85 protein-coding genes and 1 pseudogene (2 of these 86 only partly in view) are annotated in these 115343 nt (G+C 73.2%); 56 read left to right on the top strand and 30 right to left on the bottom strand.

The window, feature by feature from the left end; all coding sequences use genetic code 11:
- Positions 1–441, bottom strand: partial view of a crotonase/enoyl-CoA hydratase family protein gene (locus BLV24_RS15380; protein ID WP_092683346.1) — the 5' portion only. 360 nt of this gene lie to the left of the window's left edge; the window shows 441 of its 801 coding nt (coding positions 1–441); the start codon lies at positions 439–441; the stop codon falls past the left edge of the window.
- Between the two features lie 11 nt (positions 442–452).
- Positions 453–2885, bottom strand: coding sequence for a CaiB/BaiF CoA-transferase family protein (locus BLV24_RS15375; protein ID WP_092683344.1), 2433 nt, complete (start codon positions 2883–2885; stop codon positions 453–455).
- Positions 2886–2974: 89 nt separating this feature from the next.
- Between BLV24_RS15375 and BLV24_RS15370 the strand changes: the two genes are divergently transcribed.
- The 5 genes from BLV24_RS15370 (at position 2975) to BLV24_RS15350 (ending at position 7714) form a co-directional block, all read left to right on the top strand.
- Positions 2975–3646 carry a TetR/AcrR family transcriptional regulator gene (locus BLV24_RS15370; protein ID WP_092683342.1) on the top strand — a complete coding sequence of 224 codons (672 nt, stop codon included), beginning with the start codon at positions 2975–2977 and terminating at the stop codon, positions 3644–3646.
- Between the two features lie 193 nt (positions 3647–3839).
- Entirely contained in the window at positions 3840–4577 is a 738-nt protein-coding gene (locus BLV24_RS15365) for an enoyl-CoA hydratase/isomerase family protein (RefSeq protein WP_092683340.1), read from the top strand.
- A gap of 13 nt (positions 4578–4590) precedes the next feature.
- The gene (locus tag BLV24_RS15360; RefSeq protein ID WP_092683338.1) at positions 4591–5796 is read left to right on the top strand and encodes an acyl-CoA dehydrogenase family protein; all 1206 of its coding nucleotides are present in this window, start codon (positions 4591–4593) and stop codon (positions 5794–5796) included.
- A gap of 21 nt (positions 5797–5817) precedes the next feature.
- Positions 5818–6942 carry an acyl-CoA dehydrogenase family protein gene (locus BLV24_RS15355; RefSeq protein WP_092683336.1) on the top strand — a complete coding sequence of 375 codons (1125 nt, stop codon included), beginning with the start codon at positions 5818–5820 and terminating at the stop codon, positions 6940–6942.
- Positions 6943–7057: 115 nt separating this feature from the next.
- Positions 7058–7714, top strand: a complete 657-nt coding sequence (locus BLV24_RS15350; RefSeq protein ID WP_092683334.1) for a glutathione S-transferase family protein — start codon at positions 7058–7060, stop codon at positions 7712–7714.
- Positions 7715–7793: 79 nt separating this feature from the next.
- Here BLV24_RS15350 and BLV24_RS15345 read toward each other — a convergent pair whose 3' ends face one another.
- Both BLV24_RS15345 and BLV24_RS15340 read right to left on the bottom strand, forming a co-directional pair.
- Positions 7794–8990 carry an amidohydrolase gene (locus BLV24_RS15345; protein ID WP_245710588.1) on the bottom strand — a complete coding sequence of 399 codons (1197 nt, stop codon included), beginning with the start codon at positions 8988–8990 and terminating at the stop codon, positions 7794–7796.
- Positions 8991–9133: 143 nt separating this feature from the next.
- Positions 9134–10084: a 2-hydroxyacid dehydrogenase gene (locus tag BLV24_RS15340; RefSeq protein WP_092683332.1), complete on the bottom strand. Its 951-nt coding sequence runs from the start codon at positions 10082–10084 to the stop codon at positions 9134–9136.
- Positions 10085–10523: 439 nt separating this feature from the next.
- On the opposite strand from BLV24_RS15340, the gene BLV24_RS15335 reads away from it, so the two are divergent.
- Together BLV24_RS15335 and BLV24_RS15330 are read left to right on the top strand one after the other, a co-directional pair.
- On the top strand, positions 10524–11606 hold the full coding sequence (locus BLV24_RS15335; protein WP_092683330.1) for an extracellular solute-binding protein: 1083 nt from the start codon (positions 10524–10526) through the stop codon (positions 11604–11606).
- Positions 11607–11802: 196 nt separating this feature from the next.
- On the top strand, positions 11803–12645 hold the full coding sequence (locus BLV24_RS15330; protein ID WP_092683328.1) for a VPLPA-CTERM sorting domain-containing protein: 843 nt from the start codon (positions 11803–11805) through the stop codon (positions 12643–12645).
- A gap of 154 nt (positions 12646–12799) precedes the next feature.
- Here BLV24_RS15330 and BLV24_RS15325 read toward each other — a convergent pair whose 3' ends face one another.
- Positions 12800–14563, bottom strand: a complete 1764-nt coding sequence (locus tag BLV24_RS15325) for an ABC transporter permease (protein WP_092683326.1) — start codon at positions 14561–14563, stop codon at positions 12800–12802.
- 1103 nt (positions 14564–15666) lie between these two features.
- Here BLV24_RS15325 and BLV24_RS15320 point away from each other — a divergent pair.
- On the top strand, positions 15667–16443 hold the full coding sequence (locus tag BLV24_RS15320) for a cyclase family protein (RefSeq protein WP_092683324.1): 777 nt from the start codon (positions 15667–15669) through the stop codon (positions 16441–16443).
- Positions 16444–16522: 79 nt separating this feature from the next.
- Here BLV24_RS15320 and BLV24_RS15315 read toward each other — a convergent pair whose 3' ends face one another.
- Both BLV24_RS15315 and BLV24_RS15310 read right to left on the bottom strand, forming a co-directional pair.
- On the bottom strand, positions 16523–17164 hold the full coding sequence (locus tag BLV24_RS15315) for a VPLPA-CTERM sorting domain-containing protein (RefSeq protein ID WP_092683321.1): 642 nt from the start codon (positions 17162–17164) through the stop codon (positions 16523–16525).
- Positions 17165–17866: 702 nt separating this feature from the next.
- On the bottom strand, positions 17867–18568 hold the full coding sequence (locus BLV24_RS15310) for a TetR/AcrR family transcriptional regulator (RefSeq protein WP_092683319.1): 702 nt from the start codon (positions 18566–18568) through the stop codon (positions 17867–17869).
- A 172-nt stretch (positions 18569–18740) separates the two neighbouring features.
- Here BLV24_RS15310 and BLV24_RS15305 point away from each other — a divergent pair, with 172 nt between their 5' ends.
- From BLV24_RS15305 to BLV24_RS15280, 6 genes are all read left to right on the top strand, one after another.
- Positions 18741–20033, top strand: coding sequence for an efflux RND transporter periplasmic adaptor subunit (locus BLV24_RS15305; protein WP_092683316.1), 1293 nt, complete (start codon positions 18741–18743; stop codon positions 20031–20033).
- 89 nt (positions 20034–20122) lie between these two features.
- Positions 20123–23281, top strand: a complete 3159-nt coding sequence (locus BLV24_RS15300) for an efflux RND transporter permease subunit (RefSeq protein WP_092683314.1) — start codon at positions 20123–20125, stop codon at positions 23279–23281.
- Positions 23282–23490: 209 nt separating this feature from the next.
- Entirely contained in the window at positions 23491–23919 is a 429-nt protein-coding gene (locus tag BLV24_RS15295; protein ID WP_092683312.1) for a DUF2177 family protein, read from the top strand.
- A gap of 121 nt (positions 23920–24040) precedes the next feature.
- A complete protein-coding gene (locus BLV24_RS15290; RefSeq protein WP_092683310.1) occupies positions 24041–24721 on the top strand; it encodes an ABC transporter ATP-binding protein in 681 nt (226 codons plus the stop codon).
- A gap of 38 nt (positions 24722–24759) precedes the next feature.
- Positions 24760–27279 (top strand): ABC transporter permease, encoded by a 2520-nt coding sequence (locus BLV24_RS15285; RefSeq protein WP_092683308.1) that lies wholly within the window; start codon positions 24760–24762, stop codon positions 27277–27279.
- Positions 27269–28363 carry a lipocalin-like domain-containing protein gene (locus tag BLV24_RS15280; RefSeq protein WP_092683306.1) on the top strand — a complete coding sequence of 365 codons (1095 nt, stop codon included), beginning with the start codon at positions 27269–27271 and terminating at the stop codon, positions 28361–28363. The genes BLV24_RS15285 and BLV24_RS15280 overlap by 11 nt, the downstream gene beginning before the upstream one ends.
- A gap of 394 nt (positions 28364–28757) precedes the next feature.
- On the opposite strand, the gene BLV24_RS15275 is transcribed toward BLV24_RS15280, so the two are convergent.
- Positions 28758–29420 (bottom strand): histidine phosphatase family protein, encoded by a 663-nt coding sequence (locus BLV24_RS15275; RefSeq protein ID WP_092683304.1) that lies wholly within the window; start codon positions 29418–29420, stop codon positions 28758–28760.
- 14 nt (positions 29421–29434) lie between these two features.
- Complete coding sequence (locus BLV24_RS15270) at positions 29435–30472, bottom strand: NADP-dependent oxidoreductase (RefSeq protein ID WP_092683302.1); 1038 nt, start codon at positions 30470–30472, stop codon at positions 29435–29437.
- Positions 30473–31045: 573 nt separating this feature from the next.
- Here BLV24_RS15270 and BLV24_RS15265 point away from each other — a divergent pair.
- The gene (locus tag BLV24_RS15265; protein WP_092683300.1) at positions 31046–31732 is read left to right on the top strand and encodes an RluA family pseudouridine synthase; all 687 of its coding nucleotides are present in this window, start codon (positions 31046–31048) and stop codon (positions 31730–31732) included.
- Positions 31733–32034: 302 nt separating this feature from the next.
- Here the strand turns inward: BLV24_RS15265 and BLV24_RS15260 are convergent, their stop codons facing one another.
- The 4 genes from BLV24_RS15260 to fabI all read right to left on the bottom strand — a co-directional run bounded on the left by BLV24_RS15260 (position 32035) and on the right by fabI (position 37428).
- Positions 32035–33531: an amidase gene (locus BLV24_RS15260; RefSeq protein WP_092683298.1), complete on the bottom strand. Its 1497-nt coding sequence runs from the start codon at positions 33529–33531 to the stop codon at positions 32035–32037.
- 121 nt (positions 33532–33652) lie between these two features.
- Complete coding sequence (locus BLV24_RS15255; protein ID WP_092683296.1) at positions 33653–34678, bottom strand: DMT family transporter; 1026 nt, start codon at positions 34676–34678, stop codon at positions 33653–33655.
- Between the two features lie 1112 nt (positions 34679–35790).
- Positions 35791–36303 (bottom strand): xanthine phosphoribosyltransferase, encoded by a 513-nt coding sequence (gene gpt, locus BLV24_RS15250; protein ID WP_092683294.1) that lies wholly within the window; start codon positions 36301–36303, stop codon positions 35791–35793.
- 297 nt (positions 36304–36600) lie between these two features.
- The gene (gene fabI / locus BLV24_RS15245; protein WP_092683292.1) at positions 36601–37428 is read right to left on the bottom strand and encodes an enoyl-ACP reductase FabI; all 828 of its coding nucleotides are present in this window, start codon (positions 37426–37428) and stop codon (positions 36601–36603) included.
- A gap of 503 nt (positions 37429–37931) precedes the next feature.
- Between fabI and BLV24_RS15240 the strand changes: the two genes are divergently transcribed.
- The 4 genes from BLV24_RS15240 to BLV24_RS15220 all read left to right on the top strand — a co-directional run bounded on the left by BLV24_RS15240 (position 37932) and on the right by BLV24_RS15220 (position 42387).
- Positions 37932–38903: a threonine dehydratase gene (locus BLV24_RS15240; protein ID WP_218133439.1), complete on the top strand. Its 972-nt coding sequence runs from the start codon at positions 37932–37934 to the stop codon at positions 38901–38903.
- Positions 38904–39491: 588 nt separating this feature from the next.
- Entirely contained in the window at positions 39492–40154 is a 663-nt protein-coding gene (gene pdxH / locus BLV24_RS15235) for a pyridoxamine 5'-phosphate oxidase (RefSeq protein ID WP_092683290.1), read from the top strand.
- A gap of 479 nt (positions 40155–40633) precedes the next feature.
- Complete coding sequence (locus BLV24_RS15230) at positions 40634–41290, top strand: hypothetical protein (RefSeq protein ID WP_092683288.1); 657 nt, start codon at positions 40634–40636, stop codon at positions 41288–41290.
- Positions 41291–41652: 362 nt separating this feature from the next.
- On the top strand, positions 41653–42387 hold the full coding sequence (locus BLV24_RS15220; RefSeq protein WP_092683286.1) for an SDR family NAD(P)-dependent oxidoreductase: 735 nt from the start codon (positions 41653–41655) through the stop codon (positions 42385–42387).
- A 251-nt stretch (positions 42388–42638) separates the two neighbouring features.
- On the opposite strand, the gene BLV24_RS15215 is transcribed toward BLV24_RS15220, so the two are convergent.
- On the bottom strand, positions 42639–43532 hold the full coding sequence (locus tag BLV24_RS15215) for a LysR family transcriptional regulator (protein WP_092683284.1): 894 nt from the start codon (positions 43530–43532) through the stop codon (positions 42639–42641).
- Between the two features lie 261 nt (positions 43533–43793).
- Here BLV24_RS15215 and BLV24_RS15210 point away from each other — a divergent pair, with 261 nt between their 5' ends.
- The 6 genes and pseudogenes from BLV24_RS15210 to ilvD all read left to right on the top strand — a co-directional run bounded on the left by BLV24_RS15210 (position 43794) and on the right by ilvD (position 51276).
- Complete coding sequence (locus tag BLV24_RS15210) at positions 43794–44888, top strand: ABC transporter ATP-binding protein (protein WP_092683282.1); 1095 nt, start codon at positions 43794–43796, stop codon at positions 44886–44888.
- 86 nt (positions 44889–44974) lie between these two features.
- Complete coding sequence (locus BLV24_RS15205) at positions 44975–46111, top strand: extracellular solute-binding protein (protein WP_092683280.1); 1137 nt, start codon at positions 44975–44977, stop codon at positions 46109–46111.
- 118 nt (positions 46112–46229) lie between these two features.
- Positions 46230–47531 (top strand): ABC transporter permease, encoded by a 1302-nt coding sequence (locus tag BLV24_RS15200; RefSeq protein ID WP_092683278.1) that lies wholly within the window; start codon positions 46230–46232, stop codon positions 47529–47531.
- Positions 47532–47544: 13 nt separating this feature from the next.
- A pseudogene (locus BLV24_RS15195) lies at positions 47545–48396 on the top strand (ABC transporter permease); the annotation flags it as partial.
- A 3-nt stretch (positions 48397–48399) separates the two neighbouring features.
- A complete protein-coding gene (locus BLV24_RS15190) occupies positions 48400–49224 on the top strand; it encodes a hypothetical protein (protein ID WP_092683274.1) in 825 nt (274 codons plus the stop codon).
- 201 nt (positions 49225–49425) lie between these two features.
- The gene (gene ilvD / locus BLV24_RS15185; protein ID WP_092683272.1) at positions 49426–51276 is read left to right on the top strand and encodes a dihydroxy-acid dehydratase; all 1851 of its coding nucleotides are present in this window, start codon (positions 49426–49428) and stop codon (positions 51274–51276) included.
- A gap of 79 nt (positions 51277–51355) precedes the next feature.
- Here the strand turns inward: ilvD and BLV24_RS15180 are convergent, their stop codons facing one another.
- Positions 51356–51964 carry a TetR/AcrR family transcriptional regulator gene (locus tag BLV24_RS15180; protein WP_092683270.1) on the bottom strand — a complete coding sequence of 203 codons (609 nt, stop codon included), beginning with the start codon at positions 51962–51964 and terminating at the stop codon, positions 51356–51358.
- 156 nt (positions 51965–52120) lie between these two features.
- Between BLV24_RS15180 and BLV24_RS15175 the strand changes: the two genes are divergently transcribed.
- The 7 genes from BLV24_RS15175 to BLV24_RS15145 all read left to right on the top strand — a co-directional run bounded on the left by BLV24_RS15175 (position 52121) and on the right by BLV24_RS15145 (position 61294).
- Positions 52121–53419: an efflux RND transporter periplasmic adaptor subunit gene (locus BLV24_RS15175; protein WP_092683268.1), complete on the top strand. Its 1299-nt coding sequence runs from the start codon at positions 52121–52123 to the stop codon at positions 53417–53419.
- A gap of 2 nt (positions 53420–53421) precedes the next feature.
- On the top strand, positions 53422–56526 hold the full coding sequence (locus BLV24_RS15170) for an efflux RND transporter permease subunit (protein WP_092683405.1): 3105 nt from the start codon (positions 53422–53424) through the stop codon (positions 56524–56526).
- Complete coding sequence (locus BLV24_RS15165) at positions 56523–57986, top strand: efflux transporter outer membrane subunit (protein WP_092683266.1); 1464 nt, start codon at positions 56523–56525, stop codon at positions 57984–57986. Before BLV24_RS15170 ends, BLV24_RS15165 begins: the two co-directional genes overlap by 4 nt.
- Before the next feature lie 311 nt (positions 57987–58297).
- A complete protein-coding gene (locus BLV24_RS22045) occupies positions 58298–59356 on the top strand; it encodes a MotA/TolQ/ExbB proton channel family protein (protein WP_092683264.1) in 1059 nt (352 codons plus the stop codon).
- 3 nt (positions 59357–59359) lie between these two features.
- Positions 59360–59746: an ExbD/TolR family protein gene (locus BLV24_RS15155; protein ID WP_092683262.1), complete on the top strand. Its 387-nt coding sequence runs from the start codon at positions 59360–59362 to the stop codon at positions 59744–59746.
- A gap of 10 nt (positions 59747–59756) precedes the next feature.
- Entirely contained in the window at positions 59757–60164 is a 408-nt protein-coding gene (locus BLV24_RS15150; protein WP_092683260.1) for an ExbD/TolR family protein, read from the top strand.
- Positions 60161–61294, top strand: coding sequence for a TonB family protein (locus BLV24_RS15145; RefSeq protein WP_092683258.1), 1134 nt, complete (start codon positions 60161–60163; stop codon positions 61292–61294). The genes BLV24_RS15150 and BLV24_RS15145 overlap by 4 nt, the downstream gene beginning before the upstream one ends.
- A gap of 87 nt (positions 61295–61381) precedes the next feature.
- Here BLV24_RS15145 and BLV24_RS15140 read toward each other — a convergent pair whose 3' ends face one another.
- Complete coding sequence (locus tag BLV24_RS15140; protein ID WP_092683256.1) at positions 61382–62299, bottom strand: calcium-binding protein; 918 nt, start codon at positions 62297–62299, stop codon at positions 61382–61384.
- 433 nt (positions 62300–62732) lie between these two features.
- On the opposite strand from BLV24_RS15140, the gene BLV24_RS15135 reads away from it, so the two are divergent.
- On the top strand, positions 62733–64967 hold the full coding sequence (locus BLV24_RS15135; protein WP_176954774.1) for a TonB-dependent receptor, heme/hemoglobin family: 2235 nt from the start codon (positions 62733–62735) through the stop codon (positions 64965–64967).
- Between the two features lie 38 nt (positions 64968–65005).
- Here BLV24_RS15135 and BLV24_RS15130 read toward each other — a convergent pair whose 3' ends face one another.
- From BLV24_RS15130 to BLV24_RS22890, 4 genes are read right to left on the bottom strand one after another with little or no spacing between them, the layout of a single operon-like run.
- A complete protein-coding gene (locus tag BLV24_RS15130; protein WP_092683252.1) occupies positions 65006–65803 on the bottom strand; it encodes an ATP-binding cassette domain-containing protein in 798 nt (265 codons plus the stop codon).
- Between the two features lie 8 nt (positions 65804–65811).
- Positions 65812–66924: a FecCD family ABC transporter permease gene (locus BLV24_RS15125; RefSeq protein WP_092683250.1), complete on the bottom strand. Its 1113-nt coding sequence runs from the start codon at positions 66922–66924 to the stop codon at positions 65812–65814.
- The gene (locus tag BLV24_RS15120; protein WP_092683248.1) at positions 66921–67820 is read right to left on the bottom strand and encodes a heme/hemin ABC transporter substrate-binding protein; all 900 of its coding nucleotides are present in this window, start codon (positions 67818–67820) and stop codon (positions 66921–66923) included. Before BLV24_RS15120 ends, BLV24_RS15125 begins: the two co-directional genes overlap by 4 nt.
- Entirely contained in the window at positions 67817–68962 is a 1146-nt protein-coding gene (locus BLV24_RS22890) for a hemin-degrading factor (protein ID WP_176954773.1), read from the bottom strand. The genes BLV24_RS15120 and BLV24_RS22890 overlap by 4 nt, the downstream gene beginning before the upstream one ends.
- Before the next feature lie 445 nt (positions 68963–69407).
- On the opposite strand from BLV24_RS22890, the gene BLV24_RS15105 reads away from it, so the two are divergent.
- The 8 genes from BLV24_RS15105 to arsB all read left to right on the top strand — a co-directional run bounded on the left by BLV24_RS15105 (position 69408) and on the right by arsB (position 80949).
- Positions 69408–70934, top strand: coding sequence for a class I adenylate-forming enzyme family protein (locus tag BLV24_RS15105; RefSeq protein ID WP_176954772.1), 1527 nt, complete (start codon positions 69408–69410; stop codon positions 70932–70934).
- 141 nt (positions 70935–71075) lie between these two features.
- On the top strand, positions 71076–73370 hold the full coding sequence (locus tag BLV24_RS15100) for a galactosyltransferase-related protein (RefSeq protein ID WP_176954771.1): 2295 nt from the start codon (positions 71076–71078) through the stop codon (positions 73368–73370).
- Positions 73360–76263, top strand: coding sequence for a glycosyltransferase (locus tag BLV24_RS15095; RefSeq protein ID WP_092683242.1), 2904 nt, complete (start codon positions 73360–73362; stop codon positions 76261–76263). The genes BLV24_RS15100 and BLV24_RS15095 overlap by 11 nt, the downstream gene beginning before the upstream one ends.
- Positions 76260–76424, top strand: a complete 165-nt coding sequence (locus BLV24_RS22040) for a hypothetical protein (protein ID WP_176954770.1) — start codon at positions 76260–76262, stop codon at positions 76422–76424. The genes BLV24_RS15095 and BLV24_RS22040 overlap by 4 nt, the downstream gene beginning before the upstream one ends.
- On the top strand, positions 76421–77848 hold the full coding sequence (locus BLV24_RS15090; protein WP_092683240.1) for a DUF6212 domain-containing protein: 1428 nt from the start codon (positions 76421–76423) through the stop codon (positions 77846–77848). Before BLV24_RS22040 ends, BLV24_RS15090 begins: the two co-directional genes overlap by 4 nt.
- 295 nt (positions 77849–78143) lie before the next feature.
- Entirely contained in the window at positions 78144–79259 is a 1116-nt protein-coding gene (locus tag BLV24_RS15085; protein ID WP_092683238.1) for a polysaccharide pyruvyl transferase family protein, read from the top strand.
- A gap of 147 nt (positions 79260–79406) precedes the next feature.
- Positions 79407–79802, top strand: coding sequence for an ArsR/SmtB family transcription factor (locus BLV24_RS15080; RefSeq protein WP_092683236.1), 396 nt, complete (start codon positions 79407–79409; stop codon positions 79800–79802).
- Between the two features lie 67 nt (positions 79803–79869).
- On the top strand, positions 79870–80949 hold the full coding sequence (arsB, locus tag BLV24_RS15075; RefSeq protein ID WP_092683234.1) for an ACR3 family arsenite efflux transporter: 1080 nt from the start codon (positions 79870–79872) through the stop codon (positions 80947–80949).
- 46 nt (positions 80950–80995) lie between these two features.
- Here the strand turns inward: arsB and BLV24_RS15070 are convergent, their stop codons facing one another.
- The 3 genes from BLV24_RS15070 to hisD all read right to left on the bottom strand — a co-directional run bounded on the left by BLV24_RS15070 (position 80996) and on the right by hisD (position 84899).
- Positions 80996–81760 (bottom strand): SDR family NAD(P)-dependent oxidoreductase, encoded by a 765-nt coding sequence (locus BLV24_RS15070; protein ID WP_092683232.1) that lies wholly within the window; start codon positions 81758–81760, stop codon positions 80996–80998.
- A 529-nt stretch (positions 81761–82289) separates the two neighbouring features.
- The gene (gene purU, locus BLV24_RS15065; protein ID WP_092683230.1) at positions 82290–83207 is read right to left on the bottom strand and encodes a formyltetrahydrofolate deformylase; all 918 of its coding nucleotides are present in this window, start codon (positions 83205–83207) and stop codon (positions 82290–82292) included.
- 405 nt (positions 83208–83612) lie between these two features.
- Positions 83613–84899 carry a histidinol dehydrogenase gene (gene hisD / locus BLV24_RS15060; protein ID WP_092683228.1) on the bottom strand — a complete coding sequence of 429 codons (1287 nt, stop codon included), beginning with the start codon at positions 84897–84899 and terminating at the stop codon, positions 83613–83615.
- 648 nt (positions 84900–85547) lie between these two features.
- Here hisD and BLV24_RS15055 point away from each other — a divergent pair.
- The gene (locus BLV24_RS15055; protein ID WP_092683226.1) at positions 85548–86810 is read left to right on the top strand and encodes an acetyl-CoA hydrolase/transferase family protein; all 1263 of its coding nucleotides are present in this window, start codon (positions 85548–85550) and stop codon (positions 86808–86810) included.
- Positions 86811–86941: 131 nt separating this feature from the next.
- Complete coding sequence (locus tag BLV24_RS15050) at positions 86942–87403, top strand: hypothetical protein (RefSeq protein ID WP_143040326.1); 462 nt, start codon at positions 86942–86944, stop codon at positions 87401–87403.
- Positions 87404–87656: 253 nt separating this feature from the next.
- Here BLV24_RS15050 and BLV24_RS15045 read toward each other — a convergent pair whose 3' ends face one another.
- Entirely contained in the window at positions 87657–89225 is a 1569-nt protein-coding gene (locus BLV24_RS15045; protein ID WP_092683222.1) for a protein adenylyltransferase SelO, read from the bottom strand.
- 778 nt (positions 89226–90003) lie between these two features.
- Here BLV24_RS15045 and BLV24_RS15035 point away from each other — a divergent pair.
- The 6 genes from BLV24_RS15035 (at position 90004) to cobM (ending at position 97807) form a co-directional block, all read left to right on the top strand.
- Positions 90004–91170: a sirohydrochlorin chelatase gene (locus tag BLV24_RS15035; RefSeq protein WP_245710592.1), complete on the top strand. Its 1167-nt coding sequence runs from the start codon at positions 90004–90006 to the stop codon at positions 91168–91170.
- A complete protein-coding gene (locus tag BLV24_RS23000) occupies positions 91167–92843 on the top strand; it encodes a precorrin-8X methylmutase (protein ID WP_342707998.1) in 1677 nt (558 codons plus the stop codon). The genes BLV24_RS15035 and BLV24_RS23000 overlap by 4 nt, the downstream gene beginning before the upstream one ends.
- Positions 92840–94123 (top strand): precorrin-6Y C5,15-methyltransferase (decarboxylating) subunit CbiT, encoded by a 1284-nt coding sequence (gene cbiT / locus BLV24_RS15025; RefSeq protein WP_092683218.1) that lies wholly within the window; start codon positions 92840–92842, stop codon positions 94121–94123. Before BLV24_RS23000 ends, cbiT begins: the two co-directional genes overlap by 4 nt.
- Positions 94120–94878, top strand: a complete 759-nt coding sequence (gene cobI, locus BLV24_RS15020) for a precorrin-2 C(20)-methyltransferase (RefSeq protein ID WP_092683216.1) — start codon at positions 94120–94122, stop codon at positions 94876–94878. The genes cbiT and cobI overlap by 4 nt, the downstream gene beginning before the upstream one ends.
- A 135-nt stretch (positions 94879–95013) precedes the next feature.
- Entirely contained in the window at positions 95014–96849 is a 1836-nt protein-coding gene (gene cobJ / locus BLV24_RS15015) for a precorrin-3B C(17)-methyltransferase (RefSeq protein ID WP_092683214.1), read from the top strand.
- Positions 96850–97039: 190 nt separating this feature from the next.
- Positions 97040–97807, top strand: a complete 768-nt coding sequence (cobM, locus tag BLV24_RS15010; RefSeq protein ID WP_092683212.1) for a precorrin-4 C(11)-methyltransferase — start codon at positions 97040–97042, stop codon at positions 97805–97807.
- 249 nt (positions 97808–98056) lie between these two features.
- Here cobM and BLV24_RS15005 read toward each other — a convergent pair whose 3' ends face one another.
- The 6 genes from BLV24_RS15005 to urtA all read right to left on the bottom strand — a co-directional run bounded on the left by BLV24_RS15005 (position 98057) and on the right by urtA (position 105789).
- Entirely contained in the window at positions 98057–99412 is a 1356-nt protein-coding gene (locus tag BLV24_RS15005) for a cobyrinic acid a,c-diamide synthase CobB (protein WP_092683210.1), read from the bottom strand.
- A 648-nt stretch (positions 99413–100060) separates the two neighbouring features.
- Complete coding sequence (gene urtE, locus BLV24_RS15000; RefSeq protein ID WP_092683208.1) at positions 100061–100756, bottom strand: urea ABC transporter ATP-binding subunit UrtE; 696 nt, start codon at positions 100754–100756, stop codon at positions 100061–100063.
- A 1-nt stretch (position 100757) separates the two neighbouring features.
- Complete coding sequence (urtD, locus tag BLV24_RS14995) at positions 100758–101597, bottom strand: urea ABC transporter ATP-binding protein UrtD (RefSeq protein WP_092683206.1); 840 nt, start codon at positions 101595–101597, stop codon at positions 100758–100760.
- A 5-nt stretch (positions 101598–101602) separates the two neighbouring features.
- Entirely contained in the window at positions 101603–102772 is a 1170-nt protein-coding gene (gene urtC, locus BLV24_RS14990; protein WP_092683204.1) for an urea ABC transporter permease subunit UrtC, read from the bottom strand.
- Positions 102772–104379 carry an urea ABC transporter permease subunit UrtB gene (gene urtB / locus BLV24_RS14985; RefSeq protein ID WP_092683202.1) on the bottom strand — a complete coding sequence of 536 codons (1608 nt, stop codon included), beginning with the start codon at positions 104377–104379 and terminating at the stop codon, positions 102772–102774. The genes urtC and urtB overlap by 1 nt, the downstream gene beginning before the upstream one ends.
- A 123-nt stretch (positions 104380–104502) precedes the next feature.
- Positions 104503–105789 (bottom strand): urea ABC transporter substrate-binding protein, encoded by a 1287-nt coding sequence (gene urtA / locus BLV24_RS14980; RefSeq protein WP_092683199.1) that lies wholly within the window; start codon positions 105787–105789, stop codon positions 104503–104505.
- Between the two features lie 432 nt (positions 105790–106221).
- On the opposite strand from urtA, the gene BLV24_RS14975 reads away from it, so the two are divergent.
- The 7 genes from BLV24_RS14975 to nirD all read left to right on the top strand — a co-directional run.
- Entirely contained in the window at positions 106222–106755 is a 534-nt protein-coding gene (locus BLV24_RS14975; protein ID WP_425426101.1) for an ANTAR domain-containing response regulator, read from the top strand.
- Entirely contained in the window at positions 106752–107933 is a 1182-nt protein-coding gene (locus BLV24_RS14970; RefSeq protein WP_092683194.1) for a CmpA/NrtA family ABC transporter substrate-binding protein, read from the top strand. The genes BLV24_RS14975 and BLV24_RS14970 overlap by 4 nt, the downstream gene beginning before the upstream one ends.
- A gap of 354 nt (positions 107934–108287) precedes the next feature.
- Positions 108288–109664: a CmpA/NrtA family ABC transporter substrate-binding protein gene (locus BLV24_RS14965; protein WP_245710587.1), complete on the top strand. Its 1377-nt coding sequence runs from the start codon at positions 108288–108290 to the stop codon at positions 109662–109664.
- A 128-nt stretch (positions 109665–109792) separates the two neighbouring features.
- Entirely contained in the window at positions 109793–110878 is a 1086-nt protein-coding gene (locus BLV24_RS14960) for an ABC transporter permease (RefSeq protein WP_092683192.1), read from the top strand.
- The gene (locus BLV24_RS14955; protein WP_425426100.1) at positions 110878–112548 is read left to right on the top strand and encodes an ABC transporter ATP-binding protein; all 1671 of its coding nucleotides are present in this window, start codon (positions 110878–110880) and stop codon (positions 112546–112548) included. Before BLV24_RS14960 ends, BLV24_RS14955 begins: the two co-directional genes overlap by 1 nt.
- Positions 112549–112834: 286 nt before the next feature.
- Complete coding sequence (gene nirB / locus BLV24_RS14950) at positions 112835–115267, top strand: nitrite reductase large subunit NirB (RefSeq protein ID WP_092683191.1); 2433 nt, start codon at positions 112835–112837, stop codon at positions 115265–115267.
- Positions 115268–115278: 11 nt separating this feature from the next.
- On the top strand, positions 115279–115343 hold the 5' portion of the coding sequence (gene nirD, locus BLV24_RS14945; RefSeq protein WP_092683395.1) for a nitrite reductase small subunit NirD. The gene runs 274 nt beyond the window's last position; only the first 65 of its 339 coding nucleotides appear in the window; it begins with the start codon at positions 115279–115281; its stop codon lies off the right edge, out of view.

Raw genomic sequence — 115343 nt, 5'->3', positions numbered from 1 at the left:
GCCGGCGGCCGCGAAGATCCCGCGCTTCACTTCCGGCAGGCCGAAGGCGGCGGTGTCGGCGGCGATCACGATGTCGGAGGCCAGCGCCAGTTCCGAACCGCCGCCCAGCGCGAAGCCGTTGACCGCGGCGATGATGGGCTTGCCGATGGGGTGCGAGACGAAGCCGGCGAAGCCCCAGGCGGCGTGGGCGGGATCCTCGGGGCGCAGGCTCTCGCCCCGCGACAGAGCCACGAGATCGGCGCCGGCGCAGAACGCCTTGTCGCCGGCGCCGGTGAGGATCACGCAGCGGATCTCGGGATCGGCCTCCGCGTCCTCCAGCGCCAGGCCGAGGCCCATGTGAACCTTCACGTTCACCGCGTTGCGCGCCTTGGGGCGGTTGAGGGTGATCAGCATGACATGGCCGCGGCGTTCGACCAGGACCTCTTCGTTGGCGTGCTCCATTTCGGGGCTCCTCATGTGGGGTCGGGCGCGGCGGCGGGCGTTGCGTCCGCCGGCGGCTCGAGGATGTCGGCGGCGACCAGCCGCGCGATGTCTTCGGAGGTCAGGCCGAGCCAGTCGGCGATGACCTCGCGGGTCTGCTCGCCGGCCTCGGGGGCCGGGCGGTCGGGCGGGTCGGGCCAGCGGTCCGAAAGGACCGGGGCGTTCTCGACCGGGAAGGGGGCGGGCAGCAGGCGATGGGCGCCGGTGCGGAAATGACCGCGGGCGACGAGATGCGGGTCCGTGGGCAGGTCTCCCACCCGGGCCATGGCGCCGGCGGGGACGCCGGCGGCCTGCAACGCCTCCATCGCCTCCGCCGCGGGACGCCCGGCCAGCCAGGCGCGCAGCGGCGCCTCGGCGTCGCGCCGGTCGGCGCGGCGGGCGGCGGCGGTTCCCAGCCCGTTCGCCTCCGGGTCCCGGCCCAGCACGGCGCAGAGCCCCGCCCAGTCGGCGTCGTCGCGCACGGTGACGGCGCACCAGTCGTCGTCGCCCGCGGTGGGGAATACGCCCCAGGGGGCGTCGGGGGCGGCGTCCGGCCCCTCGAAGGGCAGGCCGGCGCGCAGGCGGGCGATCTCGGCGGCCAGATGCGCGTGCATCACCTCCGTCTGACTGACCGAGGCGCTCCCTCCCCGCCCGGTCCGCAACCGCCGGATCAGCAGGGCCAGCGCGCCGGCGGCGCCGACCCGCGCGCCCACATGGTCGGGATAGATGGTCAGCGCGTCCGAGAAGCTGTCGGGATCGTCCGGATAGCGCCACATGCCCGACAGCCCGGCATTGGCGCGCACCAGCGGGCCGTAGCCCATGCGGTCCGACCACGGACCGGTCGCCCCGAAGGCCGAGCTGTCGACCTGCACGATCCCCGGATTGGCGGCCGCCAGCGCCGCGCGTCCGAGGCCCAGCTTCTCCATCACTCCGGGCTTGAAGTTGGACAGCACCAGGTCGGCCCGGGCGGCGAGGCGCAGGAACAGGTCCCGCCCCTCCGGCGCCCGCAGGTTCAGGCCCAGGCTGCGCTTGTTGCGATGGGCGCAGGCGAAGCTGGGGCTCATGCGGTCGAGCGCGATGGCGGCGCGGGAGCCGTCGGGAAAGGCCTTGGCCTCGACCTTGATCACGTCCGCGCCGGCATCGGCGAGCAGGCGGCTCTGATCCCCGCCGACCACGATGACGCCGAGATCCAGGACCTTGAGGCCCTCCAGCGGTCGCGCGGCGGGGGTTGCGGCGGGCGCTGCGGGAGGGGCTGCGGGAGGGGCGGGGAAGGTCGCCGCCGGGGCGGGCGCCGGGACGTCACCGACCGCCGGCGGGCCGCCGCGCGGGCCGGCGCGGGCGCCGTCGATCTCCATCACCCCGTTGGGCAGCGTCGCGGTCCCGCCCTCGGGCAGGGGGACCGAGGTCTCCGCCCCGCGGGCCTGCGCGTGGGGGCCGTCGAGCATCTCCTCCAGGCTCAGCAGCGCGCCCACGGCGACGCCATGCGCGGCGCCCTCCTCCTCCAGCGCGGCGCGGGTCTTCGGGGCCATGAAGGCGCGGATCGCCTCGACCAGCCGCGGCGAGGCGTAGCGTTCGCGCATCTGGTTGAACCTGGGGTCGGCGAACTCCGCGGGCTCCCCCATCCAGCGGAACAGCCCCTGCCATTGCCGGGGCGACAGCACGCAGACCCGCACCCGCCCGTCGGCGCAGCGCACGATGGGGTAGTAGACGCCGGGGGCGGGCCGCGCGCGGGGCGCGTCCTCCGGCGGCCCGCCCGAGGACGCGGCGCCGGCGGTGGCGTAGGGCGGGTCCAGCGCGTGGATGGCCGCATCCCGCGCCGAGAAATCCAGCAGCGCCCCCGCCCCGGTCCGCATCCGGTCATAGAGCGCCAGCGTGGCGAGATAGGCCCCGTGCGAGGCCGCCGTCCCCGCCGCGATCCGTCCGGGCGGGATCAGCGGCGCCCGGCCTTCGAGGCCGGAGCGGGACAGTTCGCTCGACAGCGCGTGCAGCACCGGGTCGGTGGCCTGCCAGGTCTCGCGCCCGCCGGCCCGGCCGAAATCGCCGACCGCCATGACCACGAGCCCGGGGAAACGGGCGCGCAGGGCGTCCGGATCCAGCGGGAAGGCGGCGCGGGGGCCGATGTCGAGCAGGACCAGATGCGCCCGCTCCAGCATCGCGTCCAGCCGGGCGGCGTGGTCGCGCGCGGTTCCGGGCGTGGCGAGGTCCAGCACCGCGCAGCCCTTGCCGGCGTTGAGCGCGGCGAAGTCCAGCCCGGCGGCCGGGTCGCCATGGTCCGGCCGGGGCCGGTCCCAGGCCCCGCCCGGCGGCTCCGCCCGGGTCACGGCGGCCCCGAGTTCGGCCAGCGTTCGGCCGATCGCGGCCATCGGGCCGGCCACGAGGTCGATGACCTCGATCCCGGCCAGCGGCGCATCCGCGCGGCTTGGCATTGCGGCATCTCCCTCCCTGCCGTTATCTGGCGCCTGTCAGGCGTCCGGTAACGGACGTGTTTCGTCCAAAATACCCGCGCGGGGACCCCATGCAAGAGCCCGACCCCGACTCGCCCCGTTCCGCGACGCCGCAGGAGGCCGCGGCCGGGTCCGCCCCTGCGGAACCCGACCGCAAACCGCCTGGCCGCCCCCGCGATCCGACGCTGGAGGGGCGGGTGCATGACGCGGCCATGCGGCTCTATGCCGAACATGGCTGGTCCGGATTCTCGATCGAGCGCATCGCGCGCGAGGCCGGGGTGGGCAAGGCCGCGATCTATGCGCGCTGGCCCAACCGGCAGGCGCTGCTGGCCGCCGCCTTCGACCTGCGCTGGGAGCCGATGAAGGATCTCGACACCGGCTCCCTGCGCGGAGACCTCGCGGAATGGGTGGCGCTGTCGATGGCGCGCTTCGCCGACAACCGTTCGGGCATGGTGATGAACGCCCAGGTCGACGCCCTGCGCCACCCGGATTTCCGGGAGATCATCGCGCCCTTCCAGGCCACCGCCGCCCGCCGGATGCGCAAGATCTTCCATCGCGCCCGCGATCGCGGCGAACTGGCGGCGGATATCGACCTCGATCTCGCCGTGCTGATGGTCGTCGGCCCCACCACCCAGCGCCACGCCCGCATCGAGGCGACCCCGCACGAGATGACCGGCGACGAGACCGCGCGCTTTTGCGATGCGCTCGTGGACCTGCTGATGCGAGCCTTCGCGCCGCGCTGAAGGCCCCTTCCCGCGACCGTCCCCGCGACCCTCTCCCCGCTTGCGCCGGGGGCGCGCCCGCCTATTGTGGACGGATAGCGTCCGTAAAGCGGCGCAGCCGGTCCGCCGGCCCCCGAACAACGAGCAACGAACCACGAGCCGTCTGGGAGGACGCCATGGCCCCGATCTTCACCCGCATCCGGAACCCCCAGCGATGACCGCGCTGGTCCTGCGCGAAGACCGCGACGGTCTCGCCATCCTGACCCTGAACCGGCCTGACAAGCTCAACGCTCTCAACCTGGCGATGTTCCGCGAACTGCGCGCCCATATCGAGGCGCTGGCGACGGACGACGCCATCGGCTGCGTGGTGCTGCGCGGCGCCGGGCGCTGTTTCTGCGCGGGCAACGACCTTGGCGGCATCGCCGCGGGGGGCGACGCGCCGCCGCCGGGCTGGCAGTCCGAGACGCTGCGGATGCTGGAGACCCTGCCCAGGCCGGTGGTCGCCGCCGTCCATGGCCATTGCTACACCGGCGCGCTGGAAGTGGCGCTGGCGGCGGATTTCATCCTCGCCGCCGATGACGCGAAATTCGGCGACACCCACGCCAAATGGTCCCTCACCCCGGTCTGGGGCATGAGCCAGCGGCTCCCCCGCCGGGTCGGCGTCGCCACCGCCAAGCGCATGATGTTCACCGCCGACACCATCCTCGCCGACGAAGCCCTGCGCATCGGGCTGGCCGAGTTCGTGGTCCCCGCGGCCGATTTCGACGCCGAGATCGAGGCGCTGGCCCGCCGCCTGCTGGCCGGCTCCACCTTCACCCAGGCCGCCGCCAAGCGGCTGCTGGACGCCACCGACGGCATGGGCCTCGACGAGGGCCTGCGCCACGAATGGTCGAAATCCGAAGGCCGCGGCCCCGACAGCGCCGAGCGCATCGCCGCCTTCGCCAGACGCTGAGACAGGAGACCCCATGAACCTGGAGATGGGCGAAGCCCTCGAGGCGTTCCGCGCGGAGGTGATCGCCTTCCTCGACGCCAACGTCACCCCCGATCTGGTCGAGGCGGGCGCCAAGACCACCAGCGTCTTCGCGCCCTTCGAACAGGCGATGCGCTGGCAGGGCATTCTCGCCGCCAGGGGCTGGGCCGCGCCGAACTGGCCGGTGGAGCATGGCGGCGCCGGCTGGTCCGCCGAACAGGCCGACGTCTTCGCCCAGGAATGCGAGCGCCGCGGGCTGCCGCCGCTGCTGCCGCATAACCTGAAGATGATCGGCCCGCTGCTGATCGACCTCGGCACGCCGGAGCAGAAGGCGAAATACCTGCCCGGCATCCTCTCGGGCGAGGATTTCTGGTGCCAGGGCTATTCGGAGCCGAACTCGGGCTCGGACCTCGCCTCCCTGCGCTGCATGGCGGTGTCGGATGGGGACGATTACCTCATCACCGGCCAGAAGATCTGGACCACCTACGCCCATCACGCCAACCGCATGTTCCTGCTGGTGCGCACCTCGACCGAGGGCAAGAAGCAGCAGGGGATCACCTTCCTGCTGCTCGATTCCATGGACCTGCCCGGTCTGACGGTGAAGAAGACCATCGGGCTCGATGGCTTCCCCGAGCAGTGCGAGGTGTTCTTCGACGCCGTGCGCGTGCCCAAGGCCAACCGGGTGGGCGCGGAGAACGACGGCTGGTCGGTCGCCAAGCACCTGCTGAAATACGAGCGCGGCGGCGGCTCTCCCGGTCCCGCCCTGCGCCGGCGGCTGGCGGCCCTGCGGGAGGCCGCGGCGCGGGCCGATGACGGCATGGGCGGCGTGATCGCCGACGATCCCGCCTTTCAGGAGCGGCTGGGGATGCTGGAGGCCGACGTGATCTCGGTCGACTATCATTTCCGCCACGCCCGCGGCGGCGGCGAGCCGGCGCATGACCCGGCCTATCCCTCGATGATGAAGACCCTGTCCTCGGAAACCTCGCAGGCGCTGTCGGCGATGATGATCGAGGTGGCGGGACTGGAGGGCCTGCCCCGGCAGCTCGACGCGCTGGCGGTGGGGGCCAATTCCGGCCCGCTGAGCGACGGTTTCGACATGGTGGCCATGCCCTATTACCTGAACACCCGCGCCGCCTCGATCTATGCCGGCTCGAACGAGATCCAGCGCGATCTCATCGCCCGCATCGTGATTCCGGCCTGAGCGCAGAGGGAGCGACGACGAATGGACCTGACCTTCACCGACGAACAGGTGATGCTGCGCGACAGCCTCGGGAAATACCTGGAGCGCAACTACGATTTCGAGACGCGGCGGGCGGTCGTGGCGGCCTCCGGCGGGCATGATCCGAAGATCTGGGCGGATCTGGCCGAGATGGGCCTGATGGCGCTGACCCTGCCGGAGGATCGCGGCGGGCTCGGCGGCTCGGTCGTCGACCTGGTGGCGGTGGCCGAGGTGATGGGGGCGAAGCTGCTGGCCGAGCCGTGGCTGCCCGCGCTTCCCGGCGCGCTGGCGCTCGCCCATGGCGGGGCGGGGGAGGGCGGCGCGGCCGCGCTCGCCGCCTTCGCCGAGGGCGGCGCCCCCATCGCCTTCGCCCATGAGGAGGGCCGGGCCCTGGCCGAGCCCGCGCGGGTCGCCATGACCGCGACGCGCAAGGGCGGGGAGCTGATCCTGTCCGGCGCCAAACGCTATGTCGTGGCGGCGGAGATCGCGACGCATCTGGTGGTCTCGGCCCGGGTCTCCGGCGCGCCGGGGGCGCGTGCGGGGATCGTCGTGGCGCTGGTCGCGCGGGATGCGCCCGGCGTGACGCTGGACGCCTATGACACCGTGGACGGGCGGCGCGGCGCCAATATCCGCTTCGAGGCCGTCCGGGTTCCGGCCGCGGATGTGCTGGCGGACGAGGACGCGGGCTGCGATCTGCTCAACGCGGCGCTGGCGCCGACCGTGCTGGCGCTTTGCGCCGATGCGGTGGGGGCGATGGGGGCGCTGGTGAAGATCACCGCGCGATACGCCGCCGACCGCAAGCAGTTCGGCGTGCCCATCGGCAGTTTCCAGGCCCTGCGCCACCGCATCGCCGACATGGCGATGGCCCATCAGAAGGCGCGCTCGACCCTGATCGTGACCACCGCCATGGCCGAGGCCGGCGCCTGCGCCCCCCGCGATCTGCGTCTGCTCAAGGCGCAGGTCGGGCGCATGGGGCGCGAAGTGGGCGAAAGCGCCGTGCAGGTGCATGGCGGGGTCGGCATGACCGACGAACTCAGCGTCGGTCACTACTTCAAGCGCCTGCTGGCGATGGACGCGATCTACGGCGCCGGCCGCCTGCATTTCCGCGCCATCGGCGCCGCCGCCTGATCCGCCGGACCTGAGCGGGAGGGGGGCGGGGTCGCGCCTGCCGCCCCCTTTGCCCGCCCCGTCGCGGTCATGTTACGCTGGGCCCTTACCCCTGCGGCATGACGCGAGGCGCGCGATGATCACGCTCCACGGCTTCGGAAAGCTGTTCCCCGCGGTGATCGGGGAGACCCGCGACCTGCGGGCGCAATGGGCGTTGGAGGAGACCGGGCTGCCCTACAGGGTCCGGGGCCTCGACCATGCCGCGGGCGAGCATCTGGGCGAGGATTTCGGCCGGATCAGCCCCTTCCGCCTGCTGCCGGTGATCGAGGACAACGGCTTCGTGGTGGCCGAGTCCGGGGCCATCCTGCTTTATCTCGCGGAGACGTCCGGACGGCTGATCCCCGCCGACCTGCAAGGGCGGACCCGGGTCGCGCAATGGTGCTTCGCGGCGCTCGCCACGGTGGAGCGGCCGATGATGGAGCTGCAGCTGATCGACAAGTTCGGCGAGGGCGAGGCCGATCCCCGCCGCGCCGGCATGGTCGAGGCCGCGCGGCGCTGGCTGGACGGGCTGGAGCGGCGGCTGGCCGACCGCCCCTGGATCGCCGGCGAGGCGTTCACGGTCGCCGACATCCTGCTGGTCTCGGTCCTGCGGGAAATCCGCAGGACCGATCTGCTTGGCGATTATCCCCGCGTCGCGGACCTTTACGCCCGCGCCTCGGCCCGGCCGGCCTGGCGGCGGACGCTCGACCTCTACGCCGCGCGCCTGGGCGTCGCGGTCGAGGACATCGCCTGACCGCGCGCCCGACCGCGCGCCCGACCGCGCGCCTTTCCGGCAGGGGCGCCGCCGGGGACCGTCCGCGCCGGGGCTGGCCTCAGGACGCGGGCAGCAGCCGGTCGACCAGCGCCAGCCAGTAGGCGACGCCCTGCGGAATGGCGGCGTCGTTGAAGTTGTAATCCGGGTAATGCAGCTTGCCCGAGACATGGTCCGGCGACCCGGTCCCCATCCAGATGTAATTCCCCGGCCGTTCGTTGAGCATGAAGGCGAAGTCCTCGCCGGCCATGCAGGGCTCGGCCTCGCGCTCGACATTCTCGGGGCCCACGACGCTGGCGGCGACCTCGGCGGCGATGTCGGCCTCGGCCGCGGGGTTGATGCAGGGCGGGTAGTTCTTGCGGTAGTCGATCACGGCCCGAGCGCCGAAACCCTCGGCGATGGAGGTGGCCAGCGCCCGCAGCCGCGCTTCGGCCTTGTCGCGCGCCGCCATGTCGAAATAGCGGACCGAGCCGCCCATCACCGCCCGGTCCCCCATCACCACATAGGCGTCCGAGCCCTTGAACATGGAGATCCCGATGGTCGCCGCCTGGAAGGGCGACAGGTTGCGTCCGACGATGGACTGGGCCGCGACCACGAGATGGGAGGCCGCAAGCACCGTGTCCACGCCCGCATGGGGGACGCCGGCATGGGTGCCCTGGCCCTCGATGGCGATGTCGAAATAGTCGATCCCCGCCATGGCCCCGCCGGTCAGCGAGGTGAAGGTCCCCAGCGGCTGATCGGGCATGTTGTGCAGGCCCCAGACCGTCTCGCACGGGGCCTTGTCGAACAGGCCCCCGACCACCATTTCGCGCCCGCCGCCGCCGCCTTCCTCCGCCGGCTGGAAGATCAGCGCGACGGAGCCCGCGAAATCCCGCGTCTCGGCCAGGATCCGGGCGGTCGCGAGCAGCATGGCGGTGTGCCCGTCATGGCCGCAGGCGTGCATCTTGCCGTCATGGACCGAGGCGTAGGGCAGGCCCGTGCGCTCCTGCATCGGCAGCGCGTCGATATCGCAGCGCAGGCCGATCATCGGGCCGGGGGCGCGGCCCTTGATGATGCCGACCACGCCGGTTTCGCCCAGGCCCTCGATGATCTCGTCCACGCCGAAGGCGCGCAGGCGCTCGGTGATCAGGGCGGCGGTGCGGCGCTCCTCGAAGCCGACCTCGGGATGGGCGTGAATGTCCCGGCGCCATTCGGTGGCGGGGGCGTGCACGTCCATGATCAGGTTGTGGTGGCGGCTGTGGACGAGAGGGGCGTTCATGGCGGCGGTCCCGGTTCTGTTGCGGCGGTCTGTTGCGCTGCGGCGCCCGACCTTGGGCCGCGGCCGGGGACGGGGTCAATGCGCGACGGGGCGTTTCCACGGGCGGGGCGGGCGCGGCCCCCCCCGAGGCGGGGTCCGGCGGCTCAGTAGCCGCGGGTCCGGTCGACCTCGTCCAGCAGGGGCAGGCCCTCGGCCAGCCGGCGGAAATTCTCGGCGGTGGCGGCCATCGCGTCGCCGGTGTTCCGCCCGCTCACATGCGGGGTGAGGGTCACCGCGGGGTGGGCCCAGAGCGGGCTTTCCGGCGGCAGCGGCTCGATGCGCGTCACGTCCAGCACGGCGCGGGCGGGGCGGCCGGCGTCCAGCGCCTCGGGCAGGGCGGCCTCGTCCACCAGGTCGCCGCGGCCCATGTTCAGCAGCGTCGCGCCGTCCTTCATCCCGGCCAGCCGGGCGGCGCCGAAAAGGCCCGAGGTCTCGGCGGTCGAGGGCAGGACGGCGATCACGTAATCCGCCTCCCCCAGCAGCGGGTCGAGCGCGGCGGGGCCGGAGCGGGTCTCCACCCCCTCCACCGCGCGGGAGGAGCGGCTCCACCCGATCACGCGGAAGCCGACGGCGGCGAAGGCGCGGGCGACGCGGCCGCCGATCTCGCCCAGGCCCAGCACGGCGACGGTGGTCAGGGGGGCGGGCCGGGCGGTGCGCCCGGACCATTCGCGGGCGGCCTGGAGAGAGGCGTACCAGGCGTGGTCGCGATGAAGCGCCAGCACATGCGACAGCGCCCATTCCGCCATGTCCTGCGCCTGCCCGTCATGGCGCAGGCGGGTGATGCGCACGCCCGGGGCGAGGTCGGGGTCGCGGACCATGGTGTCGACGCCGGCGCCCAGCTTCTGCACCAGCCGCAGGGCGGGCAGGCGGCGGGCGAGGCCGGGGCGCAGATGGGCGGTGGCCAGCGCCTCGATCGCGTGCTCGGGGAAGTCGTCCTGCAGGGCGAAGACCTCGTGCCCGGGCAGCAATGAGGCGAGCTGGTCGCGGAACGGCCGGCTGTCGGGCGCGCGCTGGATGTTCATGTCCACGAGCACGCGGAGGGGGCGGGTCGGCATGGGCGTCTCCGGGGGGAGGGAGCGGGCGGCGCGCGGGAGGCGGGCGCCGGGTAGGGGGGAAGGCTATCGCCGCAGCGCAGCATGGGCCAGAGCCCGGGGTTGCGGCGCAGCGTCATGGGGCGCGCCGGCCCGCGGGGTCGGCGTCCGGCGCTCGCGCCCGGCTGCGCCGGCCGCATCGCCCGCCCGCCGACCCCGCGGGAAAGGGCGGGCGGCGTCCCCTGCGCCGGCTGCGCGATCCGCGCCGCCCGACCGCCGGAAGACGGTCGAAAACCGCCCGCGGAAATATTGACCGAGAACAATGGTCGGAATTGACATGCGCGCCCCGCGAGGCCAACAAGACCGCGACCGACGTCGCGGCGCGCACGCCTCGACGCGGCCCGCCAGCGCCCCGGCCCGCCGATGCGGGAACCGGGCGCGACTACACCAACGGGAGACCCAGATGGCCGACCTCGCCGCCCCCGAGCGCAACGCCGACCACACCGCCCCCCGCGCATCCCGCGCCCGCCGCGCCGCCTCCGCCGCGCTGGCCGGGTTCGCCGCCCTGGTCATCGCGGCCCCGGCCGCCGTCGCCGAAGGCTCGGTGAACCTCTATTCCTCGCGCCACTACGACACCGACGAACGGCTCTATTCCGATTTCGAGGAACAGACCGGCATCGCCATCAACCGCATCGAGGCCGGCGCCGACGAGCTGATCGAGCGGATGAAGGCCGAGGGCGCGAATTCCCCCGCCGACGTGTTCCTGACCACCGACGCCGGCCGCATGTGGCGGGCCGAGGAAGCCGGGCTGCTGGCCCCCGTGGACTCGGCCGCGCTGAAGGCGCGCATCCCCGCCTATCTGCGCCATCCCGACGACCTGTGGTTCAGCTTCTCCCAGCGCGCCCGCATCATCTTCTACAACAAGGAGACGGTGACCGAGCCGCCGCGGACCTATGCCGAGCTGGCGGACCCGAAATACAAGGGCATGATCTGCACCCGTTCGTCGTCCAACATCTACATGCTGTCGCTGATGGCCTCGCGCATCGCGCATGAGGGCGAGACGGCGGCGCAGGACTGGGCGCAGGGCCTGTGGGACAACCGCGCCCGCGATCCGCAGGGCGGCGACACCGACCAGCTGCGCGGCATCGTGTCGGGCGAATGCGCCATCGCGGTGGCCAACACCTACTATTTCGCCCGCGGCATCCGCACCGATGTGGACGGGCTGAGCGCCAGCATCGACGGCATCGGCTGGGTGTTCCCCGACCAGTCGGGCGCCGGGGCGCATATGAACGTGTCGGCGGGCGCGCTGCTGGCCTCCGCGCCGAACCCGGAGAACGCGGTCAAGTTCCTGGAATATCTCGCCTCCGATAGCGCGCAGAAGTATTTCTCGGCCGGCAACGACGAATATCCGGCGGCGCCCGGCGTGGGGCTGGCGGACTCGGTGGCGCAGCTCGGCCTGTTCCGCCAGGACGACCTGAACCTGGCCGAGCTCGGCCGCAACCAGGCCAAGGCCCAGCTGATCTACGACATGATCGGCTACGAGTAAGACGCCGCGCGCTCCTGCGCGGAGCGGGCCGGACGAAGGCGAGGGGCGCGGCGCAGGCCGCGCCCCTTTCGCGTTCTCCCGCCGGGTGCGGACGCGCCGACCGGCCCGGATGTTGGAGGTTGCCGTAGCGTCGAGAAGCGTGCAGGATGCCCGGGACCGGCGCGCCTGGGGGCGGGTCGCCGCTATGGGGGGAAGCATGATCCGATACGAGGCCGCGCGGGCCGACCAGGCCATGTCGCCGAAACGCAATCCGAATTTCATCCATCCCGCCGCGGCCGGCGCCGTCCCGCGCTTCGCGGCGGCGACGTCGGCGGGGGCGGCGCGCGCGCTGCTGGCGGCGGGGCTCGGCCTCGCGATCGGGGCCGGCGCGGCCCAGGCGCTGCCGGTCCATACGCGCGAAATGGCGGTGCAGCTGGTCTCGGTCTGCACCGATTCCGGCGCGACCTGCCTGACGCCCGAGATCGACGAGACCCTGCTGCAGACCATGTTCGACCCGGCCGGGATCGCGCTTCTGTTCCCGACTCCGACCCGGGTGCTGAACTTTTCCTATGTCGAGGCCGGCGGCGGCGAGATCGACGTGAACGCGGCGCTGGTGGACTTCCGCGACGCGCTGGCGCCTCCGGCCTCGGCCCATACCGCCTATATCGGCGGGGTGCGCGACGTTCAGGGCGGGGCCATGACGCTGTCCTATGTCGGCGGCGATCCCTACGGCGTCGTGCAGGCGGAGGGCGGGCTGAGCCTGGGCCTCTCCACCATGCTCGTGGCTCATTCGCTGGGGCATATCCTGGGCGCCCCACATGACGGGGACGGCAACGCGGCGCCGAGCTCGGGGTTCATCATGGCCTCCGCTTTCTCCGTCAGCGAGCCGCCGACCACGTTCTCCGAGGTCAGCCTCGCGGCGTTCGGAAGCTCGGCCCTGCCGGGCGCGCCAGGCAGCGTCGTGCTGCCGGAGGCCGAGGCGCCGTTGCCGGCGGCGGGCGGGCTGATGGCGGCCGGGCTGGGCGCGCTGGCGCTTTTCCGCCGTCGGCGCCGGGCCTGATTATCGGGGCTTGCGGGGACGGACCGGGGGGGCGAGGGCGGTTCCGCCCGCCCCCGTCCCGGCCCTTTCTCAGCGGGCCATCGCCATAAGCTGCGCCCCGAGAGCCAGGGCCGCCCTGAGAGCGAGACCGGCGACAGGGCGCGCGCAGCGCATCCTACGACGCGCCGGGCCGGCTCTTGCGGATGGCGCGGGCCAGCAGCAGCACCGGCGCCATGCCCACCGCCGCGATGGCCAGCGAGGGCAGCGCCGCCTCGGTCAGCCGCTCGTCCGAGGCCAGCCGATGCGCCTGCACCGCCAGCGTGTCGAAGTCGAAGGGGCGCAGGATCAGCGTGGCCGGCAGCTCCTTGGTCACGTCGACGAAGACGATCAGCGCGCCGGTCAGGATCGAGCCGCGCAGCATCGGCGCATGCACCCGGCGCGCCACCCCCCAGACCGAGCAGCCCAGCACCCGGGCCGAGGCGTCGATATTCGGCCCCGCCGTCTCGAACCCCGCCGACACGGCGTTCAGCCCGGCGGCCATGAAGCGGGTCATGTAGGCCAGCAGGATGGCGGCGATGGAGCCGGTGAAGAGCAGCCCCAGCGGCAGGTCGAAGGCCGCGCGGGACCAGGCGTCGAGCTGGTTGTCGAGCATCGCCAGCGGCGCCAGCAGCCCCACCGCGATGACCGAGCCGGGCGCGGCGTAACCCAGCGAGGCCCCCAGCTGCGCCGCCCGCGCCCCCGGCCCGGGCGCCAGCCGGCCCGCATAGCCGATCATCAGCGCCGCCCCCATGGTCAGCGCCGCCCCGCAGGAGGCGAGGATCACGGTATTGGCGAAAAAGCCCCAGTAGCGCTCGATCATCATGTCGGGCCCCCAGGCGCGCAGGGCCATGGAGCCGAGCATGGCCAGCGGCGCGAGAAAGCCGAGCAGCACCGGCAGGAAGCAGAACAGCGCGGCGGTCCAGCCGGCGGCCCCGGTCAGGGGGACGTCCTGCAGCGCCTCGTAGCGGCGGCCGGCCTGGTGGCGGCGCGCGGCGCCGCGCTGGGCGCGCTCGATGGCGGCGAGCGCCAGCGCGATGGTCAGCAGGCAGACCGAAAGCTGCGCCGCCGCCGCCCGGTCGCCCATCGAGAACCAGGCCCGGTAGATGCCGGTGGCGAAGGTCTGCACGCCGAAATGGGCGACGGTGCCGAAATCGGCCACCGTCTCCATCAGGGCGAGCGCGAGGCCGCCGACGATGGCCGGGCGGGCCATGGGAAGGGTGACGCGCAGCAGCACCTTGCGCGGCGGCAGGCCCAGGGTGCGGGCGACATGCTGGGCGGTGACCGACTGGTGCAGCAGGGCGGCGCGGGTCATGAGGTAGACATAGGGATAGAGCACCAGCGTCAGCATCAGGGCCGCGCCGCCGAGGCTCCGGATCTCGGGGAACCAGTAGTCGCGGGGACCGTAGCCCATGACCTCGCGCAGCAGGGTCTGCACCGGGCCGGGATGGTCGAGCAGGTAGGTGTAGGCGTAGGCGAGCACATAGGCCGGGAAGGCCAGCGGCGCGACCAGGGCCACCTCGAACAATCGGCGCCCGGGGAAGGCGTAGCCGGTGACCAGCACCGCCGCGCCCACGCCGATCAGCCCGGCGCCGAGCCCGACCAGCGCCGCGAGCTGCAGGGTCGCCAGCGCGTAGCGGGGCAGCATGGCCTGGATCATCAGGCCCAGCAGCTCCCAGCTTCCGAAAAGGGCGGTGACCAGCACCGAGATCGCGGGCGCGGCGCAGAGCAGGGCCAGCGCCCAGGCCGGCCGGGTCAGCGCGGCGGAGGCGGCGAAGCGCCCGCCGGCCCGCGCGCGGCGCCGGCCGAGCAGCCCCGCGAGGCCGGCCGCGGGGCCGGGCAGGGCGGCGGCGAGGGCCGGCGCCTCGGGGTCCGGGGCGGCTTCGGGTCGGGGATCCTGCATGCGGTCTCCGTCGGGGAGCGTGCGAGGCGCCAGCCATAGCGCGCCGCGGCGGCGGGCTCAATGCGGCGACGTCCGGAGGGCGGAGAGGGGTGCCGCGCGTCGACCGTTCCGCCGGTTGCGCCGGGGCGCCCGCGCGGCGTTGCGGGCTGCGGCGCCGGTGGCGGCGGGGGCCGGGCGGGGACCGGCGCGGCCTGGGCGGGGGGCGAGGCGCGGTCCGCGGGGCGGAATGGGCGCCGCGGCCGGATCGGGGCTCGACAGGCGCGGGCGCGCGAGCACAGCGTCAATCGTCGCGGCGGCGCGGTGGAGGAGGGGGAGGAAAGGGGGAGAGAGGCCGGAGCGGGAGAGCCATGGGCGGGGGCGATCAGCCTCGTGGCGCGCGCGTCGCGGGCCTGAGGCCCCGCCATGGGCGGAGCCTGGTGCGGCGCGCCAGCGGCTTTCTATGGCGCATGGCGGGTGGTGGATGGCCGTGCGGGTTGCGGGCGCCGAGGCGCTCGGCGCGACCACGTTTCGGAGCAGGAGCAGGAGCAGGAGCAGGAGCAAGAGCAGGAGCAGGCGGCGGGGCCTGCGCCGCAAGCGTATGCGCCGTGTCGCCTTCCGCTGGCCGCGCGACGCTCGCGCGCCCCCCCGACCCCGTGCCGGGAAGAGGCATCCAGCGCAGTCCCGAAAAAAGGAGGCGGAGGGACTGGCGCACCGGATACGGGCGAGATCTTTCTGGTCTCTGGTCTCTGGTCTCTGGTCTCTGGTCTCTGGTCTCTGGTCTCTGGTCTCTGGTCTCTGGTCTCTGGTCTCTGGTCTCTGGTCTCTGGTCTCCGCTCTCCGCTCTCCGCTCTCCGCTCTCCGCTCGCCCCCTCCCCGCTCTCGCCCCGGTTCCGAGCCGCGCGGGCGCCCCGGCGCGGCCGGGCGGGCGGGGCGTCGCGCGGCTTCCTCCGCCGAAAGCCCGCGCCGGCCGCCGCCCGGGGCGAGCGGCTTCGGCAAGTCCCGCGCCCCGGCTCGCCCCCCCCGCTCCCCGGCTTGCCCCAACGTCCGCCCTGCGTCAGGCTCGCCTCTGAACCGGCTGCGCCAGACGGCCGACGCGCAACGACAATCCCCGGGAGGGACCCCGCATGGCCCGCCGCTTCGTAGACCTCTCCGTGGCGCTGGAGGCGGGCATCGCCTCCGACCCGCCGCAGATGCTGCCGAAAATCGACTACCACACCCACAAGGACACCGCCCCGCAGATCGCCGCCTACTTCCCCGGCCTCACCTCGGCCGACCTGCCCGGCGGCGACGGCTGGGCGGTCGAGCGGCTGGAGATCTCCACCCATAACGGCGCCCATCTCGACGCGCCGTGGCGCCACCACTCCACCATGAATGGCGGCGAGAAGGCCTGGACCATCGACGAAGTGCCCCTGGAATGGTGCTGCCAGCCCGGCGTGAAACTCGACTTCCGGCACATGGAGGACGGCTATCTGGTCACCGCCGCCGACGTGGAGGCGGAGCTGAAGCGCATCGGCCACGACCTGCGCCCGCTCGATATCGTGGTGGTCAACACCTCCGCCGGCGAGGCCTATGGGCGCGACGACTACCTGCTCAAGGGCTGCGGGATGGGACGGGAGGCGACGCTTCACCTGTTGGAGCGCGGGGTGCGCGTCACCGGCGCCGACGCCTGGTCCTGGGACGCCCCCTTCGCGCTGACCGCCAGGAAATGGGCCGAGACCCGCGATCCCTCGATCATCTGGGAGGGGCGCCGCGCCTCCATCGACATCGGCTATTGTCACATGGAGAAGCTGGCCGGTCTCGACCAGCTGCCGGGGAGCGGGTTCCAGATCTCCTGCTTCCCGTGGAAGATCAAGGGCGCTTCGGCGGGCTTCGTTCGCGCGGTGGCGATGTTCGAGGACTGACCCGACGGGCGCGCCCGGGTCCGGGGTCGGGGCCCGGCGCCGCTCCCGGTCGGGGCGGGCGCCGGGGTTCGCCGCGCGGTCAGCCCGCCCGGCGTCGCCGGCGGACCGCGGCCAGTCCGACGAGACCCGCGGCCAGCAGTCCGCCCGCGGCGGGAACCGGAACCGGGGCCGACACCGAGGCGGTGAAGCCGATATTGTTGAAATCCACCTCGCCGTTGGTTCCGGTGAAGATGGCGGTCACCGAGCGCACGCGCTCGGGGAAGGACAGCCCGTAGTCCTGCGCCGTCTCTGGCGCGGAGGTGCCGGTGTCGGGCGCGAAATCGAACGCGCCGACCACCGAACTCGCGGCGTTGCGGAACTCGAAATTGATGTTGTCGACGTCGTATTGCTCGGTGAAGTAGTTCCAGAAGTGCAGGGTTTCCAGGTCGTAGTCGTCGTTGAACGTGAACACCAGCTCCAGCGGCGCCGAGTTGATCCAGACATGCGTGGTCGGCGACACGTGGATTTCGCCCGCATCGGCGCTGGGCGCGTCGATGGCGTTGGCCAGCGCCACGGCGGTGGTGGTGTTGGCGAAGGGCTCGGGCGCCATGCTCGGCCCCAGCGCCACGGTCATGTTGAGATAGTTCAGATAGAGCGCCTGGGCCGGGCTCGCCGCCATGGCGAGGCCGAGGCCCAGTCCCGCGGCGAGCGTCGCCGAGGCGGCGGACGAATGTCGGATCATGTCTGTCTCCCTCCGGATGCTCGCGCGACAGGCCGCGAGTCGTTTCCCTTTGGGTAGGCTGAACATGAACGAATGGCGCGTCCAGTGAAACAATACACGTTCGGAGAGGTGGTGCGGCGCAATTCCGGCAGGAGAAACGCGGTTCCATGCGGCTCGCGGGAGGCCCGAAGGCGGGGGCTTCCGGGCGCCGGGCCGCCGCCGCGCGCTCCGCCCTTCCCGGCGACGGGCCGAGGGCGGAACCGGCGGCGCCCTCGCGGGCATTCCGTCCTCTCCGGCCGCAGGCGGCCTTCGGGCGCCCCCTCGCCCTGTCCCTCTCCCCGCGGGGAGAGGGGAGCGGGAGGGAGGCCGACCCAGTGACTTGCCGGCCGGTCGAGGGTGGGGCAGGCGCGCCGATCCGCGGATACGGCCCGGCGGGGGGGCTTCGCCAGGCGTTCAGGGGGCTTCGGCCGTGCGCCGTCTCGCGGCGGTTCCGAGGTTCCGAGGTTCGGTGGTTCGGTGGTTCGGCGGTTCGGTGGGGTGGGGGCGCAACGCGCGGGTTCGCAGGCGGGGCCGCCCGCGCATCCGGCGCAACGCCGCGCGGGCGCCGCGGCCGCGGCCCTCGGAAGGGTCGTCGCGCGGCCCGGCGCAGCCGGATCAGCCTGTGGGGCGCAGCCGGATCAGCCTGTGGGGCGCAGCCGGATCAGCCTGCGGGGCGCGGCCGGATCAGCGTGCGGGAACCAGGCGGTGCGCGGCGAGGTCGATCATCGCGTGGGTGTCCACCTCGACCCCCGCCGCCTCGTAATCCCCGTCCAGCGTCAGCGTCGCGGCCCCGTGCACGAAGGTCCACAACACGCAGGCCAGGCGGTGGGCCTCCTCGCCCGGCGGGTCCTCGCCCAGCGCCGCGCCGACCTCGGCGATCACGATCAGCATGTTGGCATGGGCGATCTCGTGGGTGCGCGTGTCCTCGGGGTCGTGAAGCTCGCGTTTCATGCCGAACATCACCCCGAACAGGCCCGGATTGGCCTCGGCATAGGCGAGATAGGCCTTGCCCAGCGCCGCCAGCCGGTCCGGCCCCGGCGCGGGGATCGCGGCCGCCGCCGTCGCCATCGCCTCGCGCAGTTCTCCGAACCCCTCCCGGCACAGCGCGCGCAGGATGTCGGCGCGGTCCCTGAAGTGCTTGTAGGGCGCGGCGGAGGAGACGCCGGCCATCCGGCAGGCGCCCGAGATCGACAGTTTCTCCACCCCGTCCCGCTCCACCAGCGTGCGCACCGCCGTGACCAGCGCCTGCGCGAGATCGCCATGGTGATAGCGGTTGCGCCGGCGAGAGAACGCGCAGCCGAAACGCCCTTCGCCGCCGGCCCCGGGGGCGGGGTCGGACGGGTCGGCGGCGGCGCCCGACGGCGGAGGGGGAATCTTTTTCGCCATGATCTCGTCGATTTTCCGCCGGATTGGGGTTGCGATGCAAGTTAGAGGCTCTAACTTATGTGAGCAACGCTAACTTCGCCACCCCCGCCGCCACCCCCTGCGCCAGCGCCGGCCCCCAGAACCGGCCCCCGCATCCCAGAACCGGCCCGCCCCCAGCACTGGACCCCACGTCATGACGCTTTCGAGCCATCGCCCCGAGCCTGGGTCCCCTTCCCGCCGCCTCTCCCGCATGGCCCGGGGCGCGGGGCGGCTGGCGCTGGGCGCTGCCCTGATCGTCGCCGCCGGCGCCGCCGCCAATTTCGGCGCCGCCGCCCTGCGCGAGCGCGCCGACGCCCCGCTGGAAACCGCCGGCGCCCCCGCGGCCCGGGTCGAGGCGCTGCGCGTCGTCCGGGTCCGCGGCCTGAGCGTCGAGACCCGGCGTCTCGGCGTGGTGGAGCCGGCGCGCGAGGTCTCCGCCGCCTTCGACATCGCCGGGACCGTGGTCGAGGTCGCGGCGCGGGAGGGCCTGCGGCTGGAGAAGGGCGCCCTGATCGCCCGGCTCGACACCTCGCGCATCGAGGCGCGCATCGACGAACTCACCGCCCAGCGCGCCGTGCTGGAGGCGCAGGCCGATCTCGCCCGCCGCACCGCCGACCGGCAGGAGGCGCTGCGCGAACGCGGCTTCGCCTCGGACCAGCGCTGGGACGAGGCGCGCTCGGAAACCGACCGCATCGCGGCCTCGATCCGGCAGGCGGAGGCGGGGCTGGCCGCGGCGCGCATCGACCTCGCCCATGCCGAACTGCGCGCGCCCTTCGCCGGCGAGGTCGCGGCGCGGCGCGTGGACGAAGGCGCGGTGATCTCCGCCGGCGCCCCGGTGGTGGAGCTGATCGAGACCGGCCGCCCCCGCATCCGCGTCGGCCTGCCCGAGCGGGCCGCGGCCCGTCTCGCCCCCGGCGCGCTGGTGGAGGTGGAGCTGACCGCCGGCGCCGGCGGCCTGTCGGCCGCGTCGTCCGATCCCGAGGCCCGCCGCCTGGTCGCCGCCGTCGCCGCCCTGCGCCCGGACATCGACCCCGCCACCCGCACCCGCGCCGCGCTTCTGGACCTGCTCCTGCCCGAGGGCCGCAGCGTCGCCTTCGGCAGCACGGTCGAGGTGATCGCCGAGGAATGGCGCGAGGCGAACGGCTTCTGGCTGCCCCTGACCGCATTGCGCGAGGGCGAGAAGGGCCTGTGGACCGCCCTGATCGCCGTCCCCGATCCTGACCGCGAGGGCGCTTATGTCGCCCGCGCCGCGGCGCTGGAAGTGCTGCACGTGGCGCAGGGCGAGGCCTTCGTCCGCGGCGCCCTGCGGGACGGGGAGCTGGTCGTGGCCGCCGGCGCCCACAAGGTCGCGCCGGGGATGCCGGTCGATCCCATGATCCTGCCCGCGGTGCTGGACGACGCCCCCGGCCGCGGCGCGCTCGCCCCGGACCTGATCGCCGGGCGCTGAGCCCGGCGGTCGTCCCCCCACCCGTTTCCCCGACCCGCTTCCCCCCTCCCCCCCTCCCCCCTCCCATGGCCCGAGCCGGAGACCCCCGGATGCGCACGCTGTTCTTCCGCGAAGCCCGCCTGACGGCGCTCGCCATCCTGGTGGTCATCGCCGCCGGCGCCTCCGCCTATCTGTCCATCGGCCGGCAGGAGGACCCGACCTTCACCAACCTCTTCGCCACCGTGGTCACGCCCTATCCCGGCGCCGACCCGGCCCGCGTCGAGGCCCTGGTGACTGAGAAGGTCGAGGCCGAACTGCGAGAGATCGCGGCGATCAAGACCATCTCCTCGACCTCCTCCTCCGGGGTCAGCGCGGTGCGGGTGGAGCTGTCGGAATTCCTCGACCTCGCCGAGGTCTCCGAGGCCTGGGCCGATATCCGCGACGCCCTGTCGGACGTGGCGAGGGACCTGCCCCCCGGCGTGCCCGAGCCCGATTTCGACGACGACCGCACCGGCGCCTTCTCCGCCATCTCCGCCGTGTTCCCGACCCGCGAGGGGGTCACCGACGCGGTGCTCGGCCGCTATGGCGAGGCGCTGGAGGATCGGCTGCGCGCCGTGTCCGGCGTGTCGCTGGTGCGCGCCTTCGGGGCGCCGGAGGAGGAGGTGCTGGTCACCATCGACCCCACCGCCCTGTCCGCCCTGGGCCTGAGCGCCGCGCAGGTCGCCGCGGCGATCGAGGCGGCGGACCCCAAGGTCTCGGCCGGGCGGCTGCGGGGCGAGGGCTCGGACATGCTGATCGAGGTGGGCGGGGAGATCCGCAGCCTCGACCGGGTGCGCGAGATCCCCATCGCCACCGACGCCGCCGGCCATTCGGCGCGGGTGGGCGACGTGGCCGAGGTGACCAAGACCGCCCGCGTCCCGACCCCCAGCCTGGCGCGGCTGGACGGCCGCCGCGCCGTGCTGGTCGCCGCCAAGATGGAGGAAGGCCGCCAGGTCGACGCCTGGATCACCGACGTCCGCCGCGCGCTGGACGCCTATGAGGCGACCCTGCCCGAGGGCCTGGGCCATGAGCTGATCTTCGACCAGTCCGGCTACACCGCCGACCGCCTGGCCGAGGTCGGCCTGAACATGGCGGTCGGCGTCGGGCTGGTGGTGGCGGTGCTGCTGCTGACGCTGGGCCTGCGGGCGGCGCTGGTGGTGGCGGCGGTGCTGCCGCTGGTGGGGCTCGCCTCGCTGGCGACGCTGAATTTCATCGGCATTCCCATCCACCAGATGTCGGTCACCGGCATGATCGTGGCGCTGGGCCTGCTGGTCGACGCGGCCATCGTGATGACCGACGAGATCCGCCGGAGGCTGGCCGCGGGGATGGCGCGGCTCGACGCGGTGGGGGACGCGGTGGGGCGGCTGGGGGCGCCGCTGCTGGCCTCCACCGTCACCACGGCGCTGGCCTTCATGCCGATGGTGCTGCTGCCCGGCCCGGCGGGGGATTTCGTCGGGGCCATCGCGATCTCGGTCATCGCCATGCTGGTCTGGTCGCTGATCATCGCCATGACGGTGACCCCCGCGCTCGCCGGCTGGATCCTGCCAGACCCGCATGACGCTTCGGGCGCCCGGCGCGGCTGGATCACCAACGGCATCTCCGGCGGGGCGGCGGGGCGGCTTTTCGCGGGCTCCCTGCGGCTCGCCATCCGCCATCCCGGACCCGCCGCCGCCTGGGCGCTGGCGCTGCCGGTGATGGGGTTCCTCGCCTTCCCCTCGCTGACCCCGCAATTCTTCCCCGGCGTGGACCGCGACCAGTTCTATATCGACGTGGAGATGCCCGCCGGCGCCTCCCTGGCCGCGACCGAGCGGGTGACGGAACGGCTGTCGACGGCGCTGGAGGCCGAGAACGGCATCCGCCGCATCGTCTGGGTGGCCGGGTCCTCGGCACCGTCCTTCTACTACAACATGCTGATGAACCGGGATAACGCCCCCGGCTTCGCCCGCGCGCTGATCACCACCGAGTCGAACGCCGCCACCGCGCGGCTCGTCCCTCATCTGCAATCCGATCTCGGGGCCGCGGCCCCCGGCGCGCGGATCATCGTGCGCGACCTGGTGCAGGGCCCGCCCGTGGACGCGCCGGTGGAGCTGCGATTCGTCGGCCCCGACCTGGCCGAGCTGCGGCGCCTGGGCGACGAGGCCCGCCGCATCGTCGCCCGCGTGCCGGACGTGATCATGGCCCGCACCAGCATGGAGGGCGGCGCCCCCAAGCTCGCCTTCGCGCTGGACGAGGAGCGCGCCCGGCTCGCGGGGCTCGACCTGGTGTCGGTCGCCCGCCAGCTCGACGCCGCGCTGGAGGGCGTCACCGGCGGCTCGCTGGTCGAGGGGTCGGAGGAGCTGCCGGTCCGCGTGCGCGTCGGCGCCGCCGACCGGGCCGATGCGGGCTTCGTCGAGACCTTCGACGTGGTCGCGCCGGGCGGCGCGCTGATCCCGCTGTCGACGCTGGGAGAGATGCGGGTGATCCCGTCGGAAAGCGCCATCTCGCGCCGCGGGGGCGAGCGGACCAACACCGTGCAGGCTTATGTCCGCTGGGGCGTGCTGCCCGAGGCGGCGCTGGCCCGCGCCCGCGCCGCGCTGGACGAGGCGGGGTTCGAGGTCCCCCCGGGCTACCGGCTGGAGGTCGGCGGCGACTCGGACGCGCGCAACGAGGTCATCACCAACCTCATGGCGCCGCTGGGGCTGATCCTGACCCTGTCCTTCGCCACCGTGGTGCTGACCTTCAACAGCTTCCGGCTGGCCGGCGTGGCGGTGGTGGTCATGGGGCTGTCGGCCGGGCTGTCGATCCTGGCGCTGGCGATCTTCCAGTATCCGTTCGGGATCACCGCGGTGATCGGGGTCATCGGCTCCATCGGGGTGTCGATCAACGCGGCCATCATCATCATGACCGCCTTGCAGGAGGATCCGTTGGCGGCGGCCGGCGACCGGGACCGGATGGCCGAGATCGTTCTCGGCGCCTCGCGCCATATCGTGTCCACGACCGTCACCACCTTCGGCGGATTCCTGCCCCTGATCGTCGGGGGCGGCGGTTTCTGGCCGCCCTTCGCCATGGCGGTGGCCGGCGGCGTGCTGCTGTCGACCGTGGTCAGCTTCTACTTCACGCCCCCGATGTTCGCGCTGGTGATGCGGGGGAAGACGAAGCGGAACGCGGAGGCCGCCGCCGCGGCGTCCGCCGCCGCTCCCGCCGCGCCGGGAGAGCCGCCGCGCAACCTCTTCGCCCCCTCCGCCGGCTGAGGCGGGGGCGGGCAGGGCCGGGGCGGGGCTGGTGCGACGCGCCTCTCAGGCCCGTGATCGCTCCCGCCCCCGCCCGCCCTTGACCGGGGCCGGAATCGGGCCAGTTCGCGGCGAAACCACGGCGGCGCGGCCGGGGGCTCCGGATGGGGCCCCGGACGAGAACCCGAACGGGGCCATGGCCGCCGATGCAAGGGAAAGGGAAACCCCAGATGACGCTCGTCGCGCTCTACCTCGCGACCATGGCGGCGTTCCTCGTGCTGGACGTGGCGATGCTCACCCTGTTCATGAAGGCGCTGTTCGAGCGCAATATCGGCCCGATGATGCTGGAGGACCCCAAGCTCGGCGTCGCCGGCATCTTCTACCTGTTCTATGTGGGCGGGATCCTGTGGTTCTGCTCCTGGCCCGCGCTGGCGCAGGGCGAGGGCGGAGGCGTCATGCCGCCCTGGGCCCGCGCGGCGCTGAACGGCGCCATCCTGGGGATGCTCGCCTACGGCACCTATGAATGGGTGAACATGGCGACGCTGAAGGGCTGGAGCTGGCGCATGGTGATCATCGACACGCTCTGGGGCGGGGTCATCACCGGAAGCTCCGCCGCCGCCGGCGTGCTGGCCGTGCGGGCGCTGGGAATGGCCCGCTGAGCGGCGCCCCGGCTCCCGCGCGCCCCGGCGCCCACGCGCGCGCCTGCGTCCGCGCCCGCCGCCCCGCCTGCGTCCGCGCCGACGGTTGCGCGCGGGTCGACGGGGCGCGAGGCTCGTATCCATGAAAGACGCCGCCGCCCCCACGCCCCCGCTCGCCCTCGAGGGCCTCCGAAAGACCTATCCCTCCCCCGAGGGGCCGGTGGAGGTGCTGCGCGGCGTCTCGCTGGCGCTGGCCCCGGGCGAGAGCCTGGCCCTGACCGGGGAGAGCGGCTCGGGCAAGTCCACGCTGCTGCATCTCGCGGCCGGGCTGGACGCGGCGGATGCGGGCGAGGTTCGGATCGCCGGCCGGTCCCTGACGGGCCTTCGCGACGCCGGGCGGGCCCGGCTGCGGCGCGACCATGTCGGGCTGGTGTTCCAGCAGTTCAACCTGGCGCCGAGCCTCACCGTCGCCTCCAACATCGCCTTTCAGGCGCGGCTGGCGGGGCGCGCGGACAGGGCCTGGACCGCGGCCCTGGTCGCGCGGCTGGGGCTGGCGGGGCTGGAGCGGCGCTATCCCGAGCAGCTTTCGGGCGGCCAGCAGCAGCGCGTCGCCATCGGGCGGGCGCTGGCGGCGCGGCCGGGACTGGTGCTGGCCGACGAGCCGACCGGCGCCCTGGACGAGGCGGCCTCGGACGCCGTGCTCGACCTGCTGCTGGAACTGGCGGCGGAGACGGGGGCGGCGCTGCTGATGGTCACGCATTCGCCCCGGCTGGCCGGGCGGCTCGGGGGGCGGGCGCATCTGCGCGCCGGCCGGCTGGAATGAGCGGGCTGGAATGAGCTTATGGGCATGAGCGTGCGGGGATGAACTGGCGCGGGTTCCTCTGGGCGCTGACCGCGCTCGCCAGCCACTGGCGCCGCCGGCCGCTGCTGCTGGCCGCCGCGCTGGTCGGACTGGCGGCCGCGACCGGGCTGTGGATCGGGGTGCAGGCGTTGAACGCCGAGGCGCGGCGGGCCTATGACGACGCCGCCCGCGCCATGTCCGCCGCCGCCCTCCCCGCCCTGGTCGCCGAGGGCGGAGGCCCCGCCGACATCGCCCGGTTCGGCCCGCTGCGCCGGGCCGGATGGCCCGCCAGCCCCCTGATCGACGTGGACCTCGCGGTGGAGGGCGCCCCCGCCTCCCTGCGCCTGATGGGCGTCGAGCCGGTGAGCCTGCCCGAAGCCGCCGGCCTGGCCCTGTTCGGCGCCGGCGAGGACGAGGCCGGGAACGACGCCGACGCCGACGCTCCTCCCGCGCCCGATTACGCCGCCTTCACCCGTCCGCCGGGCCGCGCGCTGATCGCGCCCGCCACGCTGGCCGAACTGGGCGACGCGCTGGGGGTCGGGGCGGGCGACCGGCTCGCCACCCCGCGGGGCGAGACGCCGCCGCTGGTCGCCTCCGCCGCCGCGGCGCCGGGGGTGCTGATCATGGATTTCGGCTTCGCCCAGCGGCTCGCGGGGATGGAGGGGCGGACCACCCGCTTCCTGCTCGACCCTGACGCGGAGCTTCCCGCCGCCCCGCTCTCCGACATCGCCCCCGACCTGCGCCGCGCCGCCCCGCGCGCCGCCGCCGACCCGGCGCAGCTGACCGAGAGCTTTCACCTCAACCTCACCGCTTTCGGCTTTCTCGCCTTCGCGGTCGGGCTGTTCATCGCCCATGGCGCGGTGGGGCTGGCCTTCGAGCAGCGGCGCGGGCTGATGCGCTCGCTCCGCGCCTGCGGGCTGCCGGCCTGGACGCTCTGCGCGGCGCTGGGGGCGGAGCTGCTGGTGCTCGCGCTTCTGGCCGGGGTCGCGGGGATCGCCGGGGGGGCGACGGTGGCCGCCGCCCTGCTGCCCGACGTGGCGGCGAGCCTGCGGGGGCTCTACGACGCGCCCGCCCCCGACGCGTTGTCGCTGCCCCTGTCCTGGTGGCTCTGGGGCCTGGGGATGAGCGTGGCGGGGGCGGCGGTCGCCTCCGGCGGGGCGCTGTGGAAAGCGGCGCGGATGCCGGTGCTCGACAGCGCGAGGCCCGAGGCCTGGTTCGCCGCCGCCCGCCGCGCCCGCGCCCGGCAGGGCGCGCTGGCGGGGGCGCTGGCGGTGGTCGCCGCGGGGCTGGCGGTCTGGGGCGAAGGGCTGGTCGCCGGGTTCGCCATGATCGGCGCCATGCTGGGCGCCGCCGCGCTGGCGCTGCCGCTGGCGCTGGGCGCGGCGCTGGCCGGGTTGCAGGGGCTGGCCGACCGCCGCTGGGGCCCGCTCGCCGCCTGGATGGCCGCGGATGCGCGCCAGCAGCTTCCCGGCCTGTCGCTGGCCCTGATGGCGCTGATGATCGCGCTGGCGGCCAATGTCGGCGTCGGCTCCATGGTCGACGGCTTCCGCCTGACCTTCGAGAGCTGGCTGGAGGACCGCCTCGCCGCCGAGGTCTACGCCGAGGCCGAGCCCGGCGCCGCCCCCCGCCTCGCCGCCCTGATCGCCGCCGATCCGCGGATCTCCGCCGACCTGCCCGAATGGCGGGCCGAAACCGTGCTGGACGGCGCGCCGGTGGAACTGCGCGGCTTCGCGGACCACGCCACCTGGCGGCGCCGCTGGCCGCTGCTGGAAGCCGCGCCGGGGGCCTGGGACCGGGTGGCGGCGGGGCAGGGGGCGATGATCTCCGAGCAGCTCGCCCGCCGGCTGGACCTCGGGCTGGGCGATCCGCTGGCGCTGGCGGGGGGCGCGGCCCTGCCGGTCGCCGCGATCTTCGCCGATTACGGCAACCCGAGGGGGCAGGTCCGCCTGTCCAACGCGGCCCTCGCCGCCCGCGCGCCGGAGGCCGAGCGCGGCCGCCACGCCCTGCGCGTGACCCCGCCCGAGGCGGCGGAGGCGGTGGCGGCCGAACTGGACGCGGCGGAAGGGGTCTCGGCGATGGAACAGGGGTCGATCCGCGCCCTGTCCTCGCGCATATTCGAGCGGACCTTCGCGGTGACCGGCGCGCTCAACACGCTGACCTTCGGGGTGGCGGGGATCGCGCTGGCCACCGCGTTGCTGAGCCTGTCGGCGGCGCGCCTGCCGCAGACCGCGCCGGTCTGGGCGATGGGAACGAGCCGCCGCAGGCTCGCGGCGATGGAGCTGGGACGGATCATGGGGCTGGCGCTGCTGACCGCGATGCTCGCGACGCCGCTGGGCGTGGCGCTGGCCTGGGCGCTGGTGGCGGTGGTCAATGTCGCCGCCTTCGGCTGGCGGCTGCCGCTGCATGTCTTCCCCGCCGACTGGCTGCGGCTGGCGGCGCTGGCGGTCGCGGCGGCCGGGCTCGCCGCGGCGATCCCGCTGGCGGGGTTCCTGCGCACCTCTCCCGCCGCGCTCGCCAAGGTCTTCGCCGATGAGCGCTGAGGGACGCCGCCGCGCGCTGCGCCTGCTGGGGGCGCTGGCGGTCACCGGCGCGGCCGCGCCCGCCACATGGCTGGGCGGGCGCGCCGCGGCCCAGGGCTATGCGGGCCTCGGCGCCGACGCGGAGGGCTATTCGCAGGTCGTCGAGGGCCGCCGCTTCGCCTTCCCGCGCGACCGCGGCCCGCATCCCGATTTCCGCATCGAGTGGTGGTATCTGACCGCCAACCTCTCCGACGCCGCCGGCCGCGCCTTCGGCGTGCAGTGGACCCTGTTCCGCCAGGCCGTGTCGCCGGATCCGGGGCTGGACGGCTGGGCCTCGCCGCAGATCTGGATGGGGCACGCGGCCCTCACCTCCGCCGACCGCCACCTGACGGCCGAGAAATTCGGGCGCGGCGGGGTCGGGCAGGCGGGGGCGGTGGCGCAGCCCTACCGCGCCTGGATCGACGACTGGCGGATGGAGAGCCTCGGCGAGGGCTTCTCCCCCCTGCGGCTGCGGGCCGGGGGGCGCGGGTTCTCCTACGATCTCGGGCTGCGGGCCGAGGGGCCGGAGGTGCTGCAGGGCCGCGCCGGCTATTCGGTCAAGTCCGAGCGCGGGCAGGCCAGCTACTACTACTCCGCCCCCTTCCTGCGCGCCTCGGGCGAGCTTCGGCTGGGGGGCGAGCGGGTCGAGGTCTCCGGCCCCGCCTGGCTCGACCGGGAATGGAGCTCGCAGCCGCTGGAGGCCGACCAGCCGGGATGGGACTGGTTCTCGGTCCACCTGGAGGGGGGCGACAAGCTGATGCTCTACCGGATGCGGCGGGTGGGGGCGCGGCCCTACCTGTCGGCGGCCTGGATCCGGCCCGACGGCGCCATCGAGCGGCTGGACCCGGCCGAAGTCGCCCTGGCGCCGGCGGCCGAGGCCGAGGTGGCGGGCCGCATGATCCCCCTGGAATGGACGGTGGAGATCCCGTCCCGCGGCCTGGCGCTGATCGTGGAGCCGCTGAACAGGGCGGCCTGGATGGACATGTCCTTCCCCTATTGGGAGGGTCCGATCCGGGTCGAGGGCAGCCGCGCCGGCGTCGGATACATGGAGCTGACCGGCTACTGAGGCCGGCGCGCCGAGGGTCGCCGGGGGCGCCGCGACAACCGTGCCGAGGATTTCAGCCGCCCGCCCGCGGCGCAGGAGGCGGGGCGCCTGGCGCGGACGTTTCCCACCCCGCACCGCCCGCCGCACGCGGGCCGGTCAAGCGCGCCGCGGGCAAGACGGTCCCGCCAGCGGGCCGGCCGACGCGGCGCCCGGCGCAGCCGGAGGGGGCGAGCGGGAGGGCGAACCCGGAAGACCGGGAGGGCGAACCCGGAAGACCGGGAGGGCGAACCCGGAAGACCGGGAGGGCGAACCCGGAAGACGAGGGCGATGAAGGGGGGGCGAGGCGAGGAGGGGGGCGGGGAGGGGGCGGGGGCGGATGTCTCGCCCCCGCCGATCGCAACACAGAGGCGCGCCTTCAGCTCCAGGTGATCAGGTCGTCCTGGCCGTCCAGATGCGGGGTCTCGTTGAAGCTCAGCAGGTTGAGCCGTTCGGCCCGCCCGGCCAGCCGCGAGAACGACGCGTTCTTCACCTGCATCTGCAGCCGGATCTGGGTCGAGGCCGGGGCCCCCGTCGCCACCCGCACCGCCTGCCCGATGACCCCGCCCGAGGACACGCACCAGCAGGGCCGGTCCCCCTCCGCCGCCTGGGCGACGGCGGAGGCGATGCGGGTCTCCCACTCGTCGAAGGTCTCCTCGTCCGAGACCAGCTCGCCGGCCTGCCAGCCCAGCACCGCCGCGGTCAGCGCCCGGAAATGCGCCTTGCGGTCGCCATGGCCCGGATGGACGTTCCCCGCCTTCACCCAGCCCCGCATGATCGAGTCCGCATTGTGCTCGTTCAGGCCGGGATGCACCTCGAAGGCGGGGGTCTTCGCGCCCATGCCGAGGCCTTCGGCCAGCCCCTCCGCGGTCTCGCGCTGGCGGACCAGGGTGCCGACCATGATGCGGGCGGGGAACTGGCCATGGGCGGCCAGCCATTCCCCCAGCATCCGGGCCTGACGGTGGCCCAGCGGCGACAGCCGGTCGTAGTTGTCGGTCCCGAAGGAGGCCTGCCCGTGGCGGATCATCCAGACATGCGGCATCGCGCGCTCCCCCCTCAGGCCGGATCGGCGCCGACGCGCACCAGCTGTTTGCCGAAATTGTCGCCGCGCAGCAGCGCGATGAAGGCTTCCGGCGCGGCCTCCAGCCCCTCGGCCACGGTCTCGCGGAACTTGACCTTGCCGGCCTTCACCAGCGGCCCGACCTCTTCGAGGAACCGCGCCTGGATATCCATGTGGTCGCCCACCAGGAACCCCTGCACCCGCAGGCGCTTCACCAGGATCGAGCGCCAGATCCACGGCAGCTGGTTGCGGTCGCCCATGGTGTTGCCGGAATAGAGCGAGATCATCCCGCAGATCGCGATGCGCCCGTGCTGGGCCATGTTGGGGATCACCGCCTCCAGCGTCTTGCCGGCGACGTTCTCGAAATAGACGTCGACGCCGTTGGGGGCGGCCTTGGCGATGCGGGCGGCGAGGTCCTTGGCGGTCTCGTCGGCGCGGTGGTCGAAGCAGGCGTCGGCGCCGAGCTCATCGGTGACGAAGGCGCATTTGGCGGCGCCGCCGGCGACCCCGATCACCGTCATGCCCATGGCCTTGCCGAGCTGGACGGCGAGCGAGCCCACCGCGCCCGAGGCGGCGGAGACCACCAGCGTCTCCCCCGCCCTGGCCTGCGCCACGGCGTTCAGCCCCGCATAGGCGGTGTGGCCCGGCATCCCCAGCACGCCCAGCGCGGTGGAGAGCGGCGCGAGGTTCGGGTCCACCTTGCGCACCCCGGTCCCGTCCGAGACCCCGTGCGAGGCCCAGCCCAGCCGGCCCACCACGATGTCGCCGGGCGCGTAATCGGGGTGGTTGGAGGCGATGACCTCGGAGACGGTGCCGCCCTCCATGGTGCCGCCGAGGGGCACGGGGGCGGCGTAGGACGGCCCGTCATCCATGCGCCCGCGCATATAGGGGTCGAGCGACAGCCAGATGGTGCGGGCGAGGAACTGGCCGGGGCCGGGTTCGGGGACGGGGCCGGTCTCGACCGAGAAGTTCTCTTGCGTCGGCCAGCCGACCGGGCGCGAGGCGAGGGCGATGCGGGTCAGGGTCTGGGTCATGGTTCGGGTCCTCCCATGGGACGAGCGGCGGGCGATCGAGGGCATACCCGCGCGAATGTTCGGGCGGAGCATGGCCGGGACGCGGCGCCGGGGCAAGGGGGCGAGGCTGACGAAGGTCAGGATGGGGGCGGCGGGCCGTGCCCGGGGGTTTTGCGCGGGGCGTTGTCCGGTGCGGCGCGCGGGGCGCAGCGGCGGCCTTTGGGGGGCGGGAGGCGCGCGCGGGCGGCGGTGCGTCCGACACGCGACAACCACGGACGCGCGTCGCCCGATCGGTTGCGCCGGTGGGGCCGGGCGAAGGCGCCGCGCATCGGTCTCGCCGGTGGAGGCCGGTCGCCCGCGGCGCGCTGGGAGCGGGGCGCGTCTGGCGAGGGGGAAAGCGGCGGCGGTCAGGCCCGAAGCGGCGCGGGGGGGGCAGCGCGGGCCGGGGCAGCGCGGGCGGGGCGCCCGCGCGCCATCCTCGGGCCGCGGGGCGCGCCGCTCCCCCCCTTGCCGACAGGGCGGGCCGGCTGCCGCCTCGCGGGGCTCGCCTCGGCGAGGCTTGCATTCGCGGGGCGGCTCGGGGATGCGGAGGGCATGGACCTCTTCGCCCCTCTCTCGTTGCCGCCGCTGCGCGACCGGCCCTACGCGCCTCCGCCGGGACCGCTTGCGGTGATCCATGCCGACGCGGCGCTGCTGGTTGTGGAAAAGCCCTCGGGGCTGCTGACGGTGCCGGGCAAGGCGCCGGGGCTGGCCGACTGCCTCGCCGCGCGGGCCGAAGCGGCCTTTCCCGGCGCCCGCATCGTCCACCGCATCGACATGGACACGTCCGGGCTGGTGGTCCTCGCCCGGAGCCCGGAAGCGCAGCGCCATCTCGGCCTGCAGTTCGAACGGCGGATCGTGGAGAAGGCTTACGTCGCCCGCGTCCGCGGCGCCCCGGCGGCGGAGGCCGGGCGGATCGAGGCGCCGCTCATGACCGACTGGCCCGCCCGCCCGCGCCAGAAGGTCGACCCGCAAGGCCGCTTCGCGGTCACCGACTGGACGCGGGAGTCGGTGGAGCCCTGCGGCGACGCCCGCCTGTCGCTGCGCCCCCTGACCGGGCGCAGTCACCAGCTTCGGGTGCATCTCGCGGCGCTGGGGCACCCGATCCTGGGCGATGCGCTCTATGGCGACGACGCGGTCTACGGGGCGGCGCCTCGCCTGCAGCTCCATGCCGAACGCCTGCGGCTGCGCCACCCGCAAGGCGGCGCATGGATGGCGTTTCACGCGCCCGCTCCCTTCTGAGGATTGTCGGTCCCTGCGGCGAGGGCGCCGCGAGGTTTCGGCCCGAACCGCTCTCGCGCGAGCCCTTCCCCCCAAGCCGCCCTCGCCCGAGCCGAAACGCGCGCCCCGCGCCCACGGCGCGCTGAGCGGGGAAGGGCCGCGCGGCCCGGCCTGGCCCGGCCGGTCGAGACTGGCGACGAGCGCCGGGCGGAGACCTCTCCACCCCGCGCCCCCGGTTCAGCGCGCCGCGGGCGCCCCGGTTCCGCCGCCGCGCGGGTCGACGCGGCGCCCCCGCGCGTCGCGACAAGCGCCGCCCGACGGGATCAAACGGGGTCCGCGGGCCGGGCGGTCATGTGCGGGCAGGCGGTCTCGTAGGCGGCGGCGGCGCGCAGCACCTCCATGTCGCCGCGGGTCCGGCCCATCAGCTGCAGCCCCATCGGCAGCCCCGCGCCCGGGCCGCCCGCCTTGCCGAACCCCGCCGGCATGCACACCGTCGGGCGCCCCGACAGGCTCGCCGGCAGCACGCATTCCATCCAGCGGTGATAGGTGTCCATCTTCCGCCCCGCGATCTCCGCCGGCCAGCGGTCCATCACCGGGAACGGCCAGAGCTGCGCCGAGGGCGCCGCCACCAGGTCGAAGCGGTCGAACACCCCCTCCAGGCAGCGATGCCAGTCCGAGCGCGCCACCGAGGCCCGGTGCACGTCCAGCCCCGACATGGCCAGGCCGCGCTCGATCTCCCACACCGCCTCGGGCTTGAGATGCGCGCGCCGGGCCTCGTCGGCGTAGTCGGGCAGGTTGGCCGCGGCCACGGACCAGGACCGCAGCTCGGTCCAGCTGTCCCAGATCTTCTCCCAGGGGAAATCCGGCACGAAGGGCGTCACCTCGGCGCCCAGCGATTCAAAGACCTTCAGCGCGTCCTCGCAGGTCTCCAGCACGCCGTCTTCCATCGGCCAGGTCCCGATCCAGTCGCCCAGCCAGGCGATGCGCAGACCCTTCGCCCAGGCCTCCGGCGCCTCCGAGGCGAGCCCGGGCGCGAACACGTCGCGCTTGCCGAAGCTCAGCGGCGCCGCCGGGTCATAGCCCGCCATCGCGTCCAGCAGCAGGGCGAGATCCGCGATCGACCGCGCCATCGGCCCGTTGGTCGACAGCTGGTGAAGGTAGAGATCCCCCTCCGACGCGCCATTGGCCACCCGCCCGACCGAGGGCCGGAACCCGATCACGTTGTTCCAGCCCGCCGGGTTGCGCAGGCTGCCCATCATGTCCGAGCCGTCGGCCATCGGCAGCATCCGCATCGCCAGCGCCGCCGCGGCCCCGCCCGAGGAGCCGCCCGCCGACCGACCCCGGTTCCAGGGGTTGCGGGTCGGTCCGAACACCGGGTTGAGCGTGTGCGAGCCCAGCCCGAATTCCGGCGTGTTGGTCTTGCCGATCACCAGCGCCCCCGCCCCGCGCAGCGCGGCGGCGAGCGGCGCGTCCGCCTCCGGCACGAAATCGGCGTAAAGCGGCGACCCGCGCGAGGTGCGCAGCCCCTTGGTCGCGGTCAGGTCCTTGATGGCGATGGGCAGCCCGTGCAGGCCGGGCAGGGGGGCGCCGGAGGCCCGGGCCTCGGTCAGCGCCGCGTCGGCCTGCTTCGCGTCGGCGATGCAGTCGTCGGGATCGCGTTGCGAGACGATGGCGGTGATCGGCGCGTCGGTCACGTCGTTGACCGCCTCGATTCGCGCGAGATGGGCCTGCATGATCTCGACCGCCGAGACGTCGCCCGCGCGGAGCATGGCGGCGAGCCGGGCGGCGCCGGCCTCCAGGATCGGGGGGAGGTCGGTCATGTGGGGGCTCCGGGTCAGGGTCGGTTGAAGGGGTCGCTCCGGACCTTCCGGCGGCGCCGGGGCGGGGTCAAGGGGGCCTGGCGCGCGCGGCGGAGGCGTGCGGAAAACCGCCGGGGCCCCGTCAGGCCGGCTTCGGCCTCCGCCGCCGCTCCCGCCAGGCGATGGTCAGGCCGGCGGCGACGATCAGCGGCGCGCCGGGAAACAGCTTGTCCAGCGGGCTCTCGCCGAAGATCAGCCAGCCCAGGATCAGGGCGTAGATCATCCCGAAATATTCGAACGGCGCCAGCGCGGGCGGCGAGGCCAGGCGGTAGGCGCTGATCAGGCAGAACACTCCAAGCCCGCCGCACAGGCCGACGCTCAGGATCAGGCCGACCTCCTCCCAGGTCTCGAACGCGGTGAAGCCGCCGTCCGCCATGGCCAGGCAGAACGCCCCGACCAGGGCGGCGGAGGAGGCGTAGAGGCTGACCAGCGGCGTCGGCGCGTCCTGGTCGATCAGCGGCGCGCAGACCGAGGACGACGCGTAGCCCAGCGCCGCCCCCAGCGGCAGCAGCGACCAGACCGTAAACGCGTCGGCGCCCGGCTGCAGGATCAGCGTCACCCCCGCGAAGCCGGCCAGCACCGCGCCCCAGCGCCAGGGCCCGATCGGCGCCTTCAGCACCAGTCCCGACAGGGCGGTGACGAACAACGGGCCGGCGAAGACCAGGGTGGAGGCGGTGGCGAACTCCATCCGCGCGAGCGAGAGGTAGAAGCACAGCTGCGCCACCGCCACGAAGCCGCCGCGCAGCAGCGCCAGCTTCCACCGCCGCAGCCGCATCGGGCGGCCGCGGGCCCGCCAGTCGGAGGAGCTCCACAGGATCAGGAAGGTCGGGATCAGCCCCAGAAGGTTGCGCCAGGCCGAAAGCTCGGAGGCCCCGAAGCGGGTCAGCAGCATCTTGACCAGCGCCCCCATCAGGCTGAGCAGCAGCACGCCCAGCAGCAGCGTCGCCGCCGCGCGCAGCACCGGGCCGGAAGCGGGGATGAGCGCGCCCGGCACGCGGGCGCCGGCGACGGCTGTCGCGGCGAGGGCCGCGCCGGAGCGCGATTCGCCGCCGGATTCGCGCCTGTCCGCGGCGGGGGAGGCGGGGCGGCGAGGGGCCGGATCTGTCATGTCTGCGCCGCCTTCGGGATGGGAGGAGCCTGGAATCGCCTCAGCCCTGCGCCCCGGCGCGGGCGGGGTCAAGTCGCCCGGCCGCCGGGCCGCCGCCGCCGCGGGCCCCGCCGAGGGCCGGTCGGGCGCAGGGCGAGGCCATGACGTTTCCCGGGGGCCTGGTGAGGATTTCCTCTTGCCCTCGCCCGGCGCGGACGTGGGAGGTCGAAGAAATCGTTTCAGGCTCACACACTATTAACCTTTGGAGGGCAAGTTGACGTTGTGGGCGCCACGATGGGCGGCGGCCACACTCCTCCCTGTCGAACTGGCCGCGCCTTCGGGCGCGGCTTCTTTCTTTCAAGGGGCTGTGAAAAAGGGAAAAATAAGAAGGGCGAACCATCGGGTCGCCGGGCGCGGAGCCGGTGGGCAGTGGTTGGGGTGCGCAACCAGGGCGTGCAGGATTTGGGTATGAAACACCCTGTGATACGCGTCGTTGAAAATCTGGAAAAAGGCACTGGCGCATTTTCAAAGAATCAGTATAGATACTCATGAACCGAAGCTGAACCGCCCGGAGACATTCCTCGGGGTCAGGCTTCAGGTGCGGAAGAAGGTCACGACGATCAGGTTAGAGAGCGCAGGCTTTCCGACCCTTTCGTCATCACCGGACGCCATGAGGACCTTACTCCACCGCGGCGGCAAGGCGGTGCAGCTGGTTTCATGGCTTAGGTCCCGCGGGCGATGGGGAAGCTCGCGGGGCCGCCGTTTCCCCCGTTCGGACCGGGGTGCGGACGCCAGCGAGTACAGGGCGCCCCTCGGTCGATGAAGGGAATACGGGCGGGATGCGGCGTCGCTGCTGGGGCATCGGCGTCGCATCCCGGCACGGGCTCCGAGCCCGCACCCCGCCCTCGCGCACCCATTTCGACCCTGAGACGCGCGCCTGTCACCCACCATTCAATACCGCAGCCCGTTGGGATCGCTGTCCCGACCCGGGCCGCGCGCGGACTCGCCTCGCGGTCCTGTCGGCCCCCGCGGAATGGGCCGGGACGGGGGCGGGGCGAAGCGCGTCGCGCGCCCCGCCGCCATGGTCGCCTCCATGCCCGGCCCCCATGCCCTGACCCTGAGGGCTGGCGGAATCAGACCCCGCGATAGGGCGCCACATATTGCAGCGCCATGTCCCAGGGGAAGAAGATCCAGGTGTCCTGGCTGACCTCGGTGATGAAGGTGTCCACCATCGGCCGACCCTTGGGCTTGGCGTAGACGGTGGCGAAATGCGCCTTGGGGTAGAGGTTGCGCACCAGCTCCAGCGTCTTGCCGGAATCCACCAGGTCATCGACCACGAGAATGCCCGAACCGTCGCCCATAAGCTCGGCGTCCGGCGACTTGATCACCTGGGCCGAGGTCTGGGATTGGTTATCGTAGGACTTGACCGAGATCGTGTCGACGACCCGCAGGTCCAGCTCGCGCGCCACGATGCAGGCCGGCACCATGCCGCCGCGGGTGATGGCGACGACGGCGCGCCAGGCCCCGCCCTCGCCGGGGCCCTGGTGATCCAGCCGCCAGGCCAGCGCCCGGCTGTCGCGGTGGATCTGGTCCCAGCTCACATGGAACCCCTTTTCGTGGGGAAGACGGCTGTCGGTGGGGCTCATGCTGCGGATCTCCTGCGCCGGGGAATGCGCGTTCCTAGCGAAGCCGGGGGCGGCGCTCAAGCGCGCAGAGCGGTTCCGGCTGCGGTTGGGGGAGGCCTCGCGGGGGGGCGAGCCGTCCGAGCCGTCGCTCGCGGCCCGCTGATGCGCCCGCCGCGCCGTCTCCGCCCCGCCGCGCTGGCGCCCGGCGCGCGGGCCCCACGGAAAACGCCGCCCGAAGGCGGCGCTGACGGCTGCGGCCGGAAACCTGGGGTCCTGGCGAAGCGCCCTCGTGACCGCGGCCGATCCGAAGGCGGCGGTTTACTCCGCGGACGGCTTCCGGCCCACGGTCACGTCGATATCCGGCGCGTCCTCGGCCTTCATGCCGACCACATGATACCCGGCGTCCACATGGTGGGTCTCGCCGGTCACGCCGGAGCCGAGATCGGACAGCAGATACAGGCCCGACTTGCCCACGTCGTCGATGGTCACGTTGCGGCGCAGGGGCGAGTTCAGCTCGTTCCACTTCAGGATATAGCGGAAATCGCCGATCCCCGAGGCGGCCAGCGTCTTGATCGGCCCGGCGGAGATCGCGTTGACCCGGATGTTCCGCGGCCCGAGATCCATGGCCATGTAGCGCACCGACGCCTCCAGCGCCGCCTTGGCGACGCCCATGACGTTGTAATGCGGCATCACCCGCTCGGCCCCGTAATAGGTGAGCGTCAGCATGGAGCCGCCGTCGGTCATCAGCTTCTCCGCCCGCTGCGCGACGGCGGTGAAGGAATAGACCGAGACGTCCATGGTCAGCTTGAAGTTCTCGGGGCTGGTGTCGACATAGCGGCCGCGCAGCTCCGACTTGTCGGAGAAGCCGATGGCGTGGACGAGGAAATCCAGCTTGCCCCACTTCGCCTCGATCTCGGCGAAGGTGGCGTCGATCGAGGCCGGGTCGGTCACGTCGCAGGGCAGCACCATGTCGGAGCCGACGCTTTCAGCCAGCGGCCGCACGCGCTTGGCCAGCGCCTCGCCCTGGTAGGAGAACGCGAGCTCGGCCCCCTGGTCGGCGCAGGCCCTGGAGATCCCCCAGGCGAGCGACTTGTCGTTGGCCACGCCCATGATCAGGCCGCGCTTGCCCTGCATCAGACCGCCCATATCGTTGTCTCCCGCCCGTTTCACGGCCCGCGACGGGGCCCTTCCGCATGAGGGCTCGTCTATGACATCCGCGGGCCGGCATCAAGGATGCGTCGCAGCGCGGCGCGGCGAGGCCGGAGGGCGGAAGGTGCCGGACGGACCGGAATCGGGGCCGGTCGGGTGGGGGGCAGGGCGGGAGCCGCGCGTCGGCCGGGCGCCGGCGGCGCGCGTCCGCCCGCGCGGCGTCGCCAGGGGATCGCCCGGGGGGGCCGTCTCTCCGCATCGAGCGCCGGGCGCGGGGAGCGGGCGCTGGGGCGCGGGGGCGCCTGTCTCGGCGGTCGGCGGCCGGCGGAAGGAGGGGCGGCGGAGGATCGGGGCGCCGGCCGCGCGCAAGGCGACCGTCCCGTCCCCTCCTTCCTCCCCCGCGGCGCTGGCGCGTCGAGGGCGCCGCCGCTAGGTTCGGGGCGCGCCGGGCCCGCTGCGGCCCCGCTTCCCCGCGCCGATGCAGCCACCGGAGCCCCCGCATGACCCTGTTCACCCTGGACCAGCTCCGCGACGCCGCCGAACTGGTGGGCCGCCGCGTCCCCCCGACCCCGCAATTCGCCTGGCCGCTTCTGGCCGCCCGCACCGGCGCCGAGGTCTGGGTCAAGCACGAGAACCACACCCCCGCCGGCGCCTTCAAGCTGCGCGGCGGGCTGGTCTACCTGGACGATCTCGCCCGGGCGGGGGGCGCTCCCGGCATCGCCACCGCCACGCGGGGCAATCACGGCCAGTCGATCCCCTTCGCCGCCCGCCCCCATGGCATCCCGGTCAAGGTCTGGGTTCCGCATGGCAACTCGGTCGAGAAGAACGCCGCCGCCCGCGCCTGGGGCGCCGAGGTCATCGAGCACGGTCACGATTTCGAGGCCGCCCGCGCCGAGGCGATGCGCGTCGCCGCCGACGAGGGCCTGCACGCCATCGGCCCCTTCCATCCCCTGCTGGTGCGCGGGGTCGCCACCTATGCGCTGGAATTCTTCACCGCGCAGCCGGATCTCGACGCGGTCTACGCGCCCATCGGCATGGGGTCCGGCGCCTGCGGTCTGGTGACGGCGCGCGACCTGCTGGGGCTGAAGACGGAGATCGTGGGCGTGGTCGCCGAGGCCGCCCCCGCCTATGCGCTGAGCTTCGAGGCGGGCCGGGTGGTGGGCACCGAGACCGCGCCGACCTTCGCCGACGGCGTGGCCTGCCGGGCGCCCTCGGAGGAGGCGCTGGACGTGCTGCTGAAGGGGGCGGCGCGGATCGTGCGGGTCTCGGAGGACGAGGTGGCCGAGGCGATGCGCGCGCTCCATGCCGACACCCACAACATGGCTGAGAGCGCCGGGGCCGTGGGGCTCGCCGGGCTGTTGGCGGAGCGGGAGCGGATGCGCGGGCGTCGGGTCGGGGTGATCCTGTCGGGCGGCAATGTCGACGCGGCCCAATACGCGCGGGTGCTGGCGGGGGAGACGCCGACGGCGTGACGCGGGGGCGCTTCCGCCCGTCGGGGATGCGGGTGGCGCGGGGCGGGAGCGCCGCGACGGCCCGCCCGCCCGGCTGCGCCGGAGCGCTCGCGGCGCGTTTCGCCGGGGGCGCCGGCGTCGAGGTCTCGGGCCGCCCGCGCCGCGCGGTCGCCGCAGGTCGGACCGACGGCGGGCGCGCGGGGACTTGGAGCGCCGGGGCGCCTGTCGCCGGAGAGGTCCCCGCAATGACTCCGGGCGCCGGGCGCGCGCCGCCGATCCTGGCGCTGCGGGCCCCCTCGCGGATGCCCGCGCCCCGCGGGAGGGCGAGCGGTCGTCGCCCCGCTCCCCCCCCGTGCCCCCCCCTGTGCCCACCCCGACCCCTCCCGTGCGGCGGCGCTGGCCCCCGGATCCCGGCCCCACGTCTCCCCCCGGAGACGGTCGCCGCCGGGCGCCCCCCTGGCCGTGCGCCGCGGGCGCCGCGCCGCCGCTCTCGCGCCCTTGATGCGGCGCCTGCGTCCCCTCCGCGCCTGCCTCGTCCCGCGCATCCCCCTTGACCCCGGCCCCCCGCAGGCCGACCTATTCCCGGTCCCCGACCGCAGGAGCGCCGCCATGACCGTCCTCGCCTCGCCCTTCCAGATCGACGAGACCGAAGCCCGCGAGGGCAAGTTCGCCGGCGACGACCCCTTCGCGCTCGCCACCCAATGGCTCGCCGAAGCCGCGAAGGAGGAGGTCAACGACCCCACCGCCATGGCGCTCGCCACCGTCGACGCCTCGGGCCTGCCCAATGTGCGCATGGTGCTGATGAAGGCCATCGAGGGCCCGGCGGAGACCCCCGGCGGCGCCTTCGTCTTCTACACCAACTACGGCTCGGCCAAGGGCGAGGAGCTGTCCGCCACCGGCAAGGCCGGATTCGTCATGCACTGGAAGTCCCTGCGCCGGCAGGTCCGCGCCCGCGGCCTGGTGGTGAAGGAGGAGGGCGAGAAGGCCGACGCCTATTACCGCTCGCGCGGGTTGCAGTCGCGCCTGGGCGCCTGGGCGTCGGAGCAGTCGCGTCCGCTGTCCTCGCGCGGGCATCTGATGGCCGAGGTCGCCAGGGTCGCCGCCCGCCACCCGATCAATCCGCCGCGGCCGCCCTTCTGGGGTGGGTTCCGGATCCGGCCGGTGGAGATCGAGTTCTGGGCCGACGGCGCCCACCGCCTGCATGACCGTTTCCAGTGGCGGCGCGAGGACCCCGACGCGACTCGCTGGACGGTGCGCCGCCTCAATCCCTGATCCGGTCGGGCCTTGATCGGGTCGGGCCTTGATCCGGTCGGGCCCTGATCGCGCCCCCTGATCGCGTGGGCTTTCGCGGCGTTTCGGAGGGCGCGCCCTGCGCGCGCCCGTCCCGGCTTCAGGGCGCCTTGGCCTTTGCGCCCCCCCTCGGCGCCGCCGCCAAGGGGGGCGAGCCCCAGCGCGGCCGTCGCCGGGCCTCGCCCGGGCAGGCGCGTCCCGAGCCCCTCCCAAGACCGTCCGATTGCCAAGGCCGCGCCGGCGCCGCCGCGCAATGGCCTCCGCGTCGCCTCGTCGCCGCCCTGTTGCGGGCGCTCCATGAGTCGGACCCAGGGCTTTCACGAGCGTCCCGACGGGCGCTGTGGCGTCCGCGCCGCTCGCTCCGCCGAACCGAATGTGCCGAAACGACACGTTGTTTACAGGCGCGACCACCTATGAATATTCGTTCATAATAGTAAGTGCGTCGCTCGGAGGTCCGCGTCATGGTCCCGCTCATCTTTTCGTCCACCCCGCGTTCTGACCGGTCCGCCGCAGCGCTGCCGGTCCCGCATCGCGGCTGGCGGCTGTCGGTGACGCGGGTCGGAGAGGGTTGGGTAGGCGAGGCCTCGCGCCCCGGGCGCAACGGCGCGCCGCGGGCGCTGGCCTGCGAGACGGGGGCTCAGCGCGCCGGCGTGCTGGCGGCGCTGCGGGCGCGGATCGATGCGCGCCGGGCCGGGTTCGTCGCCGCGCGGCGGCTGGCCGAACCCGTCGACATCGCCTCCGTCGAGGAATTTCTCGATGCGCTCGACCAGGTCGACCCGCAGGACGGGCGGCTGGCGATGCTCGTCGCCCATGCCGCGGCGCCGGGCCGGACCCTGCCGGCCTCGGAGATCGGCCGGGCGGGGGGGCATGACGGCGCCCAGGGCGCGTCGATGCATTACGGCCGCCTCGCCCGCGATCTGGCCGAGGCGATGGAGCTGAGGCCGGACCCCGAGCACCTGGCCGTCGATCCCGCCGCGGCGCTCGTCGCCTGGATCCCGGTGATCGCCGAGCCGCTCCCGACCCCGACCTGCGCGGTCGCGGCCCGGCCCGATCCGATCTGGCGGATGCATGGGCCGCTGGCCGCGGCGCTGGCGCGGCTCGGCCTGGTCGGGGGCTGATCCGCAGGCGCGTTCCCGCCCGCCGCGCCCGGTTCCAGGGTCGCCGGGAAGGGGGGGCGGAGGGGGCGGGTCCGGGCTGTCCCTGCGATCCCGCTGGCGCGCCCGGGCCCCGCGACGGCGCGCCCCTTGCCCCGGCCTTCGCGGCGCCGCAACGTGGACCGCGACGCGCGCCCGCTCCGGCGCCGCGGCGCCGCCGTCAGGCCCCGACCTCGGGGATCCGGACGGGCCCCGACTCCGACTCCGGCCCCGACCCCGGCCCGACCCGGGCCCGGCCCGGCCCGACCCGCCCCCGGACCGGCCGGCGCGCGCGCCATGCACAGACCCGCGGCGCATCCCCGCTGCGCATCCAGGAATCGCGGACCATGCCCGATCGCAAGACCCTGCTGCTGACCGGCGCCTCGCGCGGGATCGGCCACGCCACCGTCAAGCGCTTCTCCTCGGCCGGGTGGCGGGTGATCACCTGCTCCCGCCACCCGTTCCCGGAGGACTGCCCGTGGGAGGCCGGGCCCGAGGATCATATCCAGATCGACCTCGGCGACCCGGCCTCGACCATGGAGGCGGTGGCCGAGATCCGCTCGCGCCTCAAGGGCGGCAAGCTGGAGGCGCTGGTCAACAACGCCGGGATCTCGCCCAAGGGACCGGAGGGGGAGCGGCTCTCGACCCTGACCACCGACCTGCGGGACTGGGGAAAGGTGTTCCACGTCAACTTCTTCGCTCCCGTGGTGCTGGCCCGCGGGCTGCGGGTGGAACTGGCGGCGGCGCAGGGCGCCATCGTCAACGTCACCTCCATCGCGGGGGCGCGGGTGCATCCCTTCGCGGGGGCGGCCTACGCGACCTCCAAGGCGGCGCTGTCGGCGCTGACCCGCGAGATGGCGCATGATTTCGGGCCGCTGGGGGTGCGGGTGAACGCCATCGCGCCCGGCGAGATCGAGACCGCGATCCTCTCCCCCGGCACCGACAAGCTGGCCGAGGCGCTGCCCCTGCGCCGGCTCGGCAAGCCCGAGGAGGTGGCGCGCACAATCTACTACCTGTGCTCGGCCGAGAGCAGCTATGTCACCGGCGTCGAGATCGAGATCAACGGCGGTCAGCACATCTGAGCCGCCGCGCGCCCCGGCCCGAGGGGGGGCGCCGCGACCGCCGTCGCGCCGGTGTCGCCCGGGCGCCCGCGGCGCGGGGCGAGCGGGGTGAGGCTGGAGACGTCTCCGCCTGGCGCCGGCCGCGCCCCGCGCCGCGGGCGGAGGCGCGAAGACGGGCGGGCGGGTCGTCGCGGCGCGTCCCGACGACGACATCGGGCGCGGGCTTCGGTCAGGCGGGCGCGGGCCGCGATCAGGCCGCGATCAGGTCGTGATCAGGCTGGGGCCTTGAGCGACTCGACCAGGAAATCGATGAAGGCGCGCAGCTTGGGCTGCGGGAACCGGCCCTCGGGATAGACCGCGAACACGCCCAGCGGGGCCCGGCGGGTGTCGGGCAGCACCTCCTTCAGCACGCCGGTCTCCATCCCGTCGCCGATGATGAAATCGGGCAGGAACGCCACCCCCAGCCCGTCCAGCGCCGCCGTGCGCAGCGCGTCCCCGTTGTTCACCGTCAGCCGGCCCACGGCCCGCACCTGCCGCTCCTGCCCCCCCGGCCCCTGAAGGCGCCAGTAGTTGCCGGAGCTCTGGTTCGAGTAATGCAGCAGCTGGTGGTCCGACAGCTCCTGCAGCGTGGTCGGCTCGCCATGCGCCTCCAGATAGGCCGGCGAGGCCACCAGCCGCACCTGCGCATCCGACAGCTTGCGCGCCCGCAGCGTGGAATCCGGCAGCTCCCCGATGCGGATGGCGAGGTCGTAGCCCTCCGCCACCAGCTCCACGAAGCGGTCGTCCAGCACCATGTGCACGGAGATGTCGGGATAAAGCCGCAGGAACTCCGACACCGCCGGGGCCAGCCGGCGCAGGCCGAAGGACACCGGCGCCGAGATCCGCAGCTCGCCGCGCGGCGCGTCCTGCATGGAGGAGACCATGGCGTCGGCCTCCTCGGCCTCCGCCAGCACCCGGATCGCGCGGTCGTAGAAGGCCAGCCCGATCTCGGTCGGCGAGACCCGCCGCGTGGTCCGGTTCAGAAGGCGCGCGCCAAGCCGATCCTCCAGCGAGGCGACGTGCTTGGACACGGCTGATTTCGACAGGCCCATCTTGCGTGCGGCGTCGGTGAACCCGCCCAGGTCCACGACGCGCACGAAGGCCTCCATCTCGCTGAGACGATCCATCGGTGCGCAATCCTCGCGGTCAACAGCCCCGAGATTCGGTCCATTTCCGGTCAGCGTCAACAATTCCCGCCTGCCTGCGACCATGCCGCCCTGCGGGAAGTTCATGTTATGTGCAGGTTTTCCGGATCGCCCCGCGATATGCCCCTGCGATATGCGACGAAAACCGCAGCGCGGGGTTGTGCGCCGCGGCGGGCGTATGTTTAGCTTGCGCAAGAGCGACAGGGTCCCGGCAGAGGACTTGCGCCACAACAGGGAAGCCGAATGACCGAATCCAGCGACGCTTTCGTCGAATTCGAACGCGTTCAGAAAAGCTATGACGGCGAAACGCTCGTCGTTAAGGATCTGAACCTGAACATCGGTAAGGGCGAGTTCCTCACCATGCTGGGGCCGTCGGGCTCGGGCAAGACGACCTGTCTGATGATGCTCGCCGGATTCGAGACCGCCACCCATGGCGACATCCGGCTGGATGGCAAGCCGATCAACTCGGTGCCGCCGCACAAGCGCGGCATCGGCATGGTCTTCCAGAACTACGCCCTGTTCCCGCACATGACCGTCGCCGAGAATCTCGCCTTCCCGCTGGAAGTGCGCAAGATGGGCAAGGCCGACATCGAGGCCAAGGTCAAGCGCGCGCTGGACATGGTGCAGATGGGCGCTTTCGGCGGTCGCCGGCCGGCCCAGCTTTCGGGCGGACAGCAGCAGCGCGTCGCCGTGGCCCGGGCCCTGGTCTTCGACCCCGAGCTGGTCCTGATGGACGAGCCGCTGGGCGCGCTCGACAAGCAGCTGCGCGAGCAGATGCAGTTCGAGATCAAGCACATCCATGAAGAGCTCGGCGTCACCGTGGTCTACGTGACCCATGACCAGTCCGAAGCGCTCACCATGTCGGACCGGATCGCCGTGTTCAACGACGGCAAGATCCAGCAGCTGGCCCCGCCGCCGACGCTTTACGAAAAGCCCGACAACAGCTTCGTCGCCCAGTTCATCGGCGAGAACAACACGCTCGACGCCACCGTCGACAGCGTGGACGGCAGGTTCGCGCGGGTCCGTTTCAACGACGGCACCCTGAGCCGGGCGCTGGCGGTCAACTGCGGCGGGCCGGGGTCCCAGACCCGCCTGTCGCTGCGCCCCGAGCGGGTCGAGTTCGACGCCAATGTCGAGCCCGACGAAGAGGGCGTGACCGGCCTGGTCAAGGAATTGATCTACCTCGGCGACCACATCCGCGTGCGGATGGAGGTGCTGGGCAACCGCGACTTCGTGGTCAAGGTGCCCAACGGGGCCGAAGTTTCGGAGCTCCGGGTCGGCGAAACCGCCGGATTGACCTGGCGCGCCGAGGATTGCCGCGCGCTCGACGCAGCGTGACGCGGCCGCGGACGCGCGCCTCCGCCCGAGCGCGCGTATCGTGAACGCAAGCCTTCGGGCCGACACGACACCAACGGGAGAGACCCATGAGACTCACCAACCTGCTCGGCGGGACGGCTCTGGCGATGACCGCAGCCGCCGCGGCCGGCGCGATCTCCGCTCAGGAGCTTCCCGCCTGCGAGGGCTGCGCGGACTCGATGACCATCGTGTCCTGGGGCGGCGCCTATTCGAACAGCCAGGCCAAGGCCTATCACGAGCCCTACCAGGAGCTCACCGGCATCGAGATCGTCAATGACGAGTCCTCCGCCGAGGCCGTGGCCAAGCTGCGCGCCATGGACGAGGCCGGCAACGTGACCTGGGATCTCGTGGACGTGGTCGCTTCCGACGCCATGCGCCTGTGCGACGAGGGCCTGGCGATGGAGATCGACGCCGACGCCGATCTGGCCGCCGCGCCCGACGGGACCACGGCCTCCGAGGATTTCGGCGACCTGCTGGTCTCCGAGTGCTTCATTCCGCAGATCGTCTACTCCACCACCTTCGGCTACCGCACCGACGTGGCCGAGTGGGGCGGCAAGACCCCCGACGACATCTGCGACGTGTTCGATCTGGAAGCCTTCCCCGGCAAGCGCAGCCTGGAGAAGCGTCCGATCAACAACATGGAGTGGGCGCTCCTGTGCGACGGCGTCGCCAAGGAAGACGTCTACGACGTGCTGGAGACCGACGAGGGCCAGGCCCAGGCGCTCGCCAAGCTCGCCACCATCAAGGACTCGGTGGTGTGGTGGTCGGCCGGCGCCGAGACCCCGCAGCTGCTCGCCGACGGCGAAGTGGTGATGGGCTCGACCTATAACGGCCGTCTCTTCGCCCTGATCGAGGAGCAGAAGCAGCCCGTCGCCATGCTCTGGGACGCGCAGGTCTTCGACCTCGACGGCTGGATCATTCCCGCCGGCCTGCCTGACGACCGCAAGGCGCGCGTCATGCACTACCTGAACTTCGCCACCGACACCCAGCGTCTGGCGGATCAGGCGGCCTACATCTCCTACGGTCCGGCCCGCAAGTCGTCGGCCCCGCTCGTCGGCAAGCATGCCGAACTGGGCATCGAGATGGCCCCGCACATGCCGACCGATCCCGAGAACTCCAAGAACACCTTCCTCTACAACTACGAGTGGTGGGCGGATTACCGGGACGACATGGACGCCAAGTTCCAGTCCTGGCTGCTGAACTGATCCGGTCGGACCGCGCTTCGGCGCGGCCCGCCTGACATGCCGCGCGAGCGGGCCGCGGACGGCGGCCCGCTCGACCACGAGAAAGACAGACGCCGATTTCGGGCGGGGGGCTTGCGACATGGCTGACGCGACGGCGGGCGACGGGATCGCGCCGGAAGAGAACCGCAGCGCCTCGGGCCTGCTGCTGTCGGCCGACGGCACGCCTCTCAAGAATTCCATCGCCCGCGCCGAACGGCGCGCGCGCATCCGGGCCTTCCTGCTGATCCTGCCGCTGCTGGCCTTCGTCATGGTCAGCTTCATCGCGCCGATCGCCGACATGCTGTTCCGCTCGGTCGAGAACGACATCGTCGCCGACACGCTGCCGCGCACGGTGGTCGAGCTTCAGGACTGGGATCCGGCCTCCGGCGTGCCCGGCGAGCCGGTCTTCGAAGCCTTCTACGCCGACATGCTGGACGCCACCGAGGCCAAGATCCACACCCGGCTCGGGTCGCGTCTGAACTACGAGGAATCGGGGATGTCCTCCCTGTTCCGCAAGACCAACGCCCGCCGCCTCGGCCGCATCGACGACACCCAGCCGCTGGCGCCGCAGTTCGAGAAGATCGACGAGGACTGGGCCACGGTCGAGCCCTGGGCGATCCTCAAGACCTTCTCGGCGCGCTACACGCCGGGCTATTTCCTGCAGGCCGCCGACATGAAGCTGACGCCCGAGGGCGTGGAGAGCGTCGACGAGACCCAGCAGATCTATATCAAGCTGTTCTGGCGCACGATCATCCTGTCGCTGACCATCACCTGTTCGTGCCTGCTGCTGGGCTATCCGGTGGCCTGGCTGCTGGCCAACCTGCCGATGAAGTCCGCCAACATCCTGATGATCCTGGTGCTGCTGCCGTTCTGGACCTCGCTGCTGGTGCGCACCTCGGCCTGGAAGGTGCTGCTGCAGGAGCAGGGGGTGATCAACGACATCCTGGTCTGGATCGGGCTGGTCAACGACGGGGCGCGGCTGGTGCTGATCAACAACCAGATCGGCACGGTCATCGCCATGACCCACATCCTGCTGCCCTTCATGATCCTGCCGCTCTATTCGGTGATGAAGACCATCCCGCCGAGCTATCTGCGCGCCGCCAAGTCCATGGGCGCGAACGACTGGGTCGCCTTCTGGCGGGTGTATTTCCCGCAGTCGATCCCGGGCATCGGCGCCGGCGCGATCCTCGTGTTCATCCTGGCCATCGGCTACTATATCACGCCGGAACTGGTCGGGGGCACCTCGGGCACCTTCATCTCCAACCGCATCGCCTTCCACATCTCGACCTCGCTCAACTGGGGTCTGGCGGCGGCGCTGGGGTCTCTGCTGCTGATCCTGGTGATGGGGCTGTACTGGCTCTACGACAAGATCGTCGGCATCGATAACGTGAAACTGGGCTGAGGAGGCGAAGACCATGGCGCTGCAACCCTACGCTTCGCCCGTTCAGCGGGTCTGGTACTACAGCTTTCGCGTGATCTGCGGGCTGATCCTGTTCTTCCTGATCTTCCCGATCATGGTGATCATCCCGCTCAGCTTCAACGCGCTGCCCTACTTCACCTTCACGCCGGGGATGCTGGCCTTCGAGGCCTCGGCCTATTCGACCGAGCACTACCGGGACTTCTTCACCAATTCCGACTGGCAGAGCGCCATGTGGAACTCGCTCTCGATCGCGCCGGCGGCGACGCTGGTGTCGGTCTCGCTGGGCACGCTGGCGGCCATCGGCCTCAGCTCCGGCAAGGCGCCGTTCCGGGGCGCGATCATGGCGATCCTGATCTCGCCGATGATCGTGCCGCTGATCATCTCGGCGGCGGGGATGTATTTCTTCTATTCCCGCGTCGGGCTGCAGGGGACGTGGTTCGGCGTGGTGCTCGCCCATGCCGCGCTGGGCACGCCCTTCGTCATCATCACCGTCACCGCCACGCTGGTCGGCTTCGACCGCTCGCTGACCCGGGCCGCGGCGAACATGGGGGCGGGGCCGGTGCGCACCTTCTTCAAGGTGCAGATGCCGCTGATCCTGCCGGGCGTGATCTCGGGGGGGCTGTTCGCCTTCATCACTTCCTTCGACGAGGTGGTTGTGGTGCTGTTCCTCGGCTCGGCCGGACAGAAGACGCTGCCCTGGCAGATGTTCACCGGCCTGCGCGAGCAGATCAGCCCCACCATCCTCGCGGTCGCGACGCTTCTGGTCACGCTGTCGATCATCCTGCTGGCGACGCTGGAGATCCTGAGGCGGCGGTCCGAGCGGCTGCGCGGCATGTCGCCGGGCTGAGCCATGGCGGGCGGACCCCGACCGGACCCACGCGGAGGCGCGGCGCGAGCCGCGCTTTCGCCGATTCTGGCGATAGGATTTCTGGGCGCGCTGAGCGGCGCCGGGGGCCTCGGCGCCGCGGCGCTGCCCGAGGGCGCGGGCCTGCTGGGCGCGGCCTGTCCCGGCCCCGGCGCGGCGGAGCTGCTGCTGCTGCCCGAGGACGCCGCCCGGCTCGACGACGCCCCCGTCGGCGGGCTGACCGTCACCGGCGCCTATACCGGAACCGGAATGCGCGAGGGCGATCGCCCCAAGCCCGTCGGCGTTTTCCTGCGCGACGGCGATGTGGCGAGCCGCGAGTTCGGGCGCATGGACGGTCTGCTGATCGTCGCCCCCGACGGATCGGCGCGCATCGCGCTGGCCTCCGCCGCCGAGCTGGAGGGGCGGCGTCACGACCTCACAGATCTCGACGGCCGCCGGGCCTTCCTGGACGCGGCGTCGGAGGCCGGCGCCTCGGTTCTGCAATCCCACCTGCTGATCCGCGACGGCGCGCTCGACCTGCGGCCGGTGGAGGACGCGCCCCTCGCCGTGCGCCGGGTGCTGTTCCAGACCGGGGACGGCGCGCTGGGTCTGTGGCAGAGCGGGGCGCGCGCCCTGACCCTCTACGACGCGGCGGAGGAGCTGGCGCGCCTCCACGCCCCGGTCATGGCGCTGAACCTCGACATGGGCGGCTACGATTTCTGCGAACGCGCGGGCGAGGGCCGTCCCGCCGCCTGCAGCCTGCTCGACCGCGCGAGCCTGGGGAAGCTGTCCAACCTGATCCGCCTGCGCACCGCCGAAAGCTGTCCCTGAGCGCCGCCGGCGGGGCGGCGTCGCGCCCCGTTTCGGACCCGGTTCCCGGGCGGGGGGATCGCTGGGAACTTTCCTAAAAAATCCTCGCCGCTATTGAAACTTTCCGCCGTCTGGACGACACCAACGGTTCGGAGCCCGCGCGCGCCCGCAAGCCAACCGCGCCGCCGCGCGCCAGCCGCCGCCCTATCGAAAGGTGACCCCATGCCCGCCTACCGTTCCCGCACCACCACTCACGGCCGCAACATGGCCGGCGCCCGTGGCCTCTGGCGCGCGACGGGCATGAAGGACGGCGATTTCGGCAAGCCGATCATCGCCATCGTCAACTCCTTCACCCAGTTCGTGCCCGGCCATGTCCACCTCAAGGATCTCGGCCAGCTCGTGGCGCGCGAGGTCGAGGCCGCCGGCGGCGTGGCGAAGGAATTCAACACCATCGCGGTGGATGACGGCATCGCCATGGGCCATGACGGGATGCTCTATTCGCTCCCGAGCCGGGAGCTGATCGCCGACTCGGTCGAATACATGGTCAACGCCCACTGCGCCGACGCCATGGTCTGCATCTCCAATTGCGACAAGATCACCCCCGGCATGCTGATGGCCGCCATGCGCCTCAACATCCCCGTGGTCTTCGTCTCCGGCGGGCCGATGGAGGCCGGCAAGGTGATGATCGACGGCAAGGAGGTCGCGCTCGATCTCGTCGACGCCATGGTCGCCGCCGCCGACGACAAGTATTCCGACGCGCAGGTCGACGCGATCGAGGCCGCGGCCTGCCCGACCTGCGGGTCGTGCTCGGGCATGTTCACCGCGAACTCGATGAACTGCCTGACCGAGGCGCTGGGCCTGTCGCTGCCCGGCAACGGCTCGACGCTCGCCACCCATGCCGACCGCAAGCGCCTGTTCGTCGAGGCCGGGCACCTGATCGTCGACATCACCCGCCGGCACTACGAGCAGGACGACTACAGCGTCCTCCCCCGCTCCATCGCCAGCTTCAAGGCGTTCGAGAACGCCATGTCGCTTGACATCGCCATGGGCGGCTCGACCAACACGGTGCTGCACCTGCTGGCCGCGGCCATCGAGGGCGAGGTGAACTTCACCATGGACGACATCGACCGCCTGTCGCGCGCGGTGCCCTGCCTGTGCAAGGTCGCGCCGGCCAAGTCCGACGTCCACATGGAGGACGTGCACCGCGCGGGCGGCATCATGGCGATCCTGGGCGAGCTCGACCGCGGCGGCCTGCTGCACCGGGATCTGCCCTGCGTGCACGCCAAGACCATCGGCGACGCCATCGACCGCTGGGACATCCGCAAGACCAGTTCCGATGACGTGCGCAAGTTCTTCTCCGCCGCCCCCGGCGGGGTGCGCACCGAACAGGCCTTCTCCACCGAGAAGCGCTGGCAGGACTACGGCAAGGAGCTGGACCTCGACCGCACCAACGGCGTGATCCGCGACCGGGAGAACGCGTTCAGCCAGGACGGCGGGCTGGCCGTGCTGTCGGGCAACATCGCGCTGGACGGCTGCATCGTGAAGACGGCGGGCGTGGACGAGTCGATCCTGGTCTTCTCCGGCCCCGCCAAGGTCTATGAGAGCCAGGACGACGCGGTTTCGGCCATCCTCACCGGCAAGGTGAAGGCCGGCGACGTGGTGGTGATCCGCTACGAGGGGCCGCGCGGCGGGCCGGGGATGCAGGAGATGCTGTATCCGACCTCCTACCTCAAATCGAAGGGGCTGGGGGCGGACTGCGCGCTGATCACCGACGGGCGGTTCTCGGGCGGGACCTCGGGGCTGTCCATCGGCCACGCCTCGCCGGAGGCCGGCGAGGGCGGGGCCATCGCGCTGGTCAAGGACGGGGACATGATCGACATCGACATCCCCGGCCGCACCATCGCCGTGCGCCTGTCGGACGAGATCCTGGCCGAGCGTCGGGCCGAGCAGGAGGCCCGCGGCGACGCGGCCTATACGCCCGCCAAGCCGCGCAAGCGCAAGGTGACGGCGGCGCTGCGGGCCTATGCGGCGCTGACCACCTCCGCCGCCAAGGGCGCCGTCCGCCAGATCTGAGCGGGCGCCCTTCGGGGAGACGATTTCGGCGGGGCCGGCGCGGGAAACGCGCCGGCCCCGTCGCGTTCGGGGGGAGGGGTCAGCCGCCCGGCGCCCCCGGATCGGCGGGGGCGACCAGCGAGGCGACCTCCGTCAGCGTGTCCCAGGCGCGGTCCAGCGCCGGGCCCAGTTCCGCCGCCTCCCCGTCCTTCCACGCGTCCAGCGCCAGCCGTCCCGCCTCCAGCGTCAGGGTGGCCAGCAGCGCGACCGTCCACGGATCGCGGGACGAAAGCCGTTCTTCGATCAACCCCGCGAGCCGGTCGCGCAGGTCGCGCAGCATCCCGTCATGCACCCGACGCACCTTCGGATGCGCATGGGTCAGCGCCAGCAACTCGCGCAGCAGCGCGGGCGAGAACGCCATGCGCGCGAAATGGGCCTGCATCAGGGTCTTGAGGTCCGCCGACAGCGCGCCGCGACCTGCGACGAAACGCGCAGCCGCCTCCTGCGGAAAATCCGGCGGGTCGCCGACCACCGCGGCCTCCTTGTTCGTGAAGTAGTTGAAGAACGTCCGGACGCTGACGCCGGCCTCCGCGGCGATCATCTCGGTGGTCACCGTGTCCAGACCGCCCCGCTCCCGCGCAAGGCGGATCGCCGTCTCCTGGAGCTCCCGGGCGGTCTGGCGGCGGCGGCGTTCACGAAGAGTCGACATCAGGTTCCCTTTGTTGCGCAGTCTGCAAAAAATGCTTACAGCGCAGCCCAAGCGACGTCAATTCGACTCGCGCGAAGCCGCGCCCTCCCTCGGCGCCCGTCGGACGGGCGACGAGGGAGGGCGAGGTTCCGCGCGACGTCAAAAGGAGCCCGAACCATGCGCACCCGACTTGCCGAGGCCCGATCCGCCGAGGCCCGGCGCGGCCCCGAGCGACCCGCGTCGCTCTCACATGTCATTCCGGCGCGCCGCGCGCTGCTGGCCGCGGCCGCGGTCGCGATGGCTACGCTCGCGGCGCCGGCGGGGCCGGCGCTGGCCCAGGCCGGACCGCCCGCGGGCGCCGGGTCCGGCCCGATGGAGGTCGGCGTGATCGAGATGCGCCGGGAATCCGTGCCGCGGGTGTTCACCCTGCCGGGCCGGGCCGTGGCCTATGAGCAGGTGGACATCCGCCCCCGCGTGGACGGCGTGATCACCGAGATCCTTTTCGATCCCGGCAAGCCGCTGTCCGTCGGCGATCCGCTGTACCGGCTCGACGCCGCCAGCTACGAGGCCGACGTCGCCTCCGCCGAGGCCGATCTCGCCTCCGCCGAGGCCGCGCTGCCCACCGCCCAGGCCGCCTATGACCGGGCCGTGAAGCTGGAGGGCTCCGGCGTCACCGCCTCCGAGGTCGAGGAGGCCCGCTCCGCCCTCGCCCAGGCCAAGGCCACGCTGAACGCCGCCGGCTCCGCCCTGAAATACGCGCGGACCCGGCTGGGCTGGACCCTCGTCGCCGCCCCGATCCGCGGGCTGGCCGAGGTCTCCTCGGTTTCGGTCGGCGACCTGGTGACCGCGGCGCAGTCGGACGCGATGACCACGGTCACGCGGCTCGATCCCGTCGACGTGGTGATGCTGGAGCCCTCGGCCCGCATCCTCTCGGTCCGCCGCCAGATCGAGGACGGCGTGCTCACGCCCAATGAGAAACTGGGCGCCACCCTCCGGCTGGAGAACGGCGAGCTTTACGCGGCGACCGGCGCGCTGGTGGCCCCCAGCGCCACGGTGTCGACCACCACCGGCACGGTCTCGATCCGCTTCCGCTTCGACAATCCCGAGGGGCGGATCCTGCCCGGCATGTTCGTGCGCGGAGAGGTCGAGCTGGGCCGGATCGAGGCGTTCCTCCTGCCGCAGCGGGCGGCCTCGATGGGCGACGACGGGCGGCTGACCGCCTATCTCGCGGGCGAGGACGGCGCGGCGCGGCTGAAGGTGCTGGACACGCTGGGCGCCTGGAGCAACGCCTGGATCGTGACCGAGGGGCTGGAGGACGGCGACCTGCTGATCGTCGACGGTCTCAAGACCATGCGGGCCGGGCTGGCGGTGACGCCCGTGGCGGCGGAGATCGACGCGGACGGGATGGTCCGCGACCTGGACGCCGCCGCCGACGACGACGCCGCCGACGCCCCGACGAAGGCGGCGACCGAATGAGCCTGCCGCATTTCTTCATCCACCGCCCGGTCTTCGCCTGGGTGCTGGCGATCGTCACCATGCTGGCGGGCGTCTTCGCCCTGTCGGGCCTGCCCATCGCCCAGTATCCGGAGGTCGCGCCGACCTCGGTCCGCATCTCCGCCACCTATTCGGGCGCGTCGGCGGAAACCGTCGAAAACGCGGTCACCATTCCCATCGAGGACGGGCTGACCGGGCTCGACGGGCTGCTCTACATGACCTCGACCTCCTCGGAGGGGTCGGCCTCGATCCAGCTGACCTTCGATGAGAGCATCGACCCCGACATCGCGCAGGTGCAGGTCCAGAACAAGCTTCAGCTGGTCGAATCCAGCCTGCCCAGCTCGGTCCAGCAGCGGGGGGTGAGCGTGACCCGCTCGACCTCCTCGATCCTGCTGGTGGGGGCGCTGGTCTCGACGGACGACCGCTACAGTTCGGTCGAACTGGGCGACATGCTCGACCGCCTGCTCATCGACCCGATCAAGCGGGTCGACGGCGTGGGGTCGATCAACGTCCTGGGCACCGAATACGCCATGCGGATCTGGCTCGATCCCGACCGGCTGTTCCAGTATCAGCTCACCGCCACGGACGTGACCGACGCGGTGTCGGCGCAGAACACCAACGTCACCGTCGGCGCGCTGGGCGACCAGCCGACGACGCGGGGCCAGCAGGTCACCTTCTCGCTGACCGCGCAGTCGCAGCTTTCCACCGTGCAGGAATTCGAACGGATCCTGCTGGTGGCGAACGAGGACGGCTCCTCGGTGTTCCTCGGGGACGTGGCGCGGGTGGAGATCGCGGCCGAGAGCTACGGCTCCTTCGCCAGGTTCAGCGGGCATCCGGCCGCGGGCTTCGGCGTCAACCTCGCGACCGGGGCCAACGCGGTGGACACCGCCGACGCGGTGCGCGCGGAGGCGGAGAAACTGACCGCGACGCTGCCCGAGGGGGTGGAGCTGGTCTATCCCTACGACACCTCGCCCTTCGTCGAACAGTCGATCGAGCAGGTCTACCACACGCTCGCCGAGGCCATCGTGCTGGTCTTCCTGGTGATCTTCGTCTTCCTGCAGAGCTGGCGGGCGACGCTGATCCCCACCATCGCGGTGCCCATCGTGCTTCTGGGCACGTTCGGCGTGCTCGCCGCGCTCGACATGTCGATCAACACGCTGACCATGTTCGCGCTGGTGCTGGCCATCGGCCTGCTGGTGGACGACGCCATCGTGGTGGTCGAGAACGTCGAACGCGTGATGGAGGAGGAGGGGCTGGGCCCCGTCGAGGCCACCGAGAAGAGCATGGGCGAGATCTCCTCCGCGCTGGTCGGCATCGTGCTGGTGCTTTCGGCGGTGTTCCTGCCCATGGCCTTCATGTCGGGCTCGACCGGGGTGATCTACCGGCAGTTCTCGGTCACCATCATCTCGGCCATGTTCCTGTCGCTGCTGGTGGCGCTGATCCTGACGCCGGCCATGTGCGCGTCGCTGCTGCGCCCCGGACACGGGCCCGCGCGCTTCGCCCCGGCGCGCTGGTTCAACGCGGGGCTCGGCCGGCTGACCGGCGGCTATGCGGGGGGCGTGGCGCGGTTCTCGACCCGCCCCTTCCGCATGCTGCTGGTGCTGGGGCTGGTCGGCGCGGGCGCCGCGGCGCTCTACCGGGATCTGCCGACCTCCTTCCTGCCGCAGGAAGATCAGGGCGTGCTGATGGTCCAGTTCTCGCTGCCCGAAGGCGCGGTGACCGCCCAGACCGAGGAGGCCGCCCGCCGGGTCGAGACCTACATGCTGACCGAGGAGGCGGACGCGGTGGATTCGGCCTTCACCGCCCTGGGCTTCGGCTTTTCGGGCTCCGGCCAGAACGCGGCGATGATGTTCGTGAAGCTGAAGGACTACGCGGAGCGGCCGGGGATCGACGCGGCCTCGGTGGCGCTGCGGGCCAACATGCGCTTCGCCAATGACCGGGCCGGGCAGATCATCGTGATCCAGCCGCCCGCCATCCAGGGGCTCGGCAACACCGCCGGCTTCAGCATGCAGTTCGTGGACCAGGGCGGGCAGGGGACCGCGGCGATGAACGCGGCCGCCGCCGAGCTTCTGGCGCAGGCCGCCGCCGACGGCCGGGCCGCCAGCCTGCGCGGCGCGGAGAACCTGACCAAGACCGCGCTGCGGCTCGACATCGATCAGCAGAAGGCGGAGTCGCTCGGGGTCTCCCTCAGCTCGGTCAACGACATCCTGTCCACGGTCTTCGCGGGCAGCTACGTCAATGACTTCACCCTGGGCGCGCGTCTGCGCGAGGTGATCGTGCAGGGCGACGCGGAATGGCGGATGCAGCCCGAGGACCTGGGGCGCTGGTATGCGCGCAACGACGCCGGAGAGATGGCCCCCTTCGCCGCCTTCTCCAGCCAGGAATGGGAGCAGGTCTCCCCGCGCCTGCAACGCTATGGCGGGCAGCGGTCGCTGGAGATCTCGGGCGCCTCGGGGCCCGGGATCAGTTCCGGCGACGCCATGGACGCGATGGAGGAGCTGACCGCGGCGCTGCCCGGCGGCTACGGCGCCGAGTGGACCGGGATCAGCTACCAGGAGCGGCTGTCGGGGAACCAGGAGCCGTTGCTCTACACGCTCTCGGCCATCGTGGTGTTCCTGTGCCTCGCCGCGCTTTACGAAAGCTGGACCGCGCCGCTGGCGGTGATGCTGGCGGTGCCGGTGGGCGTGCTGGGGGCGCTGGCGACGGCCCTCCATTTCGGTCAGTCCAACGACGTCTATTTCAAGGTGGGGCTGCTGACCACGATCGGGCTGGCCGCGCGCAACGCCATCCTGATCGTCGAATTCGCCAAGGCCCTTCAGGCCCAGGGGATGGAGCTGGTGGAGGCCACGGTCTCCGCCGCCCGCCAGCGGCTGCGGCCGATCCTGATGACCTCGCTGGCCTTCATGCTGGGCATCCTGCCGCTGGCGATCGCCTCGGGCGCGGGGGCGGCGGCGCAGCGTTCCATCGGGATCGGGATGCTTGGGGGGATCATCGCCTCCACCCTGGTCGGGGTGGTGATGGCCCCGGTGCTCTACGTGGCGGTGATGCGCGCCGCCACGATCTTTCATCGCAGGGAGAGCCGGACATGACCGCGCCCGTGATCTTCGCCGGCGCCCGGCGCCCCGTTCGTTCCGCATGGCGGGGGGGGCTGGTCGCGGCCGGCGCCGCCGCGGCGCTCGTCGCCTGCGCCCCGGTGGGGCCGGATTTCGCGGCGCCCGAAGCCGACCTGTCGCCGGCCTTCGTCGATCCCTTGGCGAAGGACCTGGCGGCGGAGGACCAGGCTGCGGGGGCCGTCTCCGCCCCGACGCCCGTCATCGGCCGGGCCTGGTGGCTCGACTACGGCGACCCGATGCTGGAATCGCTGGTCGTCGCCGGCGTCGGCGCCAACCTGACCGAGGCCGCGGCGCGCGAGCGCATCGCCCAGGCCCGCGCCAACCTCCGCGCCACCGGGATCAACGCGGCGCTGGACGGCGGTCTGGACGCCTCGGCGCTCCGCTCCGGCGGGGACGAGGTTTCGACCACCGGGACCGGCGCCGGCGCGCTGGGGGCGGCGCTGGTCGTCGACCTCTTCGGCGGCATCCGGCGGGGCAGGGAGAGCGCGGAGGCGAGCCTCGACTCCGGGCTGGCGGACGTCGAGACCGCCCGCCTCGCCTGGCTGGCCGAGCTGGTCGCCGCCTATTCCGACGCGCGGTTCAACCAGGCGGCGCTGGCCCTGACCCGCGCCGCCATCGCGTCGCGGCAGGAGACGGTGGACATCACCCGCCGCCAGCTGGAGGCCGGGGCCGCCACCGAGTACGGCGTGGCGACGGCCGAGGCGCTGCTCGACACCGCCCGCGCCAATCTCCCGGCCTACGCCGCCCTGTTCAACGCCAATGTCTTCGCCATCGCGACCCTGCTGGACGCGCCCGCCGGGCCGCTGCTGGCCCGGATGCAGGCCGGCGCGCCGCAGCTTCGGGCGCCCTCGGGCGATCCGGTGATCGGGGTTCCCGCCGACCTGCTGCGCAACCGTCCCGACCTGCGCGCGGCGGAGGCCGACCTGCACGCCGCCGTCGCCGATGTCGGCGTGGCGGAGGCCGCGCTCTATCCCTCCATCACCCTGACCGGGGATCTCAGCCTCAACGCGGGGTCGAGCGGCTGGAGCTTCGGTCCGACCCTCAGCCTGCCGGTGTTCAACCGCGGCGCGCTGGAGGCGTCGCGCGACGCGCAGGTCTCGCTCGCCCGCCAGGCCGAGATCGCCTGGCGCGCGGCGGTGGTCGACGCGGTGGCGGATGTGCAGGTGGCGCAGTCCAACCTGGACCAGTATCGCCGCCGGGCCACGGCCCTGCGCCGGGCCGCGGATTCCTATGGGCGGGCGCTGGATCTCGCGCGGGTGAATTACCGCGAGGGGGCGATCACGCTGCTGGACCTGCTGGTGACGGACGGATCGGCGGTCACCGCGCGGATCAACCAGGCTTCGGCGGTCAACGACGCGGCCAAGGAATGGGCGGCGCTGCAGATCGCGCTGGGCGCGGGGTCGCGCGCCGGCGCCGGGGCGCGGCCGGGAAGCTGAGCCGGCGGGGCGACCGGGGCGCCCGGTCGCCGCGCCCCGGGAAACGGGGGTTGGCCGGACGTTCCGACAGATGAAAAGGCGTGCCGTTATCCGGAGGCCGGCGCCCTGGGCCGGGCGGGCAGGGGGGGCGCGCCAAGATGCGCGGCTGCGTCGGCGGCTATTGCATAGTAAATTTGTCAGGAATAGAGGTGCGCAGCAACGGAGCCGCGCCGGGCGTCGAGGCCAGGCGGCGCGTCCGACCGCCGCCGCCTGACCGTCAACCCTCCGTCGCTCGCCGGACGGATGCGGCCGCCGCGAAGAGGACCGACCCGATGACAGACCAGGCCGTGACCGTCGCCCAGAATGACGTCGCCCCTTCCGCGACCGATCCTTCCGCCGGGACCGTCCCCGCCGCGCCCCAGGCTCCCGCCGCGCCCCCCGCGCCCGAAGCCGCCGCGCCCTCGGCGCCGGTGGGGGCGCCCGCGGAGGCGCCGCAGGCCGCCGCCCCCGCCGCGGACCCGTCCGCCACCGCAGGGGCGCCCGCGGACGCGCCCGCAGGGGCCGCGACTTCGGCGCCTGGGCTCGACCCGACCGCGCCCGCCGCCGACACGCCCCTTCCGCCCTCGGAACTGACCGAGGCGCTGTCCGCCGTCCTCCCCCCCGCGCAGGCGCAGGAGGCCGCCTCCCTGCTCGCCGATCTCGCCGACAAGGGCGGGCCCGCGGGCATGGTCATCGCCGGGCTCTCGGTCGTCGCGCTGGCGGTGATCCTGTGGAAGCTGTGGCGCATGGCGCGTCTCGGCGCCTGGTCGCGCGGCCAGGCGGCGCGGGCGGTCGACCTGCTCGACGCCGGCCGCCCGGACGAGGCGCTCGCCGTCGCCGAGGCCGGACGCGGCGCCCGCGCCCGCTTCGCCGCCGCCGCCCTGCGCGCCCAGATCCGCGACGGCCTGTCCGAGCCCCATGCCCGCGAGGCCGCCGCCCGCCAGGGCCGCGAGACCCTGCACGCGGTCCAGTCCGGCTCCCGCGCGCTGGAGCTGATCGCCACCGTGGCGCCGCTGCTGGGCCTGCTGGGCACCGTGCTCGGCATGATCGAGGCGTTCCGCCAGTTGCAGGAGGCCGGCGGCGGCGCCGATCCCGCGGTGCTGGCGGGCGGCATCTGGCAGGCGCTGCTGACCACCGCGCTGGGCATGGCCGTGGCGATCCCGGTGACCGCGGCGCTGAGCGGCTTCGACGCGGCCGCCGAGCGCCTGCGCCATGACCTCGAAGCGCTGGGCGCCGACATTTTCGCCCGCCCCCCCTCCGCCCCCGCCGCGCGGGCCGCGGTCTCCGCGCCGGGCGCGCCCCCGGAGGCCCCCGCCGCCGCCGACGACGCCGCCGCCTGGCGGGCGGCCTGAGCCATGGCCCTGCTGGCGACCGCCGCGGCGCCGCGACGCCGCCGCATCGGGCTGACCCCGATGATCGACGTGGTGTTCCTGCTGCTGGTGTTCTTCATGCTCGCCTCCCGTTTCGGGGTCGAGGGCGCGGTCCCGATCTCCGCCGCCGGTTCCGGCGGGGGCGGCTACGAGGGCGCGCCCCGTCTGGTCGAGGCGCGGCCCGACGGCTTCCGGCTCAACGGCGTGGCGCTCGACCCCGCCGCCCTGACCGAGCGGCTGGCGGCGCTTCTTCCCGGCCCTGACGCGGTGGTGGTGGTGCGCGCCCGCGACGGCGCCGACCTGCAGCGGCTGACCGAGGCGATGGACCTGATCCGCGCCGCCGGCGCCCGGCGCATCGCGCTGGCGGAATAGGAGCCGTTCCATGGATCTCGGCCCCCCGCCCCGCCGCGCCACCGCAGAGCCCGTGGTCGCCATGATCAACGTGGTGTTCCTGCTGCTGTGCTTCTTCATGATGACCGCGACGCTGGTCCGGCCCTCGCCGTTCGAGGTCGCGCCGCCGGTCTCCGGCGCCGCCGAGGCCCCCGAAACCCCGGTGCTGGAGGCGCCGCTGAACGTCGCCGCCGACGGTCGCCTCGCCTGGAACGGGCTGGAGGGGGACGCGGCGCTGGCGGCGCTGGCCGAGGCGCGCGCCGGGGCTGGCCCGGGCGCCGAGCCGCTGGAGATCCGGGCCGATGCCGGGCTCGAAGGCGCGAAGCTGGCCGCCCTGGTGGCGCGGCTGCGCGAGCTTGGCGTGGATACCGCGCGGCTGGCGCTGAAGCTGGCGCGATGAGCGGGATGCGGCGCAGGCGAGGATGGGCGGCGCGGCGGGCGGTCGAGGTCTCGGCCGTGGCGCTGCTGTCGCTGGGCCTGCATGGCGCGGGCGCGGCGCTGGCGCTGCTGGGGCCGAGCAGCGGCGGCGGCGGGGGCGGCTCCGCCGGGGGCGGCGAGGGCGGATCGGGCGCGGCGGGGGAGATCACCGCCCCCACCGACGACCTGGCCGCGCTGATCGCGCAATGGGACGCGCCGCCGGAAGTGGCCGAGGCCCCGGACGCGCCGAGTTCTCCCGCCACGCCGGAGACGCCGCAGGAGCTCGCCATGATGCGCCCCGACGCGGCGCCTCCGCCTCCCGACGCGTCCCCCGACGCGCCGTCCGTGCCGCAGGACATGGCGCCCGCCGATCCGGTCGCCCCCGCGCCGCGGGCCGAGACGCCGCCGCCGGCGCCGACCTCCAACCCGGCGCCCTCCTTCGACATGGCGACGCCGGCGCCCCCGCCCGAACCTGAGCCCGAGCCTCAGCCTCAGCCGGAACCGGAGGCGCAGCCCGAGCCCCAACCCGAACCCGAACCGGAGACCGCCACGGCCAGCGCCCCCGCGGCCGCGGCCGCGCCGGCGCGCCGTCCGCCGCCGCCCTCCAGGGCCGCGCCGAAGCCGGATCCGAAACCGGCCCCCAAGCCCGCCCCGGAACCGGCCGCCAAGCCGGAACCCGATCCCGCCCCCGCGACCCGCGCGGCCTCGGGCGGGGGCGGCGACGGGCGCGCGCCGGGCGCGCCGAACGCCGCGGCGGGCGAGGGCAAGGCGGGCGCCGCCCGGACCGGCGGCGGGACCGCGCAGGATCCGGGCCTGCGCCGGTCGCTCATCCAGCAATGGGGCGCCCGCATCCGCGCCGAGATCGAGCGGCGCAAGACCTATCCCGGCGCCGCCCGCCGGCGCGGGACCCAGGGCGTGACCCGCGTGCTGATGACCCTCGACCGCTCCGGCCGGCTGGTGGCGGCGCGGGTCGAGGGCGGCTCGGGCGCCGCGGCGCTGGACGACGCGGCGCTGGCCGCCGTGCGCGCCGTGGGCCGCTACCCGTCCCCGCCCGAGGCGCTGGCCGGCGAAAGCTTCGCCTTCGTCATCCCGGTGTCGTTCCAGCTGCGCTGATCCTCGCCGGACCCGTCCGCGCATGAAAAAAGGGGGCCCCGCAGGGCCCCCTTCGCATCCGGATCGCCCGGCCTTCGGACCCGGCGTTCAGACGAAGTCGAAATCGTTCGCCGTGAGGCTGTCGAGATCGGTGTCGAGCAGCCGCACCAGCCCGTCATCGGTGTCGATCACCACGTCGTCGCCGCGCTGACGGGCGAGGCCCATCGCCGCGTCGAAATCCGCCACGTCGTCGGAGGCGAAGGCCAGCACGTCGCGGCCGCGGCCGAAATCCTCGACCGTGTCGCGGCCGTACTTGCCGGTGAAGAGGAACGTGTCCGCGCCCTTGCCGCCGGTCAGATCGTCCTTGCCGCGCCCGCCGACCAGCAGGTCCGCCCCGCCGCCGCCGTTCAGCACGTCGGCCTTGGCGTTGCCGTAAAGGTCATCGGCCCCGCGATTGCCCTTCAACAGATCGACGCCGCCGCCGCCGCGCAGCAGGTCGTCGCCGCGCCCGCCCAGCAGCTCGTCCGCCTGGGCGCCCGCCACGAACACGTCGTCGCCGACATTGCCGCGGAACTTGACGGAATCGGCGTCGATGATGTCGCGCAGGGTGCTGGTGGCGCCGTCATCCTCGCCGCCGTTGCCCATCAGGTCGACCAGCAGTTCGCGCACCGCGTCGCCGTCGGTCATCTCCTCGCCGAAGGTCACGGAGAATTCCAGCTCCGAGAAGGTCAGGGCGCCGCTGGAGGCGTCCTGCGCGCCGCCGGTCCCGAACTCGACGCCGGTGGAGGTTCCGCCCAGCCGGTGGGTGGCGAAGTCGTATTCCAGCGCGCCGCGCACCGCGAACGCCTGCTCGCCTTCGACCGCGACGTCGGTGATGCCCGAAGCGCCGCCCATGTAGTCGCCGGTGAAGGTCGCGGCGTCGGAGAAGGCGCCGAAGCCGGTGAGGGTGAACTCCGTGTCGAAGGCGTCGAGATAGGCCTCGAAATCGGCGGCGGTCGCGGTGTGGCTCTTGATCAGCGTGGTCATGGGGTCCTCCGGCCGGCGGCGCCGGCGCATGGGCGGGGACGCGCGGATGCGCGTCTCGGATGGATGATCGGAAGGGGAGGCGGAGAGGCGCCGGCCGGGGGCGTCGATCCCGGCGCGGAGGGTCCGCGTGCTGGGCGTGCGACGGCCCCGCGGCCTGCGCCCGCCGGGCCCGGACGCGCGAGGCGACGGGGCCGGAACGAAGGCGGAGGCCGGCGGAGCGATGCGCCTGGCGAGCGCACCTAAGGAAATCCAAGCAATTCTGTCAACTATTTCCGTCACCGACCTTGCGGCATGGTTGACGGCCTTCGGAAAGCAGGGGAAAAGCGAGCCGTGGGCTGGCGTTCAGCCCGAAACATCCACCCATCCCAGCGCCCCGCGCCGCATCGCGCGCCGGCGTCTCCGGACAGGCAGACGAACCGACCCGGGGGATGAGATGGCTCGATACAGATCGGCCGCGGCGCTTGTCGCGGCGCTTCACGCGACCGGCGCGCTGGCCCAGCAGACGGGCGCGCCCAACACGGACACGGCCAAGACGGGCGCGCCCGTGGCGGACGCGCCCATGACGCAGGCTCCGACGCCCATGGCGGGGCTCGCCGCCGGGACCGCGCCGCTGGAGCTGGACGCGATTTCGGTCGAGGCGGGGGCCGCGGCGGACCCGCTGGCCCCGGTCTCGACCGAGGAGATCGGCCCCGAGCGGATCCGTCGCGCCGGTCCCCGCGGGGCCACCGGCCTGCTGGACGAAGTCGCCGGCGCCGATGTGGTCCAGGACCCCACCAATCCCGGCGTCACCGTCAATGTCCGCGGCCTGCAGGACCGCACCCGCGTCACCACCATGATCGACGGCGCCCGCCAGAATTTCCAGCAATCGGGGCACGGGTCCTCGGCGCTGGCCTATGTGGACCCCAACCTCCTGCGCGCCATCGAGCTCGACAAGTCGGTCTCCGCCGATGTCGGGGGGGCGGGGGCGCTGGCCGGTTCGGTCAATTTCCGCACGCTGGAGCCGGGCGACCTGCTCGACCCCGGCGACGCATGGGGGGGCGAGGGCGCGCTCGGGACCGGGACCAACGGGGCGTATTTCGACGGCATGGGCGCGCTGGCCTTCCGCCCCTCGGACCGCGTGTCGGGCGTGCTCGCCTACAGCCGCCACCGGCTGGGCGCCTATGACGTGGGGCAGGCCGGCGTGGTGCGCCAGTCGCCGACCCGGGTCTACGACGCGGACGAGGGCGTGGCCTTCTCCGGCTCCACCACCGCCTCGGCGCTGGGCAAGCTGATCTTCGTCCCCACTCCGGACACGAAACTGACGCTCTCCTATCTCGACTACAGCGCGGATTTCGACACGTCCTCCGCCGGGGTGGTCGACAGCCAGGAGACGACCTCGCGCACCGCCACCGCCCGTTTCGACTGGACGCCGGCCGGGCGCACGGATGAATTCGAGGCTCTGCTGTGGTGGAACGGGGTGGAGAACGCCCAGATCCGCCCGGCCCGGACCTCCTATGACGGCTTCGCGGTGGACTACGCGCTGGACACTTTCGGCGGCTCGCTCACCGAGCGGCTGGAGGTCGCCACCCCGCTGGGCGCGCTCGACCTCGCCTTCGGGGCCGAGGCCTTTTCCGACGCCACCTCCACCGTGGCCCTGGCCGAGACCGCGTCCGACGATCCCGACGGGGTCTGGTTCTCCGGCTCCAACCCCGAGGGCGACCGGCAGGTGGGCGGGGTCTTCGCCCGCGGCGTGCTCAGCCCGACCGACTGGATGCGGGTGCGCGCGGGGCTCCGGCTCGACGGCTACGCCATGTCGGGGACCGCGAGCCTCTGGGACGGGACCGGCTACGCGGACGCGCCCGTGGACCAGGACGGGACGGCGATCCTGCCGTCCTTCGGGGTGTCCTTCCTGCCGGCGCCGGGGATCGAGCTTTTCGCCGACTATTCCGAGGGCTGGCGCCCCGCGACCCTGCCCGAAGCGGTGTTCGGCGGCTCCCATATCGGCTTCGCGCTGTATTTCGCGCCCAACCCCAACCTGAAGCCCGAACGCTCGCGCACCGTCGAGGCCGGCGTGTCGGCCGAACGCGACGGCCTGCTGTTCGCCGATGACCGGGGGCGGATCACGGCCACGGTCTACCACCGCGAGGTCCGCGACTACATCTCCTCCGAAACCGTCTACGGGGACTTCGGGAACGGTCTGCAAACCTACACCGGCTATGTGAACGTGGACGGCGAGGCCAATACCCAGGGGCTCGAAGTCTCGGGCGCCTACGGCTTCGGGCGTTATGATTTCGGGTTGAGCCTCGAGGTGACGGACACCGATTTCGACGGGCGCTACGACGCGCGGCCATGGGATTCGACCACCGACTGGCGGGACAGCGACGCCGCGCTGTCCTCGCCCCCGCCGGTGCGGCTCAGCTTCACCGCCCAGGCGCGGTTCTGGGACGATCGGGTCAGCATCGGCGGCCGGGTGCTGCACACGGGCGGCGCCTCGGACATCTATTCGGGCTACGAGATCGAGCAGAGCACCATCTTCGACGCCTGGGCCTCGGTGCGGCTGAACGAGGTGGCGCAGTTGACCGCCTCGGTCACCAACATCACCGATCAGGCCTATGTGGACCCGCTGGGGTCCACCGCCTACCCGGCGCCGGGGCGGACGTTCCTTCTGTCCCTGCGGATGGCGTTCTGAGGGAGGGCGGGGGCGGTTTCGTCCCCTCCCCTCCGCCCTCAGGCGCGGGCGAGGTCGGGGATGACCACCGGCCGGCCCGAGGCCGCGCGCTCCACCCGGATCGGGGCGCCGTAAAGCGCGCTGAGCCGGGCGCTCTCCAGCGCCGCCTCCGGCGCGGCGCAGATCACCAGCCGCCCGGCGCCCAGCAGCGCGATGCGGTCGGCGAAGGCCGCGGCCAGGTTGAGGTCGTGCAGCACCGCCAGCACCCCCGTCCCCTCCGCCGCCGCCCGCCGCGCCAGCCGCATGGCCTGCGCCTGGCGCGCAAGGTCCAGCGCGGCGGTCGGCTCGTCCAGCAGCAGGTAACGCCCGCCCGGCACGGCGCCCGGCGCCTCGCGCCCGCTTTCCACCTGCACCAGCGCGCGGGCGAAATGGGCGCGGGCGCGCTCCCCTCCCGACAGTTCCGAGGCCTGCCGGTCCTCCATCCCCGCCAGCCCCGCGGCGGCGAGCGCGCGGGCGACGCGGGCCGCGGCCTCGGCGGGGGGCGTGCGCCGTGAAATCAGGCCCAGCCCCGCCAGTTCCCGCGCCGTGAAGCCGGAGGAGAGGGAGGGCGCCTGCTCCAGCGCCGCGCGGCGGCGGGCGAGCTCGGCGGCGGGCAGGGCGCGCACCGGGTCGCCGTCGATCAGGCAGGCGCCCGCATCGGGGGCGAGGTCTCCGGCCAGCGCCGACCACAGCGTCGACTTGCCGGCGCCGTTGGGCCCGCAGACCGCCAGCACCTCGCCCGGCGCCAGCGCCAGCGTCACGGCGTCGAGCGCGAGGCGCCCGCGGCGGCGGATCGTCAGGTCGCGGGCTTCAAGCATGTCGGGTCTCAGGCATCGGGCCCCTCGCGCCGCAGGCGGCGCAGCAGCAGCCACAGGAAGAACGGCCCGCCGATCAGGCTGGTGGCGAGGCCGATGGGCGGCTCGGCGGGCGGGACCGCGGTGCGCACCGCCAGGTCCGCGGCCAGCACCAGCGCCACGCCGCAGAGCGCGGAGGCCGGCAGCAGGCGGGCATGGCCGGGGCCGACCAGCAGGCGCGCCAGATGCGGCCCGACCAGCCCGACGAAGCCGATGGGCCCGGCGGCGGCGGTCACCGCCCCCACCGCCAGCGCCGACCAGGCGGCGGCGGCGAATTTGGCGCGCTCCACGTCCAGCCCGGCATGGAAGGCCGCCCGCTCGCCCAGCTGCATCAGGTCGAGCCCGCGGGCGAGCCGCATCAGCCCCACGCCGGCGGCGGCGGCGGCCGCGGCCGCCACGCCGATGGGGCCGGGGGCGGCGCCGCCCAGCCCGCCGAGATTCCAGAAGGTCAGTTCGCGCAATTGCTGGTCGTCGGACACGAAGCTCAGCGCGCCGATCACCGCGAAGGCGATGGCGTTCACCGCGACGCCCGCGAGGATCAGCGTGGCGACCGAGGTCGCGCCCCCGCGCCGCGCCGCCGCGAAGACGAACGCGGTGACGGCCGCGGCGCCGGCGAAGGCCGCGAGCGGCAGGGCCCAGGGGACGAGAAAACCGGGCAGGGCCGCGATCACGCCGCCGCCCAGCACGATCATGGTCACCGCCGCGGCCGCGGCGCCGCCGGTGACGCCGATCAGCCCCGGATCGGCCAGCGGATTGCGCAGGATCCCCTGCAGGGCCGCGCCCGACAGCGCCAGCGCCGCCCCCGCCGCGATCCCCAGGCCCAGACGGGGCAGGCGGATGCGCATCAGGATCGCCTCCGCCGCCGCATCGCCCTGACCCTGCGCCACCGCCCAGATCCGGGCGAGCGAAAGATGCACCGGCCCGTAGACCAGTTCCGCCAGCGCCAGCCCGACCGCCGCCGCCGCCAGGGCCGGCAGCGCCAGCGCCGCGCGCGACGGCCGGCCCCCGCGCGCCGGGGCGCGGGCATCCGGGCGGGGCCCCGGGCGCGAGCCCCGGCGCGTATCGGGGGCCGGCGCCAGGCTCATCCCGCGATCCCGGCGGCCTGATCCGGATGCAGGGCGCGGGCCAGCTCGGCGACGGCCTCGGGCGTGCGCAATCCGAAGCCCAGCAGCGCCATGCCGTCCATCACCACCGCCCGCCCCGCGATCCCCGCGGGCGTGGCGGCGAGCTCGGGCAGGGCCAGCGCGGCCTCCGCCCCGCCCATCGCGCGGGCGGCATGGGCGGGCAGCAGCAGCACCTCGGGCGCCGCGGCGATGGCGGCTTCGGCGGACAGCGGCCGGTAGCCTTCATAGCCGGTCACCGCATTGCGCCCCCGCGCCAGCGCGATCACCGCCGCGGCGGAGGTTCCGGTCCCCGCGGCCAGCGGCGCACCGCGCCCGGCGCTCAGCAGGCAGAGCACGCCGGGACGGTCCTCGATCCCCTCCAGCGACGCCTCCAGCCGCGCCATGCGGGCGGAGAAATCCGCCGCCAGCGCCTCGGCCTCCGCCTCCCGGCCCAGCAGCCGTCCCATGAAGGCGATCTTGCGCGGCACGACCGATACGTCGTCGCCCTCCGGCCCCGTCTCCACCTGCACGCCGGCGGCGGACAGCGCCTCCAGCGCGGCGGGCGGGCCGGCGTCCGGGGCGGCGATCAGCAGGTCGGGCGCGAGCGACAGCAGCCCCTCGGGCGCCAGCCGGCGCAGGTAGCCGACCTGGGGCAGGACGGCGGCGGCCTCGGGGTAGGCGGAGGTGCTGTCGACCCCGACCACCTGGTCCCCGGCCCCCAGCGCGAAGGCGATTTCCGTGAGGTCGCCGCCCGCGACGATCACCCGGCCGGGGGCCTGCGCCCGCGCCCGCCCGCCCGGGACGAGCGCCAGCAGCGCCAGCCCCCCGGCGCCGACGAGCCATTGGCGGCGGCTCAGCGGGGCGCGCGGCGCGCTCATGCCGGCGCGCCTTCGGGCATGCCGACGGGGCCCGCGACCTTCGCCAGCAGGGCGCGCCAGTCCGCCCGCTCGTTCTGGCCCGGCTTGCGGGCGCCGAACAGCTGCGCGATCCGCTCTCCGTCGGCGTCGAACAGCTCCAGCGAATGCACCTCGCCGGTATCGGTCGGTTTGCGCGAAATCCAGGCCCGCGCGATCATGTCCTCGCGCAGGTGCAGGTTGAAGCGGGGGTCGAGCACGTTGACCCACGGCCCCATCACCTTGATCCGCTCCACCGGGCCGGTATGGATCTGCACGCAGCCGGGATTGGCCGCGAAGACCATGATCGGCTGGCCGGTTTCCGCCGCCCCCTCCAGCGTCGCGCGCAGGGCGGAGGCCGGAACCTCCCGCGCCAGCGCCGGGCCGGCGAGCTTCATGGCCTGGAAGACGCTGGCCTTGTGGTCGCGCAGCAGGCCGTGGAATTCGTGGATGTCGCCCATTCCCGCCCAGCCGGCGCGCAGGGACGCCGCGTCGATCTCCGCGTCGGGGGTGGCGGCCGCGGGCGGCGCCGGCGGGGCGAAGACGGCGGGGGCGGCGTCGGGGTCGGCGAAGGCCGCCGCCACGCTCTCGAAGGCGGCCATGTCGGTGGCGGCGGTGGCGTAGATCTTGTGGATCGCCACGCCCGCCGCGTCGAAGAACTGGAGGCTGCGCCGCGGGCCCGACCGCGTCTCCTCCGCCACCGCGTAGCCGAAGGCCCAGCGGCCCAGGAACAGGCGCAGGTCGATCTCCCCCAGCGCCAGCCCGGTCGCGCCGTGGAAGGACAGGCCGCGATAGGTCCCGTGACGTTCGTGGACGCAGGCCTCGTTGCGGGTCAGGGCCATGACGTCGCCGGCGGGCTCCAGCGCGGCCAGCGCGCGGCCGAAGCCCTCGGGCGCGTCGGGACGGGCGAGGCGCCGGGTCTCGCCGGTTCCGCGCCGGGCTTCGAGCAAGGCGGCCTCGGGCACGCCCAGCCGGGCGGCGAGATCGCGGGCGCGGGGCGGCGGCCCCGAGGCGGCGTCGGCGCCGGCGCCGGCCGGCGGGGTCATGGCGGCGAGCAGCGCCGGATAGTCGAGCGCGGCGGGATCGAAGCGCGCGCCGACGGGCGCCGTGGATTCGGTCAGGGACAAGGAAAGCCTCCCGGCGCCGGGAAGGGCGCGGCCAGTCATGCGGTTGGATAATCGCGGGACCGGGCGGCGGGCTGGGGCGCGGGGATGCTCGGTATTCGCCCGTCCGCGGGGCCGCGTCAAGCGCGTCGGCGGAGATCCCCGCGCAGGAAAGGGGAGCGCCGGACGCAGGGCCCCGGTCCCCGCGCACGCGCCGGGCGACCGGGCGCGACGCAAGACAAGGCCCGCGCGATCCGCCAGCCTGCCGCCCGAGCCCCCGACGGCTTCCCGCGCGCGACGCAGGGCCGACGGCTCCCCGTGGCGCGACGCAGGGCCGACGGCTCCCCGTGGCGCGGCGCAGCGCCGGCGGTTCCCCGTGGCGCGGCGCAGCGCCGACGACGCCCCGCGAGGGGTGGGGAAGACAATGACAACGGGCGCGCGCGACGCCCGACAAAAGGGAGACCGGACCATGCAACGCTCCATCGGCAAGATGGTCGTCGGCGCCATGCTCGCCCACGCCGCCATCCACAGCCCCGACGCCCCGGCCACGATCTGCGCCGGCACCGGGCGGACCTTTTCCTTCGGGGACCTCGACGCCCGCGCCAACCGGCTCGCCAACGCGCTCGCCGCGCAGGGGTTCCGCAAGGGCGACGTGGTGGCCTTCCTCGTCTCCAACCGGGCCGAGATCGTGGAGCTCTACTTCGCCCTGGCCCGCGCGGGGATCGTGGGCGTGCCGCTCAACTATCGGCTCGCAGCGCCGGAGATGGACGCGCTGATCGCCGCCATGGGCGCCACGGGTCTGGTCTACGAGGACCGCTTCGCGCCCGAAGTCGCCCGGTTCGCGACCCCCCGCCGCCTGACCGTGCGCATCGACGGCGCGCCCGGCCCCGGCGAGATCGGCTACGAACCCCTGCTCGACGCCGCCCCCGCCACGCCCCCGGCGGTGGAGATCGAGGAGGACGATCCGCAATATTTCAACCTCACCTCCGGCACGACCGGCCTGCCCAAGGCCTATCTGCTGACCCAGTACAACAACGTGACCCTCGATCCGATGTTCCGGGCCTTCGACCTGTCCCGGCACGACGTGACGATGACCGTCTTCCCCGCCTTCGGGCGCGTCGGCTTCGCCTGGATCGCCGCCGCGATCCTCCACCGCATCCCCAACGTGCTGGCCAATTTCGAGGCGGGCGCCGCGCTCGATCTCATCGCCCGGCACGGGGTGACGATCCTCAATCTCGTGCCCACCATGGCCGCGATGATGCTGGCCGAGCAGGAGAAACGCGGCGCCGGGACCGCCGATCTGCCCTCCCTGCGCGGCATCGTCTTCGCCGGCGCCATCCTGCCCGAGCCGATCCGGGCCGCGACCGAGGCCAGGCTGTGCGGGCGGGTCTACGAATATTACGGGATGCAGGAGACCGGCGCCCTCGTCGCCTCCACGCCCGAGGACCGGGCGCGGGCTCCGGGCTCCGTCGGCCGCCCGCTCCTGTTCTCGGAACTGCGGGTGGTGGACGAGGCCGGGCGCGATCTGCCGCCGGGCGAGACGGGGGAGATCCTCGGCCGCTCTCCGGGCGCGGCCAGCGGCTATTTCCAGAACGCCGAGAAGACCACTGAGACGTTCCGCGACGGCTGGGTGCATACCGGCGATCTCGGCGCGCTGGACGCCGACGGCTACCTGTTCATCCACGGGCGGCGGAAGGACATGATCGTCACCGGCGGCCAGAACGTCCACGCGGCGGAGGTCGAGGAGACGCTGCTGCGCGCCGAAGGGGTGGAGGACTGCGCCGTCTTCGGCCTGCCCGACCCGCTCTGGGGCGAATCCGTGACCGCGCTGATCATCGGCACGGCCGCCCCCGCGGCGCTGGACGCGCATTGCCGGGCCGCGCTGGCCGGGTTCAAGGTCCCCAAGCGCTTCATCCTCGAGCAGGACCCGCTTCCCCGCACGCCCACCGGCAAGGTGCAGAAATTCCTGCTGGTGGAGCGGTTCTCGGGCGCCTGACGCCCGCGAGACGGGGAAGCGCAGGGGAAGCGCCGGGGAGGCGCGCGCCGCTTGTGGCGAAGGCCGGCGGCATGTTCTATGCGGGGGGCGGCGCCGCATTCTCCCCGTCCCCCGTCGGCGCGCCGCAACCGAGCAGGCGCCATGGACAGCCCCCGTTTCGACCCCGACCCCGCCGCCCGCGTCGCCGCGACATCCGGCGCCCAGGCCCCGCGCTTCGATTTCGGCATCGTGCTCGCCCTGCGCCTGCATGAGGGGAACCCCTGGGCGCTGGAGCGGCTGGAGCGGATGGCGGGCTGGTATGACGCGCTCCCCCCGGTGCGGGTGGTCGATTTCGGCTCGCGCGAGCCCTTCGCCGGGCGGCTCGCCCGGACCTGCGCCCGCCACGGCTTCGCGGTCACGCGGGTCGAGGATTTCGGCGCCTTCTCGCTCGCCGCCGCGCGCAACGCCGGGATGCGGGCGGAGGGCCCGGCCCTGCGCCTGATCACCGATATCGACTTCTTCCTGCGCCCGCGCGATTTCCTGCGGATCCAGGAGCTGATCGAGGCGCTGGACCTGCGCGACCGCATTGACGGGATGCTGAACCTGCCCGCCTGGCACCTGTCCGAACCCGCCACCGCGGCGCTGCAGGCCGCGCCCGACCCGGGCCGTTTTCTCGACCGGCTGGCCTTCGACGCCACCCACCGGCCCTTCGGCGGCGACAGCGACATCGCCTTCGCCGCCCCCTATTCCAACGTGTTCCTCATCCACCGGGATTTCTTCGAACTGGTCGGCGGCTATGACGAACGCTTCCGCGGCCATGGCTCCGAGGATTTCGAGTTCCTGACCCGCGCCGGGCTCGTCTCCGGCTGGATCGCCCCGCCCGAGCGGCTGGAGAACAACGGCTGGGGCCCGCTCCGCCCCGGCTTCTTCGCGCCCAAGCCCTATGCCGGGCACCGGCGTTTCCTCGAAGCGCTCGCGCTGCCGACGGAGCTGACCGGCCTGCGCGCCTTCCACCTGCATCACCCCACCGCCGACCCGGCCTCCGCCGACGGCTGGATGTCGGAGAACGACCACAAGCGCGAGCGTCTGGCCGAGGCTTTCGGCGCCTATCTGGAGGACCGCGCCGGGCTGGTCGCGGTCGATCACCTGCCGCGGCCGCGCCGGGCGTTGTGCGTATGCCTTTCGCCCCTGCACCGGGACGCGTTCCTGCCCTTCCGCCTGCTAGGCTACCGGCTGGAGGCCCTGCGCGGGGCGGAGCCGGAGGCGCTGGCGCGGGCCGAGGCGGGGTTGCGGGCGGAGGCGTTCGACCTGCTGCTGGTCTTCAACCCCGACGCCGAGGCCCACGCCCCCTTCCGCCCGCTGATCGAAACCGCCCGCGCCGCCGGGGTCGAGGTCGCGGTCGCGCAGTTCGGCCCCCTGCCGGGCACGCTGGCCTATGCGCCGGACATGCTGGACCGGGCGCCGGGCTTCGACGCGCCGGCGGTGGCGGCCGACGCCTTCTCGGAGGCGGAGCTCGCCGCCGCCGCCGCCCTTCTCGCGGAGCTCGCCGCGCGGGCCGAGGCCGTCGCCCTGCCGGACCGCGCCGGGCCGGGCCCGCGCATCCTCGTGCCGCTGCAGGCGCAGGCCGATCTTCACGGCGCCCGGACCGGCGCCGATGCCCAGAGCTACGCGCGCTTCGTCGCCGGGCTCGACGCCGCCGCGGCGGCGTATCCGGAGGCGGAGCTTCTGGCGCTGCCCGATCCCCGCGCCCGCGCCCGGCCGCGCTTCGCGGCCCCCAATATCCACTGGCTGCCGGCCGGGGAGATCCCCCCGGCGGGGATCGACGCCGTGATCTGCCACAGCGCGCGGGCCGGACTGGTCGCCGGCCTGCTGGGCAAGCCGGTGATCTGCACCGGCCGCGGGGCGCCGGCGGTGCGGCTGGGGCTGGCCGGATCCGCGCCCGACGCCGCCGCGGCGCTGGCGCGGGCGATGTCGGCCGTCGCCGCCCGAGGCGGCGTTCCGTCCGACGCCCCGACCCTTCCGGATGAGCCCGCGCAGGCGGAAGGCGACCTGGCGCGCGTCACCGCGGCGTGGCTGACGCATCGGGCGCTGTCGGCCTGCGTTACTCCGTCCGGGCCGCTGCGACCGGGCTTGCCCGACGGGCGGCGCTATGATGGTCTCGCCGTCAGCCGCCTCCGATGGCGCGGGAGCGGGCTGGCGCTGGCCCGCATGGCGGCCTCCGGGCGCAGCTCTCCCGAGAGCTACGCAGGCGGACGACTGGGTATGCTTGACGCGCCGTCACGGCGGCGAGAACGGACCGGACAGATGCGAGATGGGGGCGACGGCGCAAGCGCGCCGGCGGGGAAGCGCGACGCCGGGCAGGGTCCGGCGATCGGGGCCGCGACCCGCAACGTGAAAGCCTGGATCGGGCGCAGGCTCGGTCCGCGCGGTCAGGGAGGCCCGCGGCATGGCGCGTGATCCCAGGGACCTGATCGGCGGCGTCACCGGCCTGCGCTGGCTGCGCGGCAAGCGTGACGGCAAGGAGGACGCGCCCGCCTCCGAACCGGCGCCCGCCTCCGAACCGGCGCCCGCCTCCGACTCCGGGCCCGGCTCCGACTCGGCTCCCGCCAGGGCCCGCGTCCCCGGCAAGCCGACGCCTGACGCGAAACCCGCCCCGTTCCGCCCGGACATGGGATCCGGGGCGGCCGAGGCCGCGCCCGCATCCGAACCCGCGGCGCGCCCCGCCCCCAGTGCCGCCCCCAGTGCCGGCCTCCGTCGCCGGCGGCCCGAGCCCGCGCCCGCCGAACCCGCTCCGCAGCGCGCCATCGGCGTGGTGATCCCGGTCTTCCGGCATGCGGTGCTGGTGGATGAAGCCATCCGCTCCGCGCTCGACCAGGACGGCCCCGGCGCGGCCCGCATCGTCATCGTCAACGACGGCTGCCCGGACCCGCAGACCGCGCTCGCCCTGCGTTCCTGGGCCGAGGCGCACCCGGACAGGATCTCCGTCGTCCATCGCCCCAACGGCGGGCTCTCGGCGGCGCGCAACACCGGCATCCGCTGGCTGCTGGCCAACGCGCCCGAGATCGAGGCGCTGTTCCTGCTCGACGCCGACAACCGGCTCGACCGCATGGCCATGCGCGCCTTCTCCGCGATGCTGGACCGCGATCCGGCGAGCGACTGGTTCTACCCCGAATTCGACTTCTTCGGCCTGGACGGCTGCACGTCGAACGGCGGCCCCTATTCGGTCCTGTTCCACTCCGCCGCCAATACCTGCGAGGCGGGCTCGCTGGTGCGCCGGCGGGTGTTCGACGCCGGCCTGCGCTTCGACGAATCCATGAAGCTGGGCTACGAGGACTGGGATTTCTGGCTGACCGCCGCCGGCAAGGGCTTTCGCGGCGCGCCGATGGACGCGCCCGCATTCCGCTATCGCAAGCGGCCTGAGAGCATGCTGGCGGGCTCGCATCGGGACGATTCCGAGATTCGTTCCTATATGCGTCGAAAACACCGCTGGATCTATTCCGGCCGCGGCGCGCTGGCGCTGGAACACGCGGAGGCCCCGCGCTACCGCCTGTTCACGGCCGGCGAGCCCGACACGCTGGCCTTCACCGACCCTAGGGCCGAGCCGCAGCGGCTCGACGAAGTGGCCTTCGCCAGCCAGGTCTGGGGGGCGCTGAACGCGCCGCACCATGTCGGCGCGGGCGCCTTCTGGGTGGCCGCCGACCCCGCGGCGCTGGCGGCGCTGGACCGGGCCGGCATGCTGCGCTTCGCCTTCTGGGACCTGGAGCGGCGGCTGGAGCAGGGCGCCGCCCTGGCGGTGCTGCGCGTGCGCCCGACCCCGCTTGGCCCCGGCTCCGATCACCTGAGCCTGGTCGAGGACGCGGAGGCGACCGGCCCCGGCCTCGCCGCCGTGTCGATCGAAGTGGCGGAACGCGCGCTGCGCTTTCCCGAGTCCATGCCCGGCCTGCTCGGGAACCAGTCCTCGCGCAGCCTGTCGCTGCCTGACTGGACCCCGCCGCAGAAGGTCTCCGATCCGGTGGAGCGGCTACGCGAACGCCTCGCCTCGCTGGCCCGCCGGCCGTTCCGGGGGAGCCTCGGGCTCAAGCCCGACTGGCGCGGAGCGTGGACGCAGCGGCGCTCCAACTCCGCGCGGGTGGCGCGCAAGGCGGCGGGGACCGGGGTGCTGTATCCCGCGCTGAAGGGCGACCGGCCGCGGGTGTGCTTCCTGCTCAACATCGCCGAATTCGGCGGGGTGGAGCGCGTGACCGCCCAGGTCGCCGCCGCCATGCGCCGGGCCGGGCTCTCCACCGCGCTCTGCGTGGTGGGCACGCGGCCGATCCAGCCGCTGCCCGACCTCGAAGACGCCTATGAGGAGGTGTTCTGGGGCGGGGTCGAGCATCCCGGCTCGGTCGGCGACGCGCTCTATCTCGGCACGCGGATGCCCAACACGCCGCCGGGCTCGCCGGACCTCGTGGGGCTGCTGGCGGGCTATGACGCGGTGATCCTGTGCCACCCGACCGTGGTCACCACCCTGCTGGGCGAACTGCGCGGCCACGGCGTGCTGACCGCCTTCTACGAGCATCTGCTCAACCGCACCGTCTACGGGCGGATCGAGGGCGGCCCGGTGATCGCGCTGGCCTATGAGGCCGCCGCCGACCTGCTGCTGACCTGTTCCGAGGGGCTGCGCGGCTGGCTGACCGCCCGCGGCGTGCCCGCGCGCAAGGTGCTGGCGCTGCCCAACGCCGCCGGCTACCCGATCGCCGAGGACCGCCGGATCGCGGCGCTGGAGGCCCGGCGCGCGCTGCCCGCAGACCGCCCGCTGCGCGCGCTGTTCATCGGCCGCTTCGACCCGCAGAAGGGCGTGGACCGGCTGGTCGCCATCGTCGAGGAGATGGCCGATCGCAGGATCGACATGGACTGGCGGGTGGTCGGCAAGCCCGTGCTCTCCAACGGACCGGGAGAGCTGGCGGAGATCGAGGATCTGGTCGACATCCGCCCCGCCACCTCCACCCCCGAGGGCCTGACCGAGCATTTCGCCTGGGCCGACGTGATCGTGCTGCCCTCGCGCTACGAGGGCCTGCCCCTGACCATCGTCGAGGCGCAGCGGGTCGGGACCGTGCCCATCGCCGCGGATGCCGGCCAGGTGAGCGAGCGCATCGTGGAGGGGGGGGACGGCTTCGTCGTGACGCAGAGGGGCTGCGTGGCGGAGACGGTCGCGCATCTGGCGCGGCTTTCCGCCGACCGGGCGGAGCTGGCGCGGATGTCCGAAACCGCCGCCGCCGGCGATCACAGCTGGGACCGCGTCGCGGCGCCCCTGATCGCGCGGGTCAACGCCCATGTCGCCGCCCGCGCGAAGAAGGAGGCCGGAGCATGAGCGTCGCGCCCCCCGCCGCCCTCGCCCTCGCGCTCGCCCGGCGGCCCCGTTCCCATTCCCATTCCCATCGCCCCGCGGCCTGCGCCTTCGCGCCCGCCGGGCCCCTCGCCTCGGCCCTGGGCGGCCGGGGCGCCTCCAACGAGGAGACGCGCCCGAAATGACCCTCACCGCTCCCCTGATCCTGGCGCCCCGGGCGCTTGACGACGCGGCGCTCACCGGGCTCGCGGCGCCCTTGCGGCGGGCCTCGGTCGAAGCCTGGGTCGATGCGCTCGACCGGCTGATGGGCGAAACGCCCGCCTCCGAAAGCGGCGCCGAGCCCGCCTCCGAAGGCGACGCGCTCGCGGGCGACGAGGACATCGCCGCCCTGCTGCTGCCCCCCGGCGCCCGCGGTCCGGCGGTCAAGCGGGCCCGCGACTGGGCCGACAAGCTCGCGATCCCGGTCTACGAAGGCGACGCCCCCTTCGGCCCCGAATTCGACCGCTGGCTGACCGGGACCCTGCTGGAACGCGCCGCCACCGCCCGCCGCGACGCCGCCCAGTCCCGCGCCGCCGCGGCCCTGCTGCGCGAGGAGACCGAGACCCTGCAAAGCGCCTTCGCGGAGCTGGAGAGCTTCGCCTATGCGCTCGGCGCCCCGAATTTCTCCACCGTCGCCTCGATCCCCGCGACCGGCATGCCGCTGGTGCTGGAACAGAGCCGCGCGCGCGCGGTCGTCCAGCACATCCCGTCGGACCTGCGCGGCCTGGTGGCGGTGGATCTCAACATCCTCAACAACCGCGCCAAGGGCGCCCAGACCCTGCGGCTGATGCTGCGCGACCGCAACGGCACGGTCTTCGCCCGGACCGACCCCATCGCCTGCGCCGGGCTGAAGACGGGCTGGACCCGGTTCAACTTCGGCACGGCGGTCGAGGTCGCCAGCCGCGACGCCGAACTGGTGATCGAGCTCGACCCCAGGGGCGAAAAGGGCGGCGTATGGTTCGCGCTGGGCCCGGCGGCCCCCGCGGAACGGCTGCGGGCCGCCGGCCCCGACGGCGCCCCGCTCGCCGACGCGCCGCTGGCCCTGCGCGCCTATCGCGGGACGCCCGGCGCCCGCCTGCCGCGCCTGATGGGAGAGCCGGAGGGCGCCACGGGCGCGAGCCTGCTGATGCCCAGGGACGCCCCGCGCCCGCGCCGCCTGCTGACCGAATCCGAAGACGGCTCCCCCGGCGTGAAGTTCTGGCCCAAGGAGAACGCGATCCTCGTGCATCCCCCCGCCAAGGGCTGCACCTTCGGGGTCATCAAGAAGGTGGCGGTCGAGAACCTCGTGGGCGTCGACGCCATGGTCAACGTGCAGAACCCGCACGCGCCGGCGATCAACTTCGCGCTGGGCGCGGCGCCGTCCTCCGACAGCTCGGCCCGCGACCCGATGGACGTGATCGGCGACTGGATCACCCTGGGCCCCCGGCAGTGGGGCGAGGCGCATGCCTGGTGGGACAAGCCGATCACCGGGGAGGTCGACCTGATCCTCGCCACCTCGATCGCGCGGGGGGAGCCCTCGGATACCTGCTGGGCGCTGTTCCGCGCCTTCCGTCTTCATACGGCCGACTGACGGGCGGGGGCGGGGGCGGGGGCAGGGGCGCCGTCTCGGGCGCGGCCTCGGGCGGGGCGGCGCGCGGCGCGGATCGTCCGGACCAGCGGCGCCGCGATGCGGCCGCGGCATCGCCTCGCCCGCTTGAGAAGCCCCCCGGCGCGTGTTACGCCCACCGCCGCCGGCCGTCGAACGCCGGGGACGAAGCGGCCCGCGCCCTCGCCCCCGGACCCCGCGACGCCGGCATGCGCCGAAAGGACCGCAGCGCCGGGAGGGAGCCTCGCTCCGCCGCGCGGTCAGCCTGGGAGGTCCGAAGTTGGCCGATACCGCACTGGTTCACTTCAATCACTCCGAGAAGGAGAACCTGACCTCCTGGCCGGACATGCGCACCGCCGCCTGGCGCCCCAATTACGGGGATATGCTGGTCTGCGCCGCGATCATCCGCGAGCTGGACCTGGGCGCGACCGATCGGGTCGGCTTCGGCTATGACCTCAAGACGAAGGTGAACCGCGCGATCGTCCGCGGCTCGACCTACATCCACAGGAATTTCAACTTCCACGAGGCCAACCAGACGCTCGACAGCATCGACGCGCCGCTGGCCATCGTGGGGCTGGGCGCGCAGAATCCGACGCTGGACCTCGACTTCGTGGACGATCTCGACGGCGCCCGCGAGTTCATCGCCCGCCTCAACGAGAAGTCCGAGAGCATCTCGGTGCGCGGCGAGTTCTCCGCCGCGGTGGTCGAGAAGCTGGGCGGCGAGAACATCCGCATCACCGGCTGCCCGTCGCTGTTCTACCTGGGCGACTGCCCGCGGGTGGACGTGCCCGAGATGCTGTCGCGGCCCGAGCGCCGGCTGGGCATCTCCCTGCATACCGGCCTGATGCGCAACATCTTCTGCGCCGACCCGGTCTCCGCCCGCCGCATGCATGCGGTGTGCATCGACCACGCGGTCAACAACGCCTCCTCGGTGTCGCTGTTCGAACAGGGCGTGCTGACCGAGTACAACGTCGCCGACCGCCGCCTGCCCTTCGACGAACGGCTGGAGAGCGCCGAGAAGATCCTCGCCCAGATCCAGGGCGACGATCTGATGAGCGCCTATGACCTGATCGCGCGCATGGTCTCGGTGCGCTCCATCGAGGAATGGCTGTCCAAGGCCCGCGATCTGGACGCCATCATCGGCTTCCGCTTCCACGGCAACATGGTGGCGCTGCTGCAGGGCTCTCCCTGCTTCTACTACACCTACGACTCCCGCCTGAAGGAGTTCTGCGACATCTACAACCTCCCCTCCCGCGACGTGGCGGATGAGTGGGAAGACCCGATCGACGTGATGCTGGACCACGACTGGGACGAGACCAACGCCCGGTTCGAGACCTGCTACACCGAGCTCAAGGCCTTCTACGCCGAGAACGGGTTCGTCAGCCGCCTCGCCTGAAGGCGGCGCCCGGCCGCCGCTTCGGGCGGCCCGCCATCGACCGCGAAATGCGAAAGCCCCGCGCCGCCCCGGCCGGGGCTTTTCCTTTGCGTCGCAGCGCCGCCGCGGGGGTTGCGTGCGGGGTGATATTTCCATACTTCCTGAGTTATGGAACTATCTGAATCGCCTCCTCCCCCCGACGCGCCTTCCGGCGCGGCCTCCGACCCCGGCTCGGACGCCGCGACGGCGCTCGCGGCCTTCGCGGCGCTGTCGCAGGCCACGCGGCTCGACGCGCTGCGCCTGCTGATCGAAGCGGGGCCCGAGGGCCTGCCGGCCGGAGACATCGCCGCACGGCTGGAGGTGCGGCCCAACACGCTGTCGCCCAATCTCGCGATCCTCGTGCAGGCGGGGCTGGCCCGGAACCGGCGGGAGGGGCGGACCATCCGCTATTTCGCCGATCTCGACGGGCTGCGGCGGCTGGTGGGCTTCCTCGTTCAGGACTGCTGCGGCGGCCGGCCCGAGCTTTGCCGGCCGCTGTTCGACGACCTCCGCGGCGCGCCCTGACGCGCGGCGCCGCGCATCGCATCGCTTCCCGCGCCTCTCTCCCCCACAGCTTCAAGGAACGCTTCGCATGACCCTCTCTTCGTCCAAACCCGCGCCCGCCCCCGGCGGGCTGGGGCTGTTCGAGAAATGGCTGTCGCTCTGGGTGGCGCTGGCCATGGCGGCGGGGCTGGCGTTGGGGGAACTCGCGCCCGGCCTGTTCCAGACCCTCGCGGGCTGGGAGGTGGCGAAGGTCAACCTGCCGGTGGCGGTGCTGATCTGGGCGATGGTCTGGCCGATGATGGTGGGGGTGGATTTCGGCTCGATCGCCCAGGCGGGGCGGCGGCCCAAGGGGCTGGCGATCACGCTGGTGGTGAACTGGCTGATCAAGCCCTTCACCATGGCCGCGCTGGGGGTGCTGTTCTTCCAGCACGTCTTCGCCGCCTGGATCGACCCGGCCGAGGGGCGGGAATGGCTGGCCGGCCTGATCCTGCTGGGCGCGGCCCCCTGCACGGCGATGGTCTTCGTGTGGTCCAACCTGACCCGGGGCGACGCCGCCTACACGCTGGTCCAGGTCAGCGTCAACGACGTGATCATGGTCTTCGCCTTCGCCCCCATCGTGGCCTTCCTGCTGGGCGTGGGGAACATCGTGGTCCCCTGGGGGACGCTGCTGCTGTCGGTGGGCCTTTATGTGGCGGCGCCGCTGGTGGCCGGCATCGCGATGCGGCGCCGGCTGACGGCGCGCGGCGGCGCGGCGGAGGTGGCCCGGTTCCAGGAGCGCGCGCGCCCGGCCTCGGTCGCGGGGCTGCTGCTGACGGTGACGCTGCTCTTCGGCTTCCAGGGGGGCGTGATCCTCGACCGGCCGCTGGCCATCGGGCTGATCGCCACGCCGCTGCTGATCCAGTCCTACGGGATCTTCTTCGTCGCCTATCTCGCCGCCCGCGCCCTGCGCGTCCCGTTCGAGGTCGCGGCCCCCTGCGCGCTGATCGGCACCTCGAACTTCTTCGAGCTGGCGGTGGCGGTGGCGATCAGCCTGTTCGGCCTCGGCTCGGGCGCCGCGCTCGCCACCGTGGTCGGGGTGCTGGTGGAGGTGCCGGTGATGCTGTCGCTGGTGGCCTTCGCCAACCGCACCCGCGGCTGGTTCCCCGCCGCCGAGGCCGGCAAGGGCTGACACAGGGCAGGGGGAGGGAGGGCGCGTCCCTCCCCCCGCCCTCCCCTCAGCGCGCGGTCCAGCCCCCGTCGGCCATCAGCGCCGAGCCGGTGAACAGCGTCGAGGCGTCGGAGGCGAGGAACACCACCGCGCCCATCAGCTCCTCCAGCGTGCCCACGGTCCCGCGGGGGATCGAGGCCTTCACGAATTCCCGGAAGGCGGGTTTCTCGAAGAAGGGCGCGGTCATCGGGGTTTCGATGAAGGTGGGGCAGAGCGTGTTGGCCCGGATCCCGGTCCCCGCCAGGTCGATGGCCATGGCCTTGGTGAAGCCCTCCATCGCGTGTTTGGAAGCGCAGTAGAGCGCGCGCTCCGGCCCACCCACATGGCCCATCTGGGACGAGATGTTGATGATCGAGCCGGCGATCCCCGCCTCCGCCATGCGTCGGGCCGCGGCCTGGGCGGCGAAATAGGCGGCGCGCACGTTGAGGCCCATCACCAGGTCGAAATCCTCGGGCTCGGTGTCGAGGAAGGCGGAATGGCGGGCGGTCCCGGCGTTGTTGACGAGGATGTGGAAGGGGGCGGCGGTCTCGAAGAACCCGCGCAGGGCGGCGAGGTCGGAGACGTCGAGCGCCACGGCCTCGGCGCTTCCGCCCTCGGCGCGGATGGCGTCGGCGACGGCCTCGATCTCCGGCAGGGTGCGGGCGAGCAGCGTGACCTCGGCCCCCGCCTGGGCGAGCGCGTGGGCGCAGGCGAGCCCGATGCCGCGCCCGGCCCCGGTGACCACGGCGCGGCGGCCGTCAAGGCGGAAGGAGGGGGTCTGGGGCGCGGCCATGGCGGTCTCCGGGTCGGTTGGGGACGGTGGGGGGCGGAGACCGAGAGAGGCCGGGCGAAGCGTCCGCTGTCAAGGCGCCGCCGGGCCGGGCGCGCGACGGGGCGGGCTTCGCGCGGGCGCCGCGTCGAGGGTCCGCTTGCGGCCCGCGCTCGCCCGCGGCGCGGGGCGGCGGGGGCGCCTTGTGGCGACGGGCGCCGGTGGAGGCGGCGGGTGACGTGAGGCCGGCGGCGATCGGGCTTGTCGGGTCGCGCATCGCTGGCGCGGGGCTGTCCGGGGACGAGCCGTCCCGTGGGGGGCCCGGCGGCAGGATCGGCTGGCGGGCGCCGGCGGAACCGGGGGCCAGGCGCGGGGGGGGGCCGGGGAGAGCATGAGCTCACGGTCAGCGCCTCCGAACAGCGCCCCGGATCGAGGCGGGGAGACGTCGCCGCCCTCGTCCGGGTTCCCCGCGGCGCGGGCGCCCGGGCGCGGCTGGGCGCAAGGGTCGTCGCGCCGCGCCCTCGCGGGCAAGCGGCGCGCCGGCGCCGGCCGCTTACTTCTGGAACACCACCGTCTTGTGACCGTTGAGCATGACCCGCCGCTCCAGATGCGCCTTCACCGCCTGCGCCAGCACCCGGCTTTCCACGTCGCGGCCCGCGGCCACGAAATCCTCGGCCGACATGGCGTGGGTGACGCGCTGGGTCTCCTGCTCGATGATCGGGCCCTCGTCCAGGTCCGGCGTCACGTAATGCGCCGTCGCCCCGATCAGCTTCACCCCGCGCTCGAACGCCTGGTGGTAGGGCTTGGCGCCCTTGAAGCTGGGCAGGAACGAGTGGTGGATGTTGATGACCTTGCCGTAGAGCCGCTTGCTGAGCCCGTCCGACAGCACCTGCATGTAGCGCGCGAGGATCACCAGATCCGCCCCGCTCTCCTGCGCGAGATCCAGCAGGCGGGCTTCCTGATCGAGCTTGGTCTCCTTGGTCACGGGCCAGTGGCGATAGGGCACGCCCTCGCGCTCGGCGTCGGCGCGGCAGGTCTCGTGGTTGGAGACGATGGCGACCACCTCCGCGTCCAGCCAGCCCACCCGGATCTGGTAGAGCAGATGCTGCATGGCGTGGTCGAATTTCGAGACCATGATGATGATGCGCGGCTTGCGGGCCTGGTCGGTCAGGGCGATGCGCATCTCGTAGCGGTCGACGGCGGGGCGCAGGGCGCGGTCCACGTCCTCGATGCTCAGCCGGGCGGGGACCCGGAAGGCGATGCGCATGAAGAAGCGGTTGGTGAGCGGGTCCCAGAACTGGTTGGACTCGGAGATGTTGGCCCCCAGCGCGGCGAGCTCGGTGGTCACCGCGGCCACGATCCCCGGCTTGTCGTCGCAGCTCAGGTTGAGGATGCAGGTATGCTCCTCGGGGCCGCCCGGGGCGGTCGCGGGCGAGGCGGCGGCGCGGGGCGGGGGCGCGGTTTCGATCATCTCAGGCTCCTCATCGGCGCGCGCCTCGCTGGGGGACTCGCTTGGGGTCGGCGCTGGGGCGGATCATGGTCACGTCGCGTGACCCGCCCCGCGTCCGGTCGCGGCGTTTTCGCGCCGGTTCGCGACCTGCGCAAGGGCGGATCGGGCGGGAGGCGCGCCGGGCGCCGCGTCGAGGCCGCGCGGGCGGAACCCCGGGCGCCCGCGGCGCGCTGAACCGGGGCGCGGAACCAGGGGCGCCGAACCGGGGCGCTGAACCGGGGGGCGCGGGCCGCGAGGTCCCGGGCGGGCCGGCGGAGGAGGACACGGCTCCGCGCGCGCCCGGCCCGACGGCGGCGCCGGCGCCCGGGCGAAGACGGCGCCTGGGTCGGGGCGCCGCCTCCCTCCGCTTCCGCCCGGCCGTCCGGCTCAGCCGTTGCGCCCGCCATAGCGGCGCACGCGGATATCGGCCTGCTCCTTGTGCCCCGCGAAGCCTTCCAGCGCGCAGAGGCGCGAGCAGACCTCGCCGACCCGGGCCGAGGCCTCGTCGGTCAGCACCTTTTGCCAGGTGCAGGTCTTGAGGAATTTTCCGACCCACAGCCCGCCCGTGTAGCGCGCCGCCTTCAGGGTGGGCAGCGTGTGGTTGGTGCCGATGACCTTGTCGCCATAAGCCACGTTGGTCCGCGGCCCGAGGAACAGGGCGCCGTAATTGGTCATGGTCCGCAGGAAATAATCGTCATCCGAGGTCATCACCTGCACATGCTCCGAGGCGATGGCGTCGGCGACCTGCGCCATCTCCGCCAGGTCCTCGACCACGATCACCTCGCCGTAGTCGCGCCAGGCGGCGCCGGCGGTCTCGCCGGTGGGCAGGACGGCGAGCTGGCGCTCGACCTCGGCCATGGTCTCGCGGGCCAGCTTCTCCGAAGTCGTGACCAGCACGGCGGGCGAGGTCGGGCCGTGCTCCGCCTGGCCCAGCAGGTCGGCGGCGCAGAGCTCTCCGTCCACGGTCTCGTCGGCGAGGATCAGGGTCTCGGTCGGGCCGGCGAACAGGTCGATGCCCACGCGGCCGTAAAGCTGGCGCTTGGCCTCGGCCACGAAGGCGTTGCCGGGGCCCACCAGCATGTCCGTGGGGGCGATGGTCTCGGTCCCCAGCGCCATGGCGCCCACGGCCTGGATGCCGCCGAGCACGTGGATCTCGTCCGCGCCGGCCAGCGCCTGGGCGGCGACGATGGCGTCGGCCGGCCTGCCCTTGTAGGGCGGCGCGCAGGTCACGATGCGGGGCACGCCCGCCACCTTGGCGGTGACCACCGACATGTGGGCCGAGGCGACCATGGGATATTTGCCGCCGGGCACGTAGCAGCCGACCGCGTTCACCGGGATGTTGCGGTGGCCGAGGATCACGCCGGGCTGGATCTCCACCTCCACGTCTTGCAGGGCGTCGCGCTGGGCCTGGGCGAAGGCGCGGACCTGGGCCTGGGCGTAGCGGATGTCCTCCACGTCCCGGGGGGAGAGCCGGTCGATGCAGGCCTGGATCTCGGCGTCCGACAGGCGGAAGGACTCGGGGGTCCAGCCGTCGAATTTCCCGGACATCTCGCGCACCGCGGCGTCGCCGCGGGCGGAGATGTCGGCGAGCGCGGCCTCGACCGTGGCGCGGACCTTCGAGGCGTCCTCGGCGCGGGCCTCGGCGGAGCGGGCCTGCTTGAGCCATCTGGCCATGTGGTTCTCCCTGCTGGCGCGCGCGGGGCGCGGGGCTGCTGGCGCGCGGGGCGCGCGTCTTGCCATCGGGTTTCGCGGGCCGGGGGCGCGGGGTCAAGCGGCAGGGCGAGCGGAGACGGGAAGAGCGGGGATGGGGAGAGCGGGGACGGGGTGGTGACGGGGAGAGCGGAGAGGGGGGCGCCGCGTCGACCCGCGCGCCCGGTTGCGCCGGAGCGCCCGCGGCGCGTGGCGAGGACGGCGAGCGTGGCGGAGGGGCGAGAGCGGCGACGGTCGGGAAGGGACCGAGGCCGAGGAAGGGGAGGCGGAGGCGCGCGAGCCCGGGGCATCGCCGCGCGCGGGGGCGACGCGCGGCAGGGCGGCGATGCGCGGCGCTGCTTGTGCTCGGCGGGGCCGCCCGGCTGGCGCCCTCGGCGGGGCGGGGCGGGGCGGCGCGGGCCGAGGGCCGGGGAAGCGGGTGCGGGGGGCCGGGGAAGCGGGCGCGGGGGCCCCATCCCGCGCCCTTCCCTCGTCCTCCGCCTCGCCCCGCCTCGTCCCGGTTTCCCCGCCCCGGTTTCCCCGCCCCGTCTTCCCCGCCCCGCATCTCGCCAAAGCGCCCCGCATCGCCTAGCGTCCGCGCCAACCCAGAAGCCGACCCGAGGAGCCCCGCCGATGCCCACCGCCCCCGCCGTCTCGGCCCGCCCGCCCGCCGACGCCTGGTCGCTGTTCGGCCCCGGAGACCGGGTCTGCCTCGCCGGCGCGGGCGGAGAGCCCCGCGGCGCCCTCGCGGCCCTCGCCGCGGACCCCGAGCTTGGCCGCGGCCTGCGCTTCACCGGGGCCTGGCTGCCCGGCGTCAACGACTTCGACCCGTCCGAGGGCGTGCCCGACGCCTCCGCCTCCGTGGTCTTCGTCAACCCCGCCCTGCGCGCCGGGTTCGAGGCGAAGCGGGTCGAGTTCCTGTCCCTCAACTACTGGCACCTGGACCGCTGGCTGTCGGGCCCCGCGGGGCTGACCGGGGCGATCATGCAGGTCTCGCCGCCGCAGGACGGCTTCGTCACCGCCGGCATCGCCTGCGATTTCGACCAGGCCATGCTGGACGGCGCGAAGACCGTGGTGGGGGAAATCAATCCCGCCATGCCGGTCCCCCCGGGCGCGCCGCGCATCCCCGTCTCGCGCTTCGCCATGCTGACCGAGGCCGCGACCCCGCTGCCCACCTACGACGCCGGCCGCCTGCCCGACGACCTGAAAAAGGTCGCCGCCACCATCGCCGGCATGATCGGGCCGGGCGACACGGTGCAGGTCGGCATCGGCAAGGCCGCGGCGGCGGTGATGGAAGCGCTGGAGGGCCACCGGGACCTCGGCTATCACGCCGGCCTGATCATCGAGCCCTTCAAGGACCGGCTGGAGGAGGACGTCTTCTCCCGCGGGATCACCACCGGCACCATCATCGGGTCCGAGGACCTCTATTCCCGCGTCGCCCATGATCCGCGGATCCGGTGGGAGGCGGTGCGCGTCACCCATCACCACCCCACCATCGCCGCCATCCCCCGCTTCGTGTCGATCAATTCCGGGCTGACCGTGGACCTGATGGGCCAGACCACCTCGGAGATGCTGGGCGGACGGCAGATCTCGGGCCATGGCGGTTCGGCGGATTTCCAGCGCGGGGCGCGGGCCTCGGACGGGGGGCGCGCGGTGATCGCGCTGCCCGCCACCGCAAGGCGCGGGACCGAGAGCCGGATCGTGCCGCGGCTGGAGCCGTCGGGCGTGGTCTCGCTGCCGCGCGGGGACCGGGATATCGTGGTCACCGAATACGGCGTCGCGGATCTGCGCTGGCTGGGGATCGACGCGACGGCGGAGGCGCTGATCGCCATCGCCGCGCCCGAGTTCCGCGACGGGCTGGCCAATGACTGGGACGCGATGCGCCGGGCCATGTGAGCCCCGGCGCCGGCCGGAGCGGGAGGCCGGAGCGGGAGGATGGAGCGATGCGCGACGCGCGAGATCGGCGATCAGGGCGCCGGCGGCCGGTTTCCGCCGGCGGGGGGCGCGGCCTGGCGGGGGCGCTCGTCTTGTGCCTGGCGGCGGCGCCCGCCCTCGCCCAGGCCTCCGACCCGGCGGCGCCGGCCGAGCCGCTGACCGGCCCCGAGAAGCTGGCCCGGCAGCAGAAGATCGCCGCCGCGGAATGCGCGCGCTATGACGGCGTGTTCTCGCTCGCGCCGGGGGCGGTCACCGAGATCGACCTGACCGGGGACCGCGAACCGGAGATGATCGTGGATTTCCGCTTCTTCTCCTGCTCGACCGTCCATCAGCTCTATTGCGCCACCGACGCCTGCCCGTTGCAGGTGCATGAGGGGGTCGCGACCACCACCTGGCGGGCGCTGGACTGGCGGCTGGTGGAGTGGGGGCCCGACAGGGTGCTGATGATGATGCGCGAGGGCGACATCTGCGGCGCCGCCACGCCGGAAGTCTGCTACGAGGCCGCGATCTGGCGCAACGGCCGGTTCCTGACCGCCGGGCCGATCCCGCAATAGGCGGCGGGGGCGGGGTGGGCCGGGGCGCGAGGAAGGCCGGGCGTCCGGCCGGCCCTCGCGCCCGCGCTGGCGCGCGACGCGTCGCCCCGCCCTGACGCCCCTCTCTCCGCCCGGTCATTCCGTCGGCGCTCCTTTGTTCACCCGTGCTCGCAGCCGGCGCGCCCCGACGCACGCGCCCCCGGTTCAGCGCGCCGCGAGCGCGCCGGCGCGGCCTGGCGGGTCCGGGACGCGGCGCCTGCGCGACGCGGAAGGTTCAGGTGCCGCAGAAGGTGCGGGTCACGGCTTCCTCCGGCCGGGCGGGGGCCATCAGGTCGGCGCGCTCGGGCTGGTCCTCGAAAGGCCGGGTGATGGCGGTCAGCAGCCGCGCGAACGGGGCGAGGTCGCCGGAGGTCGCGGCGGCCGCGATCGCCTCCTCCACCCGGTGGTTGCGCGGGATGAAGGCCGGGTTGGCCGCGCGCTGGGCCGCCTGCCGCTCGGCCTCGGGCCGGGGTTCGGCGGCGAGCCGCGACCGCCAGGCGCGAGCCCAGGCGTCGAAGGGCTCGGGGCGCTTGAAGAGAGCGCGCACGGCCGCGTCGGTCTCCGGTCCGCCCGCATCGGGCAGGGCGCAGAGACCGCGGAAGGTCAGGGTGAAATCCGCCTCGCCCTCTGCCATCGCCTCCAGCAGGTCCTCGACCAGGGCGGCGTCCTCGGGGCGGGCCTCCTCCAGCCCCAGCTTGTCGCGGAAGCGGGCCAGGCGCTCGGCCTCGTAGGTCTCGGCGAAGGCGTCCACGGCGGCCTGGGCGTCGGGCAGCGCCGCCTCCTGGTCCGCATCGATCAGCGGCAGCAGGCATTGCGCCAGCTGCGCCAGGTTCCACTGCGCGATCCGCGGCTGGTTCGCATAGGCGTAGCGCCCGAACTGGTCGATCGAGGAATAGACCGTGTTCGGATGATAGGCCTCCATGAAGGCGCAGGGGCCGTAGTCGATGGTCTCGCAGGCCGCCGACATGTTGTCGGTGTTCATCACGCCATGGATGAAGCCGAGGCTCGTCCACCGCGCGATCAGCGCCGCCTGTCCCGCGACGACGGCCTGGAGGAGCGCCAGCGCCGGGCGCTCCGCCTCCGCCGCCTCGGGGTGGTTGCGGGCGATCACCAGGTCGGTCAGCCGGCGCAGCGCGTCGAGATTCTCGCGCGCATAGAAGAACTGGAAGGTCCCGACCCGGACATGGCCGCGCGCGACGCGCAGGAGGGCGGCGCCGGGCAGCTCGGTCTCGCGGGCCACGGTCTCGCCGGTCACCAGCGCGGCCAGCGCGCGGGTGGTGGGGACGCCAAGGGCATGCATGGCCTCGGACACGAGATATTCGCGCAGCACCGGCCCCAGCGCCGCCCGCCCGTCCCCCCCGCGGGAGAACGGCGTGCGCCCGGCGCCCTTGATCTGCAGGTCGCGCCGGATCCCGTCGCGCCCCACGACCTCGCCCAGCAGCACCGCCCGCCCGTCGCCGAGCTGCGGGACCCAGCCGCCGAACTGGTGGCCGGCATAGGCCATGGCGAGCGGGTCGGCCGCGTCGGGCAGGTCCTGACCGGCGAGAAAGGCGACCCCCTCGGGCGAGGCGAGGAAGTCGGGTGAGATCCCCAGCGTCTCGGCCAGCGCGGGGTTCAGCGCGGCGATCGCCGGGGCCGGGAAGCGCGCCGGGGCGACGCGGGCGTGAAACGCCTCGGGCAGGCGGGCGTAGACATTGTCGAAGCGGATGTCGGCGGCCTGCGCGGCGAGCGGCGCGGTCTCGGCGTCGCCGGCCGGGGCGACGGCGCGGGCTTCGGTGGGGGCGAGGTCGGAGGCGGGGGCCATCGGAATCTCCTCGGGATCGCGCCGGCGGGGGCGCGGGGGGTTCCCCTCTGATGTCGGGGCGCGCGCGCCGCTGTCAACCGGACCCGCGGAATTCCGGGGTCGGGAGCGGCGCGATCACCCGCGCGCCGGTGGCCCCCGGGCGCCCGCGCCGCGCGCCAGCGTGGCGCGGATGGACCGGGCGCGGATGGACCGGGCGCGGATGGACCGGGCGCGGATGGACCGGGCGCGGATGGACCGGGCGCGGATGGACCGGGCGCGGATGGACCGGGCGCGGATGGACCGGGCGCGGATGGACCGGGCGCGGATGGACCGGGCGCGGCCTTGCGGCCTGGGGCCGGCGCCGCCTTCTCGCGGGCGCCGCGCGGCGCGGGCGCGCCGGCGCCGCTCTCGTCCGGGTCGACGCGCCGCTCCCGGCCCGCGCGGAGCCGCCCCGCCCGATCCCCGGCCCGGGCGTCTCCCGCCCGCGACCCGTCGCCTCCCGCCTTGCCCGGCCCGTTCGCCCCTGCTACCCCTCGCCCCCACTGACGACGCCGCGAGGCTGACCGGAAGGATCCGACCGCCGACCCATCCCGGGGGCGCGAGGCTCCGTCGTCGAGGGAGCGTCGAGCCCGGCCAAGGGCCCGCGCCCGTCGGGTCCGCGCGCGTCGTCCGAGCCAGGCGGGAAGGACGCGTGATGACCAACACCCCCCAGCAATCCCGCCGCGAGGGCGCCGCCGGCGCCGACGCCGCGCCCGCGCTGCGCGATCCCGCGGCCCCCGCCGCCGAGAAGATCGGCGTGATGATCTGCGGCCACGGCTCCCGCTCCCAGGCCGCGGTGGACCAGTTCGCGGTGCTGGCCCGGAAACTCCCGGCCCTGCTGCCTCCCGAATGGCCGGTGGATTACGGCTATCTCGAATTCGCCAACCCGGTGATCCGCGACGGGCTCGACCGCCTGCGCGAGGCCGGCTGCAACCGCATCCTCGCCGTCCCCGGCATGCTCTTCGCCGCCATGCATGCCAAGAACGACATTCCCACCGTGCTCAACACCTACGCCGCCCGCCACGGCATCCGGGTGGACTACGGGCGCGAGCTCGGCGTCGACCCGCGCATGGTCCGCGCCGCCGCCTCCCGCATCGAGACCGCCGTGGCCGAAGCCGACGCCGCCCATGGCCCGGTCGCGCGCCACGACACCTGCCTCGTGGTCATCGGTCGCGGCGCCTCGGACCCGGACGCCAACGGCAACGTCTCCAAGATCGCGCGGCTGCTGTGGGAGGGGATGGGCTTCGGCTGGTGCGAGGTCGGCTATTCCGGCGTCACCTTCCCGCTGGTGGAACCCGCGCTCGAACACGCCGCGCGGCTCGGCTACAAGCGCATCGTCGTGTTCCCCTATTTCCTGTTCACCGGCATCCTGATCGACCGCATCTACGGTTTCGCCGACCTGGTGGCCGCGGCGCATCCCGACATCCAGTTCGCCAAGGCCGGCTATCTCAACGACCACGACCTGGTGATCGAGACCTTCGCCGAGCGGGTCACGGAACTGCTCGACGGTCCCGCCGCGATGAATTGCGGGATGTGCAAGTATCGCGCGCAGGTGCTGGGCTTCGAGGCCGAGATCGGCGCCCCGCAGGAGAGCCACCATCACCATGTGGAGGGGCAGGGCGCCTCGGCCCCCGGCTCGAATGTGGAGGATTGCGGGCTGTGCGACACGTTCTGCACCGGCGCCTGCCGGCTGGAGGGTGTGGGGGGGCATTCGCATGGGGGGGCTCACGATCATGCGCACCCGCACGATCATGGCCATTCCCACGACCACCCGCATGACCATGCTCACGGGCACGGGCATGGGCACGGGCATGGGCACGGGCATGGGCATGGGCATGGGGACGACCATCACCACGCGCCCTATCCCCATGCGGATCACCCGCTGGGGCCGGAGAGCGTCCGCAAGCACCTGAAGGCGCCCGAGTGAGCCAGTCCGCCGCGGTCCCGACGCCGGCGCCGATCGCGGCCCCCGACCCGGCCCCCGACCCGGCCCGCCTCCCGACCCCTGGTCCGGCCGGGCGCCCGGCCGCGACCCGCTTCGATGCGGTGATCGCGGTGGACTGGTCGGCGGCGGCGAAACCCGCGCGGGGCGCGAACAGCATCTGGATCGCCTGTCGCCGTCCCGATGACGCGTCCGCCCCCGCCCCGGAGAATCCGCCCACCCGCGCCGCCGCGCTCGACCGGCTGGCCGAGCTGCTGGGCCAGCGGCTCGACGCGGGCGAGCGGGTGCTGGCCGGCTTCGACTTCCCCTTCGGCTGGCCCGAGGGCGCCGCCGCCCGCATCTTCGGCCGCCCCGGCTGGCGCGCGGTCTGGGAGGGGCTTTTCGGCGGCCTCTCCGACGCGCCCGACAACGCCAACGACCGCTTCGAGCTCGCCGCCCGGCTGAACCGGCGGGGCGGGGCGTTCTGGGGCCATCCCAACGGCCCCGCCCGCCCCGACCTGCCCGCCCGGCGCCCCGTCCACTTCCCCCATGCCGAGCACCGGCTGGCCGAGACCGCGGCGTCGGCGCTGGGCGCGCGGCCCAAGACGGTCTGGCAACTGAACGGCGCCGGCTCGGTCGGCGGGCAGGCCATCACCGGCATCGCGGCGCTGGAACGCCTTCGCGCCCATCCCCGCCTTGCCGGCCGCGTCCGCATCTGGCCCTTCGAGACTGGCTTCGCCCCCGCCCCCTGCGCGCCGGGCGAGGCGGTGTTCGCAGAGATCTACCCCTCGCTCCTCCCCCCTCATCCCGACGCGCCCGTCAAGGATGCCGGCCAGGTCCGCGCGATGGCGGAGGCGCTGGCGGGGCTCGACCGCGCCGGAGGGCTCGACGCCCTCTTCGCGGCGCCCGAGGGCCTGACCGATCCCCAGCGCCGCGCGGCGGAGACGGAGGAGGGCTGGATCCTCGGCCTCGGCCACGCGCCGGCCCTGCGCCGCCACGCCGCCCGCGCCGGCTACGAACGCGACCCAGCCCGGATCTACGCGAAAAGCTTCGCCATCGTGCGGGCAGAGGCGCGGCTGGACCGCTTCCCCCCCGACCTCGCCGAACTGGCGGTGCGCGTGGTCCACGCCTGCGGGCAGGTGGAGGCGGCGGACGGGCTGGAGGCCTCGCCCGACGTGATGGCGGCCGGGCGGGCGGCGCTGGCCGCCGGCGCTCCGGTGATCTGCGACGCGGCCATGGTGGCGCACGGGATCATCCGGCGCGGGCTGCCCGCGGGGGTCGAGGTGCTGACCGCCCTCGCCCATCCCGACTGCGCGTCGCGGGCGGCGGCGATCGCCAACACCCGCTCCGCCGCGGCGATGGAGCTTCTGGCCCCGCGCATGGGCGGGGCGGTCATCGCCATCGGCAACGCCCCCACGGCGCTGTTCCGCCTGCTGGAGCTGATCGACGAAGGCGCCCCCCGCCCCGCCGCCATCCTCGGCTTTCCGGTGGGCTTCGTCGGCGCGGCCGAGAGCAAGGCGGCGCTGGCGGCGGACCCGCGCGGCGTTCCCTTCGCCACGCTGCACGGCCGCATGGGCGGCTCCGCCATCGCCGCGGCGGCGGTCAACGCGTTGACGCTGGGGCTGCGCGGCGACGGGCTGGCGCTGCCGGGGGCGCCCGACGGGAAGGACCCGACATGACGGAACTCTGGCTTCAGATCATCGGCATCGGGGAGGACGGGCTCGCCGGGCTCTCCCCCGACACCCGCGCGGCGCTGGGCGCGGCCGAGGTCATCGTCGGCGGCGCCCGGCATCACGCCCTGGCCTCGGACGAGGCGCTGGCCGCCGCCGCGGCGCGGGGCGAGGTCGGCTGGGCCGGCGCCGGCGCGCCCGACGCCTCATCCGCCCGCCCCGCGGTCGAGCGCATCCGCTGGCCCTCCCCCTTCAACGCCCTCGTCGAGCGCATCGCGGGCTTCGAAGGCCGCCGCACCGTGGTGCTGGTCACCGGCGACCCGCTCTGGTTCTCCGCCGGCGCGCGGCTGGCCGAGGCCTTCCCCGACGCGGTCATCCACCCGCAGCTCTCCGCCTTCCAGCTCGCCGCCGCGCGCTTGGGATGGCGGTTCGAATCCTGCACGCCGCTCACCGTGCATGGCCGCGATGCGGTCGCCATCCGGCCCCATGTCCAGCCGGGCGCGCGGCTGCTGATCCTCGCGTCGGGGCCCGAGACCGCGGCCGAGGTCGGGGCCCTGCTGGTCGAGGACGGCTATGGCGCGAGCCCCCTGCGCGCGCTTTCCCATGTCAACGGACCGAAGGAGGCCTGGACCGAAGCCCCCGCCCATGCCTGGGGCGAGGGGCGGCTGCCGCCGCATCCCGGCCTGACCACCCTGGCGGTGGCGTGCGTCGCGGGGCCGGAGGCGCGGCTGGCGCCGGCGGTGCCGGGGCTGGCGGACGACCTCTTCGCCCATGACGGGGTGATGACCAAGCGCGAGGTGCGGGCGATGACGCTGGCCCGCCTCGCCCCCCTGCCGGGCGGGATGCTTTGGGATGTGGGCTGCGGCTGCGGCTCGGTCGCGGTGGAGTGGATGCGGGCCGCCCGCGGCGCCCGGGCGGTGGGGATCGAGCCCCGCGCCGACCGCCGCGCGCTGGCCGCCGCCAACGCCCGCCGCCTGGGGACGCCGGGGCTGGAGATCCGCGAGGGGACCGCCCCCGACGCGCTCGCCGGCCTGCCGGCGCCCGACGCGGTGTTCCTCGGCGGGGGGCTGAGCGAGGCCGCGGTCGACGCCGCCCGCGCCGCCCTGCGTCCGCGCGGCCGTCTGGTCGCCAACGCCGTGACGCTGGAAAGCGAGGCGCTGCTGCTCGCGCTCCATGGCCGGTTGGGCGGAGACCTGACCCGCATCTCGATCAGCCGCGCCGCCCCGGTCGGAACGCGCACCGGCTGGCGCCCCTCCATGGACGTCACGCAATGGAGCCTCGAAACATGAGCGGCGCCCCCGATCCCGTTCCCGTTTCCGTCCCCGACCCCTCGCACGGCACGCTCCACGGGCTGGGCCTCGGCCCCGGCGATCCGGAGCTGATGACCCTGAAGGCCGATCGGCTGATCCGGTCCTGCCCGGTGATCGCCTACCCGGCCCCGGACCATGGCGAGAGCTTCGCGCGGTCCATCGCCGCCGGCTCGATCCCCGTGGGGGTCGAGGAAATCCCCATCGTGATCCCCATGCGGGCGGCCCGCGCGCCGGCGCAGGCGGTCTACGACCGGGCGGCGGCGGTGATCGCGGCGCGGCTCGAAGCCGGGCTGGACGTGGCGGTGCTGTGCGAGGGGGACCCGTTCTTCTACGGCTCCTTCATGTATCTTTTCGCGCGGCTTTCCGGGCGGTTCCGCACGCAGGTGGCGCCGGGCGTCAGCGCGTTGACCGCCTCGGCGGCGGTGGCGGGACGGCCCCTGGCGGCGCGGGACGCGGGCCTGGCGGTGCTGCCGGGGACGATGCCGGAGGCGGAGCTGGCGGCGCGGCTCAGGGTGATGACCGCCGCGGGCGGCGGGGCGGCGATCCTCAAGGTCGGACGCCGGCTGCCCCGGCTGAGGGCGCTGCTGGAAGCCGAGGGACTGGCGCGCCGCGCCGTCTATGTGGGCCACGCGACGCTGAAGGGGCAGGTGGTGGCGCCGCTGGCGGAGGCGCCGGCGGAGGCGCCGTATTTTTCGATGATCCTGGTGCCGGGGACCGACGCGCATGTCGGCTGAGGGGGAGCGGCGCGTCGGCCCGCGCGCCCCTGGCCGCCGGGGCGCCCGCGCCGCGCGGGGGCCGGGGCGCGGGTGGCGACGGACGCGGACCGGCGACGTTTGCAAGAGGGGAGACGTGCTGTGAGCGCGACGGAAATGGCGGGCCGGGTCCCGGCGGTGGTGTGGTTCTCGCCCTCGGCGGAGGTGGCGGCGCGCGCGGCGGCGGCGGCGGTCGGCGGACGCGCGGCGCCCTGCGGGGCGGCGGGGCCGGAGGCCGCGGGCGACGGCGTGGCGGCGAGCCTGCGCGGGCTCTTCGCCTCCGGAACCCCCATCGTGGCGGTGATGGCCGCGGGGATCGTGATCCGGGCGCTGGCGCCGCTGATCGGCGACAAGCGGACGGAACCCGCGGTGGTGGCGCTGGCCGAGGACGGCGCGGCCGCCGTGCCGCTGCTGGGCGGGCATCGCGGCGCCAACGCGCTGGCCCGCACGCTGGCGCAGGCGCTGGGCGGGGTCGCGGCGGTGACCACGGCGGGGGACGTGAGCCTCGGCGTGGCGCTGGACGAGCCGCCCGCGGGCTGGCGCCTGGAAAACCCCGAGGACGCGAAGCCCGCCATGGCCGGGCTGCTGGCGGGCCGCCCCGCGCGCCTGTCGGGAAAGGCCGACTGGCTGGCCCCGCTGGGCGACCGGGTGACCCGCGCCCCCGCGCCATCCGAGCCGGGCGCCCCGGTGGTGCTGACGGTCGAGGGCGCCGTCCCGCTGATCTGGCGGCGCGCGCGCATCGCGCTGGGCGTCGGCTGCGCGCGGGGCTGTCCGCCGGAGGAGCTGATCGGGCTCGCCCGGCGCACGCTGGCGGAGGCCGGGCTATCGGCCTGGGAAGTCGCCTCGGTCCGGTCCATCGACCTGAAGGCGGATGAGGCCGCGGTCCACGCGCTCGCCGCCGATCTGGGCGTGCCGGCGCGGTTCCATCCCGCCGCGGAGCTGGAGGCCGAGGCGGGGCGCCTGCGAACCCCGTCCGAAGTGGTGTTCGCCGAAACCGGCTGCCATGGCGTCGCCGAGGGCGCGGCGCTGGCCGCCGCGGGGCCCGACGGGCGGCTGGTCGCGCCCAAGGCCAAGACCGCCATGGCCACCTGCGCGGCGGCGGAGATCGGGACGGCGCCGGGGGCTGCGGGCGCGCGTCGCGGGCGGCTCTCGGTCGTGGGCATCGGGCCGGGGGCGGCGGACTGGCGCACGCCCGAGGCTTCGCGCCTGATCGCGGAGGCCGACGAACTGATCGGCTACGGGCTCTATATCGACCTGCTGGGCCCGCTGGCCGCCGGCAAGCCCCGCGCCGACTTCGCGCTGGGCGAGGAGGAGGCCCGCTGCCGCCACGCGCTGGAACGCGCCGGAGAGGGGCGGAACGTGGCCCTGATCTGCTCGGGCGACGCCGGGATCTATGCCATGGGCGCATTGGTTATGGAGCTTCTGGATCGGGAAACGCATAGATCCGGGGTCTCCGCCGCCGCCCGTCGGGTCGAGGTGGTGAACGCGCCCGGGGTTTCGGCGTTGCAGGCGGCCTCGGCCCGGGCGGGGGCGCTGCTGGGGCATGATTTCTGCGCGATCTCGCTGTCGGACCTGCTGACCCCGCGCGAGGACATCCTCAAACGGCTGAAGGCGGCGGCGGAGGGGGATTTCGTGATCGCCTTCTACAACCCTGTCTCGCGCCGGCGCCGGGAGCTGCTGGACCGCGCCCGCGACATCCTGCTGGCGCATCGGCCCGCGGATACGCCGGTGCTGCTGGCCCGGAGCCTCGGGCGGCCGGAGGAGGCGCTCAGGCGACGCACGCTGGCGGGGCTGAGGACCGACGAGGTCGACATGATGACCGTGGTGCTGGTCGGCGCCTCGCGCAGCCGGGCCTTCGAGACCGGCGACCGCGGGGCGGGGGCCGAGGGGCGCAGGCTCTATACGCCCCGCGGCTACGCCAGGCGGATCGACGCGCCCGCCGCGGCGGAGTGACGTCGCCCCGCGCGGCGCGAGCACGGCGGGGACGGGAGCGGCGCGCCGACCGGCCCGCCCGTCCCCGACCCGGGCGCCCGCGCCGCGCGGCCCGGCAGGCGCCCGGCGGAACCGTTTCCGGCGGGACGCGGGCGCGCACATCGACCCCCGGCCCCTGAAGGCCCGGGAGGAAACCAGAAGAGGACGCGCGATGACCGTGCATTTCATCGGGGCCGGCCCCGGCGACCCGGAGCTGATCACCGTGCGGGGCCAGAGGCTTATCGCCTCCTGCCCGGTCTGCCTCTATGCGGGCTCGCTGGTGCCGCCGGCGGTGGTGGAGGGGGCGCCCGAGGGGGCGCGGGTGCGCGACACCGCGCCGATGACGCTGGACGAGATCCTGGCCGAGATCGAGGCCGCCCATGCCGCCGGGCAGGACGTGGCCCGGGTGCATTCCGGCGACCCGTCGCTTTACGGCGCCATCGCCGAGCAGATCCGGCGGCTGGACGCGGCCGGCATCCCCTGGGAGATCACGCCGGGCGTGCCGGCCTTCGCGGCGGCGGCGGCGGCGATGGGCAAGGAGCTGACCCTGCCCGAGATCTCGCAGACGCTGATCGTGACGCGGACCGCTGGAAAGGCCTCGGGCATGCCGGAGGGCGAGGACCTGGAGACGCTGGGGAAATCCGGCGCGACGCTGGCGCTGCATCTGTCGATCCGGAACCTGCGCGAGATCGAGCGGCGGCTGATCCCGCTCTATGGCGCGGACTGCCCGGTGGCGGTGGCCTACCGGGTGGGCTGGCCGGACGAGGCGTTTCTGCATGGCACGCTGGGCGATATCCGCGAGAAGGTGCGCAAGGCCAAGCTGACCCGCACCGCGCTGATCTTCGTGGGCCGGGTGCTGGGCGAGGCCGAGTTCCGCGACAGCGCGCTTTATGACGGCGCCCATCCCCATGTGCTGCGCCCGAAGCGCCGGGCGGGCTGAGCCGGGAGCGGGCGCGGGCGCCCGCCGCGCCGGGCGCCCCGACGATGACCTGGGAGCGCCGGTCCGACCGGGACAAGAAGCGCGAATGCTCGCACGGCGCATTCCCGTGACATGCGGTGCGGGGCGCGCCGGCCGAAAGGCGGCGCCCCGCACCGGTCCGCTTCGCATCCGCGCGGGCAAGGACAGGGGGCGCGCCCCCCGGCCTGGTCCGTATCCCGCCCCGCCGGCCCGCCGATCCGGCGCGGCCCGCTAGCGCCCGGGGCCGATCAGGTGGGCGAAGCTGCCCGCCACGCGCCCCACGCGCAGCCCCATGGCGGGCAGCGGGGCGGCGGCGGCGTCGGTCGCGTCGAAGACCCGCGGGGCGTCGCCCTCGCGCAGGATCGAGGCGTAGTGGAACTCGTGCGCCGAGAGCCGCTCGCCGGACGCCGCCGGCCAGCCGAGCCCCTCGCGCGCGCGCAGGCGTCGGTAGCCCAGCGTCAGGCGGCGTGCGGCGAAGGAAGTTTCCAGCGGCAGCAGGCCGAGCATCGCGTGGCGGGCGCCCTCGGCGTCGATCAGACCCTCGCCCAGCGTCATGTAGCCCCCGCATTCCCCCCAGACGCGCGCGCCCCGGGCGGCGGCGGCGCGCATGCCGGCGCGGAAACGGTCGGCGGCGGCGAGGCGGGGGGCGTGCAGCTCCGGGTAGCCGCCGGGCAGGAACACGGCGTCGGCGTCGGGGGCGGGGGCCTCGTCGGCCAGCGGCGAGAACGGGCGGATCTCGGCCCCCTGCGCGCGCCAGTCGGCGAGCTGGTGCGGGTAGGCGAAGGCGAAGGCCGCGTCGCGGGCCAGCGCGATGCGGGCGCCGGGCGGGGGCAGGCGACGGGGGGGCTCATCGGGGTCGGGCGGGGCGAGGGGGCCGGCGGCGGCGAGCAGGCGGGGCAGGTCGAGCGCGGCGGAGAGCGCCTCGGCGGCGGCGTCGAGAAAGGCTTCGAGGTCCGGGTGCTCGGCGGCCTGCACGAGCCCGAGATGGCGCGACGGCAGGGCGAGGGCGTCGCGCCGGGGCAGGGCGCCGAAACAGGCGAAGCCGGCGGCCTCCACCGCGCGGGCGGCCATGTCGGCGTGGCGGGGGGAGCCGGTGCGGTTGAGCACGGCGCCGGCGATGCGCAGGCCGGGGCGCAGGGCGCGCAGGCCGGCGAGCGGCAGGGCGGCGGACTGGGCGGAGCGGGCCGCGTCGATGACCAGCAGGACGGGGAGGGCCAGCGCCTCGGCCAGCTCGGCGGCGGAGCCGCGTCCGTCCGGCGCCGCGCCGTCCAGCGCGCCCATGGCGCCTTCCACGACGAGGATCCGGGCCTGCTGGGCGGCGGCATGGTCGGCGGCGCGGGCGCGCAGTTCGCCGGCCGGCATCGCCCAGGCGTCGAGATTGATCGAGGGGCGGCCCGCGGCGGCCTGATGGAAGCGGGGGTCGATGTAGTCCGGCCCGCTCTTGGCTCCGGCGACGGCGAGGCCGCGGCGGCGCAGGGCGCGCAGCAGGGCGAGGGTGACGAGCGTCTTGCCCGCGCCCGAGGACGGTGCGGCGATCAGCAGGCCGGTGGGGGCGGAGGGGCGAGGCGTGCCCGAGGGGGAGAGCATGGCGCCGAAGCTACCGGCAGGCGGCGGGGAAGGCGAGAGGCCGGCGCGCGGGAGGCGGGCGAGGAAGCCGCGCCTGAGACGGAGCGCAGGTCTCGCCGGGGCGCCGGCGCGGCGGGGCGTCGAAGGCGCGGGTTTCGAGGGGGCGGGGATCGACGGGCGGGCGCGAGCGGCAGGCCGGGCGGGCGGGGGGGCGAGCGCCATGGCGCAACGCGGGACGGCGGCGCATGGCGGTCGCTGCATTCTGGGGGCGGAGAGACCTCCCGCCGAGGCTCGGGTTCAGATCGCAATCAGAGGACTTGGAGCCGGAGCGGGGGGGCTCGACGGGCAGGCCCCATCGGTGGCGGCGCTCCCGCCCCTTCGGACGGAGGCCGTCACTCGCCGCCGCCGGCGTCGACGCGCTCGGCACGTTGACCGCCGCGCTGGCGAAACGGCGCGACCCTCGGGCGGGTGAAGGCGCGGCGCGCGTCCGCAGGACGCGCTCTCGACGCCGGGGTTGGGAGCAAGGCGTCGGAAGGATTCGCCGGCGCCCGGAGCGAGAGGCGCCGCAGGGCGAGGAGGCGGAGCGGGGAGAGTCCCTCCGTCGCGTTTCCATCCGCCCGCCGGGGCTTCGGGCCGTGGCGAAGCTCCGGCGGGCGGGGTCCGAGCCCCTCAGACCGTCAGGTGCTTGCGCACTTCGGGGTCGTCCAGGGTCTCGGCGGCGCCGGAATGCACGATCTCGCCGCGATCCATGATGTAGATATGGTCCGCCAGCTCCCGGCAGAAATCCAGGTACTGCTCGACCAGCAGGATGGTCAGCCCGTGCTCGTCCCGCAGGAACTGGATGGCCCGGCCGATATCCTTGATGATCGAGGGCTGGATGCCCTCGGTCGGCTCGTCGAAGGCGATCAGCTTGGGCCGCATCACCAGCGCCCGCCCGATCGCCAGCTGCTGCTGCTGGCCGCCGGAGAGGTCTCCGCCCCGCCGGTGCAGCATGGTCTTGAGGATCGGGAACAGCTCGAACACGTAATCGGGGATCGAGCGCTGGGCGCGGGGCAGGCAGGCGTAGCCGGTCTGGAGGTTCTCCTTCACCGTCAGCAGCGGAAAGATCTCCCGCCCCTGGGGCACCAGCCCGATGCCCGCGCGCGCCCGGTCATGCGACGACCGCCTGCCCAGCTCCGCCCCGTCGAAGGAGATCGCGCCCCCCGACAGCGCGTGCTGGCCGACGATGGCCCGGATGGTCGAGGTCTTGCCGACCCCGTTGCGGCCGAGCAGGCAGGTGATCCTGCCCTGCGCGACCTCCATGTTCACGCCGCGCAGCGCGGCGGCGGCCCCGTAATGCAGGGTGGCGTTGGCAACAGTCAGCATCTCAGCGCCCCAGATAGACTTCGACGACCTGCGGGTCGGAGGAGACATGGTCGAGCGAGCCCTCGGACAGGACATGCCCTTCGTGCAGGCAGGTGACCTTCACGCCGAGATCGCGCACGAAGCCCATGTCATGCTCGACCACCACCACCGAGTGATCCACCGCGATCTCGCGCAGGAGCCTCGCGGTCTCCTCGGTTTCGGCGTCGGTCATGCCGGCCACGGGCTCGTCGACCAGCAGCAGCTTGGGGTCCTGCGCGAGCAGCATGCCGATCTCCAGCCACTGCTTCTGGCCGTGGGAGAGATAGGCGGCCAGCTCATCGCGCCGATGCCCCAGCCGGATCTTGTCGAGGATCCCGTCGATGGTCCGCCGGTCCTTGCGGTTGTCCCGGTAGAACAGGGCGGGGATGCCGCGCCGTTCGCCCTTGAGGGACAGAAGCAGGTTGTCGGCCACGGTCTGGGTCTCGAACACCGTGGGTTTCTGGAACTTCCGGCCGATGCCCATCTGGGCGATGGTGGGTTCGTCATGCTTGGTCAGGTCGATGTCGCCCATGAAGAAGACGTCGCCTTTGTCGGGCCGGGTCTTGCCGGTGATGATGTCCATCATCGTGGTCTTGCCCGCCCCGTTGGGGCCGATGATGGCGCGCATCTCGCCCATCGCCAGCACGAAGCTGAGTTCGTTGATCGCCTTGAACCCGTCGAAGCTGCGGGACACGCCGTCGAGATAGAGCAGCGTGTCCTTGCGCGCCGAGGGCGTGGGGGCGAGCGCGGGGTTGATCGGCGCCTTGGCGGCGGCGGGGACAGGCTGGGACTGGGACTGGGATTGGGATTGGGTGTCGGTCATGTCGCTCACTCCGCCGCGCCGGCCGGGGCGTCCGCGGCGGGCGCCTCGGTTTCCTCGTCCTTGCCGCGGGGCTTCGACCGGGCCTTGCCGACCATCTTGCGGATCAGGCCGGCCACGCCGTCGGGCAGGTAGAGGGTGGTGAAGATGAAGAGCGCGCCCAGCGCGAACAGCCAGTATTCGGGCAGCACCCCGGTGAACCAGGACTTGGCGGCGTTGACCAGGATCGCGCCGCCGATGGGCCCGACCAGCGTGCCGCGGCCGCCGACCGCGGTCCAAACCACCATCTCGATGGAGTTGGCGGGGGCGAATTCGCCCGGGTTGATGATCCCCACCTGCGGCACGTAGAGCGCGCCGGCGACCCCCGCCATGATCGCCGAGACGGTCCAGGCGAAGAGCTTGATCTTGTCGGGACGGTAGCCGAGGAAGCGGGTCCGCGGCTCCGCGTCCCGGACCGCGCGCAGGATCTTGCCGTATTTGGACCCGACGATGGCCGCGGCGATCAGCAGGTTCAGCGCGAGGAAGAAGGCGGTCAGGAAGAACAGGGTGGAGCGGACCCGCCCCGATTGCAGGTCGAAGCCCAGCACGTCCTTGAAGTCGGTCAGGCCGTTATTGCCGCCGAAGCCCATGTCGTTGCGGAAGAAGGCCAGCAGCAGGGCGTAGGTCATCGCCTGGGTGATGATCGACAGATACACGCCCGTGACCCGGCTGCGGAACGCGAACCAGCCGAAGACGAAGGCGAGGATCCCCGGCGCCGCCGCGACCATGATGCAGGCGAAGACGAAGCTGTCGAAGCCATGCCAGAACCAGGGCAGCTCCTTCCAGTTCAGGAACACCATGAAGTCGGGCAGGACCGCGTTGCCGTAGACGCCGCGGTCGCCGATCTCGCGCATCAGGTGCATGCCCATGGCGTAGCCGCCCAGAGCGAAGAAGGCGCCGTGGCCGAGGCTCAGGATCCCGCAATAGCCCCACACCAGGTCGAGCGCGAGCGCGGCCATGGCGTAGCACAGGTATTTGCCGAAGAGCGGCACCATGTGGTCGGGGATGTGGAAGGCGGAGCCCGGCGCGACCGCGAGGTTGAGCACGGGGACGATCACCCCGATGGCGAGGATCACCACGAGGGCGCCGATGATGACGGGGGATTTCAGCCCGCCGGCGAGAAAACGCGTGAACAGCATTATTCCACCGCCCTTCCCTTGAGCGCGAACAGCCCGCGGGGCCGGCGCTGGATGAACAGGATGATGAAGACCAGGATCAGGATCTTGCCGAGCACGGCGCCCGCATAGGGTTCGAGGAACTTGTTCACGACCCCCAGCGTCAGCCCGCCGACCAGCGTGCCCCACAGGTTGCCGACGCCGCCGAACACCACGACCATGAAGCTGTCGATGATGTAGGTGCGCCCCAGATTGGGCGACACGTTGTCGATCTGGGAGAGCGCGACGCCCGCGATCCCCGCGATGCCCGAACCGAGCGCGAAGGTCAGCGCGTCCACCCAGGGCGTGCGGATGCCCATGGCCGAGGCCATGCGCCGGTTCTGCGTGACCGCCCGCATCTGCAGCCCCAGCGGCGTGCGGTTCATGGCGAACAGAAGCGCCCCGAACACGCAGAGCGCGAAGACCACGATCCACAGCCGCGACCAGGTCACCGACATCTCGCCGATCATGAAGGCGCCCGACATCCAGTCGGGATTGCCGACCTCGCGGTTGTTGGGCCCGAAAATGGTGCGCACCGCCTGCTGGAGGATCAGCGACACGCCCCAGGTGGCGAGCAGCGTCTCCAGCGGCCGACCGTAGAGGTGGCGGATGATCCCGCGCTCCATCACCAGCCCCACGAGACCGGAGACGAGGAAGGCCAGCGGCAGCGCGATCAGCAGCGAGAACTCGAAGGCGCCGGGGAAGGAATTGCGGATGGTCTCCTGCACCACGAAGGTGGTGTAGGCGCCCAGCATCACCATTTCGCCATGGGCCATGTTGATGACCCCCATGACCCCGAAGGTGATGGCCAGCCCGATGGCGGCGAGGAACAGGACCGAGCCCAGCGACACGCCGTACCAGATGTTCTGGCCGGCCTGCCACATGGCCAGCGTGCTCTCGATCTCGGCCACGCCTTCGCGGGCGGCGGCCTGGACATCCGCGTTGCTGGCCTGGTTGGCGTAGGTCGCCAGCACCGCCAGCGCCTGCTGGTCGCCGCGGTCGGCGATGATGTCGATGGCGGCCATCTGCACCGCGGGATCGTCGGAGGCGGTCAGCAGGATGGCGGCGCGGGCCTCCTCCATGCGCGATTTCACGCCGGCGTCGGTCTCTTCGGCCAGGGCGGCTTCGAGCGCGTCGAGCTGGGCGGCGTCGGCGGAGGCGAAGATGGTCTCGGCCGCGGTCATCCGGATCGCCGGCTCGGGCGCCCGCAGGGTCAGGCCCGAGATCACGTCGCCGATCATGCGGCGGATGGAATTCTTGGTGCGCACCTTCTTGAGCCGGCCCTCGACGGGGGCGGCGGCCTCCAGCGTCACGGGGTCGAGCAGGGCGTCGCCGCGCTCGATCACCACGCGGCCGTCGGGGGCGACCTGAAGCTCGCCGGCCTCCAGCGCGCGCAGGGCGGGCACGGCGAGCGGGTCGCCGGCGGCGCCCAGCGCCTCGATCACCGCCTCGACCTGGGGGAACTTGGAGGCGGTGGCGAACCTGTCGACGATGGCGCTGATTTCGGCCGCATCGGCGCGGGCGCCGGTGGCCGGGAAGGCCAGCGCCAGCGCGGCGAATGTCAGAAGAACAAGGCGGCGGAGCAGGGGCATGGGGCGGGGAACTCCGGTGAACGTCGCGGCCCCCATGGGGAGGGCGGGGGGGAGAGACGCGACGGGCGGGGCCATCAGACCCCGCCCGTCGCCGTTTTCACGCCGTCAGGCGGGTGACAGGGCTCAGGAGCCCTGACCGCCGCACTTGCCGGTTTCGGTGTTGAAGTTCCCGCAGGACATCGGCGCGCGCCAGTCGGAGATCAGCGGCGCCGACTCCGGCAGGTGGTCGGACCAGGCGTCGCCCGCGACGAGGCCCGGGGTCTCCCACACGGTTTCGAACTGGCCGTCGCCCTGGATCTCGCCCACCAGCACCGGCTTGGTGATGTGGTGGTTGGGCATCATGGCCGAGTAGCCGCCGGTCAGGTTGGGCACGGCCACGCCGATGAGGCTGTCGATCACCGCGTCGGGGTCGGTGGTGCCGGCCGCCTCGACCGCCTTCACCCACATGTTGAAGCCGATGTAATGGGCCTCCATCGGGTCGTTGGTCACGCGGTCCTCGCCGGCGAAGGCCTTCCAGGCCTCGATGAACTCGGCGTTGGCGTCGGTGTCGGCGGACATGAAGTAGTTCCACGCGGCGAGGTGGCCGATGAGCGGCTCGGTGTCGAGACCGGCCAGCTCCTCCTCACCCACGGAGAAGGCGACGACGGGGATGTCCGTCGCGGCCACGCCCTGGTTGCCGAGCTCCTTGTAGAACGGCACGTTGGCGTCGCCGTTGATCGTGGAGACCACGGCGGTCTTCTTGCCGGCGGCGCCGAAGGCCTTGATGTCGGACACGATCGTCTGCCAGTCGGAATGACCGAACGGCGTGTAGTTGATCATGATGTCTTCTTCGGCGACGCCCTTGGCCTTCAGGTAGGCTTCGAGGATCTTGTTGGTCGTGCGCGGATACACGTAGTCGGTGCCGGCCAGCACCCAGCGCTCCACGCCTTCCTCGTTCATAAGGTAGTCCACGGCCGGGATCGCCTGCTGGTTCGGGGCGGCGCCGGTGTAGAACACGTTGCGCTGGGATTCCTCGCCCTCGTACTGGACGGGGTAGAAGAGGATGGAGTTCAGCTCCTCGAACACCGGCAGCACCGACTTGCGCGACACCGAGGTCCAGCAGCCGAACACGGCCGAGACGTCGTTGCCGGCGATCAGCTCGCGCGCCTTCTCGGCGAAGAGCGGCCAGTCGGAGGCGGGGTCGACGACCACGGCTTCGAGCTGCTTGCCCAGCACGCCGCCCTTCTTGTTCTGCTCTTCGATGAGCATGAGCATGACGTCTTTCAGCGTCGTCTCGGAAATCGCCATCGTGCCGGACAGCGAATGCAGGATGCCGACCTTGATGGTCTCCTGCGCCTGGGCCGCGAAGGCCAGAGACATCGTGGCGAGCGCGGTGGCGGCCCCCAGGACCGTCCTTCTGCCGAATTTCATGAGCATCTCCCTCTGCTGTGCGTGTTGGCGCTGATCACAGGTTTGCAAGGGGCGGGCCAACTTGACGGAGCGGCGTCGGAATCGGGCGGCGACAAGGCGGAAACGTCATGTTTCCGTCGCATGACGTCGGGGGCGGCGGCGAGAAAGATGAACGTCGGGGCAATCCTGCGGCGCCGGCGCCGTGAAAACAGGCAAACCCCGCGGTTCCACTGGAAATTTGTGCGAAAACACCCGGTTTGAGGCGGCTTCGCTGCGGCGCCGCATTGACCGCGCGGATGCGCGGCGCCATGCCGAAAGACGCGGACACGTCCCCAGCCCTCCGCCCGGCGCCCTCCGCCCGGCGCGACCCGCCGCGACCTCCCGGGCCGAAAGGAAGCCGACTTGGCCAAGAGCATCAGGATCGCCGTGGTGGAGCGCGACCGCGAGCGCGCCATGCTCATCGTCGACGGCCTGCGCGAGGCCGGGGACTACGAGATCTCGGTGATCGGGGATGAGCGCGGGCTGTCGCGCCGCCTGAAGGAGCTGAACCCGGACGTGGTGCTCGCCGATCTGGAGAACCCGTCCCGCGACGTGCTGGAGGAGATGGCGCTGGCCTCCGGCCCGCTGGACCGGCCGGTGGCGATGTTCGTGGACCGGACCGACGACCAGCTGACCAAGGCCGCGATCGAGGCGGGCGTGAGCGCCTATATCGTCGACGGCCTGCGCAAGGAGCGGATCAAGCCCATCCTCGACGCCGCCGTGGCGCGGTTCCACATGTTCGCGCGGATGCGCGCCGAGCTGGCCGCCACCAAGGCGGCGCTGGCCGAGCGCAAGACCATCGACCGCGCCAAGGGCTTCCTGATGAAGGCCCGCGGCGTGTCGGAGGACGAGGCCTACGCCCTGCTGCGGCGCACGGCGATGGACCAGGGCAAGAAGGTGGCCGAGGTCGCGCAGGCGCTGATCACGGCCGCGGAGCTTCTGAAATGAACGATCGGGGCGCCGTGGAGGTGGGATTCATCCCGCTGGTGGACTGCGCGCCGCTGGTGGTGGCCCGCGAAATGGGCTTCGCCGACGAGGAGGGGATCGAGCTGATCCTGCGCAAGTCGCGGTCCTGGTCGGCGGTGCGCGACCGGCTGGCGCTGGGCGCGCTGGACGCGGCCCATATGCTCGCCCCCGTGCCGGTGGCCATGTCCATCGGGCTGGGCGGGGCGCCGGCGCCGCTGGACGCGCTGTCGGTGCTGTCGGTCAACGGCGATGTGGTGGGCGTGTCGCCCGCGCTCGCCCGCCGGATGCGGGCGGAAGGCGGGATGCCCGGCTTCACCGACGCCGAGGCCGTCGGCAGGCGCCTGATCGCGGCGGCCGAGGGGCGGCTGCGGCTGGGCGTGCCGTTCCCGTTCTCGATGCATGCGGAACTGCTGTATTACTGGCTGAACGCGCTGGGGCTGGAGGCGCCGCAGGCGCTGGACGTGCGCACCGTGCCGCCCTCGCAGATGGCGCAGGCCATGGCGGATGGCGAGATCGACGCCTTCTGCGTGGGCGAGCCCTGGGGCTCCATCGCGGTGGAGAACGGGGTGGCCGAGCTGATCCTGCCCGGCTCCGCCATCTGGGGCTTCGCGCCCGAGAAGGTGCTGGCGGTGCGCCGCGGCTGGCCGGACGAGGCGCCGGAGCCGGCGCGTTCGCTGATGCGCGCCGTGTGGCGGGCGGGGCGGTGGCTGTCCGATCCCTCGCACCGGATCGCGGCGTCGGAGCTGCTGGCCCGGCCGGACTATGTGAACGTGCCCGCCGAGATCATCGACCGGTCCCTGTCCGGGCGGCTGGTGGTCAACCCGCAGGGGGATGAGCGCGCGGCGCCGCGGTTCCTGGAGTTCTTCGACGGGGCCGCGACTTTCCCGTGGCGGTCGCAGGCGATCTGGATCGCCACGCGGCTGGCGGCGCGCAACGGGCTCGACCGGGCCGAGGCGGCGCGGGTGGCGCGGGACTGCTTCCGCACCGATCTTTACCGCGAGATCCTGGGCGTGATCGGCGCCGATCTGCCGGGCGCCTCGGAAAAGCTCGAAGGCGCGCTGGACACGCCCACGGCGGTCGCCTCGGCGGCGGGACGGATGATCCTGGGCCCCGACCGGTTTTTCGACGGCGAGATCTTCGACCCGACCGACGCCGGCTGATCGCCTCAACCCTCTGAAAACAGGGGCGGGGCGGCGCCGGTCCGGCCGGGGCGCGCTGGCGGCGGCGCCCCGGGGCAGGGGGGCGGCGTGAACTGCGCAAATTTTGTGCGCGATAAATCCTGCGCCCATCTCGCACGCTTTTCTCTTGCGGTTGCGAACAGATTCGGGTTACAAAAAGATCAGCGCAGGGCAATGGAGTCCCGCGCGCCAAATACCACCCAAAGCTCTGGGACTACGGGCAAGGCTGCTCGATCCGACGTGACCTTCTTCAGGTCATGTTCTGTGATCGTGCGGCCCTTTTTGTTTTTCACGCCTGAGCCGTGGGTTCCCGCGTTCGATATGGAGAACAGACACATGATGTTCGGAAAAGGCGCGACGGCTCTTCTGGCCGCGACGTCCTGTCTTGCCCTCGCCGCCCCCGTTTCGGCCGAGATGCTGGATGTGGAGAAGGACGAACTGACCTTCGGCTTCATCAAGCTCACCGACATGGCGCCGCTCGCGGTGGCCTATGAGCTGGGATATTTCGAGGACGAAGGCCTGTTCGTGACGCTCGAACCCCAGGCCAACTGGAAGGTGCTGCTCGACGGCGTCATCGACGGCCAGCTCGACGGCGCCCACATGCTGGCGGGGCAGCCGCTGGCCGCGACCATCGGTTTCGGCACCGAGGCGCATATCATCACGCCCTTCTCCATGGACCTGAACGGCAACGGCATCACCGTGTCGAACGCGGTCTGGGCCGAGATGAAGAAGAACATCCCCCACGACGCGGACGGCAAGCCGGTGCATCCGATCTCCGCCGCCGCGCTGAAGCCGGTGGTCGAGACGTATCGCGCCGAGGGCAAGCCCTTCAACATGGGCATGGTGTTCCCGGTCTCCACCCACAATTACGAACTGCGCTACTGGCTGGCCGCCGGCGGGCTGAAGCCGGGCTTCTATTCGCCCGAGAACGTCACCGGCCAGATCGACGCCGAGGTGCTGCTGTCGGTGACCCCGCCGCCGCAGATGCCCGCGACGCTCGAAGCCGGGACCATCTACGGCTACTGCGTGGGCGAGCCGTGGAACCAGGCGGCCGTGTTCAAGGGCATCGGCGTGCCGGTGATCACCGATTACGAGATCTGGAAGAACAACCCCGAGAAGGTGTTCGGCATCACCGCCGCCTTCGCCGAGGAATACCCCAACACCGCCATCGCGGTGACCAAGGCCCTGATCCGCGCCGCCATGTGGCTGGACGCGAACGACAACGCCAACCGCGCGGAGGCGGTGGAGATGCTGTCCCGGCCCGAATACGTGGGCGCCGACGCCGAGGTGATCGCCGCCTCGATGACCGGCACCTTCGAATACGAGAAGGGCGACGTGCGCGAGGTTCCGGACTTCAACGTGTTCTTCCGGCACGACGCGACCTACCCGTTCTACTCGGATGCGGTGTGGTATCTGACCCAGATGCGCCGCTGGGGCCAGATCGCCGAGGCCAGGCCCGACAGCTGGTATGCCGACGTCGCCGCCAAGGTCTATCGCCCGGACATCTACCTGGAGGCCGCGAAGTCGCTGATCGACGACGGGCTGGCCGCCGAGACCGACTTCCCGATGGACAGCGACGGCTACAAGCCCGCGCAAAGCGCGTTCATCGACGGCGTGACCTATGACGGCCGGGCGCCCAACGCCTATCTCGACGCCTTCCCGATCGGCCTGAAGGGCGACCAGAAGGTCGTGGGCGCCGCCGTCGAGGGCTGAGGCCTGCCAAGGCCCTCCCCCCCTGCCGGGAGGGGGAGGGCGCCGCCCGACGGGATCGTCGGGCCCCTGCGACCACGCCAGCCAGACCCCGCGCCGCGCCGCGCGCGACCCCGCCAGAGGCAGAGCAAATGACCGCGATCCCCGACGCCGACATCCCCGACGCCGAAGCGCGCGAGGCGCGCAAGGCCCGGATGTTCACCCGCATCAACAAGGCCGACCGCTGGTTCCAGATCCTCGGGCTGGCCTTCTTCACGCCGCTGCTCAGGATCGCGGCCGGCGACGATCCCCGCGCCCAGCGCAAGGAGATCCTGCGCCTGATCGGCGTGCCGCTGCTGGCCATCGTCGGCTTCCTGGTGGTGTGGGGCTGGCTCGCGCCCATGGTGCAGACCTCGCTCGGCGCGGTGCCGGGGCCGGCGGCGGTGTGGACCGAGGCGGTGGGCCTGCATGAGGATGCGGTCGCCAAGGCCGAGAAGCGCGACGCCTTCTACGCGCGCCAGGACGCGCGCAACCAGAAGCTGGTCGACGCCGGCAAGGCCGACCGGGTGAAATGGCGCGACTACACCGGGGCGCCGAGCTACTACCAGCAGATCTGGACCTCCATTCAGACGGTGTTCTTCGGGTTTCTCATCGGCGCCGGCGTCGCCGTGCCGCTGGGCATCGTGATGGGCCTGTCGCCGATGGCGGCGGCCGGGCTCAACCCGCTGATCCAGATCTTCAAGCCGGTGTCGCCGCTGGCCTGGCTGCCGATCGTGACCATGATCGTCTCGGCGCTTTACGCCACCAATGACGGGATGTTCTCCAAGTCCTTCCTGAACTCGGCGATCACCGTCACCCTGTGTTCGCTTTGGCCGACGCTGATCAACACCGCGCTGGGCGTGGCCTCGGTCGACAAGGACCTGGTCTCGGTGGGCCGCGTGCTGAAGCTGTCGACCTATACCAGGATCACCAAGCTGATCCTGCCCTCGGCGCTGCCGCTGATCTTCACCGGGCTGCGGCTGAGCCTGGGCGTGGGCTGGATGGTGCTGATCGCGGCCGAGATGCTGGCCCAGAACCCGGGGCTGGGGAAATTCGTCTGGGACGAGTTCCAGAACGGCTCGTCCTCCTCGCTCGCCAGGATCATGGTCGCGGTGTTCACCATCGGCATCATCGGCTTCCTGCTCGACCGGCTCATGTTCGCGATCCAGTCGATGTTCACCTTCTCCTCGAACCGGTGATGGTCATGACCCCCATTCTCGAATTGAAGAACGCCTGCAAGGGCTTCGGAGAGGGCGCGTCCCGCGAAGAGGTGCTGCGCGACATCAACCTCCAGGTCCGCGACGGGGAATTCCTCGCGATCCTGGGTTTCTCGGGGACCGGCAAGACGACGCTGATCAACCTGATGGCCGGGCTGCACATGCCCGACCGGGGCGAGGCGCTTTACGCCGGCGAGCCCATCGAGGGGCCGGGGCCGGAGCGGGGGCTGGTGTTCCAGTCCTATTCGCTGATGCCCTGGCTGACGGTCAACGGCAACGTGGAGCTGGCGGTGAACGCCGTCCACAAGGGCAAGTCGCGGGCCGAAAAGGCGGAGATCGTCTCCAGATACGTGAAGATGGTCGGGCTGGGTCACGCCGCCGAACGGCGCCCGGCGGAGCTTTCGGGCGGCATGCGCCAGCGGGTGTCGGTGGCGCGCGCGCTGGCCATGCGGCCGCAGGTTCTGCTGCTGGATGAGCCGCTGTCGGCGCTGGACGCGCTGACCCGCGCCAACCTGGCCGACGAGATCGAGCGGATCTCCCAGCTTGAAAGGAAGACCGTCGTCCTGATCACCAACGACGTGGACGAGGCCATCCTGCTGGCCGACCGGATCCTCTGCCTCAACCCCGACGGCACGCTGTCCGAGGACTTCGACGTGGCGCTGCCCCGGCCCCGCGACCGCACCGCGATGAACCATAATGCGGAGTTCAAGCGCCTGCGCGCGACGGTCACGCAATACCTGATGGATGTGGGCGTCAACGCCAGGGCGGCCGAGACCCGGACCCTGCCCAATGTGACCCCGCTGCACGCGCTGCCCAAAGCCTATGCGCAGGCGGCGTCGGAGGCGCGGTCGGACGACCGCTATCTGCAATATTCGCAGCTTCACAAGATCTACCCGACCCCCAAGGGTCCGCTGACGGTGGTGGAGGATTTCGAGCTGACCCTGAAGAAGGGCGAGTTCGTGTCGCTGATCGGCCATTCCGGCTGCGGCAAGTCCACGGTGCTGACCATGACCGCCGGGCTCAACGACATCTCCAGGGGCGCGATCGTGCTGGACGGCCGGCATGTGGAGGGCGCGGACCCCGAGCGGGCGGTGGTGTTCCAGTCGCCCAACCTGTTCCCCTGGCTGACGGCGCGGGAGAACGTGGCGGTGGGCGTCGACCGGGTCTATCCCCGCGCCTCGCAGAAGGAACGCCAGGACGTCGTGGAATACTACCTGGAGCGGGTGGGCCTGGGCGATTCCATGAACCGCCAGGCCTCGGAGCTGTCCAACGGCATGAAGCAGCGCGTGGGCATCGCGCGGGCCTTCGCGCTGTCGCCCAAGCTGCTGCTGCTCGACGAGCCGTTCGGGATGCTCGACAGCCTGACGCGGTGGGAGCTTCAGGAAGTGCTGATGGAGGTGTGGAGCCGGACCAAGGTCACCGCGGTCTGCGTGACGCATGACGTGGACGAGGCCATCCTGCTCGCCGACCGGGTGGTGATGATGACCAACGGGCCGCAGGCGACCATCGGCAAGGTGATGAACGTGGACCTGCCGCGTCCGCGCACCCGCAAGGCCCTGCTGGAGCACCCGGATTACTACGCCTACCGCGAGGAGCTGCTGAGCTTCCTGGAGGAATACGAGCACGGCGCGCACAAGAGAAAAGCGGCGTGAGGGGGGACGGGATCATGACGCTTCGCCCCCGCCCCCGCTTTCGCCGCGGTTCGCGTCCCCTGGCGCCTGCCGCCCGTCGTCCCGCCGCCTGCGGGGCGGCCGAGGCGCATGGCGCCGCGGCCGAAGCGGCCCTGATCCGGACCCCGAAACAGGGGCCCGGCGACGCATTCGCCCCCGAGGTCGTGGCCGCATCGGCCAGGGCTTGCGGACAGCTTTCCACCGCGATGGCCGAGGCCGCCCGGACGGGCGCCCCTTCGGCCGCCGCACATGCCGCGGAGTGACGGTCATGGCGCAGAGACTTGTGGTGATCGGGGCCGGCATGGCCTCCGGTCGGGCGTTGGAGGAGCTGTTCGCGCTCGATCCCGACGCCTACGACGTGACGTTGTTCGGGGCGGAGCCGCGCGGCAACTACAACCGGCTGATGCTGTCGCCGGTGCTGTCGGGCGAGAAGACCTACGAAGAGATCATCACCCATGACGCGGCCTGGTACGCGGCCAACAGGGTGACCTGCCGCTTCGGCGAGGCGGTCACGGCCGTCGACCGCGCCCGCAAGGTGGTGATCACGGCGCAGGGCGAGACGCCCTATGACAAGCTGATCGTGGCGACGGGCTCGCAGCCCTTCATCATCCCGGTTCCGGGCCGGGATCTGCCCGGCGTGATCACCTTCCGCGATCTCGACGACGTGAACCGGATGCGCGAGGCGGCGGCGGTTCCGGGCGCGAAGGCCGTGGTCATCGGCGGCGGTCTGCTGGGGCTGGAGGCCGCGGCCGGCCTGCGGATGCAGGGGATGGAGGTCACGGTCCTCCACCTCATGCCCCACCTGATGGAGCGGCAGCTCGACCCCGCCGCCGCCTACCTGCTGCAAAAGGAGCTGGAGCGGCGCGGGATCTCCGTGCGCTGCAAGGCCAACACCCATGCCATCGAGGGGACCGACAAGGTCGAGGGCGTGAAGCTCGACGACGGCACGGTCATCCCCGCCGACATCGTGGTGATGGCGGTCGGCATCCGGCCCGACACGGCGTTGGCCAAGGAGGCCGGGCTCGCCTGCGGGCGGGGCGTCCATGTGGACGACCGGATGGTGACGTCGGACCCCGACGTGCTGGGCGTGGGCGAATGCGTCGAGCATGACGGGATGGTCTACGGGCTGGTCGCGCCGCTTTACGAAATGGGCAGGGTGCTGGCCCGGACGCTGGTGGGGGAGGCCGGGGCCTACAGGGGCTCGGTCATGAACACCAAGCTGAAGGTGACGGGGGTGGACCTGTTCTCCGCCGGGGATTTCGCCGAGGGCGACGACCGCGACGAGATCGTCTTCCGCGACCCCGCCCGCGGCGTCTACAAGCGCATCGTGCTGCGCGACGACAAGGTGATCGGCGCGGTGATGTATGGCGACACCGCCGACGGCGCGTGGTTCTTCGGCCTGCTCAAGGACCGGACCAACGTCGCCGAGATGCGCGACATGCTGGTCTTCGGCCCCGCCTTCCAGGGAGGGACCCGGCTGGACCCTATGGCGGCCGTTGCAGCCTTGCCGGATGATGCGGAGATCTGCGGCTGCAACGGCGTGTGCAAGGGGTCGATCGTCAACGCGATCAAGACCAAGGGGCTGAGTTCGCTGGAGGATGTCAGGGCCCACACCAAGGCCTCCTCCTCCTGCGGCACCTGCTCGGGGCTGGTCGAGCAGGTCATGGCGATGACGCTGGGCGACGGGTTCGAGGCCAAGCGGAACAAGTCGCTCTGCGCCTGCACCGAGCTGACCCATATGGACGTGCGCCGGCTGATCAAGAGCAAGGAGCTCAAGACCATGCCGGCGGTCATGCAGGAATGCGGGTGGAAGACCTCCTGCGGCTGCGCGTCCTGCCGGCCGGCGCTGAACTACTACCTGCTGTGCGACTGGCCGGGGGAATACGAGGACGACTACCAGTCGCGCTTCATCAACGAGCGGGTGCATTCCAACATCCAGAAGGACGGCACGTTCTCGGTGGTTCCGCGGATGTGGGGCGGGCTGACCAACCCGTCGGAGCTGCGCGCCATCGCCGATGCGGCGGAGAAATACAACGTCCCCACGGTGAAGGTGACGGGGGGCCAGCGCATAGATCTGCTGGGCGTGAAGAAGGAGGACCTGCCGGCGATCTGGGCGGATCTGAACGCGGCCGGCATGGTCTCCGGCCAGGCCTATGCCAAGGGGCTGCGCACGGTGAAGACCTGCGTGGGCACCGACCATTGCCGCTTCGGGACCCAGGATTCGACGGGGCTCGGGGTGAAGATGGAGAAGGCGCTGTGGGGATCGTGGACGCCGGCCAAGGTCAAGATGGCGGTCACCGGCTGCCCGAGGAATTGCGCCGAGGCGACCTGCAAGGACGTGGGAGTGGTCTGCGTGGACTCGGGCTATGACCTGCATATCGGCGGCGCCGCCGGCCTGCATGTGAAGGAGACGGTGGTGCTGTGCAAGCTGACCGCCGAGGCGGAAGTGATCGAGTATTCCGCCGCCGTGATCCAGTTGTATCGGGAGGAGGCCCAGTACCTTCACCGCATGTACAAGTGGATCGACGTGGTGGGGCTCGATCACATCAAGGAACGCGTGGTGAACGACGCCGACAGCCGCAAGGCGCTGGCGGACCGCTTCTACTACGCGCAGCGGTTCATGCAGAAGGACCCCTGGGCCGAGCGCGCCGCCGAAGGCGTGCACGCCCATGAGTTCAAGCCGATCGCGGAGGTCGCGTGATGGAGAGGGTCATGTCCGAATGGGTCGATATCGGCGCGCTGGAGGACATCCCCGTCCGCGGCGCCCGCAAGGTCAG

The organism is Albimonas donghaensis, assembly GCF_900106695.1.
GTDB lineage: Bacteria > Pseudomonadota > Alphaproteobacteria > Rhodobacterales > Rhodobacteraceae > Albimonas > Albimonas donghaensis.
This window is presented reverse-complemented; position numbering and strand designations above follow the sequence as displayed.

Excerpts from the sequence above, each read along its gene's own strand:
- BLV24_RS15375 (WP_092683344.1), bottom strand. The coding sequence starts at position 2,885 with ATGCCAAGCCGCGCGGATGCGCCGCTGGCCGGGATCGAGGTCATCGAC.
- BLV24_RS15370 (WP_092683342.1), top strand. The coding sequence starts at position 2,975 with ATGCAAGAGCCCGACCCCGACTCGCCCCGTTCCGCGACGCCGCAGGAG.
- BLV24_RS15365 (WP_092683340.1), top strand. The coding sequence starts at position 3,840 with ATGACCGCGCTGGTCCTGCGCGAAGACCGCGACGGTCTCGCCATCCTG.
- BLV24_RS15360 (WP_092683338.1), top strand. The coding sequence starts at position 4,591 with ATGAACCTGGAGATGGGCGAAGCCCTCGAGGCGTTCCGCGCGGAGGTG.
- BLV24_RS15355 (WP_092683336.1), top strand. The coding sequence starts at position 5,818 with ATGGACCTGACCTTCACCGACGAACAGGTGATGCTGCGCGACAGCCTC.
- BLV24_RS15350 (WP_092683334.1), top strand. The coding sequence starts at position 7,058 with ATGATCACGCTCCACGGCTTCGGAAAGCTGTTCCCCGCGGTGATCGGG.
- BLV24_RS15345 (WP_245710588.1), bottom strand. The coding sequence starts at position 8,990 with ATGAACGCCCCTCTCGTCCACAGCCGCCACCACAACCTGATCATGGAC.
- BLV24_RS15340 (WP_092683332.1), bottom strand. The coding sequence starts at position 10,084 with ATGCCGACCCGCCCCCTCCGCGTGCTCGTGGACATGAACATCCAGCGC.
- BLV24_RS15335 (WP_092683330.1), top strand. The coding sequence starts at position 10,524 with ATGGCCGACCTCGCCGCCCCCGAGCGCAACGCCGACCACACCGCCCCC.
- BLV24_RS15330 (WP_092683328.1), top strand. The coding sequence starts at position 11,803 with ATGATCCGATACGAGGCCGCGCGGGCCGACCAGGCCATGTCGCCGAAA.
- BLV24_RS15325 (WP_092683326.1), bottom strand. The coding sequence starts at position 14,563 with ATGCAGGATCCCCGACCCGAAGCCGCCCCGGACCCCGAGGCGCCGGCC.
- BLV24_RS15320 (WP_092683324.1), top strand. The coding sequence starts at position 15,667 with ATGGCCCGCCGCTTCGTAGACCTCTCCGTGGCGCTGGAGGCGGGCATC.
- BLV24_RS15315 (WP_092683321.1), bottom strand. The coding sequence starts at position 17,164 with ATGATCCGACATTCGTCCGCCGCCTCGGCGACGCTCGCCGCGGGACTG.
- BLV24_RS15310 (WP_092683319.1), bottom strand. The coding sequence starts at position 18,568 with ATGGCGAAAAAGATTCCCCCTCCGCCGTCGGGCGCCGCCGCCGACCCG.
- BLV24_RS15305 (WP_092683316.1), top strand. The coding sequence starts at position 18,741 with ATGACGCTTTCGAGCCATCGCCCCGAGCCTGGGTCCCCTTCCCGCCGC.
- BLV24_RS15300 (WP_092683314.1), top strand. The coding sequence starts at position 20,123 with ATGCGCACGCTGTTCTTCCGCGAAGCCCGCCTGACGGCGCTCGCCATC.
- BLV24_RS15295 (WP_092683312.1), top strand. The coding sequence starts at position 23,491 with ATGACGCTCGTCGCGCTCTACCTCGCGACCATGGCGGCGTTCCTCGTG.
- BLV24_RS15290 (WP_092683310.1), top strand. The coding sequence starts at position 24,041 with ATGAAAGACGCCGCCGCCCCCACGCCCCCGCTCGCCCTCGAGGGCCTC.
- BLV24_RS15285 (WP_092683308.1), top strand. The coding sequence starts at position 24,760 with ATGAACTGGCGCGGGTTCCTCTGGGCGCTGACCGCGCTCGCCAGCCAC.
- BLV24_RS15280 (WP_092683306.1), top strand. The coding sequence starts at position 27,269 with ATGAGCGCTGAGGGACGCCGCCGCGCGCTGCGCCTGCTGGGGGCGCTG.
- BLV24_RS15275 (WP_092683304.1), bottom strand. The coding sequence starts at position 29,420 with ATGCCGCATGTCTGGATGATCCGCCACGGGCAGGCCTCCTTCGGGACC.
- BLV24_RS15270 (WP_092683302.1), bottom strand. The coding sequence starts at position 30,472 with ATGACCCAGACCCTGACCCGCATCGCCCTCGCCTCGCGCCCGGTCGGC.
- BLV24_RS15265 (WP_092683300.1), top strand. The coding sequence starts at position 31,046 with ATGGACCTCTTCGCCCCTCTCTCGTTGCCGCCGCTGCGCGACCGGCCC.
- BLV24_RS15260 (WP_092683298.1), bottom strand. The coding sequence starts at position 33,531 with ATGACCGACCTCCCCCCGATCCTGGAGGCCGGCGCCGCCCGGCTCGCC.
- BLV24_RS15255 (WP_092683296.1), bottom strand. The coding sequence starts at position 34,678 with ATGACAGATCCGGCCCCTCGCCGCCCCGCCTCCCCCGCCGCGGACAGG.
- gpt (WP_092683294.1), bottom strand. The coding sequence starts at position 36,303 with ATGAGCCCCACCGACAGCCGTCTTCCCCACGAAAAGGGGTTCCATGTG.
- fabI (WP_092683292.1), bottom strand. The coding sequence starts at position 37,428 with ATGGGCGGTCTGATGCAGGGCAAGCGCGGCCTGATCATGGGCGTGGCC.
- BLV24_RS15240 (WP_218133439.1), top strand. The coding sequence starts at position 37,932 with ATGACCCTGTTCACCCTGGACCAGCTCCGCGACGCCGCCGAACTGGTG.
- pdxH (WP_092683290.1), top strand. The coding sequence starts at position 39,492 with ATGACCGTCCTCGCCTCGCCCTTCCAGATCGACGAGACCGAAGCCCGC.
- BLV24_RS15230 (WP_092683288.1), top strand. The coding sequence starts at position 40,634 with ATGGTCCCGCTCATCTTTTCGTCCACCCCGCGTTCTGACCGGTCCGCC.
- BLV24_RS15220 (WP_092683286.1), top strand. The coding sequence starts at position 41,653 with ATGCCCGATCGCAAGACCCTGCTGCTGACCGGCGCCTCGCGCGGGATC.
- BLV24_RS15215 (WP_092683284.1), bottom strand. The coding sequence starts at position 43,532 with ATGGATCGTCTCAGCGAGATGGAGGCCTTCGTGCGCGTCGTGGACCTG.
- BLV24_RS15210 (WP_092683282.1), top strand. The coding sequence starts at position 43,794 with ATGACCGAATCCAGCGACGCTTTCGTCGAATTCGAACGCGTTCAGAAA.
- BLV24_RS15205 (WP_092683280.1), top strand. The coding sequence starts at position 44,975 with ATGAGACTCACCAACCTGCTCGGCGGGACGGCTCTGGCGATGACCGCA.
- BLV24_RS15200 (WP_092683278.1), top strand. The coding sequence starts at position 46,230 with ATGGCTGACGCGACGGCGGGCGACGGGATCGCGCCGGAAGAGAACCGC.
- BLV24_RS15190 (WP_092683274.1), top strand. The coding sequence starts at position 48,400 with ATGGCGGGCGGACCCCGACCGGACCCACGCGGAGGCGCGGCGCGAGCC.
- ilvD (WP_092683272.1), top strand. The coding sequence starts at position 49,426 with ATGCCCGCCTACCGTTCCCGCACCACCACTCACGGCCGCAACATGGCC.
- BLV24_RS15180 (WP_092683270.1), bottom strand. The coding sequence starts at position 51,964 with ATGTCGACTCTTCGTGAACGCCGCCGCCGCCAGACCGCCCGGGAGCTC.
- BLV24_RS15175 (WP_092683268.1), top strand. The coding sequence starts at position 52,121 with ATGCGCACCCGACTTGCCGAGGCCCGATCCGCCGAGGCCCGGCGCGGC.
- BLV24_RS15165 (WP_092683266.1), top strand. The coding sequence starts at position 56,523 with ATGACCGCGCCCGTGATCTTCGCCGGCGCCCGGCGCCCCGTTCGTTCC.
- BLV24_RS22045 (WP_092683264.1), top strand. The coding sequence starts at position 58,298 with ATGACAGACCAGGCCGTGACCGTCGCCCAGAATGACGTCGCCCCTTCC.
- BLV24_RS15155 (WP_092683262.1), top strand. The coding sequence starts at position 59,360 with ATGGCCCTGCTGGCGACCGCCGCGGCGCCGCGACGCCGCCGCATCGGG.
- BLV24_RS15150 (WP_092683260.1), top strand. The coding sequence starts at position 59,757 with ATGGATCTCGGCCCCCCGCCCCGCCGCGCCACCGCAGAGCCCGTGGTC.
- BLV24_RS15145 (WP_092683258.1), top strand. The coding sequence starts at position 60,161 with ATGAGCGGGATGCGGCGCAGGCGAGGATGGGCGGCGCGGCGGGCGGTC.
- BLV24_RS15140 (WP_092683256.1), bottom strand. The coding sequence starts at position 62,299 with ATGACCACGCTGATCAAGAGCCACACCGCGACCGCCGCCGATTTCGAG.
- BLV24_RS15135 (WP_176954774.1), top strand. The coding sequence starts at position 62,733 with ATGGCTCGATACAGATCGGCCGCGGCGCTTGTCGCGGCGCTTCACGCG.
- BLV24_RS15130 (WP_092683252.1), bottom strand. The coding sequence starts at position 65,803 with ATGCTTGAAGCCCGCGACCTGACGATCCGCCGCCGCGGGCGCCTCGCG.
- BLV24_RS15125 (WP_092683250.1), bottom strand. The coding sequence starts at position 66,924 with ATGAGCCTGGCGCCGGCCCCCGATACGCGCCGGGGCTCGCGCCCGGGG.
- BLV24_RS15120 (WP_092683248.1), bottom strand. The coding sequence starts at position 67,820 with ATGAGCGCGCCGCGCGCCCCGCTGAGCCGCCGCCAATGGCTCGTCGGC.
- BLV24_RS15105 (WP_176954772.1), top strand. The coding sequence starts at position 69,408 with ATGCAACGCTCCATCGGCAAGATGGTCGTCGGCGCCATGCTCGCCCAC.
- BLV24_RS15100 (WP_176954771.1), top strand. The coding sequence starts at position 71,076 with ATGGACAGCCCCCGTTTCGACCCCGACCCCGCCGCCCGCGTCGCCGCG.
- BLV24_RS15095 (WP_092683242.1), top strand. The coding sequence starts at position 73,360 with ATGGCGCGTGATCCCAGGGACCTGATCGGCGGCGTCACCGGCCTGCGC.
- BLV24_RS22040 (WP_176954770.1), top strand. The coding sequence starts at position 76,260 with ATGAGCGTCGCGCCCCCCGCCGCCCTCGCCCTCGCGCTCGCCCGGCGG.
- BLV24_RS15090 (WP_092683240.1), top strand. The coding sequence starts at position 76,421 with ATGACCCTCACCGCTCCCCTGATCCTGGCGCCCCGGGCGCTTGACGAC.
- BLV24_RS15080 (WP_092683236.1), top strand. The coding sequence starts at position 79,407 with ATGGAACTATCTGAATCGCCTCCTCCCCCCGACGCGCCTTCCGGCGCG.
- arsB (WP_092683234.1), top strand. The coding sequence starts at position 79,870 with ATGACCCTCTCTTCGTCCAAACCCGCGCCCGCCCCCGGCGGGCTGGGG.
- BLV24_RS15070 (WP_092683232.1), bottom strand. The coding sequence starts at position 81,760 with ATGGCCGCGCCCCAGACCCCCTCCTTCCGCCTTGACGGCCGCCGCGCC.
- purU (WP_092683230.1), bottom strand. The coding sequence starts at position 83,207 with ATGATCGAAACCGCGCCCCCGCCCCGCGCCGCCGCCTCGCCCGCGACC.
- hisD (WP_092683228.1), bottom strand. The coding sequence starts at position 84,899 with ATGGCCAGATGGCTCAAGCAGGCCCGCTCCGCCGAGGCCCGCGCCGAG.
- BLV24_RS15055 (WP_092683226.1), top strand. The coding sequence starts at position 85,548 with ATGCCCACCGCCCCCGCCGTCTCGGCCCGCCCGCCCGCCGACGCCTGG.
- BLV24_RS15045 (WP_092683222.1), bottom strand. The coding sequence starts at position 89,225 with ATGGCCCCCGCCTCCGACCTCGCCCCCACCGAAGCCCGCGCCGTCGCC.
- BLV24_RS15035 (WP_245710592.1), top strand. The coding sequence starts at position 90,004 with ATGATCTGCGGCCACGGCTCCCGCTCCCAGGCCGCGGTGGACCAGTTC.
- cbiT (WP_092683218.1), top strand. The coding sequence starts at position 92,840 with ATGACGGAACTCTGGCTTCAGATCATCGGCATCGGGGAGGACGGGCTC.
- cobI (WP_092683216.1), top strand. The coding sequence starts at position 94,120 with ATGAGCGGCGCCCCCGATCCCGTTCCCGTTTCCGTCCCCGACCCCTCG.
- cobJ (WP_092683214.1), top strand. The coding sequence starts at position 95,014 with ATGGCGGGCCGGGTCCCGGCGGTGGTGTGGTTCTCGCCCTCGGCGGAG.
- cobM (WP_092683212.1), top strand. The coding sequence starts at position 97,040 with ATGACCGTGCATTTCATCGGGGCCGGCCCCGGCGACCCGGAGCTGATC.
- BLV24_RS15005 (WP_092683210.1), bottom strand. The coding sequence starts at position 99,412 with ATGCTCTCCCCCTCGGGCACGCCTCGCCCCTCCGCCCCCACCGGCCTG.
- urtE (WP_092683208.1), bottom strand. The coding sequence starts at position 100,756 with ATGCTGACTGTTGCCAACGCCACCCTGCATTACGGGGCCGCCGCCGCG.
- urtD (WP_092683206.1), bottom strand. The coding sequence starts at position 101,597 with ATGACCGACACCCAATCCCAATCCCAGTCCCAGTCCCAGCCTGTCCCC.
- urtC (WP_092683204.1), bottom strand. The coding sequence starts at position 102,772 with ATGCTGTTCACGCGTTTTCTCGCCGGCGGGCTGAAATCCCCCGTCATC.
- urtB (WP_092683202.1), bottom strand. The coding sequence starts at position 104,379 with ATGCCCCTGCTCCGCCGCCTTGTTCTTCTGACATTCGCCGCGCTGGCG.
- urtA (WP_092683199.1), bottom strand. The coding sequence starts at position 105,789 with ATGAAATTCGGCAGAAGGACGGTCCTGGGGGCCGCCACCGCGCTCGCC.
- BLV24_RS14975 (WP_425426101.1), top strand. The coding sequence starts at position 106,222 with ATGCTCATCGTCGACGGCCTGCGCGAGGCCGGGGACTACGAGATCTCG.
- BLV24_RS14970 (WP_092683194.1), top strand. The coding sequence starts at position 106,752 with ATGAACGATCGGGGCGCCGTGGAGGTGGGATTCATCCCGCTGGTGGAC.
- BLV24_RS14965 (WP_245710587.1), top strand. The coding sequence starts at position 108,288 with ATGATGTTCGGAAAAGGCGCGACGGCTCTTCTGGCCGCGACGTCCTGT.
- BLV24_RS14960 (WP_092683192.1), top strand. The coding sequence starts at position 109,793 with ATGACCGCGATCCCCGACGCCGACATCCCCGACGCCGAAGCGCGCGAG.
- BLV24_RS14955 (WP_425426100.1), top strand. The coding sequence starts at position 110,878 with ATGGTCATGACCCCCATTCTCGAATTGAAGAACGCCTGCAAGGGCTTC.
- nirB (WP_092683191.1), top strand. The coding sequence starts at position 112,835 with ATGGCGCAGAGACTTGTGGTGATCGGGGCCGGCATGGCCTCCGGTCGG.